This is a genomic window from Marinobacter nitratireducens (assembly GCF_000708045.1).
Lineage (GTDB): Bacteria > Pseudomonadota > Gammaproteobacteria > Pseudomonadales > Oleiphilaceae > Marinobacter > Marinobacter nitratireducens.
Map to the genome: position 1 here is coordinate 115,343 of NZ_ANIE01000002.1, position 99,178 is coordinate 214,520.

General features: G+C 56.0%; 84 protein-coding genes and 2 tRNA genes (1 of these 86 only partly in view). 56 read left to right on the forward strand and 30 right to left on the reverse strand.

Annotation, left to right across the window (positions count from 1 at the left end):
* Nucleotide 1, forward strand: partial view of a MerR family transcriptional regulator gene (locus D777_RS01420; protein ID WP_036128058.1) — a 1-nt sliver only. Its footprint begins 365 nt before the window's first position; only 1 of the gene's 366 nt is visible here; its start codon lies off the left edge, out of view; its stop codon straddles the left edge of the window (only 1 of its three bases is visible, at nucleotide 1).
* A 66-nt stretch (nucleotides 2-67) separates the two neighbouring features.
* Here D777_RS01420 and D777_RS01425 read toward each other — a convergent pair whose 3' ends face one another.
* Entirely contained in the window at nucleotides 68-253 is a 186-nt protein-coding gene (locus tag D777_RS01425) for a YgaP family membrane protein (protein WP_036128061.1), read from the reverse strand.
* Between the two features lie 113 nt (nucleotides 254-366).
* On the opposite strand from D777_RS01425, the gene D777_RS01430 reads away from it, so the two are divergent.
* The 5 genes from D777_RS01430 (at nucleotide 367) to rrtA (ending at nucleotide 4,059) form a co-directional block, all read left to right on the forward strand.
* The gene (locus D777_RS01430) at nucleotides 367-987 is read left to right on the forward strand and encodes a Crp/Fnr family transcriptional regulator (protein WP_036128065.1); all 621 of its coding nucleotides are present in this window, start codon (nucleotides 367-369) and stop codon (nucleotides 985-987) included.
* Nucleotides 984-2,099: a tRNA-queuosine alpha-mannosyltransferase domain-containing protein gene (locus tag D777_RS01435; protein WP_036128071.1), complete on the forward strand. Its 1,116-nt coding sequence runs from the start codon at nucleotides 984-986 to the stop codon at nucleotides 2,097-2,099. The genes D777_RS01430 and D777_RS01435 overlap by 4 nt, the downstream gene beginning before the upstream one ends.
* A 220-nt stretch (nucleotides 2,100-2,319) precedes the next feature.
* Nucleotides 2,320-3,258, forward strand: coding sequence for an ABC transporter substrate binding protein (locus D777_RS17605; RefSeq protein ID WP_160171422.1), 939 nt, complete (start codon nucleotides 2,320-2,322; stop codon nucleotides 3,256-3,258).
* Complete coding sequence (locus tag D777_RS01445) at nucleotides 3,245-3,523, forward strand: hypothetical protein (RefSeq protein WP_036128075.1); 279 nt, start codon at nucleotides 3,245-3,247, stop codon at nucleotides 3,521-3,523. Before D777_RS17605 ends, D777_RS01445 begins: the two co-directional genes overlap by 14 nt.
* Before the next feature lie 23 nt (nucleotides 3,524-3,546).
* The gene (gene rrtA / locus D777_RS01450; RefSeq protein ID WP_160171423.1) at nucleotides 3,547-4,059 is read left to right on the forward strand and encodes a rhombosortase; all 513 of its coding nucleotides are present in this window, start codon (nucleotides 3,547-3,549) and stop codon (nucleotides 4,057-4,059) included.
* Nucleotides 4,060-4,102: 43 nt separating this feature from the next.
* Here the strand turns inward: rrtA and D777_RS01455 are convergent.
* Both D777_RS01455 and D777_RS01460 read right to left on the reverse strand, forming a co-directional pair.
* Nucleotides 4,103-4,179: transfer RNA gene (locus D777_RS01455), tRNA-Pro, on the reverse strand.
* A gap of 113 nt (nucleotides 4,180-4,292) precedes the next feature.
* Nucleotides 4,293-5,936 (reverse strand): FMN-binding glutamate synthase family protein, encoded by a 1,644-nt coding sequence (locus D777_RS01460; protein ID WP_036128078.1) that lies wholly within the window; start codon nucleotides 5,934-5,936, stop codon nucleotides 4,293-4,295.
* 254 nt (nucleotides 5,937-6,190) lie between these two features.
* Between D777_RS01460 and D777_RS01465 the strand changes: the two genes are divergently transcribed.
* Nucleotides 6,191-7,780 (forward strand): BCCT family transporter, encoded by a 1,590-nt coding sequence (locus D777_RS01465; RefSeq protein WP_036128081.1) that lies wholly within the window; start codon nucleotides 6,191-6,193, stop codon nucleotides 7,778-7,780.
* Nucleotides 7,781-7,869: 89 nt separating this feature from the next.
* Here the strand turns inward: D777_RS01465 and D777_RS01470 are convergent, their stop codons facing one another.
* From D777_RS01470 to D777_RS01485, 4 genes are all read right to left on the reverse strand, one after another.
* The gene (locus tag D777_RS01470) at nucleotides 7,870-8,817 is read right to left on the reverse strand and encodes an alpha-L-glutamate ligase-like protein (protein ID WP_036128083.1); all 948 of its coding nucleotides are present in this window, start codon (nucleotides 8,815-8,817) and stop codon (nucleotides 7,870-7,872) included.
* A 1-nt stretch (nucleotide 8,818) separates the two neighbouring features.
* On the reverse strand, nucleotides 8,819-10,336 hold the full coding sequence (locus D777_RS01475; RefSeq protein ID WP_036128086.1) for an inactive transglutaminase family protein: 1,518 nt from the start codon (nucleotides 10,334-10,336) through the stop codon (nucleotides 8,819-8,821).
* Nucleotides 10,333-11,028 carry an ATP-dependent zinc protease family protein gene (locus D777_RS01480; protein WP_081849443.1) on the reverse strand — a complete coding sequence of 232 codons (696 nt, stop codon included), beginning with the start codon at nucleotides 11,026-11,028 and terminating at the stop codon, nucleotides 10,333-10,335. The genes D777_RS01475 and D777_RS01480 overlap by 4 nt, the downstream gene beginning before the upstream one ends.
* Nucleotides 11,029-11,304: 276 nt before the next feature.
* Entirely contained in the window at nucleotides 11,305-11,691 is a 387-nt protein-coding gene (locus D777_RS01485; RefSeq protein WP_036128089.1) for a hypothetical protein, read from the reverse strand.
* Between the two features lie 289 nt (nucleotides 11,692-11,980).
* On the opposite strand from D777_RS01485, the gene rmuC reads away from it, so the two are divergent.
* On the forward strand, nucleotides 11,981-13,591 hold the full coding sequence (gene rmuC, locus D777_RS01490; protein WP_036128252.1) for a DNA recombination protein RmuC: 1,611 nt from the start codon (nucleotides 11,981-11,983) through the stop codon (nucleotides 13,589-13,591).
* A 5-nt stretch (nucleotides 13,592-13,596) separates the two neighbouring features.
* Nucleotides 13,597-14,448, forward strand: a complete 852-nt coding sequence (locus D777_RS01495; RefSeq protein ID WP_036128092.1) for a tetratricopeptide repeat protein — start codon at nucleotides 13,597-13,599, stop codon at nucleotides 14,446-14,448.
* Between the two features lie 13 nt (nucleotides 14,449-14,461).
* Here D777_RS01495 and D777_RS01500 read toward each other — a convergent pair whose 3' ends face one another.
* On the reverse strand, nucleotides 14,462-15,481 hold the full coding sequence (locus tag D777_RS01500) for an AraC family transcriptional regulator (RefSeq protein ID WP_036128095.1): 1,020 nt from the start codon (nucleotides 15,479-15,481) through the stop codon (nucleotides 14,462-14,464).
* A gap of 194 nt (nucleotides 15,482-15,675) precedes the next feature.
* On the opposite strand from D777_RS01500, the gene D777_RS01505 reads away from it, so the two are divergent.
* On the forward strand, nucleotides 15,676-16,797 hold the full coding sequence (locus D777_RS01505) for a CaiB/BaiF CoA transferase family protein (RefSeq protein WP_036128098.1): 1,122 nt from the start codon (nucleotides 15,676-15,678) through the stop codon (nucleotides 16,795-16,797).
* 122 nt (nucleotides 16,798-16,919) lie between these two features.
* A complete protein-coding gene (locus tag D777_RS01510; protein WP_036128101.1) occupies nucleotides 16,920-19,562 on the forward strand; it encodes a penicillin acylase family protein in 2,643 nt (880 codons plus the stop codon).
* A 78-nt stretch (nucleotides 19,563-19,640) separates the two neighbouring features.
* Here the strand turns inward: D777_RS01510 and D777_RS01515 are convergent, their stop codons facing one another.
* Both D777_RS01515 and D777_RS01520 read right to left on the reverse strand, forming a co-directional pair.
* Nucleotides 19,641-22,529 carry an MECDP-synthase gene (locus D777_RS01515; RefSeq protein WP_036128102.1) on the reverse strand — a complete coding sequence of 963 codons (2,889 nt, stop codon included), beginning with the start codon at nucleotides 22,527-22,529 and terminating at the stop codon, nucleotides 19,641-19,643.
* Between the two features lie 278 nt (nucleotides 22,530-22,807).
* Nucleotides 22,808-23,581: an enoyl-CoA hydratase gene (locus D777_RS01520; protein ID WP_036128106.1), complete on the reverse strand. Its 774-nt coding sequence runs from the start codon at nucleotides 23,579-23,581 to the stop codon at nucleotides 22,808-22,810.
* A 186-nt stretch (nucleotides 23,582-23,767) separates the two neighbouring features.
* Here D777_RS01520 and D777_RS01525 point away from each other — a divergent pair, with 186 nt between their 5' ends.
* Nucleotides 23,768-25,282: a fumarate hydratase gene (locus D777_RS01525; protein ID WP_036128108.1), complete on the forward strand. Its 1,515-nt coding sequence runs from the start codon at nucleotides 23,768-23,770 to the stop codon at nucleotides 25,280-25,282.
* 63 nt (nucleotides 25,283-25,345) lie between these two features.
* Here the strand turns inward: D777_RS01525 and D777_RS01530 are convergent, their stop codons facing one another.
* Nucleotides 25,346-26,800, reverse strand: coding sequence for a protein adenylyltransferase SelO (locus D777_RS01530; RefSeq protein ID WP_036128110.1), 1,455 nt, complete (start codon nucleotides 26,798-26,800; stop codon nucleotides 25,346-25,348).
* 77 nt (nucleotides 26,801-26,877) lie between these two features.
* Between D777_RS01530 and D777_RS01535 the strand changes: the two genes are divergently transcribed.
* From D777_RS01535 to D777_RS01555, 5 genes are all read left to right on the forward strand, one after another.
* On the forward strand, nucleotides 26,878-27,819 hold the full coding sequence (locus tag D777_RS01535) for a hypothetical protein (RefSeq protein WP_036128113.1): 942 nt from the start codon (nucleotides 26,878-26,880) through the stop codon (nucleotides 27,817-27,819).
* A gap of 12 nt (nucleotides 27,820-27,831) precedes the next feature.
* A complete protein-coding gene (locus D777_RS01540; RefSeq protein WP_036128116.1) occupies nucleotides 27,832-28,635 on the forward strand; it encodes an HAD-IIB family hydrolase in 804 nt (267 codons plus the stop codon).
* 21 nt (nucleotides 28,636-28,656) lie between these two features.
* Nucleotides 28,657-29,880, forward strand: a complete 1,224-nt coding sequence (locus D777_RS01545) for a glycosyltransferase family protein (protein WP_036128119.1) — start codon at nucleotides 28,657-28,659, stop codon at nucleotides 29,878-29,880.
* Nucleotides 29,877-31,607, forward strand: a complete 1,731-nt coding sequence (locus D777_RS01550) for a sugar phosphorylase (RefSeq protein WP_036128122.1) — start codon at nucleotides 29,877-29,879, stop codon at nucleotides 31,605-31,607. The genes D777_RS01545 and D777_RS01550 overlap by 4 nt, the downstream gene beginning before the upstream one ends.
* A 63-nt stretch (nucleotides 31,608-31,670) precedes the next feature.
* Nucleotides 31,671-32,636 carry an NAD(P)H-quinone oxidoreductase gene (locus D777_RS01555; protein WP_036128253.1) on the forward strand — a complete coding sequence of 322 codons (966 nt, stop codon included), beginning with the start codon at nucleotides 31,671-31,673 and terminating at the stop codon, nucleotides 32,634-32,636.
* A gap of 28 nt (nucleotides 32,637-32,664) precedes the next feature.
* Here the strand turns inward: D777_RS01555 and D777_RS01560 are convergent, their stop codons facing one another.
* A complete protein-coding gene (locus D777_RS01560; RefSeq protein ID WP_036128124.1) occupies nucleotides 32,665-33,690 on the reverse strand; it encodes an NADP-dependent oxidoreductase in 1,026 nt (341 codons plus the stop codon).
* Between the two features lie 175 nt (nucleotides 33,691-33,865).
* Here D777_RS01560 and D777_RS01565 point away from each other — a divergent pair, with 175 nt between their 5' ends.
* The 7 genes from D777_RS01565 (at nucleotide 33,866) to D777_RS01595 (ending at nucleotide 44,832) form a co-directional block, all read left to right on the forward strand.
* The gene (locus tag D777_RS01565; protein WP_081849438.1) at nucleotides 33,866-35,956 is read left to right on the forward strand and encodes a type VI secretion system Vgr family protein; all 2,091 of its coding nucleotides are present in this window, start codon (nucleotides 33,866-33,868) and stop codon (nucleotides 35,954-35,956) included.
* Entirely contained in the window at nucleotides 35,956-39,306 is a 3,351-nt protein-coding gene (locus tag D777_RS01570) for a toxin VasX (protein ID WP_051668913.1), read from the forward strand. Before D777_RS01565 ends, D777_RS01570 begins: the two co-directional genes overlap by 1 nt.
* Nucleotides 39,303-40,373 carry a hypothetical protein gene (locus tag D777_RS17780; protein ID WP_036128127.1) on the forward strand — a complete coding sequence of 357 codons (1,071 nt, stop codon included), beginning with the start codon at nucleotides 39,303-39,305 and terminating at the stop codon, nucleotides 40,371-40,373. Before D777_RS01570 ends, D777_RS17780 begins: the two co-directional genes overlap by 4 nt.
* A 56-nt stretch (nucleotides 40,374-40,429) precedes the next feature.
* Nucleotides 40,430-41,305, forward strand: a complete 876-nt coding sequence (locus D777_RS01580) for a hypothetical protein (RefSeq protein ID WP_036128128.1) — start codon at nucleotides 40,430-40,432, stop codon at nucleotides 41,303-41,305.
* A gap of 185 nt (nucleotides 41,306-41,490) precedes the next feature.
* Nucleotides 41,491-42,567: a hypothetical protein gene (locus D777_RS01585; RefSeq protein ID WP_036128130.1), complete on the forward strand. Its 1,077-nt coding sequence runs from the start codon at nucleotides 41,491-41,493 to the stop codon at nucleotides 42,565-42,567.
* A gap of 56 nt (nucleotides 42,568-42,623) precedes the next feature.
* Nucleotides 42,624-43,499 (forward strand): hypothetical protein, encoded by an 876-nt coding sequence (locus D777_RS01590; RefSeq protein ID WP_036128131.1) that lies wholly within the window; start codon nucleotides 42,624-42,626, stop codon nucleotides 43,497-43,499.
* A gap of 262 nt (nucleotides 43,500-43,761) precedes the next feature.
* Nucleotides 43,762-44,832 carry a hypothetical protein gene (locus D777_RS01595; RefSeq protein WP_036128134.1) on the forward strand — a complete coding sequence of 357 codons (1,071 nt, stop codon included), beginning with the start codon at nucleotides 43,762-43,764 and terminating at the stop codon, nucleotides 44,830-44,832.
* 7 nt (nucleotides 44,833-44,839) lie between these two features.
* Here D777_RS01595 and D777_RS01600 read toward each other — a convergent pair whose 3' ends face one another.
* Nucleotides 44,840-45,751, reverse strand: coding sequence for a DUF1853 family protein (locus tag D777_RS01600; RefSeq protein WP_036128136.1), 912 nt, complete (start codon nucleotides 45,749-45,751; stop codon nucleotides 44,840-44,842).
* Nucleotides 45,752-45,831: 80 nt separating this feature from the next.
* Between D777_RS01600 and D777_RS01605 the strand changes: the two genes are divergently transcribed.
* The 3 genes from D777_RS01605 to D777_RS01615 are packed head-to-tail and all read left to right on the forward strand — an operon-like array spanning nucleotide 45,832 to nucleotide 48,058.
* Nucleotides 45,832-46,272 (forward strand): VOC family protein, encoded by a 441-nt coding sequence (locus tag D777_RS01605; protein ID WP_036128140.1) that lies wholly within the window; start codon nucleotides 45,832-45,834, stop codon nucleotides 46,270-46,272.
* Between the two features lie 45 nt (nucleotides 46,273-46,317).
* Nucleotides 46,318-47,697 carry a hypothetical protein gene (locus D777_RS01610; protein ID WP_036128143.1) on the forward strand — a complete coding sequence of 460 codons (1,380 nt, stop codon included), beginning with the start codon at nucleotides 46,318-46,320 and terminating at the stop codon, nucleotides 47,695-47,697.
* Nucleotides 47,684-48,058: a hypothetical protein gene (locus D777_RS01615; RefSeq protein WP_036128146.1), complete on the forward strand. Its 375-nt coding sequence runs from the start codon at nucleotides 47,684-47,686 to the stop codon at nucleotides 48,056-48,058. Before D777_RS01610 ends, D777_RS01615 begins: the two co-directional genes overlap by 14 nt.
* Before the next feature lie 43 nt (nucleotides 48,059-48,101).
* On the opposite strand, the gene D777_RS18290 is transcribed toward D777_RS01615, so the two are convergent.
* Nucleotides 48,102-48,629: a cold-shock protein gene (locus tag D777_RS18290; RefSeq protein ID WP_036128149.1), complete on the reverse strand. Its 528-nt coding sequence runs from the start codon at nucleotides 48,627-48,629 to the stop codon at nucleotides 48,102-48,104.
* A 159-nt stretch (nucleotides 48,630-48,788) separates the two neighbouring features.
* On the opposite strand from D777_RS18290, the gene D777_RS01625 reads away from it, so the two are divergent.
* Nucleotides 48,789-49,007 carry a SlyX family protein gene (locus D777_RS01625; protein WP_036128152.1) on the forward strand — a complete coding sequence of 73 codons (219 nt, stop codon included), beginning with the start codon at nucleotides 48,789-48,791 and terminating at the stop codon, nucleotides 49,005-49,007.
* 9 nt (nucleotides 49,008-49,016) lie between these two features.
* Here D777_RS01625 and dapE read toward each other — a convergent pair whose 3' ends face one another.
* From dapE to map, 6 genes are read right to left on the reverse strand one after another with little or no spacing between them, the layout of a single operon-like run.
* Entirely contained in the window at nucleotides 49,017-50,153 is a 1,137-nt protein-coding gene (dapE, locus tag D777_RS01630) for a succinyl-diaminopimelate desuccinylase (protein ID WP_036128156.1), read from the reverse strand.
* The gene (gene dapD / locus D777_RS01635; RefSeq protein ID WP_036128159.1) at nucleotides 50,140-51,168 is read right to left on the reverse strand and encodes a 2,3,4,5-tetrahydropyridine-2,6-dicarboxylate N-succinyltransferase; all 1,029 of its coding nucleotides are present in this window, start codon (nucleotides 51,166-51,168) and stop codon (nucleotides 50,140-50,142) included. The genes dapE and dapD overlap by 14 nt, the downstream gene beginning before the upstream one ends.
* A gap of 27 nt (nucleotides 51,169-51,195) precedes the next feature.
* Nucleotides 51,196-51,543 (reverse strand): ArsC family reductase, encoded by a 348-nt coding sequence (locus D777_RS01640; protein WP_036128160.1) that lies wholly within the window; start codon nucleotides 51,541-51,543, stop codon nucleotides 51,196-51,198.
* Nucleotides 51,540-52,745 (reverse strand): succinyldiaminopimelate transaminase, encoded by a 1,206-nt coding sequence (gene dapC / locus D777_RS01645; RefSeq protein ID WP_036128161.1) that lies wholly within the window; start codon nucleotides 52,743-52,745, stop codon nucleotides 51,540-51,542. The genes D777_RS01640 and dapC overlap by 4 nt, the downstream gene beginning before the upstream one ends.
* Nucleotides 52,742-55,387, reverse strand: a complete 2,646-nt coding sequence (locus tag D777_RS01650; protein ID WP_036128163.1) for a [protein-PII] uridylyltransferase — start codon at nucleotides 55,385-55,387, stop codon at nucleotides 52,742-52,744. The genes dapC and D777_RS01650 overlap by 4 nt, the downstream gene beginning before the upstream one ends.
* Nucleotides 55,388-56,158 carry a type I methionyl aminopeptidase gene (gene map / locus D777_RS01655; RefSeq protein WP_036128165.1) on the reverse strand — a complete coding sequence of 257 codons (771 nt, stop codon included), beginning with the start codon at nucleotides 56,156-56,158 and terminating at the stop codon, nucleotides 55,388-55,390.
* A 251-nt stretch (nucleotides 56,159-56,409) separates the two neighbouring features.
* Here map and rpsB point away from each other — a divergent pair, with 251 nt between their 5' ends.
* The 16 genes from rpsB to D777_RS01735 all read left to right on the forward strand — a co-directional run bounded on the left by rpsB (nucleotide 56,410) and on the right by D777_RS01735 (nucleotide 71,203).
* Entirely contained in the window at nucleotides 56,410-57,162 is a 753-nt protein-coding gene (rpsB, locus tag D777_RS01660) for a 30S ribosomal protein S2 (protein ID WP_036128168.1), read from the forward strand.
* A gap of 95 nt (nucleotides 57,163-57,257) precedes the next feature.
* Nucleotides 57,258-58,127, forward strand: coding sequence for a translation elongation factor Ts (gene tsf / locus D777_RS01665; RefSeq protein WP_036128171.1), 870 nt, complete (start codon nucleotides 57,258-57,260; stop codon nucleotides 58,125-58,127).
* 183 nt (nucleotides 58,128-58,310) lie between these two features.
* Nucleotides 58,311-59,045, forward strand: a complete 735-nt coding sequence (pyrH, locus tag D777_RS01670) for a UMP kinase (RefSeq protein ID WP_036128173.1) — start codon at nucleotides 58,311-58,313, stop codon at nucleotides 59,043-59,045.
* 62 nt (nucleotides 59,046-59,107) lie between these two features.
* Nucleotides 59,108-59,665, forward strand: coding sequence for a ribosome recycling factor (frr, locus tag D777_RS01675; RefSeq protein WP_036128259.1), 558 nt, complete (start codon nucleotides 59,108-59,110; stop codon nucleotides 59,663-59,665).
* Between the two features lie 70 nt (nucleotides 59,666-59,735).
* Nucleotides 59,736-60,506 carry a polyprenyl diphosphate synthase gene (uppS, locus tag D777_RS01680; RefSeq protein WP_036128175.1) on the forward strand — a complete coding sequence of 257 codons (771 nt, stop codon included), beginning with the start codon at nucleotides 59,736-59,738 and terminating at the stop codon, nucleotides 60,504-60,506.
* Between the two features lie 21 nt (nucleotides 60,507-60,527).
* A complete protein-coding gene (locus D777_RS01685; protein WP_036128176.1) occupies nucleotides 60,528-61,367 on the forward strand; it encodes a phosphatidate cytidylyltransferase in 840 nt (279 codons plus the stop codon).
* A gap of 2 nt (nucleotides 61,368-61,369) precedes the next feature.
* A complete protein-coding gene (gene ispC, locus D777_RS01690) occupies nucleotides 61,370-62,554 on the forward strand; it encodes a 1-deoxy-D-xylulose-5-phosphate reductoisomerase (protein ID WP_036128178.1) in 1,185 nt (394 codons plus the stop codon).
* A 48-nt stretch (nucleotides 62,555-62,602) separates the two neighbouring features.
* Nucleotides 62,603-63,952: an RIP metalloprotease RseP gene (rseP, locus tag D777_RS01695; RefSeq protein WP_036128180.1), complete on the forward strand. Its 1,350-nt coding sequence runs from the start codon at nucleotides 62,603-62,605 to the stop codon at nucleotides 63,950-63,952.
* A 44-nt stretch (nucleotides 63,953-63,996) separates the two neighbouring features.
* Complete coding sequence (gene bamA / locus D777_RS01700) at nucleotides 63,997-66,315, forward strand: outer membrane protein assembly factor BamA (RefSeq protein ID WP_036128182.1); 2,319 nt, start codon at nucleotides 63,997-63,999, stop codon at nucleotides 66,313-66,315.
* Between the two features lie 45 nt (nucleotides 66,316-66,360).
* Nucleotides 66,361-66,858: an OmpH family outer membrane protein gene (locus D777_RS01705; RefSeq protein ID WP_036128183.1), complete on the forward strand. Its 498-nt coding sequence runs from the start codon at nucleotides 66,361-66,363 to the stop codon at nucleotides 66,856-66,858.
* A gap of 46 nt (nucleotides 66,859-66,904) precedes the next feature.
* Nucleotides 66,905-67,930, forward strand: coding sequence for a UDP-3-O-(3-hydroxymyristoyl)glucosamine N-acyltransferase (lpxD, locus tag D777_RS01710; RefSeq protein WP_036128185.1), 1,026 nt, complete (start codon nucleotides 66,905-66,907; stop codon nucleotides 67,928-67,930).
* A gap of 11 nt (nucleotides 67,931-67,941) precedes the next feature.
* A complete protein-coding gene (gene fabZ, locus D777_RS01715) occupies nucleotides 67,942-68,379 on the forward strand; it encodes a 3-hydroxyacyl-ACP dehydratase FabZ (protein WP_036128187.1) in 438 nt (145 codons plus the stop codon).
* A complete protein-coding gene (lpxA, locus tag D777_RS01720) occupies nucleotides 68,379-69,170 on the forward strand; it encodes an acyl-ACP--UDP-N-acetylglucosamine O-acyltransferase (RefSeq protein WP_036128188.1) in 792 nt (263 codons plus the stop codon). Before fabZ ends, lpxA begins: the two co-directional genes overlap by 1 nt.
* A 17-nt stretch (nucleotides 69,171-69,187) precedes the next feature.
* Entirely contained in the window at nucleotides 69,188-70,369 is a 1,182-nt protein-coding gene (gene lpxB / locus D777_RS01725; RefSeq protein ID WP_081849439.1) for a lipid-A-disaccharide synthase, read from the forward strand.
* Nucleotides 70,369-71,049: a ribonuclease HII gene (rnhB, locus tag D777_RS01730; RefSeq protein ID WP_036128189.1), complete on the forward strand. Its 681-nt coding sequence runs from the start codon at nucleotides 70,369-70,371 to the stop codon at nucleotides 71,047-71,049. The genes lpxB and rnhB overlap by 1 nt, the downstream gene beginning before the upstream one ends.
* 77 nt (nucleotides 71,050-71,126) lie before the next feature.
* Nucleotides 71,127-71,203, forward strand: a tRNA-Met gene (locus D777_RS01735).
* Nucleotides 71,204-71,329: 126 nt separating this feature from the next.
* Here D777_RS01735 and D777_RS01740 read toward each other — a convergent pair.
* Entirely contained in the window at nucleotides 71,330-71,773 is a 444-nt protein-coding gene (locus D777_RS01740; protein ID WP_036128191.1) for a (R)-mandelonitrile lyase, read from the reverse strand.
* 217 nt (nucleotides 71,774-71,990) lie between these two features.
* On the opposite strand from D777_RS01740, the gene D777_RS01745 reads away from it, so the two are divergent.
* The 3 genes from D777_RS01745 (at nucleotide 71,991) to D777_RS01755 (ending at nucleotide 77,115) form a co-directional block, all read left to right on the forward strand.
* Nucleotides 71,991-72,884: an AraC family transcriptional regulator gene (locus D777_RS01745; protein WP_036128192.1), complete on the forward strand. Its 894-nt coding sequence runs from the start codon at nucleotides 71,991-71,993 to the stop codon at nucleotides 72,882-72,884.
* Between the two features lie 254 nt (nucleotides 72,885-73,138).
* Entirely contained in the window at nucleotides 73,139-74,890 is a 1,752-nt protein-coding gene (locus D777_RS17615) for a peptidoglycan-binding protein (RefSeq protein ID WP_081849440.1), read from the forward strand.
* Between the two features lie 227 nt (nucleotides 74,891-75,117).
* Nucleotides 75,118-77,115, forward strand: coding sequence for a CocE/NonD family hydrolase (locus D777_RS01755; RefSeq protein ID WP_036128194.1), 1,998 nt, complete (start codon nucleotides 75,118-75,120; stop codon nucleotides 77,113-77,115).
* A gap of 61 nt (nucleotides 77,116-77,176) precedes the next feature.
* Here D777_RS01755 and D777_RS01760 read toward each other — a convergent pair whose 3' ends face one another.
* From D777_RS01760 to D777_RS01775, 4 genes are read right to left on the reverse strand one after another with little or no spacing between them, the layout of a single operon-like run.
* Entirely contained in the window at nucleotides 77,177-78,652 is a 1,476-nt protein-coding gene (locus D777_RS01760; RefSeq protein WP_036128196.1) for an amidase, read from the reverse strand.
* A gap of 36 nt (nucleotides 78,653-78,688) precedes the next feature.
* The gene (locus tag D777_RS01765) at nucleotides 78,689-79,696 is read right to left on the reverse strand and encodes a hypothetical protein (RefSeq protein WP_036128198.1); all 1,008 of its coding nucleotides are present in this window, start codon (nucleotides 79,694-79,696) and stop codon (nucleotides 78,689-78,691) included.
* Between the two features lie 51 nt (nucleotides 79,697-79,747).
* Nucleotides 79,748-80,959 (reverse strand): acyl-CoA dehydrogenase family protein, encoded by a 1,212-nt coding sequence (locus D777_RS01770; protein WP_036128200.1) that lies wholly within the window; start codon nucleotides 80,957-80,959, stop codon nucleotides 79,748-79,750.
* A gap of 23 nt (nucleotides 80,960-80,982) precedes the next feature.
* Complete coding sequence (locus tag D777_RS01775; protein WP_036128202.1) at nucleotides 80,983-82,287, reverse strand: acyl-CoA dehydrogenase family protein; 1,305 nt, start codon at nucleotides 82,285-82,287, stop codon at nucleotides 80,983-80,985.
* 212 nt (nucleotides 82,288-82,499) lie between these two features.
* Here D777_RS01775 and D777_RS01780 point away from each other — a divergent pair, with 212 nt between their 5' ends.
* Both D777_RS01780 and D777_RS01785 read left to right on the forward strand, forming a co-directional pair.
* Nucleotides 82,500-84,254, forward strand: coding sequence for an autotransporter assembly complex protein TamA (locus D777_RS01780; RefSeq protein ID WP_036128204.1), 1,755 nt, complete (start codon nucleotides 82,500-82,502; stop codon nucleotides 84,252-84,254).
* A complete protein-coding gene (locus D777_RS01785) occupies nucleotides 84,251-88,003 on the forward strand; it encodes a translocation/assembly module TamB domain-containing protein (RefSeq protein WP_227501627.1) in 3,753 nt (1,250 codons plus the stop codon). The genes D777_RS01780 and D777_RS01785 overlap by 4 nt, the downstream gene beginning before the upstream one ends.
* 1 nt (nucleotide 88,004) lies before the next feature.
* Here D777_RS01785 and D777_RS01790 read toward each other — a convergent pair whose 3' ends face one another.
* From D777_RS01790 to D777_RS01800, 3 genes are read right to left on the reverse strand one after another with little or no spacing between them, the layout of a single operon-like run.
* Nucleotides 88,005-88,688 carry an SIMPL domain-containing protein gene (locus D777_RS01790; protein ID WP_036128206.1) on the reverse strand — a complete coding sequence of 228 codons (684 nt, stop codon included), beginning with the start codon at nucleotides 88,686-88,688 and terminating at the stop codon, nucleotides 88,005-88,007.
* Between the two features lie 26 nt (nucleotides 88,689-88,714).
* Nucleotides 88,715-89,443, reverse strand: coding sequence for a gamma-glutamyl-gamma-aminobutyrate hydrolase family protein (locus D777_RS01795; protein WP_036128209.1), 729 nt, complete (start codon nucleotides 89,441-89,443; stop codon nucleotides 88,715-88,717).
* Complete coding sequence (locus D777_RS01800; protein WP_036128210.1) at nucleotides 89,436-90,437, reverse strand: amidoligase family protein; 1,002 nt, start codon at nucleotides 90,435-90,437, stop codon at nucleotides 89,436-89,438. Before D777_RS01800 ends, D777_RS01795 begins: the two co-directional genes overlap by 8 nt.
* Before the next feature lie 159 nt (nucleotides 90,438-90,596).
* On the opposite strand from D777_RS01800, the gene lexA reads away from it, so the two are divergent.
* Both lexA and D777_RS01810 read left to right on the forward strand, forming a co-directional pair.
* A complete protein-coding gene (gene lexA, locus D777_RS01805; RefSeq protein WP_036128212.1) occupies nucleotides 90,597-91,208 on the forward strand; it encodes a transcriptional repressor LexA in 612 nt (203 codons plus the stop codon).
* A 39-nt stretch (nucleotides 91,209-91,247) separates the two neighbouring features.
* Nucleotides 91,248-91,733, forward strand: a complete 486-nt coding sequence (locus tag D777_RS01810) for a cell division inhibitor SulA (RefSeq protein WP_036128213.1) — start codon at nucleotides 91,248-91,250, stop codon at nucleotides 91,731-91,733.
* A 61-nt stretch (nucleotides 91,734-91,794) separates the two neighbouring features.
* On the opposite strand, the gene D777_RS01815 is transcribed toward D777_RS01810, so the two are convergent.
* Together D777_RS01815 and D777_RS01820 are read right to left on the reverse strand one after the other, a co-directional pair.
* Nucleotides 91,795-92,055 (reverse strand): hypothetical protein, encoded by a 261-nt coding sequence (locus D777_RS01815; RefSeq protein ID WP_036128215.1) that lies wholly within the window; start codon nucleotides 92,053-92,055, stop codon nucleotides 91,795-91,797.
* A 49-nt stretch (nucleotides 92,056-92,104) separates the two neighbouring features.
* Nucleotides 92,105-92,617, reverse strand: a complete 513-nt coding sequence (locus D777_RS01820) for a DUF6586 family protein (RefSeq protein WP_036128217.1) — start codon at nucleotides 92,615-92,617, stop codon at nucleotides 92,105-92,107.
* A gap of 237 nt (nucleotides 92,618-92,854) precedes the next feature.
* Here D777_RS01820 and D777_RS01825 point away from each other — a divergent pair, with 237 nt between their 5' ends.
* The 5 genes from D777_RS01825 to D777_RS01845 all read left to right on the forward strand — a co-directional run bounded on the left by D777_RS01825 (nucleotide 92,855) and on the right by D777_RS01845 (nucleotide 99,077).
* On the forward strand, nucleotides 92,855-94,213 hold the full coding sequence (locus D777_RS01825) for a DUF1329 domain-containing protein (protein ID WP_036128219.1): 1,359 nt from the start codon (nucleotides 92,855-92,857) through the stop codon (nucleotides 94,211-94,213).
* 68 nt (nucleotides 94,214-94,281) lie between these two features.
* Entirely contained in the window at nucleotides 94,282-94,611 is a 330-nt protein-coding gene (locus D777_RS01830) for a hypothetical protein (RefSeq protein WP_036128220.1), read from the forward strand.
* Nucleotides 94,612-94,681: 70 nt separating this feature from the next.
* Nucleotides 94,682-96,136, forward strand: a complete 1,455-nt coding sequence (locus D777_RS01835) for a sigma-54 dependent transcriptional regulator (RefSeq protein ID WP_036128222.1) — start codon at nucleotides 94,682-94,684, stop codon at nucleotides 96,134-96,136.
* A 229-nt stretch (nucleotides 96,137-96,365) separates the two neighbouring features.
* Nucleotides 96,366-97,604: a sensor histidine kinase gene (locus D777_RS01840; RefSeq protein WP_036128224.1), complete on the forward strand. Its 1,239-nt coding sequence runs from the start codon at nucleotides 96,366-96,368 to the stop codon at nucleotides 97,602-97,604.
* Nucleotides 97,605-97,616: 12 nt separating this feature from the next.
* Nucleotides 97,617-99,077, forward strand: a complete 1,461-nt coding sequence (locus tag D777_RS01845) for a sigma-54-dependent transcriptional regulator (RefSeq protein WP_036128226.1) — start codon at nucleotides 97,617-97,619, stop codon at nucleotides 99,075-99,077.
* Nucleotides 99,078-99,178 lie beyond the last annotated feature (101 nt).

Genomic DNA, 99,178 nt, shown 5'->3' on the forward strand with positions numbered 1-99,178 from the left:
ATGTTTGCTGACCAGAAAGCCGAAGGCGTCTTTGCATGACCCCTTCGGCTTTGTCGTTTCTTAATCATTATTTTTTGCAGGTTTTAATTCCAAAAATGGAATAGGCCGGGCAGTTACCCATCAAAGCGGTCACCAGGGGCACAATGCCGATCCATCCCCAGGGGGTTTGTGGCCCGACGAAGACCAACGCGATCAGGATGATGCCAATTACGGCGCGGATAGTTCTGTCTGCAGATCCCATATTCACAGTCATCGCTCTTTCTCCTCTGATGAGCGTCGTTGATGATGCGACTATAGAGCGACACGCCGCATAGCTTCAGTGATAAAGTCACATTCAGCGTTTGGGTATCGAACGAGGAAGAATCAATGCCAGCCCATAGCATTCTCAATACATTGAACGATGCACTTCGCCGGGATGCACTGGAAAACATTGGCAAAATGCACATGCCCGCCGGCTCGGTGGTTTTCAGCGCGGGTGAGCAATGCCGGGGATTGCCGCTGGTTACCGGGGGAAGCATCAAGGTCCAGATGACCGGGCTTTCCGGGCAAAGTATCGTGCTTTATCGCATGGGGGCTGACGATATTTGCACACTTTCAATTGGCTGTCTGATGACCGGTCGGGGTTACCGTGCTGAGGCTGTGGTGGAAGAGGATGCCGAAGCTTTGATGATTCCAAGAGGCCTATTTGACCGACTGATGGATCAGTCAGAAGATTTCCGGCTTGGAATTATGGAATCATACGGGCGCCGCCTTGACGATTTGATGCTGCTGGTTGAAGAGGTTGCGTTCCGACGGATGGATGAACGCCTGCGCGAGTGGTTGGCCGCCCGGTCCGGGAAACGTGTATTGGCTATTACCCATCAGGAGTTGGCTGTTGAGCTGGGAACAGCGCGCGAGGTCGTCAGTCGGTTGCTGAAGGAGATGGAACGCAATGGTGAGGTCCTATTGTCTCGCGGGAAAATCGCGCTCCCGGGGAGTTTTGAGTGAGCCGAGCTGGGAAGCCTCGTATTCTCCTGTTGTCCGGGTATGACGCAGGCAGTCATCGTCGGTGGTACAAGCAGTTGGTCGCCCTGCTGGATGACTTTGACTGGACGATTCTGTCGCTTTCGCCACGATTTTTCCGCTGGCGCATCCGGGGGAATCCGTTGACTTGGCTTCATGAGCCTGCCCTCAGAGAGCAATGGGATCTGATTATCGCAACCTCCATGGTGGATCTGTCGACATTGCGCGGTATCCACCCGCATCTTTCGACCGTGCCGTGTGTGCTGTACATGCATGAGAACCAGTTTGCCTACCCCGCTTCAGGCGCGCAGCCTTCGTCGGTCGATCCGCAGATGGTCAATCTCTATAGCGCTCTTTCTGCAGATCGTGTGGTGTTCAACAGCTCGTGGAACCAGAAGAGTTTTCTCGACGGTGTTGAAGCCTTGATGAGCAAAATGCCTGATGGTGTTCCGGAGGGCCTGGTGGGGGAATTGGAGAAAAAATCCCAGGTCGTCCCCGTTCCGATTGAGGATCGCTTGTTTGTTAAGCAGCCGGTTGAGAAAAACTGGCAGTGTCCTCACCTGCTATGGAACCATCGTTGGGAATACGACAAGGGGCCGGAACGATTGCTGGCGCTGCTGCAATCGTTGGAGCGGCGGAAGGTACCCTTCAGGTTGAGTGTCGTCGGGGAGCGGTTTCGGCGCTATCCACCGGTGTTTGACTCGATCCATGAGCAGTTCGGGCATAGGATCGAAAGATGGGGATACCTGGAAAGCCGGGCGTCGTACGAGCAGCTTCTTCTTGAGTCCGATGTCGTTGTATCCACTGCCGTGCATGATTTTCAGGGACTCTCCATGCTTGAGGCCATGGCAGCGGGTTGTATTCCCCTTGCGCCGGATCGCCTGGCATACCCGGAATATGTCCCCGGCGACTGTCTTTATACCGATCACATGAATGACCCTCCGGCGGAGGGAGAGTCGGCTGCAGATCGTCTGGAGACATTGATGCGAGAGCGGCCTCTACCGAGGTTGCCCACAGGTTGGAAGGCTTCAAAGCTTGGACCGGAGTACCGCCGCCTTATCAAGCAGCTTGCGGGGGATGCCTCGGCTTATCCATGAATCATTGGTCGCGATAGCCCATTTGGGTCATTGTTTCCCGAGGAGAATCCTCGTAAACATGTAGGTTGCATGTCTTGAATCGGGTAGTTGTTATGATCCGGGCGTACCTTTCGTCATATTCTGCCAATTGATGCCGATGGCCGTTTTCGTCGTGATACGGGCATTCGGTTATACCTTGTTGGTCCGGTGTTGCAGGGCTGTTTCGCTGATTGGGGGGGCGGTGTGCCTGTTTGTCGCCGGCGTGGTATGCAGTGAGCCTGTCACAGAAGGCGAAACGAGAGATACGCTGGTCGTCCTGAAACAGGAAAGCGAGACGCACAGCGAATTCATGAAGGGGCTCTCAACGTGCTATCTCCCTGGGCAAGAGGCTGGCGCTCGGCTCAGGGTGGCTGGAATTGGTGAGTTAGAGCCCGAAGACGACCTGCGAGGTGTGCACAGTATTGTCGCGGTGGGCGTTGAGGCCACACAGTCTGTCATGGCCATAAAGGCGGGTCCTCCGATCATCAGCGCCATGATCCCGCGCGTGACAATTCAACACTTGTCGCCTGTCGGAAGGCTCGGACCAAGGATTCACAGTGTCTTTGTGCTTGATCAACCTTTGTCGCGACACCTATCTTTAGTGAGAAGCCTGCTACCGGATGCGAAGAATCTCGGTGTGATTCTTGGGCCGAATACCGGACTCTATGAGGCTGAGCTGAACCGCGAAGCCAGCCTGCGCGGTTTTTCCATACAGTCAGGGCTGGTAACCACACGGCAGGATTTGCCCGACGTCTTGCCCGGCATACTCGCCAGCAGTGATGCACTACTATTGTTGTACGACCCCGTGCTCACTGCCCCCAGTGGGATCAGGTTTGTTTTGTACTCTGCGTACCAGAAGCGTGTCCCCGTTTTTGGTTATTCCGAAGGGTATGTAAAAGCCGGTGCCCTGGCAGCTGTCTACTCTATGGCGACTGAGCTGGGTTGCCAGGTGGGTGAGTCCCTGGGGCAAAGCACCGGCTTCGCGCAGGGAACAACGACAGATGGTGGCATCAAGGTGAACTACCCGGGTTTCTTCCGCTACAAAATGAATCACTCGGTCGCCCGTTCGCTTTCGCGGGTGACAGGTAAGCTGCCGGATGGACAGCCGATGACAGGGGAGCCGGGCAGTGAAAGTCGCTGAGTTTGGTCTATCGAGCATTCGGGCCCAGATAATTATTGGTGGTCTGCTTCCGCTCTTGCTGGTGGCTGCTATTTTCAGCGTCCTGGTCGGTAGTATCGGCCTCCGGGACAAGCAGGAGTCCATCGAGAGCCAGGCCGGGCTTATTGTCGACAACCTTGCGCAGGCGGGGGAGTACTACCTGTTCTCTGGTGATCAGGACGTGTTGCAAGAGCTGGTTGCCGGTGCGCTGGAATCATCGCCAGCCTTATCATCCCGATCGCAATGAGCGTCATTGCGATCGGGATCGGTATGTTTCACTCCGAGACGGCCGAGGCTCTGCAATACAAATCTGATTTCGTGCAGGGTGGGGAAGTGTGGCGTCTGGTGACGGCGCACTTTGTCCATCTGGACTGGGTTCATCTTCTCCTGAATCTCGGAGGCCTGTGGCTTGTCTGGCTGATTGTCGGGAGCTCATTCAGCAATGATCAGTGGCTGCTGCTGATCGTTTTGATGGGGTGCGCGATTACGTTTGGTCTCTGGCTCTGGGCGCCAGAAGTCAGCTGGTACGTCGGGCTGTCTGGATTACTCTATGGCATGCTCGCGACCGGCCTCGTGAGGCAAGCAAGGCGTATGAAATCCCTGTCCGTGTTATTGCTGGTCACGATCCTGATAAAAACAGCAATCGATGGCCTATACGTGCCACTGAGCGTGACGACGCTGACGAACCATCAGATTGTCGTTGAGGCCCATGTTTTGGGCATTGCGGCCGGGATGATATTCAGCGTGGTGTATCGGCTGGTGTGTCCGGAGAAGGGTAGATAAAACAAAGCCCGGACCTGTCGGCCCGGGCTTTGTTTGGGGAATCTGGTCGGGACGGTAGGATTTGAACCTACGACCCCCTGCACCCCATGCAGGTGCGCTACCAAGCTGCGCTACGCCCCGAAATGCTTTGCCTTTGAGAAACTTGAGAGTTAACTCAGTGGCTTAGCGGGAGCGAAGTCTACACTAGCCCAACCCAAAAATAAACAGGATTTGAGGCTTTAACTGAGGGATTTTCATTGCAGCTTGGTTTCCCTGAGCTTGAGTATGAATTCTGGCGGTTCAAAGGAGTTGGAGTCTGCCTTGGGCCAATATCTGTCGAATACCGGAAGGCCGGTTTCTCCATCAAGAAGTGCGCCTGGCTGCAGGAAATCAAACAGGTCCAGGTAGGTGTGGACTTCGGTCTTCGACACCCGTCGGACCACATGCTCGGGGCCCAGTTCGGATGTATGCCGGAGTCCTGAGGCCTCGAGAAGATGTCTGAGGGCGTCCAGGGTGTTTTTGTGGAAGTTGTAGACGCGCTGGCTTTTCAGTTCCACATCCAGCTTTTCACCGCGCCGCGGATCCTGGGTGGCCACGCCGCTGGGGCAGCGGCCGGTATGGCAGTTCAGTGCCTGAATGCAGCCCAGTGAGAACATGTACCCCCGTGCCGAATTGCACCAGTCTGCGCCCAGAGCAATCGTTCTGGCGATGTTGAATGCGGACGTGACTTTCCCTGCTGCGCCTATGGCGATGTCCTCGCGGAGGTTGGTGCCAACCAATGTGTTGTGCACCAGAAGCAGAGCTTCGGTCATCGGTGTTCCGAGGCGATTGATAAACTCCAGTGGGGCGGCCCCCGTGCCGCCTTCACCGCCGTCCACAACGATAAAGTCAGGCTTTCTGCCGGTCTCCAGCATCGCTTTCACAATGGCAAACCATTCCCACGGATGGCCGATGGCCAGTTTGAAACCGACGGGTTTGCCACCCGAGAGATCTCTCAGATGATCAATGAACTCCAGCAATTCGACCGGGGTGCTGAAGGCAGAATGGCTGGCCGGAGATACGCAGTCTTCACCAACCGAAACACCACGGGCTTCGGCAATTTCCGGCGTGACCTTGGCGCCGGGCAAAATGCCGCCATGGCCCGGTTTGGCACCCTGAGATAGTTTGAGCTCTATCATTTTGACCTGATCAAGGCTGGCATTAGTGCGGAACATATCGGCGTTGAAGGTGCCGTCCTTGTTTCTGCAACCGAAGTAGCCAGAGCCAATCTCCCACACCAGGTCGCCACCCGGCTGTTTGTGGTAGCGGGAAATGGAGCCCTCGCCGGTGTCATGATAAAAACCGCCCATTTTCGCACCCGTATTGAGACTGGTGATGGCGTTGGCAGACAGTGCGCCAAAGCTCATGGCAGAAATGTTGAACACGCTTGCGCTGTATGGGTGTTTGCAGTTTTTCCCGATCACGATTCGGAAATCGCTGTCTGTGATTCGAGTAGGCGTCAGGGAATGATTCATCCACTCAAACCCCTCCTCATACATGCTTAGCTGTGATCCGAACGGTCGCTTATCGAGTACGTTTTTCGCACGCTGGTAGACAATAGTGCGTTGTTCGCGGGAGAACGGGCGCTCTTCGGTATCAGACTGAATGAAGTACTGGCGGATTTCAGGACCAACGGATTCAAACAGATAGCGGAAGTTGGCGAGTATTGGGTAATTTCGGCTGACCGTGTGTCGCCGCTGGAGCATGTCGTAGGTGCCTAACGCGGAAAAAGCGGCAAATATGATGGGGAATATGTACCCGGCTCCGACATACAGGCTGATGGCCAGTGAAACAAAAAAGCCCACAATGCTCAGAGCGAATGCGGTGTAGCGGAGCGGGAAAGTGCTTGTTTTCTCCATGGATACCTCGAGTGTTCCGAATTGCCGTCAGCCGGGGGTGATTCAGGCACAGTATATCCATACGAGTCGATTTCTGTAGTGGGTGGTGTATCCCCCGGCCTTTTCAGAAATTGATGTTGGTCTATGCTTAAAGGCGAGCGCGCGAATCGGAACGGGTTTTGATGTTTTGATGTCAAAACATTAGGATGACGCGTTTGTAACGTTTGAATTCCGATTCTGAAAAGAAGATCCACCCAACTCAGGAGGCGCCGAACGTGGGCGAGGTAGTTAAAGACGAATATCAGACGGATTACGTCGCAGGCCAGGATAATATAACTCCTTTCGGTCTCGATCTTCACGCTCCGGTATTCCCGATTACGGCAATACTGGTGGTGCTGTTTGTGGTAGGAACCTTGCTGTTCCCTGCCGAATCTAAATCGATGTTGGACGGTGCAAAGTGGGACATCATTGCAACGTTTGACTGGTTCTTTCTGATCAGCGCAAACATCTTCGTGGTGGTTTGTCTTGCACTGATCTTTTTGCCGGTCGGCAAGATCCGGCTTGGCGGTATGGACGCCAAGCCCGAGTTCTCCACCATGTCCTGGTTTGCGATGCTGTTCGCGGCTGGTATGGGGATTGGTCTTATGTTCTGGGCAGTGGCTGAGCCGACGGCCTATTACACCGGATGGTACAAAACCCCGTTCAACGTAGAGGCGAACACGCCGGCGGCGGCAGATCTGGCCATGGGGGCCACCATGTATCACTGGGGCCTCCACCCCTGGGCGATATACGCGGTTGTTGCGCTATCCCTGGCATTCTTCGCGTTCAACAAAAACATGCCCCTGACCATCCGTTCAGCATTTTTCCCGTTGCTGCGGGACAAGGTATGGGGATGGCCAGGCCATGTCATCGATATCCTGGCGGTTGTCGCAACCATCTTTGGTCTGGCGACCTCTCTGGGTTTTGGTGCTCAGCAGGCGGCATCCGGTCTTAACTATCTCTTTGATGTCGGTGCTGGCGTCAACATCCAGATGGCCATCATCGTCGGTGTTACTGCGGTTGCGCTGATGTCGGTTCTTCGTGGCCTGGATGGTGGTGTAAAGGTACTGAGTAATATCAACATGGGCCTTGCCGGTCTGCTGTTGTTCTTCATTATCTTCGCTGGCCCCACCATGTCGATTCTCGAAACCATGTGGGTCACCTCATCCAGCTATGTTGCAAATGTCCTGCCGCTGAGTAATCCGTTTGGCCGCGAAGACGAAGCCTGGTTCCAGGGCTGGACTGTATTCTACTGGGCTTGGTGGATTTCCTGGTCGCCGTTCGTTGGTATGTTTATCGCCCGGGTATCCCGTGGACGTACGGTTCGTGAGTTTGTAACCGCGGTTCTGATCATTCCGACCGTGATCACCATGGTCTGGATGAGTTCTTTCGGTGGTACGGCTCTTGAGCAGATTATGGACGGTATCGGCGCGCTGGCTGCAAACGGTCTGACCGATGTACCTCTGGCCATGTTCCAGATGTTCGATAACCTGCCCCTGACCGGCGTGATCTCGTTTGTTGGCATCATCCTGGTTCTGGTGTTCTTCGTGACCTCATCGGATTCGGGTTCGTTGGTGATCGATAGCATTACCGCCGGTGGTAAAACCGACGCACCGACCGCTCAGCGCGTGTTCTGGGTTGTGATGGAAGGCTGCATCGCTGCTGCGCTTATTTTTGGCGGTGGTGAGGATGCTCTGGGTGCTATCCAGGCTACGGCGATCAGCGCAGGGCTGCCATTTACGGCAATTCTGTTGATCATGACCTGGGGGCTCCTGAAGGGGCTGACCCATGAGCGGAAGCTGCTGATCGCTCGGGGCGAGCTCTGAGTGAGAGCGTGAAATAAAAAAAACCGGGGCGTTTGCCCCGGTTTTTTTATGCCCGATGACATATCGATTCGACGTGTTTGTTGGCGACGTTAAAGGGCTGCGAACGTGTCCATGGCAAACGTCGCGCGTTCCTGGGGGATAAAGTGCGGGCGCTTCAGGGCTTCGATGGTGCGCAATCTTGGCAACAAGCCCCGGCCATTGGCCATCTGGATCGCCAGGCCCGGGCGGGCGTTCAGTTCCAATAGTAAGGGGCCGCGATTGGCGTCCACCACCAGGTCTACCCCCATATAGCCCAGCCCTGTGGCTTCATAGCAACGGGAGGCCATTTCCAGCATTTCCTGCCAGGCATCAATCTGAATGTTTTCCAGTGCCAGTCCGGTATCTGGATGCAGGCTGATAGGGCGGTTGAACTGAACTGCGTTGAGGCTGCGCCCAGTGCCGATATCCAGGCCAACGCCCACTGCGCCCTGATGAAGGTTCGCTTTGCCATCAGAGGCTTTGGTAGCCAGTCTCAGCATTGCCATCACCGGATAGCCCTGGAATACCACAATGCGGATGTCAGGTACTCCCTGGAACGAGTAGCGGGCAATCTCCGGGGCCGATTCGACCAGGCTTTCCACGATCGCCACATCCGGTGTACCGGCCAGTGAGTAGAGTCCGGCCAAAATGTTAGTCAGGTGGCGCTTCAGGTAATCTGCATCAACACGCGCTCCGGACGCCTTGATGTAGGCGTCGTCGTCACGGCCGGTGATGACTGTAATACCCTTCCCACCCGACCCTTTGGCGGGCTTTATCGCGAATCCGCCCAGATCTTCCGCCATTTCCCGAAAATGAGAAATTTCATGCTGCTGGCGGACAATCTGCAGGAGCTCCGGTGTTTTGACCCCATATTCGGCGACCACCAGCTTGGTTTGTAGCTTGTTATCGACCAATGGGTACGACGAGCGATCATTGTACCGGGCAATGTAATCCACGTTGCGTCGGTTCATGTTCAGCATCCCGAGGCGGTTCAGCTGACGTGGAGAGATCCAGTCCATATCAGTCGTAAACCTTCATCGGGGTAAATCGCTTGAGCTCGCTGAGTTTGTAACCGGTGTATTGACCCATTAACAGGATCAGGCCAAGCACCACCAGGTGCAGCTCCGGGAAGTTGAACGTCAGGTGGCCTGCCAGAGGGGCGCTCATCAGGAGGTAGGCGCAGATGGCCACAAACAGACTGCCTGCACCCTGAATAAGGACCTCGCGGCCACCTTCCTCTTCCCAGAGAATCGACATGCGTTCGATGGTCCAGGCGATGATGACCATCGGGAAGAAAGTGACGGTCATGCCGGTGTTGAAGCCCATCTGGTAGCCAATGATGCTCATGCCGGCGGTAATAAAGATAACCAGAATGATGAGTGCCGAAATACGGGAGACCAGCAGCAGGTTGAGGCTGGAGAGGTAGCCGCGCATCAGCAGGCCAATCGACACTACGGCCAGGAACGCAATCAGGCCAGGTACCAGGGTTGTCTGTACGAACGCGACGGCAATCAGAACCGGCATAAACGTGCCGGAGGTTCGTATCCCGATCACCATTCGCATAAAGGCCACAACGAAGGCGCCGAGGGGCAGCAGAAGTAGCATGCGGAACATGCTCTGTTCTTCAATGGGCAGCTCATAGAAACTGAGAAAGCCAAGCCCCTTACTTTCAAACTGCATGGTAGCCAGCTGCAGCGCCGGCACAGTCTGGCGCAGGATCGAGAAACCAACTTCGGAGTTGTCGGCTCCAATCACATCCAGCAGGGAGCCAGCGCCCTGCCGCCAGAGTAGCAAGTTTTCGGGGACGCCCTGCTCAGCGGTTTTCGGATCAAAAGTCAGCCAGCGTTCACCGTTATAGATCTGCAGGAACGGGGTCAGTTGCTGGCGGCGGCGGGCATCTTCAAGTTTCAGGCCGTCCGCTGTCCGTGCCGGAATGCCCGCATGGTTGAGCATGTCTTCCAGCAGCCTAAGGTAGTTCTCTTCGGCGACCAGAAGCGTCGTGTTCTGTGTGCGGGTATCGGGCTGCATCAGGCGAATCAGTTCGCGGGTCAGGCTCTCGGGCGTGCTGGATCGCGCGGTAGCCTGGTCCAGGATTTCTCGAACCGCTGTGGCCTGGGGCTCTTCCCAGAAGACTTTTCGTGCCTTGGGCGGTCTCAGCGGCGGTGTGGGCTCAGCGCTGGGCTCAGGAATGAACTGCGCCTTGAAATACAGAGTTTGCGGACCGGACGCCTGTCGTTTTGACCACTCGGCACGGCGGCTTCCCGACTTCTCGATAACGGAAAAGCCATAACCAGGAGATGCTGCCTGCTCACTGAGAACCCGAAATCCCGGTGGTTGCTCGGGGACATTCAGGCTGGCGAGGACTGAGTCGTCCCGAGCGTCGAAGTCGACGCGTGCTTCCACCATCCAGATTGGACGCTGTTCTCCGGTAAGCCAGGGAATACCCAGCTCCATGTGTCGCCATATCGCGAGGGATATCCCGGCAGCGATCAGCAGAAAGACGGCAATGTAAAAGGGCAGGCGGGAGCGGCTGGTCACGATTCGCCTCTGCGATTGGTAATGGATTCGGGCAGCTCGGTGGCAAACTCTTTACCCACATCAATAAGCATGACGTCACGCAGAATATTGCGACCTATGAGTACCTCGTGGGTCAGGTTTGCCCGGTCAGTCAGTGTAAATTCGGCGACCTGCTCGTGGTCACCAATGGCAAACTGGAGTTCCACAACCACCCGACGTTCCGCCTCGTCTGCACTGGCCTGAATGACTTTGACCCGGCGGGAGATCTCCTTTTCCATGGTCACCAGTTCGTTGGTTCCGCGAACGGGTACATCGAACCTGACCCAATTGTTCCCATCCCGCTCAAATCGGGTGATGTTCCGGGCATCCAGCGAGGATGTTTCGGCGCCACTGTCAATTCTGGCGGTATAAACCTGATCCGGCTCGGCCATGTAGATTTTTTCGACTTCCCCAACAATCACTTTGCCTTTCAACCGATCGGTTCGTCCTTTCGATGAATCCGATGATGGGCAGGCCCTCTGGGCGGGGATTGGCGGGCAGGTAGGCTTCTCAACCTGGGTGCGAATGGCTTCCAGTATACTCTGTGTGCTGTTGTCCTGTTTGTTCAGTAGCTGCTCGTGGCGAACCGTGGCATTCCCCTCCATGGTTACCAGGGTCGCTCGTTGAGCCTGGACGGATGATGAGAGGCTCTCGATGTTTGATTTGGGAACCATGAAATATCGGTCCGCCGAGCAACCTGCAATCATTAGCAGAGCGCTGGAGGCAACTGCGAGCCTGATCAGCCCCCTCCATGTAGGAACACTTTTTAACACCATGAATAACCCCGGCACGGGCCGACGACAGCACCTGGAAAACGGATGCGATGGTCTGCGCGCGTGAAACTGTAAATATTTGGGGCAGGAGTATACAACAACCTGCCTGTGTAAAGGTTTTACAGATGGTTAAGGGGGCGATTGATGTGACAAATTTGCGTGATACGTCGTAAGTAGTTACCGGGAGAGCAAATGGCCGTCTCCCAGGAGCGTCTCTGAACGCAGGAATTCTTGTATCACGGGGGAGCAATTGAGATAGAACAGCAGCAGCTCCCGTTGAACATCCTGATCCTGAATGCGCACAGCAAAACCGATCAGATCCCTGATAGCGTCGTCACTGGCCGCACGAATGTCTTTAGCCTCGAACTTCTTGCCATATCTCGCATGCAGCAAGTTGGTCAGGCGCTCGAGATGGAACTCTCCGGTATGGGTGATGTGGGGCAGGATGCGAAACTCACCATACTTGCCAGACTCCCGCGAGCTGAATGCTCCTCCTCCGCTGTGGGAAGAGTAGTGAGATTGCAGAAAATCTGCTCCCAGTTTTCGCCAGAGTTCTTTGAGCATGATCTTTTTCCGTTTTATTCGCCTCTGCTGTTCATCATTACCGTTAAAAAAACGTAATGCCAGCTTGGCGAAGGAACATTTTATCCTTTTAGACGAAAACACCTGTCGCGTCCACCGGCACGTCCACCTCTCGAATGGATTTGCCAAGCAGTCGCGATTCCCTTGGTGATCAGTCATACAGGTGACGGGCTGTCGGGCAAAAGGTTCCACCCATGGGGTAGACTGTAATTATTCATGAATTCAAGCGACAACAGGAGAGAGCCAAGTGCCCGAGGCAGTCACCCAACTCATGGTTTCACGACCGGAATTAATGGCGGGCTTGTTGATTCTGCTGGTGCTTGCATCTGCCTCGTTCGTGGTTGCCTGGATCCATAGCAGAACCGGGAGCAGGCGCCTGGCATCAGAGGTTGAACGGCTGGACAGCGAGCGCCTTGAAGCGGAAAACCTGTTGCAGGAGGCAAGGCATCGTGAAGCTCTGTTGCAACAGGAACTTGACCATCTGACCCGCGCCGGTGAGGACCATAGCGCTCGTCTGGACCGGTACGAAGCCGATCTGGAGAAATGGCGTGAAAAAGCTTCGGTACTTGAAAACCGACTGGCGGGGGTGGCGTCCGACCTTGAAGCCCGCCGTCATCGGATCTCCGAGCTGGAATCCGAGCGCTTGAGGCAGGTTCAGAAGACTGACGACCTCGCCGCTGAGCTGCACCAGGCCCAGGTTGACCTTCGAGAGCAGCAGGTTGTTCTCGACAAGGAGCGGAGAGCGGCGGCAGAGAAACTGGAATTGCTGGAACGCAATCGGGATGCTCTCAAACAGGAGTTCGAGAATCTCGCCAACAAGATCTTTGAACAGAAGAGTGAACGTTTCACGCAGCAGACACGAACCAGCCTCGATACTCTGTTGAACCCCTTCCGGGACCAGTTGCAGGATTTTCGCAAGCGGGTAGAGGATGTGTACACCACGGAAACCCGTGATCGTCAGGCGCTGCGCAGTGAGATTAAATCTCTCCAGGATCTGAACCGGCAAATCACTGAAGAAGCCTCCAATCTTACCCGGGCGCTTAAGGGCGACAAGAAAATACAGGGCAACTGGGGCGAGTTGATCCTTGAGAGAGTGCTCGAACGCTCAGGCCTGCGCAAAGGCGTCGAGTACGAAACTCAGGGCAGCTACCGGGACAGCGACAACCAGCTACTGAGGCCGGATGTGGTTGTGCATTTGCCCGACAGTCGCAACCTGATTATTGATTCGAAGGTCTCGTTGCTGGCCTATCAGCAGTGGGTTAACGAGGAAGACGAGAATGCGAGAAACGAGGCCCTGGCCCAACACGTCGAGGCTGTCCGGAATCACATCAAGGCGCTCAGTGAGAAAGACTATAGCCAGCTGAATGGCCTGCATTCGCCGGACTTTGTGCTTCTGTTCATGCCAATCGAACCAGCCTTCGTGGCGGCATTTCAGCAGGACGAGAACCTATTCGCAGAAGCCTTTGAGCGAAAGATTATTGTGGTCACACCGACCACGCTGCTCGCAACGCTGCGGACGATTGAAAACATCTGGCGCTATGAACGGCAAAGCCAGAACGCACGCCGGATTGCCGATCGTGCCGGCGCCGTTTACGACAAGCTTCGCGTGTTCGTTGAAGCGATGGAGCGCCTTGGTGGACAGTTGCATACCGCGCAGGGAACGTACGATGCTGCGATGAATACATTGACCCGGGGTCGCGGAAACCTGATATCCCAGGCGAACCGATTCGTCGAATTGGGCGTCAGGGTCAAGAAAGAATTGCCCAAGGCCATTATGGATCAGGCTGAAGTGGATGCCGATGACGAGCTGGAAGGCGGAGAGAGAAACGACCGGCCGGTTGAACACGATGAACCGGTCGGAGCCGACAATGATCAGGAGTGAATGCCATGACAGTGTTGTTTAATTGTAGTCGTCTGGCTCGAGGATTGGTGCTGACAACGTTATTTCTGGCAGGGCAGGCCCACGCCCTGGCTCCGGAGCACGAGACGCGCCGGTTGATGCTGGCGACGGAAGACGCGGTGTCCACCGAGAAATGGAACGAAGCGGCGGAATACCTGAACCGGCTGCAAATGCTCGAAGGTGAGAAGCCGGCTGATTATTACTATTACCGTGGCCGGGTCATGTTTCAGGCCAATCACCTTAACGAAGCCCAGTCAGCGCTGGAACAGTATGTGGGCCTGGCCGGGACGGATGGTAGTCATTATCAGGAATCGCTAAAGCTCATCACCGATATCGAGAAGACCCGAAAGGCAAATGCGGTGGCTCCCCAGGCGGGTAATGGCCAGACGGAGCGGGTAGCCGTCATCGAGCCTGCGGGACAGCAAAGTCTCGAATCACTGCGGAAGCTTTACCTGGCGGACAGTAACGGGGAGGCTCTGACCCTGCACCTGAACAGCCTGCTTGAGGTGTCTGGCTGGCGACAGGACCAGGGGGTGGTTCAGATCGACAAACCCGCCGATATTGGCTACCGGGTGAATATCAATGACAACACCATCAACGTTCAGGAAATTCGTCGGGATGGTGTTGATGTCATGCGGAGGACCCAGCCAATCTCGGTCTATGGTGTCAATCCACAGGTTGAATGGAGTTGTGAACCTGCTGCCGGAGCTTGTTGGGTCTACGATCCCAGGGATGGCTCTCGGCTCTTCCAGTTGGCTTTGGGCCGGGAGCAGGCCAGGGAGGTCGCTCATACGTTGGGTCGTCTGATCAAACTCCTGCAGTCGCCCTCAGACTCCTGACTTTGCATTCGTCTTAGCCGACCAGGGTGCCTCTCTCGCCCTCGCGATAGGCACCCGGGGTTACGCCCGTCCATTTCTTGAACGCCCGGTGAAACGTCGACGGCTCCGTGAAACCTACCTTGGTGGCAATATCATTAATCGGCAATTCCTGGCGACTCAGATAGTAGATCGCCATGTCGCGTCGCAGTAAATCTTTGATCTCCTGAAACGACGTATTTTCCTGCTTGAGCCGGCGGCGCAGTGTCTGGGGGCTGGTGTGCATCTCCGCGGCAATCCACTCGAAGTCCGGCAGCGGTTTGGAAAAATCCCGACCGATTAAGGCCCGGATTCGACCGGTAAAGGTATTGCTCTCGTCTGGCCGGGAGAGCAGGTCTGCGGGCGAGGTTTTCAGGAACTGACGCATTTCCGGTTTGTCTCTGATGACCGGTGCGGACAGGAACCGCTTGTCGAACGTGAGTGCGGTCTGGGAGGACTCGAAGGTCAGGGGGCAGTGAAAGATGTGCCGGTATTCGTCGCCATGGGGTGGTCTGGGATAGTCAAATTCGGCTTTGGCCAGCTCGACAGGCTGGCCGATCAGCCAGCTTCCCAGACGGTGCCAGATAACCAGCAAGCTTTCTCTGAGGAAGTAACAGGGGTCGAGGATGTCTCCTTCGATCCGGGTGACCAGCTGCGCCTGATCACCATTCGTGACCAGTTCCATCGAGACCATCGGGTCGAATAGCCGGGAGAACTGGTAGGCCTGCCGATAGACCGCCTCAAGGGTCGGGCAATCGATGACCAGTGCGCACATGGTTGCAAAGGTACCACTGCGCGCGCGCCTGGGCCCCATGCCCATGAATTCATCATCAAGGCGGTTCCAGAGGATCTGCATCAGTCGACTGAACTGATCGCTGCTGACCCGGGCCATCTCGATACGTAAAAGCTCGGGAGATATGCCAGCCTCTATCAGCAGTTCCCGGGTATCGAATCCCAGGTTCTCAGCACCTACCAGTGCGGCCTGAACGAAGTGCCTTGAAACCGTCAGATCGGACATGTATCTCGCCATTTTAAGAAAACGAAATCCATCATAAGACCCCGACCCAACAATGCAAGTGACGCCCTATGCCGTAGCTGGAAGATTTGGCCAATTGGAATGAGGGAACCGGCAGTTGGCCCGCTTGGCAAAACCGGGCAGCATGTAGGCGAGTGATTTGGGAATCCGATAATCCAAACAAAAAGGAGATATTGATGGCCGGCCCGCTAGCGTCACTGAAAGTACTCGATTTCAGCACATTACTGCCAGGTCCCTATGCAACGATGTTGCTGGCGGACATGGGCGCGGAGGTCTTAAGAGTGGAGGCTCCGGACAGAATGGATCTGACCAGAGTCATGCCGCCTCATGATGGCGGCGTGAGTACGGCGCATGGCTATCTGAATCGGGGTAAAAGCGCCATCTCCCTTAATCTCAAAGACGAGGGCAGTGCAGACAGGATCAAGGCACTGGTTGCCGAGTTTGACGTTGTGGTCGAGCAGTTCAGACCGGGGGTGATGGATCGCCTGGGCATCGGATACGAGGCGCTGAAAGCCGTGAACCCGGGACTTATCTATTGCTCTATTACCGGCTATGGTCAGACCGGCCCGTATAAGAATCGTGCGGGGCATGACATCAACTATCTGTCGTTGGCTGGCGTCAGTTCTCACTGTGGTCGGGCCGATAGTGGCCCTCCGCCGATGGGGATACAGATTGCCGACGTCGCCGGAGGCTCTCACCATGCCGTTATGGGTATTCTTGCCGCGGTCATCCATCGCCAGCAGAGCGGTGAAGGACAATACGTTGATGTCAGCATGACCGACGCGGCGTTTGCCCTGAACGCCATGTCTGGTGCCGCCTGCCTGGCCGGCGGACAGGAGCAGAAGCCAGAGAGTTCACTGCTCAACGGCGGCTCATTCTATGATTACTACCAGACCAGCGATGGCCGCTGGTTGTCCGTTGGCAGCCTGGAACCGCAGTTTTCCTCTCGCCTCTGTGACACTCTGGGCCTTGAGAAAATGAAGAGTTTTGCCCTGAGCCAGAATCCGGAGCATCAGGTGGCGCTGAAGAAAGCGTTGAAAGATGCGATCGCGACCCGGACGCTCGCCGAGTGGCAAGCGGTGTTCTCGGAGACTGATGCATGTGTCGAGCCGGTGCTGACCATTGCTGAGGCCGCGGAGCACCCACAATTGAAAGCCCGGGATATGGTGATCCTGGTCGATCGAGGGGACGGATCCCAGCAGAGGCAGATTGGTTTTCCGATCAAGTTTGAGAAGACGAGCTGCAGGGCTGAATGGATCGGTAAGAATTTGGGGGCCGATAATAAGAAGTATTTCTAATAACGCGATATTTTAACGTGAGAACCTGTTCGGTTTTGCTGCCTAAAAGCGATTAGTCTGCTAGCTTTATCATTGTCACCGATAGCGGTGAATCCGTAGTGAACAATGATAAGGACAACACTATGAAAATCAGGAAAACACCGGGCCGCAGGCCCGGGTATGGCCGGGTATTCAGCCTGGCACTGATGCTCGCTGGCAGTACGGTGCTGACAGGATGCCTCCACGACGATGACGACTCATCCGGCTCCGCAAGCGCGAGCCTCGACACCAATCTTTTTCCAGCAGATGGCCAGCTGGAAGCAAACATTCGCAGGACGACGGGCGGCGTGCCGCACATTACCGGAGCCAACCTGGCTTCGGTCGCGTTTGGTCATGGCTATGCGCAGGCTGAGGACAACCTCTGTCTGCTGGCGGAGGCCGTGGTCAAGGCGCGCAGTGAACGCGCCAAATATTTTGGTCCTGGCGTTGATGATATCAATATCATCAACGACTTCAGCTACAAGGCTCAGCATATCCTGAGCGGCGCAGAAACGGACTATGCGGCACTGAGCCAGGAGAGCAAAGCGCTGGTGGATGGTTTCAGCGCCGGATACAACGCCTACGTAAATGAAACGGATCCGGCAGATTACCCCGCGGAGTGCCGAAACCAGCCCTGGGTGAAAGCGATATCGCCAATTGATCTGCTGGCGCATTATCGAATTGTGGGTCAGTACGCCAGTGGCGCTCTCTTTGCGACAGGCGCGGTGTTCCTGGCTGTTCCGGGGGAGGATCCCGCGGATGCGGCCCCGACGCCGGTGATTGCGGATGCCCAGATGCCACAGCCTGACACGGTTGTTCAAAGCGCGAGAGCACTTGCGTCGTCGCGGGACAGTTTCCAGGACATGGGGCTTGCCAGTAACGCCTGGGGCATTGGTAAGGATATGACCGAGCAGGGACGTGGTGCCCTGCTGGCCAATCCCCACTTCCCATATACCGGGCATCGCCGCCTTTACCAGGCCCATCTGACGGTTCCGGGGTATCTCAATATCAACGGCGCGGGCCTGCTGGGCACTGCACTGCCTCTGATTAACTTCAACCAGAATCTGACCTGGTCTCACACCGTATCGACGAGTCGGCGTTTTACGCTGTACGAACTGACTCTCAAAGCCGGAGATAACCTCACGTACATCAAGGATGGTGAAGAGAAGCCAATTACTCAGGAGACCTTCCAGATTGAGGTCAATGTTGGCGCGCCGAACCCTGTGGTGTTTGAGAGGACGTTCTACTTTTCCGAGTACGGGCCTATGGTTTCTGGCAACGCCATCACAAGCGGAGGTCTGCCGAAATGGGGGGATGCAGGTACTGCCTACAGCTATCGGGACGCAAACGCCAATACCGGTAATCTGCTGGATACCTGGCTGGGCATGAGTCGCGCTTCGACTCTCAGCGAATTCCAGGATGTATTCCGCAACTGTGGCACCACCCTCTGGGTGAACTCCACCTACGCGGATGATCAGGGTAATGCCTTCTATATCGACAGTAGCTCGGTACCGAACCTGTCTGAGAAATCCATCGCGTTGATCAACTTCAAGCGATCCGTAAGTGCTGCCTATGCCCAGCTGTTCGATGCAGGGCTAACGCTGCTGGACGGGTCTGAAAGCTTTGATGACTGGGTTGAGGGTGAATGCGGTGGCCTGGTCCCCTATGACCAAAAGCCCAAGTTGCTCAGAACGGACTGGGTCCAGAACTCTAACAGCAGTTACTGGTCGACAAACCCGGATCAGTTCCTGACTGGGTACTCGCCCATGTATGGCCCGGAGAACAGCGAGATTAACCCCCGAACCCGGCTTGGTATTACCATGCTGCAAAACCCCACAGCAGCAGGGATGCCTGGCGTTACGCCTCCCGCAGGGCAGGATGGCAAGTTCAGTGCGACAGACCTGATCAACGTGATCTGGAACAACCGGGCGTGGTATGCGGAGCAGTTCCTTCCGGAGTTACGGGAGCGCTGCGGATTGATTGGCGCCACGTTGGTTGATGGCGAGGATCTGAGTACGGCTTGTGGTGTGCTGGATAACTGGGATGGCGTTTACGACAAAGACAGCGTCGGCGCTCATGTATTCCGGGTATTCATTGCCAACTACGCCAACAGTTTCGACTCTGATCTGACGGTTCCATTCAACCGTGATGACCCCGTCAATACGCCCGCTGAGCCCTCTGAAACCGGGAAAGGCACTGCGTCAGATGTCATGCTGCTGGCCCTCTCCCAGGGCGTCAAAGCGTTGAATAGTCAGGGGATTGCCCTGAACGCCACGTTGGGATCCGTGCAATATATCCGTCCCTCCGGCGATGTGCCTCCCGGTGGTACCCCGGTCTTCCAGTCTGTCGGCATTCCCTGGCACGGTGGCGACGGTAATGTTGATGGCGCATTCAACGCTATTGGTGTAGTGACGGATCAGTACGCTGAGGATACCCGCTTCCCGAGGATTGCACCGAAAGTCGTTCCGAATACCGGGCGCCTGTCTGATGGCACCGTTGCTGGAACCGAGGGCTGGCTGATTGCGCGGGGTACGAGCTGGCATTACGGCCTGGAGTTTACGAACAATGGACCTCAAGCCTATGGTCTGGTGAGCTACAGCCAGTCGTCAGACTCCATGTCGCCGTTTTTCCTGGACCAGAGTCAGCAATTCAGTGACAAGCAATACCGAAAGCTTCTGTTTACCGAGCAGGAGATAGAACAGAACCTGATTACGGGAGGCGAACAAACCATTAACGGTTCCCTGTAGTCAGGCAGTTGCCTTAAAAGCAAAAAAGCCCCGGCCTAGGCCGGGGCTTTTTCTTTCCTGAGTTGGATCAGGTGAGGATTAGTTCTGGTCCTGATCCAGAGCGTTTGCCACCGTATCAGACGAACCGAGCGACGCTGCAATAGCCGCCGCAATGTCTGCACCGACGACAGGGCCCGCATCGCTACCCGGGATTGCGCCACCACCGATTGCCCCAACGATCTGGGTAACCATGGCGGTGAAGGCAACCGAGGAATCGCATGTACCTTGCTCTTGAAGCGGAGACACCATGGTGCCGTGGTTCGCGCCGTTGCACTGATCCGTACCGTCAAAGAAGGTGATCAGTGGCATGGCAGCGCTGTTCGGGTTGTTGTCGTCCATGAGGGCCACGGTTGCGCCGTCAGCAAGCGTGTTGGTCGCTGTCGCATCAGCACCCCGGTCAATCAGGGCTGCCAGCGGTTCGGTACCAACCAGCGGAGCGGAGAACGCATTGCCAAGCGGGTTCACGTTGGCTTCGTTCGGAACGACGGTATCGCCAGTGACTTCCTGCAGAAGGACGCTTGTACCGCTGGCACCGAGATCCTTGGCGAAGGAGACCGGGTCAGAGCTGTCTACCACTGACTGGAAGACGTAGAAGAAACTCTCAAAGTCAGAGGAACCTTGAGTGACTCCATTCGCAGCCAGGCCCCCGAGGAGAGTGCCGGAGAACGCCGGAGAGTTCTCCAGCAGGCGAGTTACCTGGGAGCCCGCGTTCAGCAGAGACACGGAGCTGAGCGTCGGGTAAGTGAGGGCACCGCCGCTCACGCTACTCAGAGTGCCTGCAAGGGTCGCATTCAGCGTTGCATCGTTATTCAGTGCCGCATAGGTGGTACCGACGATGCCGCCGAGCGAATGGCCTGCAAAGCTCACCGGCAGCCCAGCAAGGTCAGGCTGGAAGTCGCCGTTGATGTCCAGAGTCTGGAGCGTCGCTGTCAGGTTCAGCAGGTCGACAACCGCCTCACGGTTATTGTCCGAGCTACCCAACATGTTCAACGGATTTACATACAGGCTGCCAGAAGAGACGTCCGTCAGTGCTGCCGCCTCTACGGGGTTCAGTGAAGCATCGGCGGTGTAGTTGAAATGACGCTCGCCAGTGTAGTCATCGTTGCGCATGATCGTCAGCTGAGCAGCCAGTGCCAGAGATTGCGCATCGCCGGCGTTTTGCAGGCCGGTGATGGTAGCATCCAGTTTTGCGTCCAGTGCAGTCTCATCCAGAGGTGTCAGACCAGGAATCTGTCCAAGAGCCCCTGGGACGTCCTCATTGCCGCCAAGACCGTGCAGAGGGAGATCCATGGTTACTACGGCCTGACACGCCTGATTGGCGATCAGAATCGCAGGCAGCATTGCCGCACTTCGGTCAGTGGTAATGCCGTGCTGGAAGATGGTAACGCCTACGGGATCGGTGCCGCCGCCACAGGCCGCAGGCGCATTGGCGGGGTCTGGGTAGTAAACCGTGGTGGGTGCCGTCACGAACCCTTGCTGCTGCGGGTACGGGAAGTAACCGTTCACGTTCAGCTGGCCGTCAATATCCCTGATGAACTGGAAGACGTCCTGGGACGCGCTGCCGGTAAGGCTCTCGTTCAGGCTGTCTTCGAGATCCGTGCTGCCCGTCCAGTAGCCTTCGACAATACCGCTGCCGTCTGTGCCCGGCAGGTGCTGGAAGTAGGGCAGGGTAATAGCACCCTGAGAAACCCGGACTTGTGTTGCGGCCTGGGCAATTGGGTTGGTCGCCAGATCAAGGCTTGCAATTGTCGCAAGTCCAGAGGCGGGGCCTTCTGAAAGGTTAATGTTCGGCCGTGGTGACGGAAGATGGATGGAGCCGTCTTGAACGGCTGCTGTGATAGCCGCCTCAATATCCGCCGGTTGAGTCAGAGCCTGAGCCTCGCCCAGCGCGGTAATGGCTGCAAGCTCCTGAGCGGTCAGGTCATTGGGGTCAACGGTTGTGCCCAGACCGGCTGCCAGTTCACTGAGTTCACCGAGCTTGGTGGTGAGCTCCGAGAAGTTCAGGTCCGGATAGTTGTCACGAACCGCCTTGAGCAGGGCTGTGAAGCCGATTTTCTCACCAAGGTCCGTGCCGAAGGCCGGTGCAGCCATCATGGCTTCCAGCACTCGGGTGTCCGCATTGGTTGTGAACGTGTAAGCCAGCGCCGATTCGGGCGTATCGGCCGGGATCAGTTGCGCCAGCGCACCGTTAGCCAGTGCATCGGAGGTTTGAAGCAATGTTTTGACACTGGCAAGTGCCGGGTTACCCAGTACGCCATCTGCCAGCGCCAGGTCCTGGGTGGAACGCTCAATCGGCTTTCCGTTTGCGCCAACGATGTCGTTGGTCGCGACGAACAGGAATTTCTGACCTTCCGGCAGGGGCTCCAGCGGTACAACGCGAATCGCGTTGTTGCTGCCACCATCAACGCTGACAACGTCCGCCCGGTATTTCAGTGTGGCGAATGTGGCAAGATCAAACGGATTCGCTGCATCGATGCCGGTCGGGCTTGTATTCGGAAGTGCACCTGGAACACCTTCCACTGCATCTTTCACGTTCAAAGGAAGCAGGAATACCGTCGCATTGGCCGCTACTGATGCAGGATTCAAAGAGCCGTCAAACTTGAGGGTAAAGGCGCCAGAGGTGGAGAAGCCGGCAAGGCGGTTGACCGCGTCATCGGCAGGCGTCGTGCCTGAAGACAGACCGGTGAAATCGTAATTCGCACTCTGGCTTGCGCCGAGGGCCAGGATCAGGTCCGAGTTGATCGGGAACTGCGGCTCTGCCGCAATCGGGTTAGGATCGTAGATAGGACGGGGAACAGTCTTATCGATCGTCGTATCTTCAATTTTATAATCCGGGTTGGCATTCGCCCCTTCGTCTCCGCCGCTGAGGCAGCCTGTAAGTCCAACGGAAGACGCCACGGCAAGACTTATTAGAGTTTTCTTGAACATGGGTGGAACCTTTTCCTGTTGTTGTGTCGTTATGTTCGGCAGCTGACGGGGCCGGTCTGATCCGGTAAGCCCGTTGTCAGAGGCCTTTCCTGCTTGAACGATTGTCTGAAATTGTAACCAGCACTTAGAGCCAATTTCTGTAACTTTGACTATAGCGACAGTATGGCAAGTGTTGATCAGCCGAAAGTGTGATTCTGCCTTTCCGGCTGCCCGTTACAAAAGGAACTCGACGTCTCTGAAAAATAGTTGGAAGTGAGTACTTTGTCGAGCGACAACGATCACTCAAAACGGGAGTAATCCGGGGCTCTTTTTGCCATGAAGGCCTGGAACGCTTCAGCCGCCTCGGGAGACTTCAGTCGTTCAGCAAACAGGGCTCCTTCTGCGAGCATGGTTGCTTGCAGTGTCTCGGTGTTCGGACGGTTGAGCAGGGCCTTGGTCGCGCGCGTGGCGGCGGGCGGCTGGGCGGCCAGTTGCCGGCAGGCTTCGTTTGCCTGCTGTTCGGTTTCACTGGCGTCGCAGATCCGGTTGATGAGGCCCAGCCGGTAGGCGTCTTCGGCACTGAACGCTTTGCCCAGCATCAGTAACTCGGCTGCCCTTACGCGTCCAAGCCAGGATGGCAGCAAGAGGCTGGATCCACCTTCCGGGCACAGACCAAGGTTCGCGAAAGGCATTTGGAAACGGGCGTTATCGCCTGCGAAAACCATGTCGCAGTGCAGGAGCATCGTTGTCCCTATGCCCACGGCCGGGCCGTTGACAGCTGCTACCACGGGTTTGGTCGCTGTGGCGAGTAGCAGCAGGAAACGGCCAACGGGCGTTTCCTCGAACGCACCGGGCAGGCCCTTTGCGAAGTCCCCGAGATCGTTGCCAGCGGTAAAGCATTCGCTGCTGCCGGTAAACAGTACGCATCGAATGGCCGGCTCGTTAAGGGCTCTTTCCAGTGCATCGCCCAGTGCCGTGTACATATCATGGGTCAATGCATTCTTACGCTCAGGGCGTTCGATTCGTGCGGTAAGTATGTGGTCTTCAAAGGTTGTGAGGATCGAGTCAGTCACGTTAGCTCCCGTCTGTTTTTGTCGTTTGTGTAGGATGATACCTTTTTTTGGTCCCGGTTTTCACAATCCCGCCATTGGCGAGTTCGCCTTCCGTCGGATCACGCGCGGGCCGGTTTTTCTGGTAAACTTCCGCCACCCGATTTTGCCGACGGCACGATATAACGATATCCAGATGATGAGGGGCCTATGACCACCGTAATCCGCCAGGACGATTTGATTGAAAGCGTAGCGGACGCGCTGCAGTTCATTTCCTACTACCACCCGAAAGATTTTATCCAGGCTGTTTACGAGGCCTATCAGAGAGAAGAATCCCAGGCTGCGAAAGACGCCATGGCCCAGATCCTGATCAATTCACGGATGTGTGCCCAGGGCCACCGTCCGATCTGTCAGGATACCGGCATCGTGACGGTATTCGTGAACATCGGTATGGATGTGAAGTTTGAGTGTGACCAGCCGCTGGATGACGTGATCAACGAAGGTGTTCGCCGTGCCTACACTCATCCGGACAACGTTCTGCGTGCCTCTGTCCTGGCTGATCCGGATGGCAAGCGCCAGAACACCAAGGACAACACACCGGCCATTATCCATTACAAGATGGTGCCTGGTAATACCGTAGAAGTGCATGTGGCGGCCAAAGGCGGCGGCTCTGAAGCCAAATCCAAGTTCGCCATGCTGAACCCGTCCGATTCCGTGGTGGACTGGGTACTGAAGATGGTTCCGCAGATGGGCGCCGGTTGGTGTCCGCCGGGTATGCTGGGTATTGGTATCGGTGGCACTGCCGAGAAGGCGATGGAGCTGGCGAAAGAGTCTCTGCTGGATCCGATCGATATCCATGATCTGCAGGATCGTGGTGCTTCCAGCCGGGCAGAAGAACTGCGTCTGGAGCTGTTCGAGAAGGTAAACGAACTGGGTATTGGTGCCCAGGGCCTGGGCGGCCTGACCACCGTTCTGGATGTAAAGGTCAAGGACTACCCGACTCACGCAGCCAACAAGCCGGTTGCGATTATCCCGAACTGTGCCGCTACTCGCCACGCACACTTTACTCTGGACGGCACTGGCCCCTCCCTGCAGACACCGCCGAGCCTGGACGACTGGCCGGAAATCACCTGGGAAGTGGGTGAAAACGTGCGTCGCGTGAATCTGGACACCGTCACCCCGGAAGATGTGAAAGACTGGCAGCCGGGTGAAACCGTTCTGTTATCGGGCAAGATGCTCACTGGTCGCGATGCTGCCCACAAGAAGATGGTGGACATGATCGAGAACGGCGAAGAACTGCCGGTCGATCTGAAAGGCCGTTTCATCTACTACGTGGGCCCGGTTGATCCTGTTCGTGAAGAGGTGGTTGGACCCGCTGGCCCGACAACGGCGACCCGCATGGACAAGTTCACCAACACCATGCTGGAAAAGACCGGCCTGACCGGCATGATCGGTAAGGCCGAGCGTGGTCAGGTGGCTATTGATGCGATCAAGGAGCACGGCGCGGTTTACCTGATGGCCGTTGGCGGCGCTGCCTATCTGGTGTCCAAGGCAATCAAGGACGCCAAGGTTGTCGCCTTTGAAGAACTCGGGATGGAAGCGATCTACGAGTTTGAAGTGGAAGACATGCCGGTAACGGTTGCCGTGGACTCACGTGGCAGTTCTGTGCACCAGACTGGTCCGGTCGAGTGGCACGACAAGATCATTGCTGCCAAGGCGGTGTGATCTGCGTGTCGCGTAACGCGCATTAAAAAAAGGGGCAGGTTTAAACCTGCCCCTTTTTGTTTGTCAGCTAGAGCAGCTGATATTCAGATGCTTGCCCCAGTCGGGCGGCAGTGCTGCGTACTCTTCGTTTTCAGGCTGCTCCTCGAATGGTTTCTCCAGCACTTTAATCAGCTTTTTCATGGGTTCGTAATCCCCATTCTGGGCTTCGAGAATAACCTGCTGGGCCAGATAGTTCCTCAGGATGTACTTCGGGTTGACCCCGCGCATGGCGTACTCACGCTCGTCGTGGGCCCTGTCTTCCTTCTGTAGACGTTCCTCATAACGGCCGAGCCAGGCATCGGCCACGCTTCGATCGACAAACAGATCTCTCACTGGCGCGTGTCCATGGGACCAGAGGTTGGAAATCCCTCTGAAGAAGCGGGTGTAGTCCACATGGTGTTCATGGAGCATGCTGAAGGTTTCCATGATCAGGCTATGGTCGCCTTCGTCTTCCCGGGCGAGGCCGAGCTTGTCCCTCATGTTCTGTAAAAACCGTTCGTTGTAGGCCGTTTCATAGCGCCGTAAACTTTTTCGAACCGAATCCTCATCCATGATGGGCAGTAACGCCGAGGCCAGGTACTGGCAGTTGGTAAAGCCGACCTGGGGTTGGCGATTGTAGGCGTACCGACCCTCATGGTCCGAGTGGTTGCAGATAAAGCCAGCATCAAAATCATCGAGAAAGGCGTAGGGGCCGTAATCAAAGGTATCCCCGATGATGGACATGTTGTCGCTGTTCATCACGCCATGGCAGAAACCGACGGCCTGCCAGTCTGCCACCAGTCGGGCTGTTCGCTGAACCACCTCCTCTAGCCACCGACGAGAGCGCTCGTCTTCGGGGAGTTCGATCAGATGCGGGAAGTGCAGAGCGATCACGTGCTCAAGCAGGTTTTTTACTGCCTCCGGCCCTTCATGGTGTGCGGCGAATTCGAAATGCCCGAAACGGATATGGCTATGGGCCACCCGGACCAGCGTCGCCGCTGTTTCGATGGACTCCCGGCGGACCGGATCCGTTGCGCTGATCATGAAGAGCGCACGGGTGGTCGGAATCCCCAGTCCATGCATGGCTTCGCTGCAAAGGTACTCCCGAATCGTGGAGCGCAGCACGGCACGGCCATCACCAAAGCGGGAGTAGGGCGTGGTGCCTGCCCCCTTGAGGTGCCAGTCCCAGCGCTGGCCATTCGGGCCAACGGTTTCCCAGAGCAGGAGCCCCCGGCCATCTCCCAGTTCCGGGTTATAGACGCCGAACTGATGGCCCGTGTATTTCATGGCCACGGGGTCCATGCCTTCAAGCAGTTCGCGGCCCGCTCCGACAGCAGTCCAGTCTTCCTCGGAGGATGCCGAGAACCCCATGTCTTCGGCGAGTTTGTGGTTAAAACAGACCATCTTTGCGCCGGAGAGCGGTTTGGGCTGCACGCGAGTGTAGAAGCTGTCCGGGAGCTCCAGATAACGGTGTTCCACTCGAAAACCGTTGTTACCCATAAACGCCTATACTCCCTTCTGGTATGAATTCTGCTCAGTTAATTCACTAAACGATGTCTGACATCAGGAACCATAACGTGCCCGAACGACAACTGAAAAACACAGTTGCCTCCCTGATCGAGGCGGAAGGTCTTCCAGAACAGTACGAACAGACGGTGGAACAGGTCATTCTGCCGCTGGTGAATCATATTCTTGACCTCCATGATACGGAAAAACGGCCCATTGTTGTGGGTATTCATGGCGCCCAGGGAACGGGTAAGTCCACGCTGACCCTGTTCCTGAGAGAAATCCTGTCCCATCACTACCATTGCCCAACCGCCAGTTTCTCCCTCGACGATATCTACCGCACGCGAGCCGAGCGGCAGGCACTTTCTGAAGAGGTTCATCCGCTCTTCCTGACGCGCGGCGTTCCGGGCACCCATGACGTCAAGCTTGGTGAAGCCGTGGTTGAGCGCCTCACGTCTGCCACGGACGGGGATGAAACACCGGTGCCGGCCTTTGATAAAGCATTGGATGACCGCAAACCCGAGGCTGAGTGGCCTCGCTTTTCGGGGCGCGCCGAAGTGGTTCTGGTTGAGGGATGGTGCCAGGGAGCCCGCCCGGAGACAGATGAACAGGCATTACTCACCCCAATCAATACGCTCGAATCCGAGGAAGACCCGCAGGGGGTCTGGCGGCGATATGTAAACGACTGCCTGAAAGGGGACTACGCCCGCTTTTTTGCACGGATGGACACCCTGATCATGCTGAAAGCGCCATCAATGGACAGTGTTCTTGAATGGCGCACTCTTCAGGAGCACAAGCTTGCAGCCAAATACGGAGGCGCACCAAATGAGTGCGATCAGGCGGAGAGGGCGTCGGGTTTGCGCATAATGAGCGATGCCGAAGTCATTCGCTTCATCATGCACTACGAACGAGTCACCCGTTCCTGTCTCGACGAGATGCCGGGCAGGGCGGACGTGCTTATTGAGGTAGCTGAAGACCACTCTCTCGGGCTGCCGCACTTCCACAACGGCTAAAAGGATACGCCTATGCCACGCCCTCATTTACTGTTCATTTCCGATCTCGATGGCACCTTGCTGGATCATCGGGATTACAGTTGGAAGGCCGCAACGCCAGCGCTGGAAAAGCTCCGGAGTGCGGGTATTCCGCTGATCCTGAATTCCAGTAAGACGGCGGCGGAAATACGCAAGGTGAGGGCAGAGCTTGGCAATACCGATCCTTTTATTGTCGAAAATGGTGCAGCGGTCGTCATCCCGGCCGGCACTTTTGGCAACTCTGACGAATCCGTGGTGAATTTTGGGGCGCCAAGACGTCAGGTCCTGGACGTGCTCACGGGCTTGAGGAAGGGCGGAGCCAGTTTTCGGGGCTTTGAGGATATGACTGCCGAGGAGTTGGCGGAGTATTCCGGGTTATCGCATGAGCAAGCCGAACTTGCCAGGCAACGCCTTGGCACCGAACCGCTGCTCTGGGAGGGTTCGGACGAGGAACTTGCGAAATTTGAGGCTGCCCTGGCGGCAGCGGACCTACGCCTGGTTCAGGGCGGTCGCTTTTTTCATGCCATGGGCATCTTCGATAAGGCGGATGGGGCCCGTTTCTTGCTGGAGAAATATCAGGAGCGCTATGGAAACGAACCGTTGGTTGCCATCGCACTGGGAGACAGCCCCAATGATCAGCAAATGCTGGAGTCGGCTGACATCCCGGTGGTGATCCGGGGAGTGAACAGCGAGAACGTGCAGTTGCCGTCGGCCAAACACGCCATGCGCTCTCTGAAACCCGGCCCTGAGGGTTGGAACGAGTGTGTACTCAACCTCCTGTTTGAGTACGGCTACTAGCACTGAAAATAGGAGAGCCCCATGGGCGACTTTTATCAGAATGGCATTATCACCACCCTCCACAATCTGGTTCGCCGTCCGGTTGAAGACCTGGAAGCGGATTTGCTGGAGTTCCGGAAATCGCGGCCAATGTCATTGGTGCTTCCCTCCCTCTACTCAGAGCTCGAAGGGCCAGCGTTAAAGAACATTGTCCACGAGCTTGGGAAGGTTCCCTATCTCGATCAGATTGTTATTGGTCTGGATCGTGCCAATGAAGAGCAGTATCGCCACGCTCTGGAGTATTTCTCAGAGTTGCCGCAGAACTTCAAAGTGCTCTGGAATGATGGGCCAAGACTGCGGGCCATTGACCTGCTTCTTCGTGAGCAGGGCCTGGCGCCAACGGAAATGGGTAAGGGACGAAACGTCTGGTATTGCTTCGGTTACGTGCTGGCATCGGGCGTGGGCAAATCTGTTGCGCTCCATGACTGCGATATCCTCACCTACTCACGGGATCTGGTTGCTCGACTGATTTACCCGGTTGCCAATCCCGGCTTCAATTACATGTTCTGTAAGGGCTACTACGCCCGGGTGGCTGACAGCAAAATGAATGGCCGGGTCAGCCGTCTTCTGGTGACACCGCTGATCCGCGCGCTCAAAAAAGTGTGCGGCCCCAACGATTTTCTGGATTACCTCGATAGTTACCGTTACCCGCTGGCGGGCGAATTTTCATTCCGGACCGATGTCATCAATGACCTTCGGATTCCCAGCGACTGGGGGCTTGAGATCGGCGTGCTCTCGGAAATGAAGCGCAACTACGCCACCAACCGGCTATGCCAGGTGGACATCGCCGACGTTTATGACCATAAGCATCAGGATTTGTCACCGGAAGATGCCAGCCGTGGGCTGTCCAAAATGAGTATGGATATCGCCAAGGCGCTCTTCCGCAAGCTGGCCACGAATGGCGAGGTGTTCTCGACGGAAACGTTCCGGACCATCAAGGCCACCTATTTCCGTATTGCCCTCGATTTTGTTGAGACTTACCAGAACGATGCGGTCATCAACGGCCTGAACTTTGATCGGCACAAAGAGGAGAAAGCCGTGGAGCTGTTCGCCCAGAATGTGATGCGTGCCGGATCGTATTTTCTGGATAACCCGATGGATACGCCTTTCATCCCGAGCTGGAACCGGGTGACCAGCGCGATTCCGGATATCAAAGAGCAGCTGCTGGAAGCCGTCGAACTGGACAATCAGGAGTTTCGGCCATGAACCACCAGCTGAAAACCAAACTGGTTTCCATGCTTGAGGTGGTTTACCCGTCGCTGGATTGCGACTTTCTGTCCGATCAACTGCTTTCCACCATGGGGTTGTCTCCGGATCAGGCCCCGCCGCCTGCGCATCAGAACAACTGGGATGAATCAGATATTGTACTGATCACCTACGCCGACTCTGTGCAAAAGGACGGGCAGAAGCCGTTGGTCACGCTTCACCAGTTTCTCGAGGACTGTTTGTCGGAGACGGTGTCTTGCGTTCACATACTTCCGTTCTTTCCATTCAGTTCGGACGATGGGTTTGCGGTGATGGACTATCTCGCCGTCAACGAATCGCACGGAAACTGGGAAGATGTCGAAGCCATTGCCAGCGACTTCAAGCTGATGGCGGATCTGGTCATCAACCACATGTCCTCCCGCAGTCGCTGGTTTGATAACTTCAAAAAGCGGGTGGATCCGGGCAAGGACTACTTCTTCGAGGGCAACCCGCGGGATGATCTGAGCGCGGTCGTTCGTCCCAGAACCTCGCCCTTGCTGACTGCCGTTCAGACAGAGGATGGCGAACGCCATGTTTGGTGCACATTCAGTGAGGATCAGGTCGATCTGAATTTTGCCAACCCCAAAGTGTTGATCGAATTTGCCGGAATCATCCGTGAGTATCTGGAGCGGGGCGTGATTATCTTCCGGCTGGATGCTGTCGCGTTTCTCTGGAAGGAGCCGGGCACTCCGTCGATCCACCTGCAGCAGACTCACGAACTGATCAAAATTCTGCGCCTGTTGATTGAGCACCACAGCCCGGATGCCGTCATCATTACCGAGACGAATGTGCCCAACCGTGAGAACCTGACCTATTTCGGCAACGCCAACGAAGCCCATGTGATTTACAACTTCTCGTTGCCGCCCCTGCTGATCAATACGCTGGTTACCGGGGATTGCCGTCACCTGAAAACCTGGCTGATGAGCATGCCGCCGGCCCAGATGGGAACGACCTATCTGAACTTCATCGCATCCCACGATGGCGTCGGTATGCGGCCGACTGATGGATTGTTGAGTGAGGACGAGAAGCAGCGACTGATCAACACCATGGATTCATTTGGTGGGAAGGTGTCCTACCGGCGCACGGCTGATGGCAGAGACCAGCCATACGAAATCAATATCGCGCTTTATGATGCCCTGAAAGGAACCGTCGAATCCGGAGCCGACCACTGGCAATTACAGCGGTTTATCTGTGCTCACACCGTGATGCTGGCGTTGGAGGGTATACCTGCGTTCTACATTCACAGTCTTCTGGGCACTGAAAATGATCTGGAACGGGTTGAGAACACCGGGCGACTGCGCTCGATCAACCGTAGCCAATGGCAGATCGATACGCTCGAAGAAACCCTGGATAACCCGTTGAGTCATCACAGTAAGGTGTTTCACGAGCTGAAGCGTTTGATTGCCATTCGCCGCAAGCAGCCGGCGTTTCATCCCAATGCGACGCAGTTTACCTTGCACCTGGGGCTTCAGGTATTCGGTTTCTGGCGCCAGAGTATGCGACGCGATCAGTCGGTTTTCTGCATCCACAACATCAGCAATGAAGTCCAGCAGATTGCGCTCAGTGATATCAACCTGATTGGAACGGAGCACTGGGTCGACTTGATCTCGGGCATGACGATTGATGATCTGTCTGGTTCCATCACGTTGAAGCCGTATCAGAGTGTCTGGTTAACAAACAGGAATTAATGACATCTGAGAGAAAACATCGGTATGCTTTGATTTACTGTGAAATATCGGAAATCAGGCATGATGAAAGCAATCAAGGTGAACGGTGACTCCCTGAGCTGGGAGACTTGTGACGATTTTGGCGAACTGCCATCGGATCACCTGGAAATCGATGTTGTCTGGACGGCAGTCAACCGAGCGGATCTGATGCAGAGGGCGGGCATGTATGCGCCGCCGCCCGGTGCTTCAAACATACTTGGCCTGGAAGTCAGTGGCCGGGTGGCTGCCGTTGGTGACGCGGTGAGTGGATTCGAGATCGGCGACGAGGTGTGCGCCTTGCTGACGGGTGGCGGCTACGCAACAAAAGTGGTTGTGCCTGCGGCGCAGGTGCTCCCGATTCCGAAAGGGTATTCCCTGGAAAAGGCGGCTGCGGTTCCCGAAGTGTTCGCCACGGCGTGGTTGAATCTGTACGAAGAGGCCCGCCTTAAACCCGGTGAAAAGGTCTTGTTGCACGCTGCAGCCAGTGGCCTGGGTACCGCGGTGATTCAGTTGGCGACGGCGTTCGGCAACCCGGTGTTTGCTACCGCAGGTGATGATGCGAAGCTGGAGATCTGCCGCAAGCTTGGCGCCAGCGGTGTCTGGAACCGAAAAGAAGGCTCCTTCATCGATGCGGTGAAAGCCTGGGGTGGTGTAGACATGATCCTGGATCCTGTTGGCGGCAATTACATCGCGGATGACCAGAAGGTTCTCAATGCCGATGGCCGTATCGTACTCATCGGCCTGCTGGGTGGGCGGTATGCGGAAGTGGATCTTGGCGTCATGCTGGTCAAAGGCCACCGGCTGATTGGCTCGACCTTGCGTTCACGCTCTGTCGACGACAAGGCGCGAGTGCTGCAGGCGCTGTACCGCAACGTGTGGCCGTTGTTGTCTGCAGGCCAGATAGAGCCACTGATCGACAGTAACTGGCCGATCGAGAAAGCGGCGGAAGCAATGGATTATGTCGCGGCGAACAAAAACATCGGAAAGGTTCTGCTTCAAATCGCAGAATAACCTTTCCGATGCGAGCAGCGGCGAGCGGTTAGTCTGCGATATGAACCAACTGCTTGCCGAAGTTCTTGCCCTTGAGCATTCCCTTGAACGCCTCAACCGCGTTCTCCAGACCTTCTGCGACCGTTTCCCGGTACTTCAGCTCGCCCGAAGCAATCCGGGTAGCCAGGGTTTCAGTGATTTCCTGGTGTTTGTCCTGCCACTCGGTCACGAGGAAGAACCGGTGCTCTGGCACGGGGTCCAGGGCTTTCAGAACATGAAATGGGGTCTCAACGCTCGCCATATCAGTCGCGTTATAAGCGGAAACATACCCGCAGATGGGCACGCGAGCGCCATTATTCAGTAGTGGCGCCACAGCCCGGGTGACGGCGCCCCCGACGTTTTCAAAGTAAATGTCGATACCATCCGGACACGCGGCCTTCAGATCGGCTTCCAGGTTCCCCGCTTTGTAGTCGACGCAGGCATCGAAGCCGAGTTCGTTCACCACATAGCTGCATTTCTCCGGCCCGCCGGCAACGCCCACAACCCGGCAGCCTTCCGATTTTGCTGTCTGGCCAACGACCGTGCCTACGGGGCCAGAGGCGGCTGAAACCACGACCGTTTCACCGGCTTTGGGTTTGCCCACGTACATGAGTCCGCAATAGCCGGTTCGGCCGGGCATCCCCGCAACACCGAGATAGGTCTGCAAGGGCACATTGTCTTTTTGGTGGATTTTGTAAACCATCGGGGCATCGGCCGGGAAAGTTACGTATTCCTGCCAACCGGAGTAGCAGGTTACCAGATCACCCACCTTCAGTTTCTCGGAGCGAGACTCCACAACGCGGGCGACGCTCTCGCCAACGATGGGATCGTCAATGGCGACCGGGTCCATGTAGCCCTTTGCATCGTTCAGGCGTGGGCGCATGTAAGGATCCAGCGAGAGCCAGAGTACCTGGGCAACGACCTCACCCTCGTTGGGCGCCCGCACCGGGCGTTCTTCCAGCACCAGATCGCCGTCCTGAATTTCACCCTGTGGGCGCTTCTTGAGTACGACGGCTCGGTTTTTGTATTCGCTCACAATCAATCTCCGGTTGCGTAATGAAACCAGATTAGGGTGAAGGAGATTAGACCTGCGGTCAACCTCTTCTGATGCCTGTCGCCAGTCACGGGGTTTCATTCTCAATGGCGATGGTTATAATCTGAGCCGTGCTCAGGAAGAGCCGAACGAACCATTTTCTTCAGGGAACGAAGACATGCCCCAGGCAAGCGGACTGCAGTTCACCGCCCGTGTAGGTGAACTCCCCCAAGATCTATTCGCCGTGGTTGGCTTTGCGCTGACCGAAGGCCTCTCCGACCTCTTTCAGGGCCGGCTCGAACTGGCCAGCACCGATCCTTCGATCCAGGCAGCCGATGTGCTGGAACAGCCCGTGGATTTGATGGTCTGGCAGGATGGCGCGCCGCTACGGCGCTTCACCGGCGTGGTCAACGAATTTGCCCGCGGGGAGACCGGCCATCGGCGAACCCGCTACGAACTGGTGATCCAGCCACCGCTGTGGCGCCTGGGCCTGATGCACAACAGCCGCATCTTCCAGACCCAGAGCACCGACGCCATCCTGCGCACCCTGCTGGAAGAACGGGGCATTGTGGACACCGTCTTTGACCTCAAACGCCCCCCGGAAGAACGGGAATACTGCGTCCAGCACCGGGAGAGCGATCTGGACTTCATCAACCGGCTGGCGGCCGAAGAAGGCTGGCACTACCGCTACCAGCACGGCAGCGTGGATGGCGCAACCCAACCCGGCTTGATCGTCGCCGATCATCACGGCGATGCCCCGAGACTGGATAACGTGGCCTACAACGCCAAAGCCGGAGGCAGCACCAAGCAGCCCTGCGTCTTCCGCTTTAGCTATCAGGAACGGGTTAGAGCCGCCTCCGTCGCCATGAAGGACTACACCTTCAAGAACCCCGCCTACGCCCTGATGCACGAACAGACCAGCGGCAACCTGAACCAGCGGGACGATTACCAGCACTACGACTACCCCGGCCGCTTCAAGGCCGACGCCTCGGGCCAGCCCTTTACCCAGACCAGGCTCGACGCCCTCAGAAACAACGCCAGCACCGCCAATGGCGAGAGCAACCGACCAGACTTCACCGCCGGAGCCAAAGTCGCACTCACCGACCACGACAGCGAGACCCTGAACCGGGAGTGGCTGCTCACCGCCATCACCCACACCGGCAAACAACCCCAGGCCCTGGAAGAAGAAGGTGGCAGCGACCCGACCAGCTACCACAACGAGTTCAGTGCTATCCCGGCGGACAAGACCTGGCGCCCCATCTGCGAACACCGCCCCCTGATGGACGGCCCCCAGATCGCACTCGTGACCGGCCCGGACGGGGAAGAAATCCACTGCGACCAGTACGGCCGGGTCAAAGTCCGCTTCCCCTGGGATCGATACAGCCAGAACGACGAACACAGCAGCGCCTGGCTAAGAGTCAGCCAGGGCTGGGCCGGTGGCCAGTACGGCTTCATGGCCCTGCCGAGAATCGGCCACGAAGTGATTGTGTCCTTCCTGGACGGCGACCCGGACCAGCCGATCATCACCGGCCGGACCTACCACGCCACCAATACACCGCCGTATTCACTGCCGGAACACAAAACCCGGACCACCCTGAAAACCCAGACCCACAAAGGCGAGGGCAGCAACGAACTGAGGTTCGAGGACGAAGCAGATCAGGAACAGATCTACGTTCATGCCCAGAAAGACCTGGACCTGCTCACGGAAAACAACCGCACCGAAGTCATCAGGAATGACAGCCATCGGACCGTCGAAAATCACGAATTCAGCCGAATTCAGGCAAACGAACACTGCACAACCGACGGCGAGAATCGGCTCTCTGTCGGCGCAGACTGCAGCCAGATCATCGGTGGCTCCCTGCACCAGAAAACCGGCTCGGTTACGGCCAGCGAAGCGGGCACCGAAGTGCACCACAAGGCGGGCGCCAAAGTGGTTCTGGATGCCGGTGCAGAACTCACGATTGCCGGCGGTGGTAGCTTCATCAAGCTGGACCCGAGCGGCGTGACCCTGAGTGGCCCGGGCATCAAGATCAACTCCGGGGGAAGTCCGGGGACTGGGAGCGGGCAGGGGGCGAGTGGGGCGGAGTTGCCTGTTTTGCTGCAAAGCGATCATGGCCAACGTGTGGAACCTGTTAACTTGCCTATCGCCGAGCAGCGGGATTCTTTTGTCGCGGAAGGTCGAAAGAAAAGACTGATCGTCGACATCATCGGCGGTGGCGATGAAATCGAGAAAGTACGAGCTATTAAAAACAACGGGGAGACAACCTGATGTCAGAAGTGGAGTTTCAGGAAGAGGCTCGGGATCAATCAGTATTCAGACATGCTGACTATGATGAGGCCTCCCCGGCCGACTTGGTGTTGGATATTCCCAAACGTGAAGGTGGCACCATGACTCTGCCGCTGCTTCAGCTAGCTCGATCGAACGAAGAGCGTGAGGATGTTCAGGAGAATACCCTGATGCGTGTTAAACCAGTTGCCGAGCTTTGTAACAATGCGCCCGTCAGATCCGGCGGCGTTGTGACCTATACAGGACGCGGTGTTGCCCTGCTGCGCCCCGGCTATGTCTACGTTTTTCAAGGCAACAAGCTTTGGCGAGAACTGGAAGTTCGCCCTGACGGACAGATGAGCGATATTGATCTGGCGAGCTCTCGTCCGTCAGAGCCAGACAATGCGCCTTCAGAGAAGCGGAAAAGTGAGGGCGAATGGAGCGCTGACCTCCTCATTCCCGCTTTTTTGCAGGGCCAGGGGGTTATGCATAGCTATCGGATAGCGTTCAGTGAAACACAGTGGAGTTGGCGATATATCTTCGCCCTGGAGGACGATACCCTGCGGCTCAACAGACGAAGCGCAGGTATTGCTCCTGCCTATGCGGCTATTCAACCCGGAGACTCAAAAAGTCTTCTAACTTTTGACCGGGGGTTCCCCGCCCAAACCATTGACTCCGTGCCGCCCCTAAGGCCTCGCGATCTGGGTGTGGAACTGATGTTGGAACAACCGCTCGATTTCACGCCCAGCTTCGAGCAGCCCGAAGCGGACGAATTGTGCCAGCGCCTTGCCAACCGATTGACCTCACTCACCGAGGAAGGCGAAGAGGCGCCCAATCTCGATATCAGCTGCGCAGCCGGTGATGACGCCTTGGAGGGGCTACGGGATAAACAGGGCGTTGTATGCATTGCCGTCGCCGACCCGCTTTTCCAGGTACGGCACTCCCTCGCCCAGATCCATCAGGCCCTGCAGTATCTCGATGCGCTAGAAATGAGCCTCAAAGGCCAACCTTTGGTGCATTCTGCATCGCTGATTCGTCAGGCCGTCTTCGATCCCCGCCCTGATGGCTCAAATCCTCTGGCTTCGTACCGCGACGCCGTGGACCGGGATAAGCTCAACGACACCCTGGAAACCAGCGAACGTGAATATGCCGCCAACATCATCAATTCGCACGTCGGCAAACTAAAAGCATTGATGGAGTATGGGGAGTTAAATACTGTCCTCGCCGACTACCTTGAGCAGGATGGGATCGGGGTCTGCGAGGCCTATGGCGTGTGCGCCGATCTCCTGAACAGTCTACAGAAAATCCCAGACATCCTCGCTGGGCACGGTATCGAAGAAGAGAACAATGTGCTGGCTTCGCTCAATCGATGGATTGGCGACAGCCACTGGCTGGATGTCTGGTCTCCCATCGAACCAACCAATGAGGCCGAGAATTCCCCTTACGCACGCCTCCAGCGGCTGGCTACCGATCAAGTGGACATTGGCGACGACCACCTGGATCAGTTGCACTTGCAGTCCCTGGCGATGCTGGAGAAACAGACCCAACAGGCCAAGGCCGACAGCCAGTCTGCCGAGCAGGACGTCAAACACGTCGGTCAGGTCGGAAAACTGATGACCGACGTTCTAGGTGAGTGGAGCGCCGCCCTGTTGGCAGTTGTTCGAAAGCTCATTGAGGACGGCGATGTCGAGGCCGTACACGTGCCACGCATCATGCAGGGTGTCGCGTCCGTATCGGCGATTAGTGATCCGAACCTCCAGGGAATCGAAGTCATGCGCCGTGGCGCCGTGGATCTGAGCCGCCAGACGATTGTTGGCGTCTACGGTGAAGGTATTAAATACGGGTTAACGGATCTTGATCGCGCCAACCTGTTACAGCGCGGGAAGGACTATCTCTACGCAAACCTGTTGAACCGGAGTGGCGATGTCACCGGTTCCACAAGCACCAGACAAGCGGCCGAAGCCATAGAAGAGGGCATTAAGAAAGTTTCGATGGACACTTGGGTATTTACCGTTCCTTCAGGTCACGCAGAGGCGCAGAAGCTCAGTTTGTTTAAGGTGGACTTTGCCAAACGGGTGGGGAGTATTGTGGATGGGCCAGCTGTTTCAAAGAGCTTGGCAACCTTAGCCATTTTCAATTTGGGCCTTGAAATAAAGGGCCTCAACGATGCCGTGAAAACTAATCAAGACTATGGCCTCCCTCTTTCTAAGATAACAGGCGCATCCGTCGACCTGCTAGCTGCATCAATGAAACTAAGAATAGTAACCGCTGAATTATCTGGAGCCAGTCTAACTAGCACGTCGAGATTCTATCAATTCTCGAATCGACTACTTTTTGACATGAAAGGAGTCCCAGTAATTGGTCCCCGATTGTTGAAGGTAGGAGCACCTACACTCGTTCGCACCGTTGGCGCGATTTCATTTGCCGGGGGAGTGTTAGCCATAGGCATTAGCGCCTGGGATATGCGACTCAGTCTATCCAAAGGGGACACTGATGCCGCCATGGGCCATGCCATAGCTATGGTCGGAGGAAGCATATTCCTGGCCGCTCCATTAATGGCAGGACTCCTGGCCATTCCTGGCTGGGGATGGGCCGTTCTGGGAATTAGCATGGCTGTCGGCGGCTCACTATTCGCAGACAACGCGAAAGACGACGATTTCGAGCGACTCCTCAAGAACGGCCCTCTGGGCGCTCACCCGATTGACTATGATCCCATGCCGTCGGACGTGGATTACTACGGTCAGCTACTCAGCATGCTGAACCCGGTTCAAGCAACTGCACAGCGCTACGCCGATATTGAACCAGATCCGGCACTCACCCACGGTAACCCAGATTACGCGCCCCAGCCTGATGACTATGTCATCACCTTGACGACCCCATTGATCAGCCAACTGCGCCACATTGGAGAATGTCGACCAGGAGAACCCGCTCGCACCTTCAGCATCGTCGTGCAGGAAGTTGCCTATTCAGAGAGCCAGGTGGACGGCCCGCCAGGGATCGGAACCATTCGCCAGGAAACCCAGTCCCATGTGACAAACTTGACTCGGATAACAGCCCGCCAGTCGCTCCCTGAACAAAATGCCATTCGTTTTCTCGTTAAACGCGAACTTCAGAATAGCTCCTACGCGAGCTATTCCCACAAACTCTCTACCCAAACAACCGCACGCATTGCCCTGCAAGCGGCCATTGCATCGGAAGCGGATACAATTGTTTATCCTACTCCTATGCTTGAATCGTTCGCACCTTACGACCCTATTGCCCACGGTCACGCGCCACCGAAAGAGCGGAGCTTTTGGGACCCACACTCCAATGCCACCGTACCGTACTGGTTCGTTACTGAGGTTGAGGCATGACTTTCGAAAACACCACGCGATACGCTGACAGGGCACTAAACTCGAAGTCCATTCCACCTCTGCCCGACAGCAAGAAGCGAACTCGGGCAGGAGACGAACTCCAGCCCTGGTTTGACTATGCCACAATCAATCCCTGCGAAAAGATCATCACAGACGTAACTGAAGTCCAATCGGTAGAAGTCGAAGGTGTAGACTTCGAAAATGACGATTGGTGGGGATGGAACCACCAGCGAATAAAATTCGTTAACGGTAAAACGGGTACTAGAGCTTTAGTTGTCCTAATTCCTTATGTGTGGACTGTTTTTCTTGTTGGTTTCGTGCCCATCGTAACTGGTTGGCTCACCATAAATTTCGTTAAGGGATTGGGCTTTCCTGCACTATTGACAACATTGACTACCGCTGCAATTTTAATTGCCTCACTGATTGTTGGGGTTCTTGCTCTTCCGGCGACAACAAACTGGATAATGAGTAAAGGGCTCGGAGTCATTCTTAAACCGTTTGAAAATACCCTCCAGAAAAAGGTCGACCGCTCTCTCGCCGACGGCATGAGCGAGTTCAACCGCGTCACCGGACAAGCCAAATTCGCTTTGGGCAAAGGCCGCTATTTCGAAGCCCCGTTTATCGAATTTGACGCCTACGTTGAGCGGGTGATCCAGCGGGGCGGCATCTTTTACCGCCTGATGTTCGTCCATCGGTACACCGGCAAGATCTTCAACAAAACCTGGCTCAGCGGCGTCGAAGCCAGCAAGAACGAAGTCCTTGCGCTTTGGGATATGCTGCAACGGTTTATGGATGTCTCTCAGCCGATCCCTGACATGCCAAGATTTGAGCCATTTCGTCATCTGGATCCAGTAACGGCGGAGTACGATCGCAAAACCAATCGTCCTCCCCGCTACTGGCGGGATCTGGACCTGGAGGCCTGGAAATCCGGCGAAGGCGCCAAACTGGCCACGGCCCAAGCCAGATATCCCTGGAGGCGCAGGGTCTGCAAACTCACCCCGAAGCTGGGCCAAGTTGACATGGCGACCTATCGTGAGCAGCGCCCTTCGTCCGCGAGTGTCATTTAGGAAGCGCGTATCATTCTATGTTCTGGATGGAAACGACGTAGAGGAACTGGGTGTCGATGAGCGACTCACCTTTGAACTGTGATTTGCCGGTTTCGGACATCGAGCAGCAACTGGATAAGCGCTGGTATCGAACCCATGGTGAACGACTTGCTAGCCCTCCTGCGCGTAAAGTGGCGGGGGTGTCCGACTCTTCGAAAGAACAGGACTTCGGTGTTGCTTATATCAGTGACAAGTTTATAGACGTTCGCACGTTTTATATGATTTTTCGACGAGGTCAGCTAATTTTTATAAATCTGTTCATGATAGCGGCCTTGTCTATCATGTGGGTGATTGGTCAGTTCTATTACGGCGTGTTTACGGCATCCGCTGCCCTGTTTGTGCCCCTTTGGGCAGCGGTTTACCTGTTTGAGATTTTTGCGCCGCTTACGCTACCGGTGCGGATCGACCGGCAGGATGGCTTCGTATATGTGGGACACCGAGGCACCTTCTACCGGATACCCTGGGATAAGCTGGAGGTGAGTTTTTCTCACAATCTACAGTATCTGGGCTCCGGTGTGATGTGGGAGCGACAGTATTATTCTCACCTCTATCTGCGCGAAAAATATTACTTTTGCGGAAAAGCACCTAAACGAGCGCTATATCGCAAAAAAATCTCTTCCACGTTTAATGAAGAGATGATGTATCAGCGATGGAACTTTATTGTTAGATACTATAACGAAGGAGTCAGTGAGCATGATCTTGATATTCTTGCTACAGCCAATTATGACTCTTATGTAAAGGCAGTTGGGTTTAAGTCATTGAGAGTTTTTCTAATAGATCATTTTTTCTTTGTTGTTTTTATGCCGACGATGATTTGGTGGAAGTTTAGCCCCTTCAAGTATAAATGGCCAAAGGAAATCGAAGCCGTTTTTGGGAAGATCAATTACTACTGACACTACGGAAACACCTTATCTCCATGGCGGAAGGTGCGTCATTCTGGATGGAAATGACAGAGCGGAACTGGGTGTTGATGAGCTGCATCCAATCATAGGCGATCGGCGTCTGGTAGGTGCAGCGGGTCCATATGGAGTATGAGGCCTAGCCTGCAAACATGTGCTGTATTTACAAGGAACGTGAGATGGTTGAACCCCAGGAAGTAGAAGGGTTTTCGGCAAGTGCCTTTCGGGCAAATGGAATCGGCCCCTTGCCGGAATCCCCGAGGAAACGGTTCCGTACCGGTGAAGAGCTTCAGCCTATTGGTTCCTATGCGGAGACCATCCCCTACCTTCGCACGATTCAGGACGTCGAAGCGCTTCAGGATAAAGAAAAAGAGGATCCAGAGTTCAAGGACACAGAGTGGTGGTCGGATCACCAGCGGATTCGGTTTTTGAATGGAAAGTTAGGTTTTAGGTTTTTAATCCTTTTGCTACCGATAACTTGGATCTTGGTACTCGTCGTTGGGGGTATGGCTGTCGCGGGCTGGGGGATCCTTGCGATGGCAGAGTACTACAGCATGCCTGGCCTGTTAGTAGGCATAATCGGTTTGATTTTAATACCAGGATGGATGTTGTTCGCGCTGGTGATTGCGAGGCCTACCACCAACTGGCTCATGAGCACCGGCATAGGTTTCTTCGTCAAACCCTTTGAAAAAAACATCAGCAAGAAGGTGGACGACACTCTGGAAGACGGTTGCAGCGAGTTCAACCGCGTCACCGGTCCGGTTCGCATGGCCCTGGGGCGTGGCCGTTATTTCGAGGCCCCGTTTGTGGAATTTGATGCCTACGTGGATCGGGTGATCCAGCAAGGCGGCATCTTCTACCGGCTGATTCTGGTGCATCGCTATACCCAAAAGTCCTTCCACAACACGGCGTTCAGTAGCATCGAATCCAGCAAGTTCGAAGTGCTGGCGCTTTGGGATGTTCTCCAGCAGTACATGGACGTGAGTCAGCCATTGCCCGACACACCCCGGCTGGAGCCATTCCGGCATCTGGACCCGGTGACCGCCGAGCATGACAAGAAAACAGGGCGCAATCCCCGCTACTGGCGTGATCTCGATCTGGAAGCCTGGAAAGAGGGCGACGGCTGGAAAGAGGTGCATCGCCGGCAGTGCGAATACCCGTGGGAGCAGCGTGAGTGCAAGCTCACTCCAAAACTGGGCCAGATTGATATGGCGACCTATCGTGAGCAGCGCCCTGCGTCCGCGAGTGTCATTTAGTAAGCGCTTATCATTCTATGTTCTGGATGGAAACGATGTAGAGGAACTAGGCGTTGATGAGCGACTCACCTTTGAACTGTGATTTGCCGGTAACGGACATCGAACAACAACTGGAAAAACGTTGGTACCGTACCCATGGTGAGCGGCTTGCTAGTCCCCCTGCGCGAAAAGTGCCGGGGGTGACCGATTCGTCAGATAAGGTGAGTTATGGTGTAGCCTACATCAGTGGCCGAATAGTGGATATTAGGACAGCCTTCTTGATTTTTCGACGGGGTATGCTCCCCATTATCAATTTGTTTATGGTCGTTGCACTTTCCATCATGTGGGTGATCGGTCAGTTCTACTACGGGGTGTTCATGGCATCTGCGGCACTGTTTGTGCCTCTTTGGGTAGCAGTCTATCTGTTTGAAATCTTCGTTCCACTTACCCTGCCAGTAAGAATCGACCGACAGGAGGGCTTCGTGTACGTGGGGCACAGGGGGACTTTCTACCGAATACCGTGGGGCGAGCTGGAGGTGAGCTTTTCCCACAATCTACAGTACCTGGGATCTGGCGTGATGTGGGAGCGACAGTACTATTCCCATCTTTATCTACGCGATAAATATTACTTTTGTGGAAAGGCACCTAAAAGAAGCCTGCAGCGCAAGAGGATTTCTTCCACGTTTAATGAAGAACTGATGTATCAGAAATGGAATTTTATCGTTAGGTATTACGTCAAAGGGATGGTTGGTGAGGACGTTTCTAATTTATCCAAAATTAATTATGACTCATGCATCGACGCCGCGAATATTAAATCTACCAAGGATTGGCTTGTTGAACACTTTTTCATGGCAGTATTTATGCCAACAATTATTTGGGCGAAGATCTCTCCATTCAAGTACAAATGGCCGAGAGAAATAGAAACCATATTTGGTAAGAACAACTATCACTGATCTGCGGAGTCCTTCCTGCTCCCTGCTGTAGGGATGGCTAAACCTTCACGGGACTTGTCGTTATTGATGGAAATGACGTAGAGGAGCTGGGCGTCGATGAGGACTCACCTTTGAACTGTGATTTGCCGGTTTCGGACATCGAGCAGCAATTGGAAAAGCGCTGGCATCGTACCCATTGCCACGCGCCATCGAGAGAACGTAGTGGTTGGGATCCGCATTCCAATGCCAAAGTCCCATACTGGTTCGTCACCGAGGTTGAAGTATGACTCTCGAAAACACGGAGCGATACGCTGATGGTGCGTTGAACTCAAACGATATTCCGCCGTTGCCCGATAGTAAGAAGCGAACTCGGGCGGGAGATGAGTTACAGCCTTGGTGTGACTACGCCACGATCAATCCTTGCGAAAAGATCATCGCAGGCGTAGTTGACGTCCAGTCCTGCGAGGCCGACGATGAGGAATTTTATAAAGACGAGTGGTGGGGCTGGACTCATGAGCGTCTCCGCTTCCTCAATAATAAACTGGGACTCAAAGCGCTCGCCTTTGCACTCCCATTTGCCTGGATCGCCACCATTTTTATAACCCTGTTACTTCTGTTTTTGGAGGCCATGGATTGGCTCATCTACACCGTCGAGGCCTCAGATATATTGATTACTATATCCGTACTCATCGGAAGTTTTGGTTATCTTGCTTTGTCCCTCTATCTCGTATATCTGACGACAAACTGGGTCATGGAAAAGGGCGTTGGAACCTTAATAAAGCCGTTTGAGAAAATCCTCCAAAAGAAGGTCGACAACTCTCTCGCCGACGGCATGAGCGAGCTCAACCGCGTCACCGGACAAGCCAAATTCGCTTTGGGCAAAGGCCGCTATTTCGAAGCCCCGTTTATCGAATTTGACGCCTACGTTGAGCGGGTGATCCAGCGGGGCGGCATCTTTTACCGCCTGATGTTCGTCCATCGGTACACCGGCAAGATCTTCAACAAAACCTGGCTCAGCGGCGTCGAAGCCAGCAAGAACGAAGTCCTTGCGCTTTGGGATATGCTGCAACGGTTTATGGATGTCTCTCAGCCGATCCCTGACATGCCAAGATTTGAGCCGTTTCGTCATCTGGATCCAGTAACGGCGGAGTACGATCGCAAAACCAACCGTCCTCCCCGCTACTGGCGGGATCTGGACCTGGAAACCTGGAAATCCGGCGAAGGCGCCAAACTGGCCACGGCCCAAGCCAGATATCCCTGGGGGCGCAGGGTCTGCAAGCTCACTCCAAAACTGGGGCAGATTGACATGGCGACCTACCGCGAGAAGCGCTCTGCGTCCGCGAGTGTCATCTAGGTATCATCTATCCTGGGGAGGCATTGGGCCACGAGCCAGGAACAACAAAAATTCGCTCCACCTCGCACCATTGCTGGAGCGCTTCATCGTAGGCCAGTTTGGCGAAGAGCCTCGGGATGTTGTCCTGCTCAATCAGCGCCAAGGCTTTCGCGGACTCGCTCTCAAGAGGGCGTTGTGATTGAGTCCAGGGTCCTATCCAGTGGGGCTTGAGCAGTTGCACCCAGCACGAGGTGTCTTCATAGGGCGTTGCGCTGGCATACACCCAGCGGCCTCGCAGGTGATCTCGGGGCGCGCTTGAAGGGGCGGCGATTGCTGGGGTGTTTGGGTAAAACAGGTAGCCTGGCATGAACACTCGGGCCGTCAACTGCGCGTCTATGTGGTGTTTTTGCAGGAGCGCCTGGGTTTCCGGTTCTCGGGTCCTCTGACTCTGATGCTCTAGAAGGCTATGGGTTTTCAGGTCCAGGCGGTCCCGGGCGTTGGGGCCGTACCACCAGTTCTTGCCATCACTTTCGGTAACGCCAAGATAGTATTTGATCGCGATTTCGTGATGCTCAATGCGATCATCCGTGGTGTTGAGTACTACGAAATCCAGTTCGCCCAGTGTTTTCCCGCCGGACTGTATCTGGGCGTTCTTGAGCAAGATTTTCCAGCCGAGAAGGTCGGTGAGCAGGGCCTCATAAAGCTGCTCGAAGTAGAAGCCCAGCCGGCGTTTCGGAGGCTCTTTAAGGATGGTTGGCCCGAGGTCGGGATTGCGGTCCCATTGCAGAAGAATATCGAGGTAGTCCTCTGGCAGGTAGCTGGATGGCTGAAAGGTCATCGATGACTGAGTCAGCTGCGGTGCGCCGCATAGCCAGGCCAGGTGGCGAATGGCCGGATTGTGAAATGCCACCAGTTTTCGGTTTTGGTCGGATAGTTCCATGGCCCAAGAATACCGTAAACTGTCCGGAAGGCGAGGGTGAATCCCTTATTCTGGTTCGTCACCTGTATTGAGGAGCTGTTATGGAATATCTGCATACGATGATTCGGGTGAGTAACCTGGACGATACCCTGCATTTCTTTTGTGATCTGCTGGGCATGAAGGAAATCAGCCGGAAGAGCAGCGAAAAGGGCAGGTTTACCCTGGTTTTTCTGGCAGCCCCGGGGGATGAGGCTCGTGCGCGCGAAGACAAGGCGCCAATGGTTGAGCTGACCTATAACTGGGATCCGGAAGAGTACACCGGCGGCAGGAACTTCGGTCACCTGGCCTATCGCGTCGACGATATCTACGCGATTTGTGAGCACCTGCGGGCAAACGGGGTGACGATTAATCGTCCACCGAGGGACGGCTACATGGCGTTTATCAGGACGCCTGACAACATATCAATTGAGTTGTTGCAGAAAGGGGATGCGTTACCAGCGAAGGAACCCTGGGTCAGCATGGAGAATACGGGTTCCTGGTAACGGCTAGCCTAGAAGGAATATAACCAACACAACATGGAGTGAGTTATGGAGGAGTGGCAAGGATGCCTGGCTCCCCACTGCCAGACGGCCCTGGTCAATGCCAGGGGAGACGTCGAGCGGCGGGGTGGCTGTGTGATAACGGTTGAGGACTATCTGCTGGCGCTGTTGGATGATTGTCCTTCAGTTGCGAGCTTTCTGCGCAGTTGCGGGATCGATATGGATGAGTTGGTCCGCACGATTCAATGTGAACAGCCGATTGTGACTGAAGTCGGGGGTGAGGGGCTGCTGTCATCGCAGCTGATTGACTGGTTTGCATCCGCTCGCCAGATCAACGAATCCCCCTGGCTGGATTGGCCAGTGCTGCTAGAGGTTCTTACGCACAAGGTCGAACGCTTGCAGAGTAAGGCCTATGTCGCCGTCCTGGAGCTTGTGCAACAATGGCCCCGCAGTAGTGACCCCGGTGTATCCCGGGATATTGAGGATCATACCAGCGCTCCTGTTGTTGTCGCCGAACCCGCTTGGGTAACACTTGCCGAAGAGGTTGGCGTGACACTGTCGGCCAATCCTTCCAACTTTGTCTGGGTCAGAGGGGAGCGGGGTTCCGGCAAATCCTGCTGGCTGCAACATCTCTTGTCGGTGCTTAATCTGGACACCCTGGAACTGGATTTACGCCGTGAGTCCGATGTGCTTGCCAGTGATGTCCCGGTTGTTCCATCGGATAATGACGCCCGTTGGCCTGTGCTGATTCTCGATAACACCTCTCCCTCTGATCTGATGGCACTGATGAGCAAGCCTGAGAGTGTGTCTGCGGAGCTTGTGTCGTCCTGGCAGGGGCCAATGCTGTTAATCGGCCCAACGTCCAGTGATGGTGAAGAAAGGGTGCTGTCCCGCTGGCTGGGAAGAAGCTTTGATGTCTTTGATATGCCCTCCTGCAGTCCGGCGCACCGCAAGACGATCCTGGTGGCACACCAGGCAGCGATCGAAAAACGCTGGAATGTCGAGCTTCCGCAATCGGTCATACAGTACGCTGCGACTCGTCAGAGCCGTTGTGTTGCGAGCCCGGGCGGCATGCTGCAGTGGGTGGAACGTGCGGCTGCCCGGCTCGATATGCTTGCTCGTCGGGGCCCCGGCGAGAGTCTGGTGATGGCGGGCAGAGAGGATTCCCTGAACCGGCAAAAGCTGGTTGCCCTGGCGCGGGGTGAACCTGTGTCAGATCTTGATGGTTCTTTGGATGAGTTACGGCTTCAGCAAACGGCGGCAGACGTCGCCTGGCAGGAGAGGAAGTCGGCCAACAGACTTCGTCGTCTGACGATTGAGGACCTGCGGCGCGAACTTGAACGATGGGTTGCAGCCCGCCCCGGGCCGGTTCACTATGTGCTGCATCGAGAACATCAGGACGGAGACCCCATAAGTGCAGGATCTTGAAATATATGTGCGTGATTTAGAGGCTGGCGGAGTATCGCAGTGGCTCGGCAATCACTTGGATGAACTGGAACTTGATGACAGCGATGTCTCTTCGGTTATGAAAGGCAGCGCGCTTTATGACGGCACTCGCATCCGGATTACCCTTTATCCCGGTGCATTCGGTAAACGTTACACCTCTTTGGTGATTGAGGGGGATGCGTTGCCGTGGAACAGCGATCTGGACTGCGCGAGAAGTGCCTGGCGTTCAATGGACACGGAAATCCGGTGTAGTTCCGGGGAATGGCAGGAAGGGCAACCGGTAGAGGATGAGAAGTGGTGGCGCCTGGATAAGCGTGGAGAGCAGCTGGTCGTCTGGAATTGAAAAAGGCAGCCCGAAGGCTGCCTTTTTAGTTTGACTGAGTGAATCAGTCACTCAGGATGGATACGTTGTCTGCCTGCAGGCCTTTATCGGCCTCAACGACATCGAAGCGCACCAGTTGGCCCTGACGAAGCACACGACGACCGCGGCCGCGGATGGCGCGGAAATGCACAAACACCTCGTCCCCACTATCACGAACGATAAAGCCGAAGCCTTTTTTGACGTTGAACCACTTTACTGTGCCCTCTTCATCGCCTTCCGGGCTGCTCTCATCGTAGTCACCTTCGTCCTCATCCGCGTTACGCTGCGGGCGTGACTGGGCGCGACGGGGGCTGCTCTGTGCAGATTGCTGCTTGCTGGCGATGGCCACAGCAAGGAAACCGGCAATACCGAAAAGCACCAGCGTGATGATGTAAGCCGCGATGCCCCGGGTGCTACCAAGAGCTTCAATGACTTCACCTGCTGCAATGAGGCGAAGCGGTTCTGGCGTGGATGTCAGAATAAAAGCCAGGATGAGCGGGGCAGGAATGGCGATCAGGATGGCGACAAGGATCGCTTTGGCTGGATTACGCATTTACTGAAACTTCTCCATTTTATTAACGCTAACGATAAAGAACCGGATATCAGGTAAACTCACGACTCCGGCCGGTGAAAACCGCCATCTCCGGAAAAATTACGGCGAGGGCGGCAAAAGCGGAATATTACCAGATTACACTGAGTACTGACCAAACCCATGACACAGAAAGATCTCGAAACCCGGATGGATGAGCTGGAAATGCGTGTTGCGTTCCAGGACGATCTCATCAACACCTTGAGTGAACAGGTGGCGAAACAGGAGCTGGAGTTGAGAGAATTGTGGGAGGCGAAGCAATTACTGCACAAGCAGCTGAAGGAAGTGTCGCCGTCGAATATCAGAAGAGAGGAAGAGGAAACGCCTCCTCCCCACTACTGATTGCTTCGGTCAGGCGAGAAGTTCTATCAGGATACGCTCGTAGATGTCTGAAAGCGTGTCCAGATCATCCGCCTTTACGCATTCATCTACCTTGTGAATGGTTGCGTTGATCGGGCCAAGCTCAACCACCTGTGCGCCGGTCGGCGCAATGAAACGGCCGTCGGATGTACCACCGGAGGTGGACAGCTCGGTCTCACGGCCCGTAACAGCGCGAATCGCTTCCTGACTTGCAGATACCAGCGCACCCTTGTCGGTGAGGAATGGGCGACCGCTCAGGTGCCACTGGAGGTCATACTTGAGGTTGTGCCGATCCAGGATCGCAACCACGCGCTCTTCCAGGCTCTCCGCCGTGTTTTCGGTACAGTATCGGAAGTTGAAATGCACCGTGCATTCACCGGGAATGATGTTGCTGCCTGTTCCTGATTCTATTTTAGTAATCTGGAACGTGGTGGGCGGGAAGAAGTCATTCCCGTTATCCCAGAACTCCTTCGCCAGCGCATCCAGCGCCGGGGCTACGGAATGAACCGGGTTCTCCGCAAGGTGAGGGTATGCCACATGTCCCTGAATGCCTTTGACGGTAAGGTAGCCATGCAGGGAACCCCTGCGGCCATTCTTGATGACATCACCCACGTCATGAGTACTTGAGGGCTCGCCGATCAGGCACCAGTCCATTTTCTCGTTGCGCGCCTCAAGCGTTTCCACGACCTTGACGGTACCGTCCTGTGCCGGACCTTCCTCGTCGCTGGTGATGAGCAGGGCGATCGACCCGCGGTGATCCGGGTGCTTCGCCACAAAGCGTTCGCAGGCGGTGATGAAGGCAGCAAGGCTGCCTTTCATGTCAGCCGCGCCCCGACCGTACAGGTAGCCGTCCTGAATGACGGGCTCGAACGGCGGGTGAGCCCAGTTCTTTTCCGGGCCGGTGGGCACGACATCGGTGTGTCCTGCAAACGCCAACACCGGCCCCTCCGAACCCTTACGGGCCCAGAGGTTGTCGGTCTCGCCAAAGCGCAGATTTTCACCGTTGAATCCCAGCGGCGCCAGCCGCGACATCATCAGTTCCTGGCAGCCAGCATCATCCGGAGTAACGGATGGGCGACGGATCAGGTCGATAGCCAGATCAATGGTCTTGGAATCAGTTGTTTGCATGCAGCTCTTCATTCAGCTCGATGGCGGATTTGTTGGTTTTGCACTCCACTGCGCCAGTCTGGCTGTTACGACGGAACAGCAGATCCGGTTTGTTGGCCAGGTCCCGTGCCTTGATGACTTCAACCAGTTCGTTGTTGTCGTCCAGGAGGGCAACTTTGGTACCGGCTGTGATGTAGAGGCCAGCCTCGACCTTGCAGCGGTCACCGAGCGGAATGCCGATACCGGCGTTGGCACCGATCAGGCAGTTCTCGCCCACAGAGATGATGATGTTACCGCCGCCAGACAGGGTACCCATGGTAGAGCAGCCACCACCGAGGTCGGAGCCTTTGCCAACCATAACGCCGGCCGAGATGCGGCCTTCGATCATGCTGGTGCCTTCGGTGCCAGCGTTGAAGTTGATGAAACCTTCGTGCATGACGGTTGTGCCTTCACCAACGTAGGCGCCCAGGCGCACACGGGAGGTATCTGCAATTCGAACACCCTTAGGTACAACGTAGTCGGTCATCTGTGGGAACTTGTCCACGGATTTGACTTCCAGGGTCCGGCCTTCAATTCTTGCCTGGAGCTGACGCTCCTGCAGTTCGTTCAGGTCAACGGCACCTTCGTTGGTCCACGCCAGGTTCGGCAGCAGGCCAAAAATACCGTCCAGTTTCAGGCCATGGGGTTTGGCCATGCGGTGAGAGATCAGGTGCAGCTTCAGGTACACCTCCGGCGTGCTGGATGCTGTGTCGTCAGTCTCCAGAATGGTCACTACCACCGGGCGTGAGCTGCCTGAGGCTTTCTCGGCCAGAGCGGCCTGGTCGTTCTGACCGGCCTGGCGAAGGGCGCTTGCCAGCTGGGCCAGTTGCTCAGCAGTTGCGCTGATTGCCTGGTTGCCGCCCTGGTAATTCAGAGCATTCTGAACCACCTCTATCAGGGTGTTGTCGGGTGTCATGACCGGCTGCTGGTAGAAGACTTCCAGCCATTCGCCCTGGTTGTTCTGGGTGCCGATACCGATACCGAATGCAAAACTCATCAGGTGGTTGCTCCTATGTATTCGTCTTTAATCGTTTGAAAACTGTTGGGCCCACTCATCGGCGTTGAAGCCGACAAAAACAGAGCCGTCGTGCTCAACAACCGGTCGTTTAATGATCGAGTGGTTCTCAAGCATGATGTCGTGTGCAGATTGGGCGCCAATGGTATCACGAACTTCCTCTGGAAGTTTTCGCCAGGTGGTGCCTCTGCGATTAAGCAAAAGCTCCCAGCCAACGGCGTTTTCCCAGTCTTTGAGACGCGCCTCGTCCAGACCTTCTTTCTTGAAATCGTGGAATTCGTACGAGATGCCTTGCTCGTCCAGCCACTTTCGCGCCTTTTTTACGGTGTCGCAGTTACGGATGCCGTAGATGTTCATGCTTTATTCGCCTTTACGAAGTCAACGATACGACGGGCGGCCTCCACACACTCTTCAACGGGCGCCACCAATGCCATGCGTACCCGGTTCTCGCCAGGATTGTGGCCATCTACGGTTCGGGAGAGGTAGCGACCCGGGAGAACGTGTACGTTCTTCTGTGCCGAGAGTTCCCGGGCAAAGGTTTCATCATCCATAGGCGTGACGGGCCACAGGTAAAAACCGGCGTCAGGAAAATCAACGTCCATGACCTCGCGAAGAATCGGCACAACGGCTTCAAATTTTGCCCGATAGGCCTCTCGATTGGCACGCACGTGATCCTCGTCCTGCCAAGCGGCAATGCTGGCCAACTGGTTGTGGATCGGCATGGCGCAGCCATGGTATGTCCGATATTTGAGGTAGCCCTTCAGAATGTCGGCATCGCCGGCAACGAAACCGGAGCGCAGGCCCGGAAGATTGCTGCGCTTGGACAGGCTGTGGAAAACGACGCAGCGGGCGAAGTCGTCACGGCCGATGGCCGCACAGGTCTGCAACAGACCTTCGGGCGGATTGTTCTCGTCCGGGTAGAGTTCGGAATAGCATTCGTCTGAGGCGACGATGAAATCGTGTTTATCGGCCAATTCAATAACTTTGACCAGTGTTTCCCGGGGGATGACGGCGCCGCTGGGGTTGCCGGGTGAACAGAGAAACAGCACCTGGCAACTCCTCCAGACACCGTCCGGGACGGCGTCAAAATCGGGGATAAAACCGTTGCTGCCATCGCATGGCAGGTAGACGGGAGTCGCGCCTGCAAGGAAGGCAGCGCCTTCGTAAACCTGATAGAACGGGTTTGGGCTAACCACGGTGGCGTTGGCCTTTGAGGCATCAACAACAGCCTGAACCAGGGAGAATATGGCCTCACGGGTGCCATTCACCGGAACCACGTTATCGGTGGCGCTCAGGCTGCCCGGCTTGAGCGCAAACCTGTTGGTTGCCCAAGCACTGATGGCCTCCCGGAGTTCGTCGGTGCCCTTGGTGGTTGGGTAGTTGGCCAGTTTGCTGAGGTTGTCAGCAATCACCTGTTTCACGAAGTCGGGAGACGGGTGCTTGGGCTCGCCGATACCCAGGGAAATAGGCCTCAGGTGCTCCGGGACACTGATGCCGGCTTTTAGTATTGCGAGCTTTTCAAACGGGTAGGGGTGGAGTCTTTCCAGGTTTGGATTCATTGAATATCGTCCAGCATGGTGCACAGATCTTGCTGTAGTTCGTGACACACGCCCGGGTCGCGAAGGGGTTCTCCGTCCTCATCAGTGATAAAGAAAACGTCTTCGACCCGCTCGCCAAGCGTGGCGATCTTTGCGTTGGTCAGCCGTACCCGATGTTCAAGCAGCACCTGGCCGATGCGAGCGAGAAGGCCCGGTCGGTCCGGTGTGATGACCTCCATAACGGTACGCTGGTTTATGGTGTCGTTGGAGAAGGTGACCTCGGTGGGGAACGCAAAGTGTTTTAGCTGCCTGGGTGTGCGGCGGTGAATGATGTCGGGGTAGTCTTCCGGATCATCCAGCTCTTCCACCAATCTCTTGCAGACGCGTTCTTTGCGGGCAGGGTCTGTTCCGAGAGGCTGCCCTTTCTCATCCAGCACGACATAGGAGCTGATTGAGTAGGGGCCGGCATTGGAGCTGATTCGGGCGTCGACGATGTTGAGGTTCAGTTGCTCAAGAACCGCGGTGGTTGCAGCAAAAAGCGCTACCCGATCTTTCATGTAAATAATGATCTGGGAGAAACCATCGGTAGGCCCCCCGCGGGTGTCCCGAATCAGGACCAGTGGGTCCGGGTTGTCTCCATGACGGATAATTGCGGCTGTCTGCCAGGCAATATCTACCGTTGAATCCTGCAGGAAGTAATCCTCATCCACCGTTGCCCAGACACGATCAATCTGCTCGTCAGTCATGTTCTGGGCGTGCAGGATTTCCCGCGCCTCTGATTGAGTGGCGGTGACCCACTCTTGCCGGTTAACCGGTGTCTCGGTGCCTCGCCTGAGTGCGCGTTTGGTCTCTATATAGAGCTGGCGCAAAAGTGATGCTCGCCAGGTGTTCCACAGTTTCGGGTTGGTCGCGCTGATGTCGCACACGGTCAATACATAGAGATAATCGAGGTGTGCCTGGCTGGGCATTGCCTGTGCAAACGCATGGATGATGTCCGGATCCGAAATATCTTTGCGCTGAGCCGTCATTGACATGAGCAAGTGGTTTTCCACCAGCCAGGAGACCAGTTGGGTATCTCTTTCGCTCAGGTGATGTCTCTCGCAGAAAGCCTCGGCATCAATGGCGCCCAGTTCGGAATGGTCGCCGCCTCGGCCTTTGGCAACGTCGTGGTAGAGGCCTGCAATAAACAGGGTTTCGAGTTTCGGCAAACGATGCAAGAGCCGGGAAGCCAGTGGGTACTCTGTGCGGGCCTCGGCGCTGTTCAATCTCACCATGTTGCGGATCACCCGCATGGTATGCGCATCGACGGTGTAGATGTGGAACAGGTCGTGCTGCATCTGACCGATGATTTTGCCGAACTCCGGCAGGTAGCGACCCAGCACGTTGTATTTCTTCATGGCGGACAGAGTTTGGTCCAGCGCATGGGGCGTGCGTAGCAGTTCCATAAATAGCGTCGTAACCGCCAGGTCTGATCGGAACGCGTCGTCGATCAGGTGCCGGTGGGCGCGAAGAGAGCGTATGGTTGTTGCTCGGATGCCCTTTATTTCGGGGTGGTGTGCCATCAAAACGAAAATTTCCATGATGGCATAGGGTGAATAGGCGAAAACCTGGTTGTTAACCGCCTCTATATAATAATTCCGGATCTGGAAGCGTTTGTTGAGTGGCTGGATGTTGTCCTCTGCGCCGGTTTCAAGAATGGCCTCGTCATAGTATTGAAGGATGACATCTGCAAGCTCCGCCAAAGCCAGCACGGTGCGGTAGTAGGATTGCATCATCAGCTCGACGCCAAGACGCATCCCCTCGTCTCTGTAGCCAAGCATTTGTGCCAGTGCGCGCTGGTGATCGAACAGAAGACGGTTCTCGTTGCGGTCCGCCAGCAACTGGAGCCCGTAACGCAGCTGCCAGAGGAAGGTTTCTCCCTGGTACAGAATTTGATGTTCTTCTTCCGTGAGTATGCTGAAACGCGTGAGATCGGCGATGCTCTGAAGGCCGAAGTGACGTTTGGTGATCCAACCGATGGTCTGAATGTCGCGAAGGGCGCCCGGTGAGCCTTTGACATTGGGTTCCAGGTTGTATTCGGTATCGCCATACTTTTTGTGCCGTTCCTGCTGTTCCTGGCGCTTGGCGATGAAATAGTCGCGGTCTGTGCTGACCTGATCAGAGTAGACCTTCTCGCTCAGCTCCTCGCGAAGTTCGTCGGGTCCGGCAATGGTTCGGGTTTCAAGCAGGTTCGTGAGAATGGTGACATCCTCTTTGGCTGCTTCCTGACTTTCCTGAATGCTCCGAACGCTATGGCCGATGTCGAGGCGGAGATCCCAGAGCAGCGTGATAAAGGCGCCGAGGTCCTCCTGCCAGTCTTCCTCGATGCCGCTTCGGGTGAGAATGAGAAGGTCGATATCGGAGTGGGGGTGTAGTTCGCCGCGACCGTAACCGCCGACGGCGATGAGAGAAATATCGCGAGATGACGCGAACTGGTATCGGTTCCAGATCAGTCGGAGAACCGTATCAACGGTATCGGCTCGGGAGCGCACCAACGCGCGCACGTCTGTACCCTGACGAAACGCCTCAGCATCGGCATTGTACCGCTCCCGCAACAGCTCCCGGGCCGCAAGGACCGGAGAGGCGTCCTGGCTGATGCGGGATTCCAAGTCGCTGTGATCCACTTAGAACGACTCTTCCGCACGTTTGGTCAGAACTTCGCAACCATCTGCGGTGACGAGCAGAGTGTGTTCCCACTGTGCTGACAGCTTGTGATCTTTGGTCACAACGGTCCAACCATCCGGGAGCAGTTTGGTCTGGTACTTGCCCTGATTGATCATAGGCTCAATGGTGAAGGTCATGCCTTCTTTCAGTTCCATGCCTGTACCAGGTTTGCCGTAATGCATGACTTGCGGCTCCTCATGGAAGACCTTGCCAATGCCGTGACCGCAGTAATCCCGAACAACCGAGTAGCGATTTTTCTCCGCGTGCTTCTGTATAACGCTGCCGATATCGCCAAGACGGGTGCCGGGGCGGACCAGTTCAATACCTTTATAAAGGCATTCCTGTGTGATCTGAATCAGTCGCTCGGTGCCTGGCTTGGGTTTTCCGACAATCCACATCTTGCTGGTGTCGCCGTGGTACTCATCTTTGATGACAGTGACATCGATGTTGATGATGTCGCCGTCTTTCAGAACTTTCTTTTCCGACGGGATGCCGTGGCAGATGACATGGTTCACCGACGTACAGACAGATTTGGGGAAGCCTTTGTAATTAAGTGGTGCCGGAATCGCTTTCTGGACGTTAACGATGTAATCGTGGGCGATCCGGTCGATTTCCTCGGTGCTGATGCCGGGTTTGATGTGTTCGTCCAGCATTTCCAGAACTTCGGCGGCCAGCCGGCCGGCTACGCGCATCTTCTCGATTTCTTCCGGAGTCTTGATCGATACCTGCATTGGGCTTCCCGTTGATTTGTATCAAACCCGCATTTTAAGGGGCCGAGTGCTGCGGTACAAGGAAGCTTGTTGTTAAAAGTAATGGCTTTGCGGTGCTCGTTTATGGTATAAACGCGCCCGCTGGAAACGAATCCGGCAAATTCACACACGTGTCGACACGTTGTCCCAGGGTGCCATCCCCATAATTGAATGAGGCTGGTTGGGGCAATCGGACGCGTGGAGGACTAACCCGAAGCTAAAAGGTAAATATCATGGCTCAGGTAAATATGCGTGACCTGCTGAAGGCAGGTGCTCACTTCGGTCACCAGACCCGTTACTGGAACCCGAAAATGTCGAAGTTCATCTTCGGCGCCCGTAACAAGATTCATATCATCAACCTGGAGCAGACTGTTCCAGCGATGAATGATGCCCTGCAGTTCATTCAGCAACTGGCAGAGAGCAAGAACAAGATCCTGTTCGTTGGTACCAAGCGTGCTGCGGCCAAGATCGTTAAAGAAGAAGCGGAGCGCGCTGGTCAGCCGTTCGTTAACCACCGCTGGTTGGGTGGTATGCTGACCAACTACAAGACCATCCGTCAGTCCATCCGTCGCTACCGTGATCTGGAAGCCCAGAGCAAAGACGGCACCTTCGACAAGCTGACCAAGAAAGAAGCTCTTGAGCGCACCCGCGAGATGGACAAGCTTGAGCGCTCCATCGGTGGTATCAAGGACATGGGCGGCCTGCCGGACGCTCTGTTTGTAATCGACGTAGACCACGAGCGTATCGCTATTAAAGAAGCGAACAAGCTGGGTATTCCTGTTATCGGTGTTGTTGATACCAACAGTGATCCGGACGGTGTTGACTACGTTATCCCGGGTAACGATGACGCGATTCGCGCCATTCAGATTTACGTGAAAGCGGTTGCTGACACCTGTCTGGAAGCGTCTCAGGCTGCTGGCGCAGGCACTGACGAGTTTGTTGAAGTTAGCGAAGATGCGGAAGGCGCTGCTCCTGCCGCTGAGTGACGCGTTAGCTTCACGTTAGATATGTAAGGTTTGCCTGGAGGCGTGTCTCCGGGCACGCCTCCCACCGAATTCGGAACCGTTTAAGAGGATTGAACATGGCTGCAATTACCGCTGCAATGGTCAAAGAGCTGCGTGAGCGCACTGGTCTTGGCATGATGGAGTGCAAGAAGGCACTCGTTGAGGCTGATGGCAGTGTCGACGCTGCAATTGAGGAGCTCCGTAAGTCTTCTGGTCTGAAGGCTGCCAAGAAAGCCGGTCGTACCGCTGCTGAAGGCGTATCTCTGATCAAGGTATCTGACGACAACACTGTCGCTTACATCCTGGAAGTGAACTCCGAGACTGACTTCGTTGCTCGTGACGACAACTTCATGGCGTTCGCTCAGGACGTTCTGGATGTGGCCTTCGATAAGGGTGAGACCGACGTAGCCAAGCTGATGGAAGGCGATCTGGAGTCCAAGCGTGAAGCGCTGGTTCAGAAGATCGGCGAGAACATCACTGTTCGTCGCGTCGTTAAAGTTGAAGGCGCTGTTGTTGACGGCTATGTGCACAGCAACAACAAGATTGCCTGTGTCGTTGCCCTGACCGCTGGTAATGCTGAAGTGGCTCGTGATGTTGCGATGCACGCAGCAGCTGTTAACCCGCGCGTTGGTAAGCCGGAAGACATGCCGGAAGAAGAGCTGGAAAAAGAGAAGGAAATCATCAAGGCTCAGCCGGACATGGAAGGCAAGCCTGCAGAAATCGTCGAGAAGATGATGGGCGGCCGCATCAAGAAGTTCCTCAAGGAAAACAGCCTTGTTGAGCAGCCGTTCGTCAAGAACCCGGACCAGACTGTTGGCGAGCTGATCAAGTCCGTTGGCGGTGAGCTGTCTGGCTTCGTTCGCCTGGAAGTGGGCGAGGGCATTGAAAAAGAAGAAGTGGATTTTGCCGCTGAGGTGGCTGCTGCCGCTGGTACAGGCAAGGCCTGATCCCTTTCTTCCGGTGCTGTTCGGCAAGCCGACGGCACCACCTGAGTCTGCCACGTCAATCGGGTTCTCCCGGTTTTCGTGGCGGGCTTGTATCTGAGATACCCCTTTTTCAAGGAGTATGTCAGATACAAGCCTGCAGCGGGCTTTGAACGCCGGATATCAACAGACGAAAAGGGGATCAGCATGCCGACACCGACATCTTCGAAAAACCAGCCCAGATACAAGCGTGTTCTGCTGAAGCTTAGTGGCGAAGCCCTGATGGGGGAGCACGATTTCGGTATTGATCCCAAAGTTCTTGACCGCATGGCTCTGGAAATTGGTGCCCTTGTCGGCATCGGAGTTCAGGTCGGGCTGGTGATTGGCGGCGGTAACCTTTTTCGTGGCGCGGCCCTGAGCGAAGCCGGCCTGGATCGTGTCACCGGTGACCATATGGGTATGCTGGCCACGGTGATGAATGGCCTGGCCATGCGCGACGCGTTGGAACGTTCAAACATTCGCACCCGCGTTATGTCTGCGATTCCAATGAGTGGTATTGTCGAGCACTACGATCGCCGCCGCGCTGTTCGGGACCTGAAAGAAGGGGATGTGGTTATCTTCAGTGCAGGTACCGGGAATCCGTTCTTTACCACCGATTCAGCCGCCTGCCTGCGTGGCATTGAGATTGAGGCCGATGCCGTTCTAAAAGCCACGAAGGTTGATGGGGTATACTCTGCAGATCCCAACCTTGATCCCTCCGCAGAAAAGTATGATCACCTGACCTATGATGAGGTTCTCGACAAGAAGTTGGGCGTTATGGACCTCACGGCCATCTGCCTGGCTCGTGATCATGGGATGCCGCTCAGGGTATTCGATATGAACAATCCGGGTGTACTGACCCGTATCGTGACCGGTGAAAGAGACGGCACGCTGATTGAATAATGGTTGCCGGCCCTCAGGTCGGATATGAGACAGAACCAGACGAACGAATTGAGGAAGCTGACGTGATTGAAGATATCAAGGCAGAAGCCGAGAAGAAGATGAAAAAGAGCCTGGAAGCTCTGGGCTCAGCATTCAACAAGATCCGCACCGGGCGCGCTCATCCGTCCATTCTGGATAGTGTAATGGTCAATTACTACGGTCAGGATACGCCTCTCAAGCAGGTTGCCAGCGTGACCGTGGAAGATAATCGTACGCTTGCGGTTTCACCCTGGGAGAAGAACCTGGTCCCTACCATCGAGAAGGCGATCATGACGTCTGACCTGGGGCTCAACCCGGCAACGAATGGCGACGTGATTCGCGTACCCATGCCGATGCTGACTGAGGAAACTCGCCGGGAGCTGGTCAAGCAGGCGAAGGCGGATGCGGAGCATGGACGTGTTTCAATTCGGAACGCCCGCCGTGATGCCAACAGCATGATCAAAGAGCTGCTGAAGGAAAAGGAAATCACCGAAGACGACGAGCGCAAAGGCGAAGATGCCATCCAGAAGCTGACGGACCGCTATGTTGCTGAAGTTGAGTCAATGCTGAAGACCAAGGAAGAGGATCTGATGGCGGTCTGATCGCCAGGGTTATCTTGCCAGTGAGAGTAATGGCCGGTCCTCAAGAGATGCCGGCCTAGCAGAGGGTTTCATGACGGGAACTGTATCCGCAGAAATTCCGGTGGCCGCCGAGACTCGGCCCCGGCATGTGGCAATCATCATGGATGGTAACAACCGGTGGGCCAAGGCTCACCGGCTCAAGGGAGTGGCTGGCCACAAGGCTGGTGTGGGGGCAGTTCGGGCAGTGGTGGAAACCTGTGCTCGGGAAGGCGTTGAGGTTCTCACCTTGTTCGCGTTTTCCAGTGAAAACTGGCGTCGTCCGGAAGACGAAGTTTCAGCTTTGATGCGGCTGTTCCTGTTTGCGCTAGAGCGGGAAGTGCGCAAGCTCCACCGAAATGATATTCGCCTCAGGATCATCGGAGATCGTTCTGCTTTCAGTCCTGCGCTCCAGGAGCACATGGAGAAAGCTGAAGCGCTAACGCGTAACAACACCCGCATGACTCTGGTGATCGCTGCCAACTATGGCGGGCATTGGGACATTACTCAGGCGACCCGAAGAGTGGCGGAGCAGGTTCGGGCCGGAGAACTGGAGCCGTCCGACATCACGGATGATCTGATCCAGTCAAATCTGAGCATCGGTGATCTGCCAATGCCGGACCTGATGATCAGGACGGCAGGCGAGCAGCGCATAAGTAATTTTATGCTTTGGCATCTGGCCTACACGGAGTTTTACTTCTCTCCGGTTTTCTGGCCGGATTTCAAGGAAGAGGAAATGTGCAAGGCGTTGCAGGCCTATTCCGGGCGTCAGCGTCGCTTTGGTCAGACAGACGATCAGATCGCTGCCAAAGTGTCACAACAATAACGAATTAAAGCGATTATCACCGTGCTAAAAACCCGAATTATTACCGCATTGATCCTGGCCCCCATTGCCATAGGCGGTATCTTTTTTCTTCCCCCTCTAGGCTTTGCTCTGTTTACTGGCGCAATTATTTCCATCGGTGCCTGGGAGTGGGCAAATATGTCCGGCATTACCGGGCAGGCGGGTCGGTTGGCCTTTGCAGGACTGACCGCAGCCGTACTCTATGGCCTGCTCAATGTGCCGGCTGTTGGGGTGTTGTGGCTGGCGCTTGCCTGGTGGTTCTTCTGTTTCTTGATGGTGCGCAGCTACCCCAAAGGCAGTGATTTCTGGGGCAGTGTGCCTGTCAGAGCCGTTATGGGGCTCCTGGTGCTGGTTCCTGCCTGGGTGGGGCTGAATCACCTGCGAACCGGGAGTGTCAGCTTCGGTGACCTCGACAGCAACTTGTTGCTGATTCTTTACGTGTTTTGCGTGGTTTGGGTGGCAGACATTGGTGCCTACTTTGCCGGACGAGCGTTTGGAAAAGCCAAGCTTGCGCCACGGGTGAGTCCCGGTAAATCCTGGGCCGGAGTCTGGGGTGGTCTTGTCGCTGTGAGTGTTTTCGCCGGTATTGCCAGCGTTCTGGCCTCTGCCAGTGCTTCCGAAGCGTTGTTCCTGATCGTCGCAACGCTTGTCACCGGATTGGTGTCGGTGCTGGGTGATCTGCTGGAATCCATGCTCAAGCGATTCCGCGGTATCAAGGACAGCAGTCAGTTGTTGCCTGGTCACGGCGGAATCATGGACAGAATTGATAGCCTGACAGCCGCTATTCCGGTCTTTGCCCTTGTTATTACTCAGCTCGGCTGGCTGTCAGGCGGGCAGTGGTAACCATGCAGAAGCGCCATATCACGGTTCTTGGGGCCACCGGCTCCATCGGTCTCAGTACTCTGGATGTGGTGCGTCGCCACCCGGATCGTTTCTCGGTATACGCATTAACGGCTTCAACCCGTGCCGAGGATCTGGCCGGCCTGTGCCGTGAATTTCGTCCGAAAGTTGCTGTGTTGGCCGATTCTGCTGCCGCCGACGTGCTCCGCGGACTGTTGTCTGATCTGCCCGAAATAAGCGTGCTTGGTGGTGCTGAAGCGCTCAGCACGGTTGCTTCAGCACCCGAAGCCGACACCGTGATGGCCTCAATTGTGGGCGCTGCAGGGTTGCCGCCAACGCTGGCTGCGGTCCGGTCAGGGAAGCGTGTCCTGCTGGCGAACAAGGAAGCTCTGGTGATGTCGGGCCGGCTGTTCATGGACGCTGTCGCTGAGTCTGGCGCGGAATTGCTGCCGATCGATTCAGAACACAACGCCATGTTTCAGTGTATGCCCGCCGACAAGGTGCGAGACCCTGAAGCCGCAGGCATTACGCGAATTCTGTTGACTGCCTCTGGTGGTCCCTTTCGCGAGCACAGTGCGGAATCCCTGGCCAATGTGACCCCGGACGAGGCCTGTGCTCATCCTAACTGGAGCATGGGGCGGAAGATCTCCGTGGATTCCGCCACCCTGATGAACAAGGGGCTAGAGCTCATTGAGGCTTGTTGGCTGTTCAATACCAAGCCGGCCAATATTGAGGTTCATGTTCATCCGGAAAGCATCATTCATTCGATGGTGGAGTACGTGGACGGGTCGGTTCTGGCCCAGCTGGGTAGTCCGGATATGCGCACGCCCATCGCCAATGGTCTGGGCTGGCCAGAGCGAATTGACGCCGGAGTGAAGCCTCTGGATCTTTTTTCTATCGCCCGGTTCAATTTCGAAAAACCGGACCTTCTTCGTTTTCCCTGCTTGCGTCTTGCTGCCGAGGCCTTTGAGGCCGGAGGCACTGCGCCTGCCGTGTTGAACGCGGCCAACGAAGTCGCGGTGGCGGCTTTTCTCGACGGTAACCTGCGTTTTTCCGATATCCCCGTTATCATAGAGCGCACTCTGGCTGCGACTTCTGTTATACCAGCTGATAGCTTTGAGACAATACTCGCGAAGGATGCCGAAGCTCGAAGGCAAGCACGGGAACAGATTGGTCTGTTAACTGTCTGAAGCTGCTGGCAGGCTCTGAGCCGACAGTCAGTCACGAACGGGAACGCTATGCAGATTATTGAGACCATACTTGCGCTTGTTTTGACCCTGGGCATCCTGGTGACCTTGCATGAATATGGCCACTTCTGGGTGGCCCGTCGTTGCGGGGTCAAGGTTTTGCGCTTTTCTGTTGGTTTTGGCAAGCCCCTGTTTTCGTGGTATGACCGCCATGGTACCGAGTTTGCTGTTGCCGCCATTCCGCTGGGTGGCTACGTCAAGATGCTGGATGAAAGGGAAGGCCCGGTTCCCGAAGAGTTAAAGGATCAAGCCTTCACATCCAAGCCGCCGTCCCGGCGGATCGCGATTGCCGCAGCGGGCCCTGTTGCCAACTTTCTGTTTGCCATTGCAGCCTACTGGCTACTGAGTGTGGTCGGTGTTTCATTTGTTGCGCCTGTTGTTGGCGAGGTTGCGCCGGGTTCAGTGGCCGAGCGTGTGGGACTGGACAATGGCATGGAAATTCACGCAGTTGACGGCCATCGCGTCAGCTCCTGGCGTGACGTCAACATGCGGCTTCTGGAGCGCGCCGGGGAACATGGTCGCATATCGTTCGACATTTCCGAGCAGGATGTAACCGGTAAGTTATCCGGAGAGCTGGGTGGCTGGATGCTCAGCGATGATACCCCCGATCCTTTGGCGGAATTCGGCATTACTCCGTGGAGGCCTGACATTCCCGCCGTTCTGGGGCAGATCAGCGAAGGCGGGCGCGCTGAGGCCGCCGGACTACTATCGGGTGATAAAATTCTCGCCGTAGAGGGAAAGCCGGTCGCAGACTGGTTCGAGCTCGTGGATCACGTGCGAGACTCTCCGGAGCAGGTCCTGAACCTTACGATTGCCAGAGGTGGTGCTGAGCAGGGTGTGTCTGTAACCCCAGAGTCCCGGACTCTGGAATCGGGGGAAGTCATCGGATTTGTAGGTGCTGGCGTTCAGCCGGTGTCCTGGCCCGAGGAGCTGCGTCGGGAGATTCAGTACGGTCCCGTTGCGGCAATCCCCAGAGCGATTGAAGAAACCTGGGCAGACACCCGCTTGACATTGGTTGCCATCAAGAAGATGGTGACGGGGCTTTTGTCTCCGACCAACCTGAGTGGTCCCATAACCATAGCCAAGGTTGCGGAAGCCAGCGTCAGTTCGGGATTCGAGGATTTTATCCGCTTTCTGGCCTATCTGAGCGTCAGCCTCGGGGTTCTTAACCTCTTGCCGGTACCCGTTCTCGATGGCGGTCATATCGTTTATTACACCATCGAGGCTATCCGTCGGAAGCCGCTTTCCGAAGCGGCGCAGGCTCTGGGATTACGAATCGGTATGGCATTGATCCTTACATTAATGGTGTTTGCTCTTTACAACGACCTGATGCGGTTGTGAGAATTGCGGGCTCCTTACGCGCATTAACCAGGCGAAATATTTGAATGAGACGTTCTCTTCTAGGTGTAGCTGTTGGCCTCGCTGTTACCGCGACCGGTATGAAGCCAGCGCTTGCAGATGAATTCACGGTTGCGGATATCGAAGTAGAAGGCCTCCAACGGGTTTCGGCCGGGACTGTGTTCTCTGCTTTTCCGGTGAACATTGGTGAACAGGTTGATGGCACTGAATTGGGGGGAGCGATCAAGGCTCTGTTCCGAACCGGGCTGTTTACTGACATCAAGGCGAGCCGCGATGACGGCGTCCTGATTCTAACGGTGTTGGAGCGCCCGTCGATCAGTGATATCGAAATCGAGGGTAACAAGAATATCGAGACCGAAATGCTCATGGATGCGCTGTCCGGGGCTGGTTTGCAGGAAGGTCAGGTATTTCGTCGCGCGACCCTTGAACGTCTCGAACTGGAGATCCTGCGCTCGTACATCGCTCAGGGCCGATACAACGCGCGGGTTAAGGCAACGGCTGAAGAGCTTCCCCGAAACCGGGTCTCCATCCGCCTGGATATCAATGAGGGAACGGTTGCTGCTATTCATCACATGAACATAGTCGGCAACCAGGATTTCAGCGACGAAGAGTTGCTTGACCTGTTCGAGTTGCAGACAACCAGCTGGTGGAACTCCATCACGAGTGCTGATAAATATGCCCGCGAGCGTCTCAGCGGTGATCTTGAAACGCTGCGTTCATTTTACCTGGATCGCGGGTACCTCGATTTCAATGTCGACTCGAGCCAGGTCTCGATCTCGCCCGACAAGCAGCAGGTTTTCATCGCTATCGCCCTGGAAGAGGGGCCACAGTACACCATCTCAGAGATCAAGCTGCGTGGGGATCTGATTGTTGGCGAGGACGAGCTGCGCAAGCTTATTCCTGTCGAAGAAGGCGACGTTTTCTCCCGGGCGAAAATGACGGCAATTTCCGAAGCGCTGGCATTCCGGCTCGGCCGTGAGGGCTATGCATTCGCAAACGTCAATGCCGTGCCCGAGCCGGGTGAGGACAATACCGCTGCGGTGACATTTTTCGTGGAACCGGGCAAGCGCGCCTACGTCCGGCGAATCAATTTTGATGGCAACGTATCAACCCGCGACGATGTTTTGCGTCAGGAAATGACGCAGATGGAAGGAGGGATTGCCTCTTCCGATCGTATTGAGTTCTCCAAGACCCGCCTGGAACGTCTTGGTTTCTTCAAGACCGTGAACGTCGATACGGTGCCTGTTCCGGGTACCGATGACCTGGTCGATGTAAACTATTCCGTCGAAGAGCAGCCGACGGGCAGTCTGTCAGCTTCTGTGGGCTTCTCCCAGGATTCCGGCGTGATCCTTGGCGCCAATGTATCCGAAAACAACTTCTTCGGTTCCGGTAAGCGGGTATCTTTCGGCGTCAATGTCAGTGACTCGGTGAAGAGTGCTAATGTCTCCTATCTCGATCCCTATTACACCGTCGATGGTGTAAGCCGCGGCTTCAGCTTGTTTGCCCGTGAGACTGACTATGAGGACGAGGATATATCCTCATACCTGCTGGATGAATACGGTGGCAGACTGACCTTCGGATACCCGATTGACAATATAACGCGGCTGAATTTTGGGGCCGGGTACACCAAATCCAATATCAAGGCAGGTTCGTTCACGTCTCAGGAAGTGACCCAGTTTATCGAAGACGAAGGCGACTCGTTTGATAACTACTTCCTGTTCGGCAGCTGGAAACGCAGTACCCTGAACCGTGGCGTGCTGCCGACCAACGGTTACAGCCACTCCCTGTCATTGGATGTGGCGGTCCCAGGAAGTGATCTGACCTTTTACAAGGTTTCCCACAAGACCGATTTCTATTACCCGATTACAGAGACCGGCAACTGGGTATTCCGGGCGCGTACCGACATCGGGTACGGGGATGGCTATGGTGATCGCACACAGATGCCATTCTATGAACACTTCTACGCCGGTGGTTATGGCTCTGTTCGCGGCTATGAGGCGAACTCCCTCGGCCTGAGAGCCACCAACAATGCCAATGACCTTTCCGATCCTGATCCGTTTGGTGGAAACCTGCTGACGGAGGGAAGCCTTGAGTTGATTTTCCCGACTCCGTTTGCCGGAGATTCTCGCTCAATGAGAACGGCCTTCTTCCTGGACGCGGGCCAGGTATTTGATCCTGAGCGCGGTTTTGATCCCGATCCGGGAGAGGTGCGGATGGCAGCAGGGGTTGGCTTCCAGTGGATTACAGCGGTTGGCCCGCTGGCATTCAGTCTCGCGAAGCCTTTGAATGATAAACCTGGAGACGATACCCAGGTGTTCCAGTTCTCGCTCGGTCAGACCTTCTGATAAGTGATTATAAAAAAAGAACGAATGAAACAAAGGAGAATCGTGATGTCCCGTTTTTCAGTAGTTGTTGCAGCTGTGTTGATGGCCTTCGCCATCCCGGCCGCTGCGGAAACCCGAATCGGTGTGGTTGATCTGCGTCAGGCGCTGTTTTCATCCGAAGATGCCAAAAGCTTTAGTGAGACCTTGAAAAAAGATTTCGCGGGCGACGAGGCCAAAGTTCGGGAAGTTCAGGAAGAGGCCCGCACACTCAAGGAGCGTCTGGAAAAAGATGGCGCCATGATGAACGAGAGTGAGCGCAAGAAGCTGGCCGGGGAGTTCCAGGAAAAGGTGAAGGAATTCAATTTCCTCAAGCAGCGCCTTGATTCCACTGTGGCCCAGCGCAAACAGCAGTTCCTGGAAAGCGCGCGACCTGACGTGGATGCGGCAGTAAAGGAACTTCTGGATGAGAACGATCTGGACCTGATCCTGCCGAGCGAAGCGGTTGTTTACGTAAAGCCTGAAATGAACCTGACATCACAGCTGCTGGAAAAACTGAATCGATAATTGCGTGGGGGTGCCCCGTCCCCGGAACGCTGAGCAGGAGAGCGTCATGACAAACAGGTCCTACCGGCTTGCCGACATTGCCGAGGCATTGGGCGCCGAACTCCGGGGCGATCCCGAACTTCAGGTCACCGGGCTGGCTACCTTGCAGGCAGCTGGTCCGGATCAGATCAGTTTTCTGGCCAATCCATCCTACGCCAAGTACCTGAACGATACCCGAGCGGCGGCGGTGATTGTATCGCCTGCCGCTGCCGAGGATGCTCCTACCAATGTCCTGTTAATGGATAATCCGTACATGGGCTATGCTCGTCTGAGTCATTGGTTCAGCCCGGAGCCTGTGGCAAGGCCCGGCCTGCACCCGAGTTCGGTTGTAGATAGCAGTGCAACCATCGCGGATACCGCCTGCATTGGCCCGAATGTGGTCGTTGAAGCTGGTGCGAGGGTTGGCGAGCGGGTCGTTGTAGGGGCTGGTACCGTTGTGGGTGCAAGAGCCGAGATCGGAGACGACACGGTTATACGCCCGAGGGTAACGCTGGCCCACGATGTGGTGGTTGGTCAGCGCTGTCACTTGTTGAGCGGAGCGGTAATCGGGTCTGACGGGTTTGGTTTCGCCAATGAGAAGGGTGTCTGGCACCGAATCGCACAGTTGGGACGAGTGGTTCTCGGTGATGATGTCGAGGTGGGCGCTAACACGACCATCGATCGTGGCGCTCTCGACGATACTGTGATTGGTAACGGCGTGAAGCTGGATAACCTGATTCAGATTGCTCACAACGTGCAGATTGGCGATCACAGTGCCATGGCTGCCATGGTTGGTATTGCCGGCAGCACCCGTATTGGTCGTCACTGTGTTTTTGGTGGGGCATCCGGCGTTGCCGGCCATCTTGAAATAGCGGATCAAGTGCACTTGACCGGCATGACGCTGGTTACCGGTGATATTCGTGAGCCTGGGGTATACTCCTCCGGCACCAGCGCGGATACCAACCGGCAATGGCGCAAGAATGCCGTGCGATTCCGCCAGCTGGACGTCCTCGCACGGCGTATCAAGGAACTGGAAAAGAAATTAGAGGGCTGAGGCCAATCAACATGATGAAGATCGACGAAATTCTTGAGTACCTTCCCCACAGGTACCCGTTTTTGCTGGTGGACCGGGTGACCGAGGTTGAGAAGGGAACATCGATCAAAGGCTACAAGAACATCTCCTTCAACGAACCATTCTTTCAGGGCCATTTTCCGAACAATCCCATCATGCCTGGCGTATTGATTATCGAAGCCATGGCACAATTGGCAGGTATTCTTGGTTTTGTGACCGTGGAACGGAAACCTGCAGATGGCGTGGTACAATATCTGGCTGGGTCGAGCAAGGCGCGCTTCAAGCGTCCCGTGCTGCCAGGAGACCGCCTCGAGATGGAGGCAGAATTCATTTCCGCCAAGCGTGGTATCTGGAAATTCGACTGCCGTGCCCTGGTCGACGGGGAAGTCGTATGCGTGGCAGAAATCATGACTGCTGAGAGAGAAGTTTAATGGCGAAAAATGACTGGTCGGGTGTTCATCCTCAAGCGATTGTAGACCCATCAGCCAAACTGGCGGACAACGTAACCGTTGGCCCCTGGAGCTATATTGGTCCCGGCGTGGAAATCGGCGAGGGCACCGAGATTCTGTCCCACGTTGTGGTCAAGGGACCGACGGTAATCGGCCGTAACAACCGCATTTTTCAGTTCTCCAGTATCGGAGAAGAGTGTCAGGATAAAAAATACGCAGGCGAGCCCACGACGCTTGTCATCGGTGATGACAACGTTATCCGTGAGAACTGTACAGTCCATCGAGGCACGGTTCAGGACCGGGGTGAGACCCGGATCGGTAGTGGGAACCTGCTGATGGCCTACGTTCACGTCGCTCACGATTGCATTGTTGGCGACAACACCATCCTTGCCAACTGCGCGACATTGGCCGGCCACGTTTCCGTAGGGGATTACGCTATTCTGGGTGGCGGTACCATGGTTCACCAGTTCTGCAACATCGGTCCGCACTGTATGGCGGCGGGTGGCAGTATTGTGCTGAAGGATATTCCGGCCTATGTGATGGCCAGCGGTCAGTCAGCTGAGCCACACGGGCTGAATGCGGAAGGTCTGAAGCGACGCGGATTCAGCAAGGAGGTCCTGCTGACCCTGCGCCGTGCCTACAAGACCATTTACCGTCAGGGCCTGACGACCGAGCAGGCGCTGGAAGAGCTCGAGAAATCCTATGCGGATGTCCCCGAGGTTCAGCCATTGATTGAATCTCTGCGCGGGGCTCACCGCGGCATCATTCGCTGACTCGCCGGAGTGCCCCGGTGACGGATTCCACCAACCTTCCTACCATCAGCGAAGAAAGACTCACCATAGCTATGATAGCGGGCGAGGCATCGGGAGATATTCTGGGTGCCGGGCTCATTCGAGCTCTCCGTCGCCGGTACCCGAAAGCACGTTTCGTGGGTATCGGTGGTGATGAGATGGTCGCCGAGGGTTTTCATTCTCTGGTGCCCATGGAGCGCCTGTCTGTCATGGGGCTGGTTGAAGTGCTGGGTCGGATTCGTGAGCTCTTCAGAATACGGGCGAGGGTACTCGACTATTTCTTTACCAATCGTCCCGATGTGGTTATTGGCATTGATTCCCCGGACTTTACCCTGGCTATTGAACGCCGCTGCCGTGAAGCCGGTATCCCGTCTGCGCACTACGTCAGTCCATCAGTCTGGGCCTGGCGCCAGAAACGCATTTTCAAGATCGCTAAATCTGTTGATCTGATGCTCACCTTGTTTCCGTTTGAGGCGCGGTTCTACGAAGAGCACAATGTGCCGGTTGCTTTTGTTGGCCATCCTCTCGCGGACCGGATACCCATGGTTCCTGAAACCGGCAAAGCCAGAGAACAGCTGGGTCTCGATCAGGATGCCCCGCTACTGGCCGTGTTGCCAGGCAGTCGGGGAGGCGAGGTTGAGCGCCTGGGCACGCTTTTTCTCGAGGCTTGTCGCTGGATACAGGAGAAACGCCCCGATATTCAGCTGGTGATTCCCTGCGTAAACCGGGACCGAGAAAGGCAGGTCAGAGCGCTTGTCGATGCTCTCGACGTCAAGCTGCCGGTCACTATTGTACGTGGCCAGTCGCGCGAAGTGATGGCGGCCTCGGACGCTGTGTTGCTCGCTTCGGGAACAGCAACACTCGAGGCGATGCTACTCAAGAAGCCGATGGTGGTTGGGTATCGGCTGAGTAATTTCAGTTACAAGCTGCTCTCTCGCCTGGTCAAAGTTCCACACGTGGCGCTCCCGAACCTGCTTGCAAAAGACGCTCTGGTTCCAGAGTTACTGCAGGATGATGCGACGCCAGAGGCGCTCGGTCAGGCCGTGCTGGAGCGTATGGAGAATCAGGGTGAGCGGGAGCGGCTCAAGCAGGCATTTACGGAGCTTCATGCGAGTCTGAGGCAGAATGCCGACGAGCGGGCTGCAGAGGCTATTTCCCGGTTGCTTGGGAGGCATGGCTGATGGCGAAGATGGAGTTGCCACCGTTTGAGTGCCATTACAAGGGGCATTTGCTGGCCGGAGTGGACGAAGTCGGACGTGGTCCTCTGATCGGAGCGGTAGTGACGGCTGCCGTCATTCTCGACCCGGCCCATCCCATTGAAGGATTGGCCGATTCCAAGAAACTCACCGAGAAGAAGCGCCAGGCGCTCTATGATGACATTGTCCAGAAGGCGGCTGCCTGGTGCATTGGGCGATGTGAGGCGGCGGAGATCGATCAGCTCAATATATACCAGGCGACCATGCTGGCCATGCAGCGGGCGGTTGATGGTCTGTCGCTTACCCCGGAATATGTTCTGGTGGATGGTAACCGTTGCCCCAAGTGGCGCTGGCCGTCTGAACCTGTGGTAAAAGGGGATAGTCGGGTCGCGGAAATCAGCGCGGCTTCGATCCTCGCCAAGGTAACCCGGGATCGGGAGATGGAGCAGCTCGAGGACAAATACCCCGGATTTGGGCTCGCCAAACACAAGGGTTATCCGACACCCGTTCACCTGGAGGCGCTGAGAACCCTGGGAGCTACGCCTGAACATCGCCGCTCGTTCCGGCCGGTGCAGGAGGTTATAGAGACAACTGGCCTATATCAGGGCCCTGGAAGTCAGGTAGAAGGAGAAATGCACTTTCCGGCGGATCTGTTTGAAAATTAACAATTGACAGTGGCGGGTGGCGTCCGTATTATACGCGCCACGTTGATCCGGGGCTTCCCGGTAAACAGCCAGTTTGATGCGGGGTGGAGCAGTCTGGTAGCTCGTCGGGCTCATAACCCGAAGGTCGTTGGTTCGAATCCAGCCCCCGCTACCACATAAGAGAAAGGCAGGTCAGCTTATCGCTGACCTGCCTTTTTTCTTTTCATGGACCTGGATCTTTTGATGCGCTCGGGCGGGTTTGCCACCCAGAGCTATTTTGAAGGGATTGATTCGGCGCAGGTCAGTCTTTCTTGATAGGGCCGGCCAGGTAGTCTTCATCAGATACCGGCTCCATCCAGGTCACCGGGCTACCATCCAGTGCTTCCTGCACAGCGACATGCTGCATAGCGGTGGTGTCGGTTGCGCCATGCCAGTGGCGGCGGCCGCAGTTGCAGTAGATCACATCACCGGGGCGGATTTCCGTGCGTGGACCACCCTCGCACTGAGTCCAGCCGACGCCGTCTGTGACCAGAAGAGTTTGTCCCAGCGGGTGGGTGTGCCAGTTGGTGCGGGCGCCTGGTTCAAAATTCACAACGGCGAGGCCCAGGCGAGAGGGCTCGGGCGCATTGAAAATTTTGTCGATTCGGACCGTCCCCGTGAACCATTCCGCAGGCCCAGCAATGGCGGGTGTGGAGCCCGCGCGTATGACCTGCATGTCGTCCGACCTATTGTCTGATTCGCTCATGACACTCTCCTGCGATCAATGTGTGGTCGTAATTATTAAAGCACCTGCAAGAATGGAGCATTATCTTGATACTGCTCCATTCTTGCCTGATTCTGTTTTTGGGCGTAAATGTGGGTGACACTATTCTCGTTTATGTTGTTGAATTGGAGTTCTTGCATAATGCGGATCAAGCGGGGCCTGATTTGTCGTCCCGACCATTCAGAAAGGGCAGGTGTCAATGACTGTAAATCTTGCGTCTGGGCTGGCGGAGAAGCTCGATAGGCTGACTGTTGGCCATGAGCGTTTGGATACCGCTGTGACGGGTTTGAGCCTTCATCGTTGGGGGCATCCAACGGATCCGACCAGTTATCTTCTTCCTCCCAGTATTTGCCTGATTGGGCAAGGAGAAAAGCAGGTGGTGGTCGGTGAAGGCACGTTTGTTTTCGATGATTGCCACTTTCTGATTACGTCTGTGGATCTTCCTGTTGTAAGCAGGATCATAGAAGCCTCTGAGGAAAAACCTTACCTGGGGCTAACCATGGAGCTTGATCTGAGAGTTCTCTCTCAGCTCATCCTGGACTACCCTGCAGCGTTGGAACGATCGTCAAAGGATCCTCTTGGTATTGCCGTCAGTGCTCTTACGGAAGAATTGCTTGATGCGTTTAACCGGTTGCTTGATCTGATTGAAAGTCCGGATGACGTCCCGGCTTTGGCACCGCTGATCCAACAGGAAATAATCTACCGGTTGCTAACCGGTGAGCAGGGCCCTCGCCTGCGCCAAATCGCTGCTTCAGGCCAGCATGGATATCGAATTGTTCGGGCTATCGACTGGCTGAAATTGCATTTCAACGAATCGATGAAGGTTGAGATGCTTGCTGATAAGGCTGGCTTGAGCGTTTCGGCCTTTCACCATCATTTCCGGGCCATGACGGCCATGACCCCCCTGCAGTTTCAGAAAAAGATGCGACTGAGTGAAGCCCGCCGCCTGATGTTGACGGAACACCTGGATGCTTCAAAGGCCGCATTCGAGGTTGGTTACGAAAGCCCCTCACAATTCAGTCGTGAGTACAGCCGGTTGTTCGGTGCGCCGCCAATGCAGGATATTCGACGGTTGGCCCAGGCTACCGCTTAAACGATAGGCGCCACTGATACGCCCTGTGAGCGATTTGTGCCTCGAGAAGGTAAAAGTTAAGACATTCAAACGGGTAACCATGAAGGTGGTTGAAAACAAGGGTGGTTGTGGCCCGCGCTAGAGAGCAATGCCAGTCTCGGATTCCAGGTCTCGAGTGTGTACTCTTGTAAACACGTAGAAGTAGAGGACACAGAACGCTTTTCTTCGTTTATACTGCTCAAAATATTTTTGAGTAATAAGAAGAAGGGGAATCCATGAGGAGACGCCGTGATGCTTACTCCTGTGCTGCGGTTCTAGCGCTGACGGGTTGGCTCGCCGGATGTTCTGCGTTGCCAGCGGAGAACATGGGCTCGCGACCCGCACCGGATCAAAATGATAGTCAATGGCAGGTTGCTTGTTCCACTGAGCTTTCTCCGGGCCAGCGAGCTGAGCTGGACTCAATTGAATCCCTGATGGGAGCGTCTCGAAACTATGCGGCGCTGGCCCAGTTGGAGACGCTGTCGTTCGACTCCCGGGAACACTGGCTGAGATGGGCGCAACTGCTTGCGAAAGTGGGGCAGTTGGATGACTCCCAGAACGCCTACAGCAAGATTGCAGAAGCGTGCAACATCCCAGAGGCATACCACGGTCTGGGCGTGGTCGCCCAGAAAGCCGGGAACCTCCGGGAGGGGCTGGATGCCCTGAAACAGGCCAAACAGCTGGCGCCAGCAGATGCTGATATTCGCAATGATCTGGGTGTGGCACTTCTTCGTGATCAGCAGTTTGATGAGGCCGCATTTGAACTGAGAACCGCCTATGAGCTGGCGGAAGGGCAGCAGCGGATAGGCACCAACATGGTGGCCGCCTATTTCCTTCAGGGAGGTGAAGCTTCCGTTGGGCGCCTGCAGGAGGAGTTGCAGCTGAGCGATGAGCTCGTCAAAGCGGGAGTCAACTTTTCCCAGCGCTTCGAGGCTAACGACACCAAAGTCGCCGCCCAACAAGCGCAGTCTGCGGATGCGAAGCCAGCCTCAAGTGTGGAGGTATCCCAGGCTGCCGACTCTTCATCCAAGGGGAATGGCTCCGCGCAAGTCCAGTCCAGTGAGGTTCAGGAAAGCCCGGTTACACAGCCTGGCAGTCCGATTACCGTGGCTGCGGATAACTCGGTGATTGATATCCAGCCCGGTCAGTGCTGGGTGAATGCCCAGATCCAGTCCCGTCCTGTTGAGGAGAGCATTCAGGTCAAGGTCAGGGATTCGGAGGTCAAACTCAAGGTGACGCCTGCCGAGTTCCGTCGTGGTATCAAGCGGGTTGTCACCAAAGAGGGGACAAAGACCTACCGAGTGATCCCTCCGACCTACAAGGAAATCGAGGAAAAGGTTCTGGTCAAACCTGAGAGTAAGAGTCTTGTGGTTGAACCTGCTGTCTACAAAACTGTTGAAGAGCAGGTGGTGATGGAAGAAGCCCGCACAGAGCTCGAGCCCTGTTCTACATCGGGCGCGACGGCATACGGTGCGAAGGTTGCGGCCATGGGGTTCTGCACCAAGGCGATTCCCGCCAAGACCAAGACCGTCAAAGTCACCAAGCTGGTCAAGCCTGAAACAACCCGCACAGAGGTTGTTCCTGCGGAGTACAAAACCGTGGTTCGTCGTGTTGTCGACAAGCCGGCCGAAGTTGTCCCGATTGAAACCCAGGATGAAATCGACAGTCTGGAAATCGCCGAATTGGTGAAGCCCGCGAAAGCGGAAGAAACCCGGGTTCCGGCGGTGGCTGTTGCCATGAACGTGCTGCGTTATGAGGGAAAACCTCAAATTGTTGCGCGTGAGGCGGTTTGTGATCGCGATCTTACCCGCGACATGGTTCGAGAGCTCCAGAAGAAGCTCGACGACCTGGGCTATCGCCCGGGAGAGCAGGACGGATTGCCAGGCCCTGATACCATGGCTGCGCTTACCAAGTATCAGACTGACAAGGGGCTCGCTTCTGGTGCCTTGACGGTAGAGACCGCAAAGCAACTTGAACTGATTGACTGAGCTCCTCCCAAAAGGCCGCCTGGAATCACCGGGCGGCCTCCTAGTTTCCTCTCCTTAAAACCCTGATTTTTCCCTTTGCCTGCGCGATCACTGGTACACGTCGCTGTCGGTTCCGTTCCGATTGTTAGCGTCATTTAGGCCAATTTTGAGTGTTTTGAGGTCAATGTGGGCCCGGCTCCTGCTCTTCATAATGTGACGTAGTTTGCAATTATGGAGATATAAAAATAATGAATCTGCGACTGAATGCCTTGGCTCTTACTGCCTGCTTTGCCCTGACCGCGTGTGGCGGTTCAGAGGGGGAAGTTCAGCAAACATCAGCATTATCACCGGAGCAACAAACGGCCGGCCAGGGTCAGCCCCCTGGTCAGGCTCATAATAAGACTCGCGCGACTCTGGGGAGCCGCGGCACCGAATCCCGGCTTGTGCCTGTTGAAACGTCGGGCAATACCGAGTGGCAAAGTTATGACCGCGAAGCGCTGTATTCCGACACGGTCAGCCTCGGCAACTTTTCCATCACCATGTCCGATGGCGTCAGACTGCTAGCGAAGGTTGTTGTTCCTGGTGTCGATGCAAACACGCCAGCCGCCGGCCCCTTTCCGGTTATTCTCACTCAGACTTCCTACAACTCGTCGGTTGGGCAGTTTGTTCCTGCAATCGGCGGCGCCAGCGAATACCTGATCAAACGAGGCTACGCTTCGGTTGTTGTCGATGTGCGCGGTACCGGCAATTCAGAGGGAAACTGGGAAGCGTTCGGCGAACGTGAACAGCAGGACTATGGTGAGGTCGTCGACTGGATCGTCGAGCAACCCTGGTCCAACGGCCGGGTTGGCCTGCAGGGCATCTCCTATCTTGGTATCACCGCCATCCTGACCGCTCAGCAACAGCATCCGGCGGTGAAGGCAGCGTTCCCAATCGTGCCCATCGGTGATGGATACCGGGACATCGTGTTTACCGGTGGAAACGTCAACGCCACCTTTATCCCGCTATGGATGGGTGCGGTCACCGGTCTTGGCATTTTGCCGCTTGAGCAGCTGTCCACTATGGGGGTTGGTGCCTTTGTGGGCTCGATTCCTGATCGCCTCGAAGGGCTCATCCTCGATTTCCAGGTGCCAACGATTCTGAACGCGCTCCTTGGTGAGAAAGAAACGGTTTTTGACGAGGGGTTCTGGGATATTCGCTCCCCTATTGAGGGAGCTGAGAAGATCAACGTACCCACCTTTATTGTTGGCGGACTGAATGACATCTTCCAGCGCAGCGAGCCGCTGTGGTACGAACGCCTTAAAGGTCAGGTGCCCGTCAAGCTGTTGATTGGTCCCTGGACGCACATCGAAGCGGCAGGGTTACCCTCCGATGGCCTGCCAGCCGATGGCGTGCCGGAAATCAACAAACTGCAACTTCAGTGGTTTGATCAATACGTTATGGGGCTGAACACCCGCGTGGAAAATCAGCCCAACGTGACCCAGTACGTGACAGGCCTTGAGCGTTACGAAACCACGACTGACTGGCCGCATCCTGACATGCAGGCTGAGCGTTTCTATCTGAACGCGGGCGGTGCGTTCACCCAGGGGCAGTTGGTGGGATCCGTTCCGGCTGAAGAAACTACCGTGTCGACTCTACAGCAGCCGCTGAACGGCCTTTGCTCTTTCAGCACTACGCAATGGACCATTGGAGCCACCGGATTCATTCCGCTGCCATGTTTCGAGTCTAACGATGCGTCTGAGCTCGCGTCTCTGAAATTTGAGATGCCGGCAGGTGAGGATGGTCTCTACCTCAATGGTCCGATGATGGCGGATCTCTGGGTCTCATCGACGGCCCGTGATGTTCAGCTGTCGGTGCGGATCGATCTGGTAGCGCCGAGCGGGGTCTCAGAGCCCATCAGCAATGGCTTGATGACGGCCAGCATGCAATCCATTGATGAATCCCGCTCACGGTATGACAACGGCATCATGCTTCAGCCATGGCATACTTTCCGGGCAGGAGATCGGGAGATGCTGACGCCGTTGGAGCCGAAGAAAGTTTCAGTTGAGATCTTCCCTTCGAGCGCCTATGTACCGCCGGGTTCCAGTTTGCGCGTGTCGGTCAGCACCAGCAATGCCCCCCAGGGACTGCCGCCCTTGTTGCAGCTGCTGGACTCCGTGTTGGGTGTTATGACTCTGCACATGGGACCGGACACGCCATCCAGCATTACGCTTCCGGTCGTTCCGTCCGGGACTATTGCCCAGTAATCACGGTTAAGGCGGGGGAGGGCGCAGTCCCTCCCCCGACGACCTCAGCAATGAGATCGGCTTAAAAGTTGGTAGGCGGTTTGAATCCCGCCAATCCAGCCTCTTCCAGCAATTGCCCAAAACGGATGGTCGTCAGATCCTTTCCCGGAGCGCCGATTACCTGGATGTTGTAAGGCAGGCCCTCTTTATTGCGGCCAATGGGAACCGAGGTTGCCGGTAATCCCAACAGGGTTGCCATGGCAATCCAGCAGAACTGGTCCATATAGGCTTTCTGCTTTCCGGCAACCTCAATGCGCCGCTTGAACACGGGCTCGCTGTGGTCATGAGGGATGGCGACCGTCGGTGTAACCGGGGTCAGCAGCACGTCAATCTCGTCGAACAGTGACGCGATCTGGGCCCGCATCTTTTCCCGTTTCTCACTCCATTGCGTCCATTCATAAATCGGCTGGTTGACACCTCGGGCGTATTCGCCAATGCCGGGAGTGACCGGACCAAACAGATGCAGGTAACGCTCAAGCCGCGCAATCCACTTCATTTGTCGGCGCATGCCCGGTTTCAGCGAGGTGCCAATCAGACTGCCAAGCAGATTGAAGTAGGCGGGCAGAATGTGCTCCAGGCTAAGCAGGGGGTGTTGTGCTTTTGTCACCAGTGCTCCCTGGCTCTCCAGCGCTTTTGAAAGGTTTTCATACCCAGTAGTGATCTCCTCTTCCACCGGGCAAAGTGGGTCCCTGAACCAGGTTCCTACCCGGACCTGGTCCAGTCGCTGGAATTCCGGCGCCGTCATCTTGAGGTTCCAGTTGTCGCTGTCCTGAGGGCGCGGTCCAGCAATCACTTTCAGGAGAAGCTCCAGGTCTTTACTGTTGCGTGCAAGAGGACCGCCCTCGGCCAGATCCGGTTGCGATTGCGTGCCGGGAGGCCCGGGGATGTGGCCACGAAACGAGACCAGCCCCCGGCTGGGTTTGTGTCCAAAGACACCACAGAAGTGAGCGGGGGTTCGTATGGAGCCTGCCAGATCACTACCCACTTCCAGCGGTGTGAACCCGCTTGCCAGTGCTGCTGCGGCTCCTCCGGATGAGCCGCCCGGAGTTCGCGCAGGGTCGTACGGGTTCTGCGTGACCCCGAACAGCTTGTTATAGCTCTGCACGTCCGAGGCGTAGAGTGGCACATTAGTCTTGCCCAGAATGATCGCGCCTGCATCCTCCAGGCGCCTGATGACATCCGCATGGCGTTGGGGACGGTGGTCCTTCAGGGCCGGCGCGCCGGCAGTGCAGGTCATACCTGCTACTTCCCATGTGTCCTTGACCGTTAGCGGCAGACCGTGGAGTGGTCCGTTGGACTGTCCGCTGTTACGGAGCCGATCGGCTTCCCGGGCTTTTTCAAGAGCCCCTTCTTTGTCCACAGCGATAACGGCGTTCACCAGAGAGTTATGTTCCTGAATTCTTACGAGTAGTGCCTGGACGAGCTGTTCGCTCGTTATCTTTCCGGTGTCCAGCTGCTGCAGCAGCGCGTGAGCCGGTTGGTAGTAGATTGCATCCATCGGGATTCTCTTATTATTGGGTTTTTACTCTGGCGGTCAGGGCATGTCTTCGCGCCAGTATTTCACTCGCACCTGTTCCTTGATGGCATCGATGATCTCAAGGATCAGGTTGATCAGCGCTTCATTCTGGCTGTCATCTGCCTCGACCTGATCCGGTGTGGGTAGGAAGACATTCACGATGTCTTCGATAAAGGCGTGATTGGTTGCTGATGCCAGGTCTTCCAGAATCTCGTGGATCACGTTTGCGACAATGTCGCCCACGGCCTCTTCGAGTGTTTCCTGGATCGTGGGGCCCACCACCGGCAGAAACTTCAGCCGGGACAATTCCAGGTTTTGCTGCAGCGCTGTGTCTACACGGTCTTCCAGGTAGCTGCGCAGGGCACCTCGATTGGGGATGTAGCCCTCACTGGCGGCCTCAGCCACGCGACTGGATATCCAATCGGCGAGCATTTCACGCCTCGGATAGAGAATGTCCTGTTGGATTCGATCAAAAAGGGGAGACCCGCGCTGAACTTCCTGCTGGACACCGCTCAGTACCTTGAGAACGATACGGTCGGACAGCTCCTCCATAAAGGCTTCGTAGTAGAAATTGACGAAGCGGTAAATGCGCGAGCGGGTGATGTCGATGATCTTGTACTGGTGCAATCGGTAAATGATGGAGATCACCCGCAGTATCCGCAGGAAGCGAAGGCTGCCCACTGGAATGCAGCCGATCAGGTCGTACCAGTGAATAAACGGATAGAAGTACCATCGGTCATAGATGCCGGCCTTGATGGCATAGCCCCAGCGCAGGAAAAACTCGCTCAGGAAAATGCTGACAAACACCATGTCATAGAAAATGAAGTTTTCGTGGATCGGGTGGTAAAGAGCCCGGAAGGCTGGCACCTGCTCTTGGAGAAGGTTCTGAATGGCAATAAAACCGTAGATGGAATCCCAGATGATCAGCGCGAGGTTGATGATCAACAACCCCAGCATCAGGAAGTCGATGGTGAACCAGATCAGCTGATGACTGGACTTCAGATTCTCTCGATTAATGTGGAGCATTCAGAACTTCCGGATACCTGTCAGGAGTTTACGAGCTCCTGACAGGTTAGCTTATTTCAGCTCCGCGGACGACTTGCCGAGCAGGCGGCGGGCAATAATCAGCAACTGGATCTGTTGGGTACCTTCAAAAATATCGAGAATTTTCGAGTCTCGAGACCATTTTTCCAAGAGTTCTGTTTCTCCATAGCCAACACCAGAGCAAAGCTCAACGCAGCGCAGGGTGATCCTGTTTCCCACGCGACCAGCCTTTGCTTTGGCCATGGAGGCCTCCACGGAGTTGGGTTTGCCATTATCGGCCATCCAGGCGGCTCTCAGGGTTAACAGGCGCGCGGCCTCCAGTTCCGCTTCCATGAGCTGTAACTCGCGGGAAGCGGCTGGCAGGTTCCAGGTCTGTAGTTGATAGTCTGTGTTGAGGCCGACACCGCTGAGAATTTCTTTGGTCTTTTCGAGCGCCGCGGAGGCGACCCCAATGGCCATTCCGGCAACAACGGGGCGGGTGTTGTCAAACGTCTGCATGGCACCGGCGAAACCTTTGTCGACGCTGATGTCCGGGTTTCCCAGCAGATTCGCCTTCGGCACACGGCAGTTCTCGAATCGGATGGCGGCCGTATCCGAAGCGCGTATTCCCAATTTCTTCTCCAGACGCTCGACCGTCATACCGGGCGTACCTTTTTCAACCACAAAAGATTTGATGGCAGCCCGCCCCAGGGAGCGATCCAGCGTTGCCCAGACCACCACGGCATCGGCGCGGTCCCCGGCAGTCACGTAGATCTTCTCGCCGTTTATGACGTAGTGGTCGCCATCCTCGGTTGCGGTTGTGCGGATGGCGGCGGAATCTGAACCGGCGCCTGGCTCTGTGATGGCCATGGCTGCCCAGGTGTTGCCAAACCGGGCCAGCTGTTCTTCATTGGCGACGGCAGCGATGGCGGAATTCCCCAGCCCCTGGCGAGGAATCGACAGGGCCAGGCCAACATCACCGCGGCACAGTTCGATCAGTCCCAGTACGGTTTTCATGTTGGTTCCGTTACGGTTGCCGGTCTCTCCATTGCCCGCACCGGAGCGGGCCAGTTTACCGGCTCCGGCTCCGCCATCCCCGGCACCATCGTTCATGCCGTCCATGATGGTGGCGAACATATCCAGCTCGTGGGGATAAGCGTGTTCCGCACGGTCATACTTGCGGGAAATGGGGCGAAAGACCTCGTTTGCAACCTGCCGAGCCTGGTGAATCAGGGGGGCGAATTTGCTGGGTGTTTCCAGAAACATGGCGATCTCCTTGAAAATGGTAGTCAGGCGTGCAGGCCGCCATGCAGGATGGCAACGGAGCGCAGATCCCGGTACCAGCGCTCGACCGGATGCTCTTTGACGAACCCGTGGCCACCGAGAAGCTGGACGGCGTTGGTACCGATTTCCATTGCTTTTTCGTTGCACAGAACCCGGGCCAGACAGGCTTCGCGATGGAACGTCTGCGCCGTTTCTGCGCGGCTCGCAGCCCTCCAGGTCACCAGACGCATACTGTCGGTTTCAATGGCCAGGTTGCTGATCATGAATGCCACTGACTGGCGGTGACTGATCGGTTCACCGAAGGCTTCACGTTCGTTGCAGTAGGGGATCGTATAGTCGAGAGCGGCTTGGGCCGTGCCGATGGCCAGGCCACATCGCATCAGGGAGCCCTGATCGAGAAAGGCCTGATAATCAAACGTGTCGTCGCCGAGCAGAGCGTCCTGTGGGAGTTCGACATTGTTCAGGGTGAGTCTGGCGGGTTGTGATGCCCTGAGCCCCATGGTTGCTTCCGCGCTAAGCTCTATTCCTGCCTGGGTGCCCTCGATAATAAATACCTTGGGCGTGCCGTGGAGAAGGGCCGAAACGAGAATTAGATCGCTTTGGGCACCCAGAACCACGCAATGCTTTAGTCCATTGAGCCGGTAGCCATTTTGCGTGGGAACGGCTTCTGTGGTCGGCGTCATGGGGTCGAAAAGAGGTGCAGGCTCATCCACTGCAATGGTGGCAACTGGGGGCTGGCCCTCACAGAATGCAGGCAGGTAGCGTGATTGTTGCTCTCCTGTACCCCATTGGCTGATGGCCTGTGCGACGCTGAAGGGTGCCAGCAGAGCCACGGCCAGAGACATGTCGCCCCAGGCCAGTTGTTCAGCGATGAGGACGCTGGTGGTCGGGGATATCGAATCTGCCACGCCACCGAATTCGGCAGGAACCGCATACAGCGTCAGACCCAGTTCAGCGGCAGATTCAAAAACATCAGCCGGAATTGCCGCCGCTTCATCGGCGGTGGCGGCGTTTTCCCTGAGAACGTCTCGGGCAAACCGGCCTACGGTGTCGACAATCATTTGCTGGTCGTCGTCCAGCGCTAGATCAAACAACGCCGGTTTGGCTTTTCCCGGCAGTTTCTTGCGGGGCAGCCAGCTACTGACACGATTGAATTCCCGGCCGGCCAGGGCGATGGTTCGAAAGCCTGCCCGGGTCCCGTGGTAGGCAGTCTTTTCCACGCTGGATCGCAATCCCAAGCGATCCAGCAGGGGGCTAGCGGCCAGACGGGTCATCGCCGAGAGGGCCATTCCGATGGGATCCCTAGTCATGATTGGCTCCTTGATTTAATTATTGTTGTCCCGGCTTTCAGTCCGGCTGATGAGTAGGATCATGGGCGGGACTGAACGGTGAACCATTGGCGAAAGAAACGCCGAATGGTGGCAAAATGGTCAACGGTCATTTAACTTGACCTCTCGACACCTGGCTCTCACGCTGTGTAGCGTAAGGCTCTGTTATCACTCCATTTACTGAAGCATTCTGAATGCCCTTGGAAAACCGCATACCGCCGTCATGCCGGATACCGTTACTGGTACTGGGCCTCATGCTGTTCCCCACGGCCAGCCTGGCGCAGCAGGTTGTGGTGAATTTAGACGGTGACTATCCGCGCCTGAAGGACAATGCCGAGGCCTTTATCGGCGATGTGGACGGCCGGTCTTCGGATAATCTCAGGCGCTATGCACCCACGGCGGTCGGACAGGTACGCGAAGCCCTGAAAGCTCTCGGCTACTATCGTCCGAATGTAGACTGGCGCGTGGAGGAAGGTAATGATGAGGAGCTTGCCAGGCTTATCCTGGAGATAGAGCCTGGCGAGCCTGTTCGTGTGATGTCGAGAGTTGTGCAGATAAAGGGAGCCGCGGCGTCAGACCCGGAATTTACCGACGCATTGCCGGAGGCGCCCGCCAAAGGTGATGTGCTTGATCACGGTGCCTACGCGGCGCTGCGGGATACTATTCAGGCGCGCGCCCGGCGCCGCGGGTACTTCGACGGTCAGTTTACAACTCGCAGCCTGGAAGTTGATCCCGAAGCTGGCACCGCCGCCATTACTCTGGCTTTCGACAGTGGCGACCGCTATCGCCTCGGCAAAGTCACGTTTAAGGAGGGCCACTATTTCGAATCACGCCTGCTGCATCAGTTTGTGACCTTTGACCCGGGTACGCCATACCACGCGGATGAGATAGCACAGTTAAGCCGGGATCTGTCCAACAGCGGCTATTTTTCCGGTGTTGATATTGATGCGTCGCCGTCGAGTGCTGTTGATGGTGAAATTCCGGTCACTGTGGCTCTGGTTCAACGGGATCGTCGCTCAGTGTCGGCGGGTGTTGGCTTCTCCACCGATGTCGGACCCCGGTTCCGTGGAACCTGGCGAGAGCACTGGATCAATCCGATGGGCCATTCCCGGGGCGCGGAAACCGAATTGTCGGTGCCGCGGCAAAATCTGTCCACGTGGTATGAACTGCCGCTGGATCCTCCAATGACGGATCTGATCCGGCTGACGGCGGGTTACCAACGCGAAGATATCGAGAACGTCGAGTCCGAACTGTTTACCTTGGGTCAACAGTGGCAACACGAACTCGACAGTGGCTGGCTGCAGGTACTGTCGCTGCGTTGGGAGGGCGAGCGCTTTAATATCGGGAATGATGAGAAAGGGACCAGTAGCCTGCTGCTGCCCGGAGCAGGTTACTCCAAGATTCATGCGAATTCGGCGCTTGACCCATCCCGGGGTTATCGACTGCAATTCGACGTCACCGGGTCTCACCGGGCTGTGCTGTCGGATGTGGATATTCTGCATGTGAACGCTCTCGCAAAGGGACTGTTCACTCTTGCCGGCAAGCATCGTTTTCTGGCCCGTGGACAGTTCGGCGCTGTGGCGACCAATCGCTTTGAGGATGTCCCGCCGTCGCTTCGTTTCTTCGCGGGTGGTGACCAGAGTGTGAGGGGATATGGTTATGAAACCCTGTCTCCGGAGAACGATAACGGAGTGCCGGTCGGTGGGCGTTACCTGATGGTGGGAGCGGTTGAGTATCAGTACCAGTTTGCGGATAAGTGGCGGGTTGCCTTGTTTGCGGATCACGGTAATGCGGTCAATGATTTGTTTGACCCTCTGGCAACGGGCGCTGGTATCGGCCTTCGCTGGATAAGCCCGGTGGGCCCGCTTCGACTCGACATTGCAAAAGGGCTGAATCCGGAATTCGGTGGTGATTGGCGATTGCATTTCTCCATGGGGCCTGAACTGTGAGTGATACCCGGCAGGAAACACAGGCGGAGCGTGAGCCCCGGAAGAAGTCCCGTTGGTACCGGGCGTTATTCTGGCTGCTGGCGCTCGTGGTGCTGGTTCCGGTTTTGCTGGTGTCGGCCGTGTTGCTTGCCCTGCGGTCGCAAACGGGGACAGCCTGGGTACTGGAGCAGGTGCCGGGCCTGGATGTATCTCAGGGGCAGGGGTCTTTGTTTGGGGAATGGCGAGCAGAGCAGTTGCGCTGGCACGGCTATGGCGTGCGTGTTGAGGTGGTATCGCCCTACATTGACTGGTCTCCCTCGTGCCTGTTTCAGAAGAAGCTTTGTCTGGAGTCGCTGAGAGCCGATTCCCTCGCCGTCCAGACCCAACCTTCTGGTGCCCCGGAAAGCGATCAGCAGGGTATTGATCTGCCTGACCTGAACCTTCCGCTTGCGCTGCGGGTATCGAGTGTCGAACTCGGCGAACTGGTGCTTAATGGAGCCGCGATCTGGGACAGCTTCAGTCTTTCGGCTCAGGGGTCCGGAGCCGATTGGCAGCTGGATCACGTGTCCTATCAACGTGACGAACTCGGAGTCACCGCGAGCGGGCGCGTTGAAACTCGGAGAGACTGGCCGGTTGAGCTCAATGTCTCGGCCAATCTACCGCCCCCCGTTGGCAATCACTGGAACATAAACCTCAATCTTGGCGGTAGCATCCGTGATTTGCGACTTTCCGGCCACAGTCAGGGCTATCTGGAAGCCACGTTTTCCGGAAAGACTTCGCCTCTGGATCCGCAGCTTCCGGCAGAGCTTCGAATTACATCGGAGAAATTTCTGGCTCATGATAGCCTGCCCGCTACGCTGGAGCTCCGGAACTGGACCGTTAATGCAAAGGGCAGTCTTGAGGCGGGATTCCGGACCCGGGGCAACGCAACCCTGCCGGGAACAGAAGGGCCCGTAGACCTCTCCATTCAAGGATTGGTTACCACCAGTTCGGCACGGGATGTGGTTCTGTCACTGATGGAACAGACCCCGGATTCTGATCCGGGCAAGATGACGCTTAATGGCAGGATCACCTGGCAGGACGGCCTGGAGGCTGGTGTTGACTTGAGCTTGAGGGCATTCCCATGGTTCACCCTGTTGCCAGACGTGGACGCTCCGCCTGTGGTGCTGGAGAAGCTTAACGGTACCGCAAGCTGGTCTGCCGGCAACTATCACGCAAACCTGGATGCTGAGGTGTCCGGCCCCCAGGGCCCCGCGACTCTGTCGACCGTAATTGATGGTGATCTGGAGCGAACCAGGTTGACGGATCTGAGCGTCACCACGGGGGCGGGAACCATGGAAGGGCGGGGTTCCGTGGATTTCTCAGGGCCTCTGTCCTGGCAGGCAGGCCTCACGCTGGATGAGTTTAATCCCGGTTATTGGGTGCCTCTACTGGAGGCTCAGCTAAGCGGTGCTGTGGAAACCCGGGGTTCGCTGGGAGACGGCCCGGTGCCCGATATGTCCGCGGCGTGGGATCTTTCTGGTCAGTGGCGGCAAAAGCCGGCCCATGCAGAGGGCAAACTGGATGCGTCCTCTGGCCAATGGATGCTGTCTGACCTCTCCGTGTCGGTTGGCGATAACCGGTTGGCGGGTAAGGGGACGTTCGGGGATAACCTGTCCGGGGATGTTTCCGTTGAACTGCCATCGCCCGGGGACTTGCTGGCGGGACTGTCAGGGAACATCAAAGGTAACGCAAGCATATCAGGGACGCTGGAACAGCCATTGGGCTCCCTGAATCTGCAGGGGCAGGGGCTGGGTTGGCAGAACCGTGTCGAGGCTGGCCAACTGGAGGTAACTGCGGATCTGAAGCCGGGTTTACGCCTGGTCAGCCGTCTGCAGGCGGAGAATATTGAGGCTGGCGGGCAGCAGCTTGAGTCACTGTCTTTGGCGGTTGAGGGTACGCAGCAGCAGAATGCTTTGTCCCTGACGGCGGTCCATCAAGACGCTCTGCTGGAATTGGCGCTTGGGGGAGGATTCGGCGCTGGATGGCAGTCGTGGAACGGGCGCCTTGTTCGGGGAATGATCGATGTGCCGGCCCAGAACCAACGCTGGGATCTGGAGGCGCCGGCCAGTTTGGATTACCAGGCCGGGGGCAAGTTTTTGTTTGGGGCACATTGCTGGCGCTGGAACGAAAGCTCTGTATGCGCCGGCGATCAGACACTATTGCCGGATCCTTCGATCGCATACCGTATCAGCCATTTCCCAACCGAGGCGCTGGCACCCTTGTTGCCGGAAACCCTGAAGTGGAAAGCCTGGATTGATGGTGATATCGAGATGGTCATGACGCCTGACGGCCCGGATGGACGCCTGCGTCTTGATGCCGGTAAAGGGGATTTCAGGGTGCTGACGGATGGAGAGTGGCAAACGCTGCAGCATGATGCACTGTCTGCGCAATTGGTTCTCAAACCTCGGAATGCTGACCTGGGTGTTCAGTTGGCGGGGCCGGATATTGGCGAGTTGTCGATAGACCTCACGGTGGATCCGCAGTTGCCGGAAAAGAATGTGGACGGACGGTTCCGGCTTGAAGGCTTCGATTTTTCCCTGATCGGACAATTGGCGGGCCTTCAGGAAGTGGCTGGTGATATCAGTGGAGAGGGGACCATTACCGGACCACTGATGAAGCCGGCGATTGAAGGGCAGATCGCACTCAGCGGGGGGCGGGTTGTTGACCACCGCCTGCCGATACCGATTGAGGAGGCCGTGGCTAGCATTGATCTGAACGGCTATTCCGCAGACCTCAGCGCGAGAATCCAGAGCAATGCCCGCAGCCAGACTATTCTCGATGGGACGTTCGATTGGCGCGACAAACCGAAGGCACGCATCAGGGTTTCCGGGAATCGAGTACCTTTCAGCCTGGAGCCCTATGCCCGGGTTGAGCTTGCCCCGGATCTCATTATTGAGCTGGCGGATTCGGATCTTAGCGTTAGCGGTGAAGTGAAAGTTCCCCGAGGAAGCATTGAAATCAAGGGCTTACCGTCTCAGGCAGTGTCCGTGTCTGACGACGAAGTCATTGTTGGCGTGGCAAAAGAGGAGCCGACGATCCGAACGCTGAATATGGATGTCACCGTTGTTGTGGGTGAGGATCAGGTGACCTTCTCGGCGTTCGGTGTCCAGGGTGATCTCGAGGGTACGTTGCGAATTGGGAATGACCTGGAAACACGGGGGACGCTCCAGCTCGTCGATGGCCAATATGAGGCGTTTGGCCAGGAACTCGAGCTACGGCGGGCACGGCTGCTTTTTGTGGGTAATCTGACCCAGCCATACCTGGATATCGAAGCGGTGCGAACGGTCGATACGGTCGTTGCGGGTATCCGATTGAGCGGGCCGGTTCAGTCGCCTTCCAGTGAGGTGTTTTCCAACCCGGATATGCCCCAGACCGATGCATTGTCCTACGTCATACTTGGTCGGGCTCCACAGAGCCAAGGCGACGAAGGTCAGATGAGCAGGGCTGCTCTTTCACTGGGATTGACTCAAGCCAGCAAAGTGACGGGGAAGGTTGGTGAGGAGTTAGGTATCCAGAATCTGATGCTGGAGGCGGAAGGCTCTGGTGAACAGACATCGGTTGTCGCCAGTGGTTATCTGACCGATGAACTGAGCGTGCGCTATGGCGTGGGTATATTCGAACCGATTACGACGGTGGCTCTGCGCTATGATCTGGGACGGTATTTCTATCTTGAGGCAGCCAGTGGCCTGGCTGCCTCGCTGGATATTTTCTATACCCGGGACTTCTGAGTCAGTCGAGTTCGAACGTGGCGTTGACCGTTGCGTTGATTTCGCGAACCCCGACACTGGAAACTGCATCGGTAGCCCCCTTGGACTCGGCCATCATCATCGGTCTTGGTCGGAAGCCGCCATTGACGTTGATGGAAACAACGTCACCACACGTCTGATTTAACTCATTGGCAACGAACTCACAGCGTGAGCGAGCATCAGCGATAGCCCGTGCAAGAGCCTCTCGTTCCAGTCCGGATTCGTCCGAATGGAAAAACTGGCTACCGTTCAGGTAGTAATCCAGGCCGATGGCCTGTGCCTGTTCGAGTATCGGATTGAGAAGCGTCAGGTCGTTGATGGAGAAGGTGACGGTCTGTGAGGCCACGGCGCGTTTCTCGGGCTCGCTCTCCCGGTCTGGAGAGGGCAACGTGCGGCTGTAGAGTTGTACGTTAGCGTCTGTGTAGTCCTGAAGTTTATCCTGATAACCCTCAATGGCGGCGCGCCACTGACGCATCAGGTCATTCACTTCCTCTGTCGCTTTTTGGGGTATGGCGTCTTCTGCGCTGGCGGTAAACTGCAGTCGAGCGCTGTCCGGTTGGTACCGGACGCTACCCTCACCACTCAGAGACACCTCGCCGGCCAGGGCCATGCCAGGCAGCAGCGCGATGGGTAGCATTAGTCGCTGTAGTTTTCGGGATCCATTCATGACAACACTCCTGTGGTTGTTTCGAATCATAAATCGTCGTCCGGTTCGAGCCGTGCGAGTTTCAGTTTTCGGGCGGCACGGACGAACTGGCCAAAAATTCGTCGGTGCCCCCGGTGATAAAGCAGGTATTCTGGATGCCACTGAACGCCCATAAGCCACTGATCGTGGGTGTTCTCAATGGCTTGCACAAACAGGTCATTGTCGACCGCGACCACCCGAAGATTGTTCCCCAGCCTCTTTATTGCCTGGCTGTGAATACGGTTAGCGCCAATGGACGCGGCCTGCATAACCTCGCCAAGCCTGCTGTCCTGAACGACATGGACCGTTTGAAGCGGGAGCAGAAGAGGGCGGTGTCGGGTGTGGTTTCGGAGCGGTGTCACGTTCTGGCAAAGAGTGCCCCCGTGAAACACATTAATGAACTGGGCGCCCCGGCAGATCCCCAGCACCGGCAGGCCGATCTGCTCAGCATGCTCTAACAAGCGGCGGTCAGTTGCGTCCCTGGCTACGTCGTACCGGGCGGTTACCTGAGGTTGTTGCCCGTAGTGCTCCGGATGAACGTGGGTTCCGCCGGATAACACCAGGCCATCGAGTAGCGAAACGTCGGTGTGGGATCCCGGACGAATGTAATGTGTGCGGGCACCATGCATCCTGAGACCAAGCGCGATCAGGCGCAGTGCCGTGCTCTTTCGGGCGGGACCACTGATTCCAATCGTCAGGCCCGGCTGTTCCACTTCTTCTTCTCTGATATCAGACATAACCTTTTCGGATGAGCCAGTTTCCGCAGGTGTCTTCCCAGCTGTGGGTGAGGTTGTGCAGGTTGAACTTTCGGGCTTCCCGATACAGTGCGCGAAGCTCGGCCAGGTCGGCGGCATTTGTCGCCAATTGCTCGAGAATGACCCAGTCGTTCCAGACCGTGGAAAAATGCCATTCCGGATTATCGATATCACAGTCAGGCAATCGGTAATGCAGGGTCGGCCGACTCTTTATGCGAGGGTCCTGGACGTACTGGTCCAGCAATGATTTGTCCAGGTGAGAGAACAATGGGAGCAGATCAAGGGCCCGGTTGCGGGTCGGGTTGAACTCCAGGTAGTCGTGCATCAGTTGCTTAAGATCCGGCTCATAGCTGTCTTCCATTAGCCGGTCCGTATAGCGATTGCTCCATGGCTCGATATAGGTCGTGAACTTGCGGCTGATATCGAGCTGATGGCGTGCCTTGAGCCAGTCATAGAGGGCGGCAAATGCCTGCAGGTAACGCACGATCGTGCCGGGCTGGAGGTCCGGGAGTTCCGGATTCAGCTGCAGGCCAAAGGCATAATAGATGGCTTCCCTGCTGCCAAGCGCTCCGGCGGAGCGCAATTCGTCTACGAGGTGCTCGATGTGTTCAAGCTCTTCGAACAGCACCGGTGGGCTCACTATCTCCAGTGGCACAATGAGCTCTGCCGCAGCATCAATCATTTCCATCGCATGGCCGCTCAGCTCCCTGATGGAATCGGGGAGCCGGTCATCGCTGAGATCCAGTTCTTTTATGGGGGCGGAGTCCAGCTCAATGGTAAACGTACCTAGCCTCGTATCCATTTCGGTGACGTAGCGGGAGGGGGTTCTGGGTTGTCCTTTGAGCAGCTGGCCGACAAGCTCAACCAGGGCTTTGTAACCCAGCCCTGACAGCTCTATCTCGATACCAACACGGCGTTGCTGTCCCTGCTCTGTATTCAGGATGTCTGGCAAGCGACAAGTCTTGGCGTCCTTCATGGTCCTCCCCTGGAATACGGCTCAAGATTTTCACCATATCACACCGGGTTAGGAATACCCGTTACACCCAGGTAAAGAAAAAGCGCATCGGGCTTTACACTGGATAAAACACTGTATATAGTCAATCTTACTGTATATAAAAACAGGTGGAGAGGCTCAATGAAGCTGACAGCCAGGCAAACACAGGTGCTGGATATTATCCGGCGTTATTTGGATGAAACAGGGTACCCTCCGACTCGAGCGGAAATTGCCTCGGAACTGGGCTTCCGCTCTGCAAACGCGGCGGAGGAGCACCTGAGAGCGTTGGCCCGTAAAGGCGCAATCGAGATGGTTCCTGGTGCCAGTCGTGGTATTCGGTTGCCTGAAGCCGAGGAAGACCTCGGGTTACCGGTGATTGGGCAGGTTGCTGCGGGTAGCCCGATTCTTGCGCAAGAACATATCGAGGATCACGTGACGCTTCAGCCCGAGTTCTTCTCCCCATCAGCGGATTATCTGCTCCGTGTTCGGGGCATGAGTATGAAAGATATCGGCATTCTTGATGGCGATCTGCTTGCTGTGCACCGGACTCAGGATGTTCACAACGGCCAGGTTGTTGTTGCCCGGGTTGGCGAGGATGAAGTGACGGTCAAGCGATTCCGGAAGGAAGGTTCGAAGGTGTTCCTGATTGCCGAGAATGAAGAGTTTGCACCGATTGAGGTGGATCTGTCCGAGGAGCAGCTCTTTATCGAGGGTCTGGGTGTCGGTGTTATCCGGCGTTCTGATCTGCACTAATCGCATCGGGAACTGTGGAAACTGGAAGGCAGGTGAATCATGGAACAACTCAGCTTCAATCAGAATCTGGCGTACCAGCAGGGTGTGATGGCTCATCAGGCTCCCGCTGCTACGGATCGTCGCACGGTGCTTCGGGCCCGGCGTAAACCGGTTGTTGCCGATGCGCCAATCACCGGTAATGTTACTGAGATCATCTTGCCGCAGGGCCAGGTTGAGAACTTCCAGTTGTTGCTACCAATGCTGACACAGCTCAATCAGGAAAAGCGCTGGCTGGCATGGATTGATCCGCCGCAGGAACTGGTTAGCAAGTGGCAGAAAATGCACGGTATTGTGGCTGGTGAGTTGCTGGTGCTTCGCTCTACCCCAGAGTTTCCCGCGCAGGAGTTGGCTGAGAGAGCGTTGGGTGCGGGCACCTGCCATGCTGTCGTGATGTGGACGAGTAAGCTTGGGCGATCAGCGTTTGAAGCTCTGCAGAAGGCGTCCGCAAAAGGGAACAGTCACGGCGTGGTGCTCAGGCAGCGGTAGTGAGGAGATTCGCGCCGCGTTCTGCGGCGCAACCCATGAAGAAGGGTAAGGGCACGGAGTATCAGTGCAGGGTGTAGCTGGGTTGAACCTCTGTCTTTTCCGTGTCGTCCTCTTCCCAGTCAATGTCGTGTGCAACGTTGCCAACGGCTTCGATACCGGCAGCAATCATAGCTTTTGCCACGTTCATGTCCCGGTCTTCCATCATTTCACGGGCTTCATCCGAAAAAGAAATTCTGACCAGTGGTGCGGTGTCGTCATCAACGCGGCGCAACGCGTAATCCCCGTTGCTGAGTTGCACGATTTCGAAAAACGATGGTGACATTCAATAAACCTTTCAGTTGTTGAGATCTGGCGCTTCAGCGTTGTGGTGCTCACCACTCGCTATGCTGTTCGGCCAGATCATCGGCAAAAATTTTCATTGCACCGACAGTGTTCAGTAACGCGGTTCCGGAGCGGTCCGGTCCGGTCTCGGCTGAAATGGCGATGATATTGTCCGCGCTGACTGTTTTTCTGGGCTCAGCAGGACGACTCTGTGCGGTTTCCAGTTGCTCGAGATGATTCCACCAGCTGCCTGCCTGACGCTCCAGTTCTCGCAGTTGCCTGACTTCGTTTGTCTCTTCTCCAATGAGTCCTGCAAGCTCTGCCAGGGTCGCCGGTTCGGCTGACCGGTGCTGATAAAGCTGAGCAATTAAATTCAGTAATAGCCGCCTCGCCCTGATCATCAGCTCAGTGGCTCCCTGAATGGCGGCTTCCCGAAGGAGTGCCTGATCCGTGCCTGGCGCCTGTGCTTCCGGTTCAGCTGATGGCACGTTTTGGGCCTGTTTCAGTAACGTGCGAGCCATGAACAGTTTCTGAGAAACCTGAGAATGCCACTGCGAAGCCATGGATTTCCTATTCAGCGAATGCGAGAAACGCCCAGAGCAAGTCGCCTGAGATTAATAGGGCAGCATATCATTTTCGTGGGATGATTTCTTCCCCCTCCTGATCGACGACATGGAAGACACAAGAAGACACAAACCATCACTTGAAACGACCGTTTGAATTTGGCAAAAAAGGCACGGACTGCATGAACTGGGGTTGATGCGGTAACAACATGGCATGAATGTCTGGAGGTTATGGGGATGCGAAACAGGTTGGTTGTGGGCTTTGCTGCGGTGATTGTCGGGTTTTCCGGGCAAGCACTGTCAAAGGTGACAGAAGCCGAGGCGGCGAGGCTTGATAAGGATTTGACTCCCCTGGGGGCCGAGCGCGAAGGCAATGCAGCGGGCACTATTCCGGCCTGGACCGGTGGGCTGAAGACGCCACCGGCAAATTGGCAGGAAGGTGAGGTAGAGGTAAATCCTTATCCTGATGACCAGGCAATGTTCGTGATTAATGCCGGCAACCTGGACCTGTATCGGGATAAGTTATCCGATGGCCATGTCAAGCTCCTGCAGCAGTATGGTCCCGACTTTTTCATGCCGATATATCAGACCCGCCGTACGGCGGCATTTCCGGAGCGGGTTTACGAAAAGTCAAAAGAGAATGCGCTGACTGCGGAGCTCCTCGATAACGGCAATGGTGTGCGTAACACCATCACGACGAGCCCCTTCCCGATTCCAGAAAATGGGCTCGAGGTGATCTGGAACCACATTTTGCGTTACCGAGGCGAAGAAGTATCGTTCCGAAGCGCGTCGGCGACCCCCCTGACAGATGGTTCCTACAATCCCGTCGTTAATGAGTACGATTATTACTTTGCTTACAGCAAGCGTGATGCCGAACTTGACGACATCGACAACAAGATTTTCTACCTCAAAACCGACACTGTTTCGCCGCCGTCCATTGCTGGAACCATTACACTGGTGCATGAGACACTCGATCAGATTCGCTCTCCGCGCCTGGCGTGGCGCTATGACTCCGGATCCCGACGCCTTCGCCGTTCCCCAAACCTTGCCTATGAGACCGATCTGCCGAATTCGTCCTCACTCCGTTCTGTGGATCAGAAGGATATGTATAACGGCGCACCCAATCAGTATGACTGGACGCTAAAGGGCAAGCGGGAAATGTACGTTCCCTACAACGCGTACAAGCTTCATGACGAAGATGTTGTGCCGGATGATGTGATTCGTCCCCGTCATATTAACCAGGCGTTGACCCGCTACGAGCTCCATCGCGTCTGGGTGGTCGAGGCCAAGGTTCGGACCGGTATCAGTCATATCTACCATCGCCGAGTCTTCTATGTGGATGAAGACAGCTGGCAGATTCTGATGTCTGAGGAATATGACGATAATGGCAATCTCTGGCGGGTTTCTGAGGCTCATAACATCAGCTACTACAGTCAGCCGGTATTCTGGACTACCATGGAGATGACCTATGACCTCAAGGCGCAGCGCTACTATATTGATGGCCTGAGTGATGGATTCCCTGCCTATGATTTCAATCCGGGGTTCCGGAGCAAGGAATTCTCGGCCTCCGCAGCCCGGCGTGCTGCGCGCCGCTAATTCAGTCAGGATCAGGGTCGGTTTTGCCGGCCCTTTTTGTTTGTGCGCTCAACGTAAGGAGATTGACAGTGGATGACGTGCAAGCCCAGCTTGAGAGACTTGATCGCCTGATGGCGGATCTCGGGCGTGCTCTGGAAGCGAGCGACTGGAACCGGCTGTCAGAATTGAATGCCCTGGTTAAGCCTTCGGTTGAGCCCTTGATGGCAGCGCTGGAAGCAGGGAGCGTGGATTCCGAGGCTGTAAGGACTCGGCTACAGGAGTTGCAGCAGTTTGTTGACGCCGCCAACCGCAGCGCGCAGGAAGCCCGTAATGAGGCAGAGGACTCTCTGAAGGGCGTTAATCGAAATCGCAGTGCAGCCCGTGCATACCAGAATATTTCGACGAACCGCTCATCTTAGCGTCATAAAATTGACTCTTTGCGGATTACAGTCTTAAATACGGCACAAATCCATGAAGAGATTCCATTGAATGCCTCAAAACAACAAGGTGCTGGTGCTAAGCGAGAACGAGTCGCGGCGCAGGGATATAGTCACGATTCTGGAGTTCATTGGGGAAGAAGACATTGTCTCTGGTGAAGAGGCATCCGCATTGCTCACATCGGGCAAGGAGGAAGCCCTTGGTGAGATTTCGGTAGCGATCATCAACGGTGAGGATGATGGCATTGCCGACAGGATCAGTAGTTTCTGCAGGACGGTGAAGGGCGTTCCTCTGCTGATGGTGGGTGACCCGGAGCTAAAGGGATTGCCCGACGATGATTCAGCAAGAGTCATTGCCCGAATGGAATGGCCGCTCAATTACACCAAGTTCGTTGATTCCCTGTACCGAGCCCAGATTTATCGGGACCAGTTCAGCCGATCGCAGGAGCGCGGTCAACAACGGGGGCTGCAACTGTTCCGCAGCCTCGTTGGGACCAGCCGCAACGTACAGCAGGTTCGCCAGCTAATGGAGCAGGTGGCCGATAAAGATGTCAGCGTCCTGATTACCGGCGAATCCGGAACCGGCAAGGAAGTGGTTGCCCGCAATCTTCATTATCATTCCACGCGTCGCGACAAGCCCTTTGTGCCCGTGAATTGCGGAGCGATACCGGCGGAACTGCTGGAGAGCGAGCTGTTCGGCCATGAAAAGGGCGCTTTTACTGGCGCCATTACGGCCCGGGTAGGACGCTTTGAGATGGCCGAGGGGGGGACTCTGTTCCTGGATGAAATCGGGGATATGCCGCTTAACATGCAGGTGAAAATTCTCCGGGTCCTTCAGGAACGCACCTTTGAGCGCGTTGGCAGTAACCGGACCCAGTCGGCTGACGTGCGAGTGATCGCAGCGACTCACAAGAATCTTGAAGACATGATCGAATCCGGTGATTTCCGGGAAGATCTCTACTACCGCCTGAACGTTTTTCCGATTGAGATGCCCGCTCTCAGAGACCGGGTCGAAGACATTCCTCTGCTAATCAATGAGCTGATTTCGAGAATGGAAAAGGAAAAACGGGGTTCACTGCGTATGAACTCCGCTGCCATCATGAGCCTTTGCCGTCATGATTGGCCGGGTAACGTACGGGAGCTGGCAAACCTTGTGGAGCGTCTGGCGATCATGCATCCCTACGGCGTAATCGGGGTTCAGGAGTTGCCCAAGAAGTTCCGTTACGTGGATGACTACGACGAGAACCGTCCTGTAGAGGATTCGGGTATGCCATCTGGCGTGCCTGGGCTGGTTGGCCTGGATGCTCCTGCCTTGTTGCCGGTGAATGGTATCGACCTGAAAGATTATCTCTCGAATCTTGAGAAGCAGCTGATCCAACAGGCTCTTGATGAGGCAAGTGGTGTGGTGGCCAGAGCCGCCGAGAAGTTGCGCATTCGCCGCACGACCCTTGTCGAGAAAGTTCGAAAATATGGGCTTCGGGAAGAAGAGGCGCCCGAGCAACCTTGAGTCTCAGATTCTCTCCATTTCGGTGCTGAAAATGGCGTCAAAGGTTCGTAACCTGCGGCGCCATTGTCATTTTTGGCCGACGTAAAATTGTCGCCTGCCATTCTGGGCGATACCTTTCTTGCTGAATTTATTGATAAAAACCGAGTTGGCACGGAGCTAGCTTATACCCCTGTAACCGAAATATCCGAATGGTTGGGCCCAAACGTTGGGTCGGTCAGGGGGCAAGTTTATGAGTCAGGCACAATCCGTAGTCCATCCCGATATGCATCAGGCCCGTGCCAATGCGGCGGCGGACGCCAATGACAAGGTGACAGCGCTGTTCCCGGAGCAGGGCGAAGAAGCCGTGGGATCGGCGCTTGAGTTGTTCAACCAGATGTCCCGACAGATTACCGACTCCTACCGAACCCTGGAATCCCGGGTGAACCAGCTTTCCGGAGAGCTGGATCAGGAGTCCATGCAGCGTCAGCAGGAACTGGAAGAAAAGGAGCAGCTTGCAGATCGGTTGTCGACACTGCTCACCGCACTGCCGGCCGGCGTTGTTGTTCTGGACAGTCAGGGGGTGGTCACTCAGACCAATCCGGCGGCAATCTCTCTGCTGGGTGAGCCGCTTGACGGAGAGCGCTGGGTGGATGTGATTCAACGCTGTTTTGCTCCTCGCCGGGACGACGGTCACGAAGTGTCCCTCAAGGATGGTCGCCGCGTCAGCATTGAAATTCGCACAATGGAGAACCAGCCCGGCCAGTTGATTCTGCTGACAGATCTCACTGAAACCCGTCAGCTTCAGTCTCAGCTTGCCCATGCTCAGCGGCTGTCCGCCATGGGCAAAATGGTTGCCTCCCTCGCGCATCAGATTCGCACTCCGCTATCGGCCGCCATTCTATATGGTGGCCACCTCAGTCAGGAAGATCTGGATGAGGAAATGCGCCAGCGTTGCGCCTCCCGCCTTATGTCACGGCTGACTCATCTGGAGCAACAGGTTCGGGACATGCTGATCTTTGCCCGGGGGGAAACCCGGCTTGCCGAGGAGTTGTCGGCGGGCAGGTTGGTGTCCGCTCTGGCGTCAGCGCTTGAGGAAATCAAGCGAGCACCGGGTACTGACGTGTCTTTTACAAACGTGAGCGCAGCCGATAGCCGCCTGATGTGTAACCGGGACGCCCTGATCGGAGCCTGCACAAACCTGGTCAATAACAGCCTGGAAGCGGGCGCGACATCGATTCAGGTGGAAGTGGCAACGGAAGCCGGTGAGCTGGTAATTCGCGTGGCGGATAACGGGCCGGGGTTTGGTGAGTCAGAATCCGCTCGGCTGATGGAGGCGTTCTACACCACCAAATCCCACGGCACCGGCCTGGGCCTTGCTGTCGTGCAAGCTGTGGTCAAGGCCCATCAAGGGCGCTTTACCATCGAATCACCAGAGCAGGGTGGCGCGCTTGCCACGCTGCGTCTGCCACAACTGAAAAACAACGGGTAATCGGAGGCAACCATGGCTAAGGCTCAGATTCTGATCGTTGAAGATGATCAAGACCTGCGTGAAGCGCTGGTGACCACCCTGGAGCTGGCCAGGTTCCGGGTTCGGGAAGCATGCGATGCCAACGAGGCCCTGGCCAGTCTGGCGGAGGCGCCGGTCGATATGGTGGTCAGTGACGTGAATATGCCGGGCTTGTCCGGGCACCAGTTGCTGGCTGAAGTGCAGCGCCTCTATCCGGGGCTGCCGATGATGTTGATTACCGCCTACGGTCAGATCAGCCACGCTGTTTCGGCAATGCAGGCCGGGGCGATCGATTACCTGGTCAAGCCTTTCGAGCCACAGGTGCTGGTGGACGCGGTCAGTAAGGTGGTGGGCGGAGTTCGACAGAAATCCGGCGATGCGCCCGTAGCAGAGGACCCTATCAGCAAACGACTGTTCCAGCTTGCTTCCAAGGTGGCAGGTAGTGACTCCACGGTCATGATTTCAGGTGAGAGTGGAACCGGCAAGGAGGTCCTTGCCCGCTACATTCACCAGCAGTCTCCACGGGCTGATCAGCCTTTTGTCGCCATCAACTGTGCGGCCATTCCGGAGAATATGCTGGAAGCGATTCTTTTTGGTCATGAAAAGGGTGCTTTCACCGGCGCGGTTTCATCCTCTCCAGGAAAGTTTGAGCAGGCCAATGGCGGCACTATTCTGCTGGATGAAATCTCGGAAATGGATCTTGGCCTGCAGTCGAAACTTCTGCGGGTCCTTCAGGAAAGAGAGGTCGAAAGGGTTGGTGGCCGTAAGACCATATCCCTTGATGTCCGGGTGATTGCCACAACCAACCGGGATCTGGCGGACTATGTTCGTGAAGGTCAGTTCCGGGAAGACCTCTATTACCGCCTGACAGTATTTCCCATGCATTGGCAGCCGCTTCGTGAGCGTCCCCTCGACATCATGCCGCTGGCCACGTCGTTGCTGAAGAAGCACTGCAAGAAAATGAAACTCACGGGCATCACATTTGCCCCGGACGCACGATCCGCACTGATGGGGCATGGTTGGCCCGGGAATGTCAGGGAGCTCGACAATGCCATTCAGAGAGCTCTGGTGCTCCACCAGGGGAATGTGATCCACTCCGGCGATCTGTGTCTTGAACTTGGTATAACGGGTCGAACCGAACCGGGTAGCCAGCCAAGCGCGCCTGCGGCCCACGAACAGTGCGGTATCGGTGGTCAGGAATCCATGCCGCCGGCGGACCCCGAATCGGTCGGATCGGAGGCTGTGGCCGCAAGCGAGGCCGAATCGGCCGCATCGCTGGGTGATGATCTGAGGCAGCAAGAGTTCCGTATTATTATTCAGACCCTGCGGAAAGAGCGCGGGCGTCGTAATCGGGCCGCTGAACTGCTCGGTATTAGTCCCCGGACCCTCCGGTACAAACTGGCTCAGATGCGCGACGCTGGCATCGACCTGGATGCCGAGCTGGCAGCGGCCTGATCCCCCAACGTCTCCTTCGTACTGGCACCCGAGAGGGTGCCTTTTTTGTGTGTCCTTCCCCCCCCCCCCTCAGTTGGGCTGTGCTCCTGTCAAAAGTTCGT

Bases quoted from the DNA above. Each gene is read 5' to 3' on its own strand.
- D777_RS01425 (WP_036128061.1), bottom strand. From the start codon at position 253: ATGACTGTGAATATGGGATCTGCAGACAGAACTATCCGCGCCGTAATT.
- D777_RS01430 (WP_036128065.1), top strand. From the start codon at position 367: ATGCCAGCCCATAGCATTCTCAATACATTGAACGATGCACTTCGCCGG.
- rrtA (WP_160171423.1), top strand. From the start codon at position 3,547: ATGTTTCACTCCGAGACGGCCGAGGCTCTGCAATACAAATCTGATTTC.
- D777_RS01460 (WP_036128078.1), bottom strand. From the start codon at position 5,936: ATGGAGAAAACAAGCACTTTCCCGCTCCGCTACACCGCATTCGCTCTG.
- D777_RS01470 (WP_036128083.1), bottom strand. From the start codon at position 8,817: ATGGACTGGATCTCTCCACGTCAGCTGAACCGCCTCGGGATGCTGAAC.
- D777_RS01480 (WP_081849443.1), bottom strand. From the start codon at position 11,028: ATGGTTCCCAAATCAAACATCGAGAGCCTCTCATCATCCGTCCAGGCT.
- D777_RS01485 (WP_036128089.1), bottom strand. From the start codon at position 11,691: ATGCTCAAAGAACTCTGGCGAAAACTGGGAGCAGATTTTCTGCAATCT.
- rmuC (WP_036128252.1), top strand. From the start codon at position 11,981: ATGGTTTCACGACCGGAATTAATGGCGGGCTTGTTGATTCTGCTGGTG.
- D777_RS01495 (WP_036128092.1), top strand. From the start codon at position 13,597: ATGACAGTGTTGTTTAATTGTAGTCGTCTGGCTCGAGGATTGGTGCTG.
- D777_RS01500 (WP_036128095.1), bottom strand. From the start codon at position 15,481: ATGTCCGATCTGACGGTTTCAAGGCACTTCGTTCAGGCCGCACTGGTA.
- D777_RS01505 (WP_036128098.1), top strand. From the start codon at position 15,676: ATGGCCGGCCCGCTAGCGTCACTGAAAGTACTCGATTTCAGCACATTA.
- D777_RS01510 (WP_036128101.1), top strand. From the start codon at position 16,920: ATGAAAATCAGGAAAACACCGGGCCGCAGGCCCGGGTATGGCCGGGTA.
- D777_RS01515 (WP_036128102.1), bottom strand. From the start codon at position 22,529: ATGTTCAAGAAAACTCTAATAAGTCTTGCCGTGGCGTCTTCCGTTGGA.
- D777_RS01525 (WP_036128108.1), top strand. From the start codon at position 23,768: ATGACCACCGTAATCCGCCAGGACGATTTGATTGAAAGCGTAGCGGAC.
- D777_RS01530 (WP_036128110.1), bottom strand. From the start codon at position 26,800: ATGGGTAACAACGGTTTTCGAGTGGAACACCGTTATCTGGAGCTCCCG.
- D777_RS01540 (WP_036128116.1), top strand. From the start codon at position 27,832: ATGCCACGCCCTCATTTACTGTTCATTTCCGATCTCGATGGCACCTTG.
- D777_RS01545 (WP_036128119.1), top strand. From the start codon at position 28,657: ATGGGCGACTTTTATCAGAATGGCATTATCACCACCCTCCACAATCTG.
- D777_RS01550 (WP_036128122.1), top strand. From the start codon at position 29,877: ATGAACCACCAGCTGAAAACCAAACTGGTTTCCATGCTTGAGGTGGTT.
- D777_RS01555 (WP_036128253.1), top strand. From the start codon at position 31,671: ATGAAAGCAATCAAGGTGAACGGTGACTCCCTGAGCTGGGAGACTTGT.
- D777_RS01565 (WP_081849438.1), top strand. From the start codon at position 33,866: ATGCCCCAGGCAAGCGGACTGCAGTTCACCGCCCGTGTAGGTGAACTC.
- D777_RS01570 (WP_051668913.1), top strand. From the start codon at position 35,956: ATGTCAGAAGTGGAGTTTCAGGAAGAGGCTCGGGATCAATCAGTATTC.
- D777_RS17780 (WP_036128127.1), top strand. From the start codon at position 39,303: ATGACTTTCGAAAACACCACGCGATACGCTGACAGGGCACTAAACTCG.
- D777_RS01580 (WP_036128128.1), top strand. From the start codon at position 40,430: ATGAGCGACTCACCTTTGAACTGTGATTTGCCGGTTTCGGACATCGAG.
- D777_RS01585 (WP_036128130.1), top strand. From the start codon at position 41,491: ATGGTTGAACCCCAGGAAGTAGAAGGGTTTTCGGCAAGTGCCTTTCGG.
- D777_RS01590 (WP_036128131.1), top strand. From the start codon at position 42,624: ATGAGCGACTCACCTTTGAACTGTGATTTGCCGGTAACGGACATCGAA.
- D777_RS01595 (WP_036128134.1), top strand. From the start codon at position 43,762: ATGACTCTCGAAAACACGGAGCGATACGCTGATGGTGCGTTGAACTCA.
- D777_RS01600 (WP_036128136.1), bottom strand. From the start codon at position 45,751: ATGGAACTATCCGACCAAAACCGAAAACTGGTGGCATTTCACAATCCG.
- D777_RS01605 (WP_036128140.1), top strand. From the start codon at position 45,832: ATGGAATATCTGCATACGATGATTCGGGTGAGTAACCTGGACGATACC.
- D777_RS01610 (WP_036128143.1), top strand. From the start codon at position 46,318: ATGGAGGAGTGGCAAGGATGCCTGGCTCCCCACTGCCAGACGGCCCTG.
- D777_RS18290 (WP_036128149.1), bottom strand. From the start codon at position 48,629: ATGCGTAATCCAGCCAAAGCGATCCTTGTCGCCATCCTGATCGCCATT.
- D777_RS01625 (WP_036128152.1), top strand. From the start codon at position 48,789: ATGACACAGAAAGATCTCGAAACCCGGATGGATGAGCTGGAAATGCGT.
- dapE (WP_036128156.1), bottom strand. From the start codon at position 50,153: ATGCAAACAACTGATTCCAAGACCATTGATCTGGCTATCGACCTGATC.
- dapD (WP_036128159.1), bottom strand. From the start codon at position 51,168: ATGAGTTTTGCATTCGGTATCGGTATCGGCACCCAGAACAACCAGGGC.
- D777_RS01640 (WP_036128160.1), bottom strand. From the start codon at position 51,543: ATGAACATCTACGGCATCCGTAACTGCGACACCGTAAAAAAGGCGCGA.
- dapC (WP_036128161.1), bottom strand. From the start codon at position 52,745: ATGAATCCAAACCTGGAAAGACTCCACCCCTACCCGTTTGAAAAGCTC.
- map (WP_036128165.1), bottom strand. From the start codon at position 56,158: ATGCAGGTATCGATCAAGACTCCGGAAGAAATCGAGAAGATGCGCGTA.
- rpsB (WP_036128168.1), top strand. From the start codon at position 56,410: ATGGCTCAGGTAAATATGCGTGACCTGCTGAAGGCAGGTGCTCACTTC.
- tsf (WP_036128171.1), top strand. From the start codon at position 57,258: ATGGCTGCAATTACCGCTGCAATGGTCAAAGAGCTGCGTGAGCGCACT.
- pyrH (WP_036128173.1), top strand. From the start codon at position 58,311: ATGCCGACACCGACATCTTCGAAAAACCAGCCCAGATACAAGCGTGTT.
- uppS (WP_036128175.1), top strand. From the start codon at position 59,736: ATGACGGGAACTGTATCCGCAGAAATTCCGGTGGCCGCCGAGACTCGG.
- ispC (WP_036128178.1), top strand. From the start codon at position 61,370: ATGCAGAAGCGCCATATCACGGTTCTTGGGGCCACCGGCTCCATCGGT.
- rseP (WP_036128180.1), top strand. From the start codon at position 62,603: ATGCAGATTATTGAGACCATACTTGCGCTTGTTTTGACCCTGGGCATC.
- bamA (WP_036128182.1), top strand. From the start codon at position 63,997: ATGAGACGTTCTCTTCTAGGTGTAGCTGTTGGCCTCGCTGTTACCGCG.
- D777_RS01705 (WP_036128183.1), top strand. From the start codon at position 66,361: ATGTCCCGTTTTTCAGTAGTTGTTGCAGCTGTGTTGATGGCCTTCGCC.
- lpxD (WP_036128185.1), top strand. From the start codon at position 66,905: ATGACAAACAGGTCCTACCGGCTTGCCGACATTGCCGAGGCATTGGGC.
- fabZ (WP_036128187.1), top strand. From the start codon at position 67,942: ATGATGAAGATCGACGAAATTCTTGAGTACCTTCCCCACAGGTACCCG.
- lpxA (WP_036128188.1), top strand. From the start codon at position 68,379: ATGGCGAAAAATGACTGGTCGGGTGTTCATCCTCAAGCGATTGTAGAC.
- rnhB (WP_036128189.1), top strand. From the start codon at position 70,369: ATGGCGAAGATGGAGTTGCCACCGTTTGAGTGCCATTACAAGGGGCAT.
- D777_RS01740 (WP_036128191.1), bottom strand. From the start codon at position 71,773: ATGAGCGAATCAGACAATAGGTCGGACGACATGCAGGTCATACGCGCG.
- D777_RS01745 (WP_036128192.1), top strand. From the start codon at position 71,991: ATGACTGTAAATCTTGCGTCTGGGCTGGCGGAGAAGCTCGATAGGCTG.
- D777_RS17615 (WP_081849440.1), top strand. From the start codon at position 73,139: ATGAGGAGACGCCGTGATGCTTACTCCTGTGCTGCGGTTCTAGCGCTG.
- D777_RS01755 (WP_036128194.1), top strand. From the start codon at position 75,118: ATGAATCTGCGACTGAATGCCTTGGCTCTTACTGCCTGCTTTGCCCTG.
- D777_RS01760 (WP_036128196.1), bottom strand. From the start codon at position 78,652: ATGGATGCAATCTACTACCAACCGGCTCACGCGCTGCTGCAGCAGCTG.
- D777_RS01765 (WP_036128198.1), bottom strand. From the start codon at position 79,696: ATGCTCCACATTAATCGAGAGAATCTGAAGTCCAGTCATCAGCTGATC.
- D777_RS01770 (WP_036128200.1), bottom strand. From the start codon at position 80,959: ATGTTTCTGGAAACACCCAGCAAATTCGCCCCCCTGATTCACCAGGCT.
- D777_RS01775 (WP_036128202.1), bottom strand. From the start codon at position 82,287: ATGACTAGGGATCCCATCGGAATGGCCCTCTCGGCGATGACCCGTCTG.
- D777_RS01780 (WP_036128204.1), top strand. From the start codon at position 82,500: ATGCCCTTGGAAAACCGCATACCGCCGTCATGCCGGATACCGTTACTG.
- D777_RS01790 (WP_036128206.1), bottom strand. From the start codon at position 88,688: ATGAATGGATCCCGAAAACTACAGCGACTAATGCTACCCATCGCGCTG.
- D777_RS01795 (WP_036128209.1), bottom strand. From the start codon at position 89,443: ATGTCTGATATCAGAGAAGAAGAAGTGGAACAGCCGGGCCTGACGATT.
- D777_RS01800 (WP_036128210.1), bottom strand. From the start codon at position 90,437: ATGAAGGACGCCAAGACTTGTCGCTTGCCAGACATCCTGAATACAGAG.
- lexA (WP_036128212.1), top strand. From the start codon at position 90,597: ATGAAGCTGACAGCCAGGCAAACACAGGTGCTGGATATTATCCGGCGT.
- D777_RS01810 (WP_036128213.1), top strand. From the start codon at position 91,248: ATGGAACAACTCAGCTTCAATCAGAATCTGGCGTACCAGCAGGGTGTG.
- D777_RS01815 (WP_036128215.1), bottom strand. From the start codon at position 92,055: ATGTCACCATCGTTTTTCGAAATCGTGCAACTCAGCAACGGGGATTAC.
- D777_RS01820 (WP_036128217.1), bottom strand. From the start codon at position 92,617: ATGGCTTCGCAGTGGCATTCTCAGGTTTCTCAGAAACTGTTCATGGCT.
- D777_RS01825 (WP_036128219.1), top strand. From the start codon at position 92,855: ATGCGAAACAGGTTGGTTGTGGGCTTTGCTGCGGTGATTGTCGGGTTT.
- D777_RS01835 (WP_036128222.1), top strand. From the start codon at position 94,682: ATGCCTCAAAACAACAAGGTGCTGGTGCTAAGCGAGAACGAGTCGCGG.
- D777_RS01840 (WP_036128224.1), top strand. From the start codon at position 96,366: ATGAGTCAGGCACAATCCGTAGTCCATCCCGATATGCATCAGGCCCGT.
- D777_RS01845 (WP_036128226.1), top strand. From the start codon at position 97,617: ATGGCTAAGGCTCAGATTCTGATCGTTGAAGATGATCAAGACCTGCGT.